Raw genomic sequence first — 112,106 nt, 5'->3', positions numbered from 1 at the left:
GCGAGGTGACCGAGGCCAAGGTCGACGAGGCCGTACGCAACGTCCTGCGGCTCGCCGCCCGCGTCGGCATCCTGGAGGGTGCCGAGCCGGTCGTCACCGAGCTGCCCGAGGCCGTCGACGGCGGCGACCTGGCCGGCGAGATCGCCCGCCGCTCCTTCGTCCTGGTTCGCAACGAGGGCGCCCTTCCGTTGCGGCCGAACGGCAGCGTCGCCCTCATCGGAGCCGCCGCCCGCGACGCCCGCGTCCTCGGCGGCGGCTCCGCCACCGTCTTCCCCGACCGGATCGTCTCCCCGCTGGACGGACTCACCGCCGCCCTCCCCGAGGGCGCCCTCACCTACGCCGTCGGCGCCGACCCGAACACCGAACTCGGCGTCGCCGACAAGGGCTTCGAACTGCGGGCCGTGTGCCGGGACGCGCAGGGGAACGTCATCGGCACGGGGTCGGCGCCCAGCGGACAGATCCAGTGGATGGGCGACGACCTCCCCGAGGGCGTCACCCACGAGGCACTGCACACCGTCGAGCTGACCGGCACCTTCACCCCGCGCGCCACCGGCCCGCACACCTTCGGCATCAAGGGCGTCGGCGCCTTCACGCTCACGATCGACGGTACGACGTACTACGACGACGTCCAGCGCCCCGCCAAGGACGACCCCTTCGCCGCCTTCTTCGGTGCCCCCGTACCCCGCGCCCAGCCCGAACTGACCGCCGGCGAACCGGTCGACGTCATGCTCGGTCACGTCGTCGAGTTCCCCGAGGACACCCCGATGAAGGTCATCGGGTTCACGCTCGCCCACCAGGAGCCGCAGCGCGACCCCGACGAGCTGATCTCCGAGGCCGTCGAGGCCGCCCGCGACGCCGACACGGCCGTCGTCGTGGTCGCCACCACCGACCGGGTCGAGTCGGAGGGCTTCGACCGCAAGGACCTGACACTGCCCGGCCGTCAGGACGACCTGGTCCGCGCCGTCGCCGCCGTCAACCCGAACACCGTCGTGGTCGTCAACTCCGGCTCCCCGGTGGAGCTGCCCTGGCGCGAGGACGTCGCCGCCGTGCTGCTGAGCTGGTTCCCCGGCCAGGAGGGCGGCGCGGCCCTGGCGGACGTCCTCACGGGCACGCACGAGCCCGGCGGCCGGCTGCCCACCACATGGGGCTCCCTGGCCGACGCCCCGGTCAGCCGGGTCGTCCCGATCGACGGCGAACTCCGTTACACCGAGGGCGTCTTCATCGGCTACCGCGCCTGGGAGAAGGAGGGCCGGGTCCCGTCGTACCCCTTCGGGCACGGCCTCGGCTACACCGACTGGACGTACGAGTCCGCCGAGGCCGAGGGCACCACGGTCACCGTCCGCGTCCGCAACTCCGGCGGGCGCGCGGGACGGGAGGTCGTGCAGGTCTACCTCGCGCCGGCCGAGACCGACGCCGACCGTCCCGCGCGGTGGCTGGCCGGGTTCGCCGGTGTGGAGGCGGGCCCGGGGGAGACGGTCGAGGCAGTGGTCGAACTGCCGCGCCGGGCCTTCGAGACGTGGGACGAGAAGACCAATTCATGGACTTTTGTGAAGGGTTCGTACGAGATCCAGGTGGGACGCTCGATCGCCGACCGTCGAGTGGCGACGACGATTAACGTCTGACCCGGGAGAAGTACCCCAGGAACAGCCCCGGTCCGGGTCCTGACGCCCGGACCGGGGCTCGTGGTGTCCAGAGCCTGTGGACGCGGGCTCTCAGGGGCGCGAGTGCGGTGGATCAGCGCACCGAGAAGCCGTACACCGTCTCCGAACGGAACACCTCGCCCGGCCGCAGCACCGTGCTCGGGAACTGCGGCCGGTTCGGGGAGTCCGGGAAGTGCTGGGTCTCCAGCGCGATCCCGTCGCCCGGGGCGAACGGCTCGGTCAGATGGTCGGCGGTGTAGAGCTGGAGGCCGGGCTCGGTGGTCGCCACCGTCATGGCCCGCCCGGTCGACGGGTCGTACAGCTCGGCGACCTCCTCCGCGTTCTGAGTGACCCCCTTGTCGAGCACGAAGTTGTGGTCGTACCCGGCGCCCACCTTGCGCGCCTGGAGGAAGTCGAAGCGGGTGCCCGCGACCTCGTCCAGTGAGCCGGTCGGAATGAGATCCGCGTCGACCGGCGTGAACCGGGAGGCGGCCAGCCGCAGTTCGTGCCCGCCCGCGTTCCCCGCCCGCGGACCGGCGAGGTTGAAGTAGCCGTGGTTGGTCAGGTTCACCACGGTCGGCGCGTCCGTCACCGCCTCGTACGCGATCCGCAGCGCTCCGTCGGACGACAGGGTGTACGTCGCCGACACCTCCAGCCGCCCGGGGAAGCCCTCCTCGCCGTTCGGGCTGACCCGGCTGAGGCGCACCCCGTGCTCGACCGGTGCCACCTCCCACACCCGCTTGTCGAAGCCGCGCTCGCCGCCGTGCAGGGAGTTGGGCGGGTTGTTGGGTTCCAGCGCGTACGTCAGGCCGTCCAGCGGGAAACGGCCGCCCGCGATCCGGTTGGCGTACCGCCCGATGAGGGCGCCGAAATAGGGCCCCGGGTGGGACAGATAGCCGTCCAGGTCGGCGAAACCCAGGACCACGTTCGCCGTACGCCCGTCCCGGTCCGGCACCTCCAGCGACTGCACGATCCCGCCGTACGACAGCACCCGTACCCGCACGCCCGCGCGCTCCAGGGTCCAGCGCCGGACCTCCGAGCCGTCGGAAAGTGTGCCGAAGTGTTCGCTCATGAGCGGAACCCTAGTTCGTGACCGTCCGGTAGGCGATCTCGGCCAGCCGTGCCTGACCGTTCACACTCGGGTGGAACCAGTCCCACTGGCTCAGCTGCTGCGTACCGAAGCGGAACTCGTACACCGCACCGTCGTCGAAACGGCACCGGCGGTCCTTCGCGCAGACCTCCTCCAGCACCTTGTTGTACGCCTCGACCCGCTCCTGCACGGACTCGCGCCGCTGGTTCGCCAGTGTGGTGAGGGAGTCGGGGTCGCTCAGCATCGACGGGCAGATACCGAGCTTCCACACCTGCTTGCTCAGCGGGTTCGTCCGGCCCTGCTCCCACAGCCGCATCAGATTCGGCACGCTCGCCACGTACACCTGGGACTTCGGCAGGGCGTCCCGCAGTGTGCTCATGGCGTCCTCGAACTGGGTCCGGAAATCGGCCACCGAGGTCATCGCGTCGGCCGTGTCCCGGCAGGCGTCGTTGGCCCCCGCCATCACCGTCACCAGCTCCGGCTCGCGTGCCACCGCCCGGGCCATCTGCCCGGCCACGTCCGCCATCCGCGCCCCGGTCACCGCGTAGTTCCAGCTCCGCTGGGCCGCCTTCGTCTTCCCCAGCAGCCGTACGGCCAGGCTGTCGACCTGCGCGCTGCTGCCGGTCGCCCACGAGACCTCGGGGCAGTCCGACAGGACCGTACAGGCGTCGAAGCCGGTCGTGATGGAGTCGCCCACGGCCGCGATCGAGGCGGGGCTGCGGTCCCAGGCAGGGGTCGGCTTCGGCGACGGCCGCGCGCTCTGCGCCTCGGTGCCCGACGGGGCCGGGGAGTTGCCGCCGACGGCGTCACAGCCGGCGACGCCCAGCACGGCCCCCGCGGTCACGGTGGCGAGGACAGCGCGCGCAACGTGCCGACGCTTCCGCATCCCTGGTCCATCCCCTCGTCGGCCCCGTCATGGTTTTCCAAGTCATGCTTTCCAACCAATGACAACGCACAAGGGTTCCCACCCCGCTCATGCAACGGCTCACACCCGTACAAGCGTCCTGCCGGGTGAATGGTGGATGTTTGACGGCATCGGGAGCGACGGTACGTCACACTCCTTGCGCCGCCGCACGGTAGCCTCGCCATCAACGTGGCTGCCCGGCCACGATCGTCCGCCAGTTCGCAAGATGTCCGCTCTGCCCGGAGGTACCGGTGACGACACGGGGAGTTCTGTACGTGCACTCCGCTCCGCGCGCGCTGTGCCCGCACGTCGAGTGGGCCGTCGCCGGCGTCCTCGGCACGCGCGTCAACCTCGACTGGATCCGGCAGCCTGCCGCACCCGGCACCTGGCGCTCGGAGTTCAGCTGGCAGGGCGAGGTCGGCACGGCCTCCAAGTTGGCCTCGGCCCTGCGCGGCTGGCACCTCCTGCGCTTCGAGGTCACGGCCGAGCCCTGCCCCACCGCCGAGGGCGAGCGCTACAGCTGCACGCCCGACCTGGGCATCTTCCACGCGGTGACGGGCATCCACGGTGACATCCTGATCCCCGAGGACCGCCTGCGCGCGGCCCTGGCCCGCTCACAGGGCGGAGAGACGGACCTGGAGGCGGAGATCGCCAAGCTCCTGGGCAAGCCGTGGGACGACGAGTTGGAGCCGTTCCGGTACGCGGGAGAAGGCGCCCCGGTCCGCTGGCTTCACCAGGTCGTCTAGAGGAGCTTGGGCGGCAACGCCGGTTTTTCAGGGGCGCGGGGCTGTATCGATTTGCGGCTCCGCCGCGTGGGCGCGACCAGCCCCCACCGGCTCGCACCCGGCCGACAACAAATGACGAAACGGCGAGTGGCCCGCCCCCAACCCGGGGTACGGGCCACTCGCCGTTCACGGCAAGAAATCAGACCGTCCGGAACGCCAGCACCACGTTGTGCCCACCGAACCCGAACGAATCGTTCAGCGCGGCAATCCGGCCCTCGACGGGCAGCTTGCGCGCCTCACCGCGGACGACGTCGGCGTTCGCCTCGGCCTCCGGGTCGAGGTTCTCGACGTTGATGGTCGGCGGAGCCACCCGGTGGTACAGCGCGAGCACCGTGGCCACGGTCTCCACACCACCGGCACCACCCAGCAGGTGCCCGGTCATCGACTTCGTCGCGGACACCGCCATGTGGTCGGCGTCGTCACCGAACACCTTCCGCAGCGCCTTGAGTTCCGCGATGTCACCGGCCGGCGTCGACGTCGCGTGCGCGTTGACGTGCACGATCTCCGCCGGGTCCAGGTCGGTACGGTCCAGCAGGTTCTGCAGGGCCTGCGAGATGCCGCGGCCCTCGGGCTCGGGCTGCACGATGTCGTGGGCGTCGGCGGAGATGCCCTGCCCGACCGCCTCGGCGTACACCCGCGCCCCGCGCTTGGCGGCGTGCTCGGCGGACTCCAGGACGATCACGCCGGCGCCCTCGCCGAGGACGAAGCCGTCGCGGGCGACGTCGTAGGGACGCGAGGCGCCCTGCGGGTCGTCGTTGTTCTTGGACATCGCCATCATGTTGCCGAACGCGGCGATGGGCAGCGGATGGATCGCCGCCTCCGTGCCACCCGCGACCACGATGTCGGCACGGCCGCTACGGATCATCTCGATGGCGTAGCCGATGGCCTCGGCACCCGACGCACACGCGGAGACCGGCGTGTGCACGCCCGCCCGGGCGCCCACGGCCAGACCCACGTTGGCGGAGGGGCTGTTCGGCATCAGCATGGGGACGGTGTGCGGGGAGACGCGGCGGACGCCCTTCTCCTTGAGCACGTCGTACTGGTCGAGCAGCGTCGTCACGCCACCGATGCCGGAGGCGATGACCGCGCCGAGGCGGTCCGGGTCGACACTGCCGTCTTCGCCGGCCTTCGCCTCGAAGCCGGCGTCCTTCCATGCCTCCTGGGCGGCGATCAGCGCGAACTGCGCCGAGCGGTCCAGTCGGCGGGCCTGCGGCCGCGGGATGACCTCGGTCGGCTCCACGGCGACCGGCGCGGCGATACGGACCGCCTGCTCGGCGGCCCACTCCTGCTCCAGGGGCTTGACACCGGACTTGCCGGCGATCAGGCCCTCCCAGGTAGAGGCTGCGTCGCCACCCAGCGGTGTGGTTGCGCCGATACCGGTGACGACCACGGTGCGATTGGTCGGGCTCACGGGAATTCTTTCTCCAACGGATACGAGGATTCAGCGGCGCCACCGCCGGGTGGCGGGGCAGGCAGCCCCAGGCCTGATCGGAAGATCAGCCCTGGTGCTTGAGGATGTAGTCGGTCGCGTCGCCCACGGTCTTGAGGTTCTTGACGTCCTCGTCCGGGATCTTCACGTCGAAGCGCTCCTCGGCGGCGACGACGACCTCGACCATGGACAGCGAGTCGACGTCCAGGTCGTCGGTGAAGGACTTGTCCAGCTGGACGTCCTCAACCGGGATGCCGGCGATCTCGTTCACGATGTCGGCGAGACCGGCGACGATCTCTTCCTGAGTGGCGGCCATCTTGGCGCTCCTTCGTAGATATCTCAGAGGGTTTGGCTCCCACCGCGGAAGCGGCAGGTGGTGCGTTTCCCGTGCCGGCTCAGAAGATCCGGCACGGAGTGCCTAGGGGAGAGTAACGACCGTGGCGGCGTAAACGAGACCCGCCCCGAATCCGATGACTAGCGCGGTGTCGCCGCTCTTCGCCTCGCCGGTCGCCAGGAGCCGCTCCATCGCGAGCGGGATCGAGGCGGCCGAGGTGTTGCCGGTGGTGCGCACGTCGCGGGCGACCGTGACGTGCTCCGGCAGCTTGAGTGTCTTCACCATCGAGTCGATGATCCGCTCGTTGGCCTGGTGCGGAATGAAGACGTCCAGGTCGTCCGGGGTGATTCCGGCCGCGTCCAGCGCCTGCTGGGCGACCTTCGCCATCTCGAACACGGCCCAGCGGAACACCGCCTGGCCCTCCTGCGTGATCGCAGGGAACTTGACGTTGCCCTCGCTGTCGAGCGGGAGCTTGTCGAGGTCACCGACGCGGTACTCGTTCCACGGCACCGTCTGCTTGATCGTCTCGGACTTGTCGCCCTCGGAGCCCCACACGGTCGGGCCGATGTGCGGCTCCTGGGAGGGGCCGACCACGACCGCGCCGGCGCCGTCGCCGAACAGGAAGGCCGTCGCCCGGTCCTCCAGGTCGGTGAGGTCGGAGAGCCGCTCCACGCCGATGACGAGGACGTACTCGGCGGAGCCCTCGACGATCATGCCCTTGGCGAGGGTGAGGCCGTAGCCGAAGCCCGCGCAGCCGGCCGAGATGTCGAAGGCGGCGGCCTTGTTGGTACCGAGCTTGTCGGCGATCTCGGTCGCGACGGCCGGGGTCTGCCGGAAGTTCGACACGGTCGAGACGATCACGCCGCCGATCTGCTCGGCGGAGATCCCGGCGTCGGCGATCGCCTTGCCGGACGCCTCGATCGACATCGCGGCGACGGTCTCCTCGTCGTTCGCCCAGTGCCGCGTCTCGATGCCCGAGCGCGAACGGATCCACTCGTCGGACGAGTCGATCTTCTCCAGGATCACCTCGTTGGGCACCACCCGGGTCGGACGGTAACCGCCGACCCCGAGGATGCGCGCGTACGGGGCGCCCTTGCTGGGCTTCAGCTTCGCCATGCTCCGGGCTCCTTGTCAGGCGTGCTCTGCGATGAGCTCGCGAGCAGCGTCCAGGTCGTCGGGGGTCTTGAGCGCCAGGGTCTTCACACCGGGCAGCGCGCGCTTGGCCAGACCGGTCAGCGTGCCGCCCGGGCACACCTCGATCAGGGCCGTGACGCCGAGCTCCTTGAAGGTCTCCATGCACAGGTCCCAGCGGACCGGGTTGGCGACCTGCCCGACGAGGCGCTCCAGCACCTCGGCGCCGGTGGCGACCGCGCGGCCATCCTTGTTGGAGACGTAGGTGAGCTTCGGATCGCCCGGGACGAGCTCCTTGGCGGCCTCGGCCAGCTTCTCGACCGCGGGGCCCATGTGGTGCGTGTGGAACGCGCCGGCGACCTTCAGCGGGACGACCTTGCGCACGCCCTCGGGCTTGTCCTCGTTCAGCGCGGCGAGCTGCTCCATCGTGCCCGCGGCGACGATCTGGCCGGCGCCGTTGATGTTCGCCGGGGTCAGGCCGAGCTTCTCCAGGTGCGCGACGCTCACCTCGGGGTCGCCGCCGAGCAGCGCCGACATCCCGGTCTCGGTGATCGCGGCGGCCTCGGCCATGGCCAGGCCACGGGCGCGCACCAGCCGGACGGTCTCCTCGTCGGAGAGCACCCCGGCGAGCGCGGCGGCGGTCAGCTCGCCGACGCTGTGCCCGGCGATGGCGCCGAGCTTCCGCGGCAGTTCCGCGGGGTCGTCGAAGAGCGTGGACGCCGAGGCCAGTCCGGCGGCCACCAGCAGCGGCTGCGCCACCGCGGTGTCGCGGATCTCCTCCGCGTCGCCCTCGGTGCCGTAACGGACGAGGTCGAGCTGCACGGCGTCGGACCACGCCTCAAGGGCACCGCGGACACCGGGCAGTTCGAGCCAGGGGGTCAGGAAGCCGGGCGTCTGGGCGCCCTGGCCGGGAGCGACGAGTACGAGCACTCTCACACTCTCTCTTGGGGACGGCCGACGCCGCCCGTGGGGACAAGGACGAAGAACACGAGGGGGTTTTGTGGGCCCCCGACAAAAGCCTAGAGCTGGAGATCGCCGTCGACCAGACGCCCCAGGATCAGCGCGATCCGCAGAGTGAACGCGGAGCGTACATCGGACGGCGACCAACCGGTGACGTCAGTCACACGTCGAAGCCGGTAGCGCACGGTGTTGGGATGCACGAAGAGCATCCGTGCCGCGCCCTCCAGACTGCTCGCCTGCTCGAGATAGACCGAGAGCGTCTCCAGAAGGGCCGACCCGGCCTCCTCCAGCGGTCTGTAGATCTCCTCCACCAACTGCTCGCGCGCGCTCGGATCACCCGCGATGGCGCGTTCCGGAAGCAGGTCGTCCGCGAGCACCGGCCGCGGGGCGTCCTGCCAGGCGGAACACGCCTTCAGCCCGGCTGCGGCGGCCTGCGCGGACCGCGTGGCGGCCAGCAGATCCGGTACGACCGGCCCCGCCACGACCGGCCCGGCGGCATACGGCCCGATCAGCGACTTCGCGACCGCGATCGGATTGTCGCTGCCGCCCGCGATGACGACGAGCCGGTCCCCGAGCACCCCGGTGAGCACCTGCAGCTTGGCGTGCCGGGCGGCCCGCCGGATGGCCTCGACGGTCAGCTCGCTGTCCCCGTCGGGCGCGGTCCCGAGCACCACGCACACATGCTCGGGCGAGTTCCACCCGAGCGCGGCGGCCCGCGACACGGCCCCCTCGTCGGCCTCGCCGCTGAGCACGGCGTTCACGACGAGCGACTCGAGGCGTGCGTCCCAGGCACCGCGTGCCTCGGCGGCCTGGGCGTAGACCTGGGCGGTCGCGAAGGCGATCTCCCGGGCGTACACGAGCAGCGCCTCCCGCAGCACGCTCTCGTCGCCGGGCGCCGCCACCTCGTCGATGGCCGACTCCATGACCTCGATGGTCGTGCGCACCATCTCGACGGTCTGCCGCAGGGTGATGGCCCGGGTCAGCTCGCGCGGAGCGGTCCCGAAGACGTCGGTGGAGATGGCCTGCGGCGCGTCCGGATGCCGGAACCACTCGGTGAAGGCTGCGATACCGGCCTGGGCGACGAGACCGATCCAGGAACGGTTCTCCGGGGGCATGGCCCGGTACCACGGCAGTGTCTCGTCCATCCGCGCGATGGCCTGCGCGGCGAGAGAACCGGCTGACTTCTCAAGCCGCTTCAGGGTCGCGGAGTGCGCGTGGACGTCGTGCACGGAGGCTGGGGACTTACTGGGTTCGGGTTCGGGCACGGGGACAAGACTGCCTTATCCGGACGCGAGCGCGTGCCAGAGGGGTCGCGGGTGAGCTCCTCGGCAGGTCCCGGACAAGGTCCCCGATGGGTCTACGGTGGTGCCCGTGATGGACGTACGGCGCGCCGCGGAGCGCTACCCCGGAGGGGATGAGGCAGCGGGCATCGCGTCACGCCACGCCTTCTCCTTCGGCCCGCACTACGACCCGGACAACCTCCGCTTCGGCGCGATGATCGCCTGCAACGAGGAGCGGCTCGCCCCCGGCGCCGGCTTCGACGAGCACCCGCACAGCCACACCGAGATCGTCACATGGGTGGTCGAGGGCGAACTGACCCACCGCGACTCCACGGGCCACGAGACCCGGGTCGGCCCCGGCGACGTCCAGCGGCTGAGCTCGGCGGGCGGCGTACGGCACGTGGAACGCAACGACGCCGACACGCCCCTGACCTTCCTCCAGACCTGGCTGGCGCCGCTGACGCCGGGCGGCGACCCGGCGTACGAGATCGTCCACGGCATCGCGGACTCGACGCCGTACGCCGTCCCGGAGGCGGGCGCGATGCTCCACGTACGGCGGCTGGGGCCGGGGGAGCGGACCGCGGTGCCGGACGGGGCGTTCGTGTACGTGCATGTCGTGCGTGGTGAAGTGCGCCTGGACGGCGAGGAGTTGGCGGCCGGCGACGCGGTGCGCATCACGGACGCCGAGGACGTGGAGGCGGTGGGGGTGAGCGCGGCGGAGCTGCTGATCTGGGAGATGGCCAGGTAGGCGTGGGGGCTGAGATGCCGGAGTGGTGCAAGTGGCGTCCAATGGAGGTGACCGACACTCGCTCGGCAGAGAAGAGCCGAGGCCATGGCCCACGGCAAAGCCACAGGGGGACCGGGTAAGGCCCGGAAGGGGGGACTGCGACGACTCGGCGAGTGGTGCGCCCACCACTTCGTGATCGTGATCATCGCCTGGCTGGTGGCCCTGGGCGCGCTCCAGACGCTGAACCATCTGCACGGCGGGGAGTACTCCGACGACTTCGCCCTGTCCGACGTGCAGTCCCAGGAGGGCCTGGACGTCCTGAAGCAGCACGATCCGCAGGCCGGGGGATACAGCAGCCAGATCGTCATGCACGACGACGACAAGGCGCTGACCTCGCTCGGCTCGCAGATGTCGACCACCGTCGCCGACCTGCAGAAACTGCCGCACGTCCTGTCCGTGCAGAACCCGCTGGACGCCACCTCCTCCAAGGTCGGCCCGGTGTCCTCCGACGGGAGGACCGCCTACATCACCATCCGCTTCGACGAGCAGCCCTCCCTCCTCGGCGACGGCTACCTCGACGGAGTCGACGAGGCCGTACAGCCGCTGAGGTCCGCCGGCGCCGACGTCGAGTACGGCGGGTCGCTCGGCGAGCTGGCCCGGCCCGAGGCCGACGACCGGGTGAGCGAGCTGATCGGGTTCGCGGTCGCCATCGTGGTCCTGCTGATCGGCTTCGGCAGTGTGATCGCCGCCGTATTGCCACTGGTCACCGCGCTGATCGGGGTGGTCGGCGGCCTGGCCTGCCTGGGGCTGCTCGCCACCGCGTTCACCTTCGCCACGGTCTCGCCCACCCTCGCCACGATGATCGGCCTCGGCGTCGGCATCGACTACGCGCTGTTCCTGATCACCCGGCACCGGCAGGGCCTCCTGGACGGCGCGGACCCGGTGCGCGCCGCCGGCCACGCCGCCGCCACCAGCGGACGCGCCGTTCTCGTGTCCGGTACGACGGTGATCGTCGCCCTCATGGGCCTGTGGGTGTCCGGCGTGAGCTTCATCGGCAAACTCGGCGTCGCCGCGGCCGTCACGGTCGTCTCGGCCGTCCTGGGCGCCCTCACCCTGGTCCCCGCCATGCTGGGGCTGATCGGCCGCCATATCGACCGCTACCACCTGCGCCGCCCCATCGCCGAGACCGACGCCGAACCGGGCGCCGAGGTCACGGGCACCTGGCACCGCTACGCCCAGCGCGTGGAGCGCCATCCGCTGCGCTACCTGACCGCGGGTGTCGTCACGGTCGCGGTGCTGGCCATCCCCCTCTTCTCGATCCAACTCGGCCACATCGGCGACGGCGCGGACCCCACGTCCTTCACCGACCGGCGGGCCTACGACCTGATGACCGACGCGTTCGGCCCCGGCTCCAACGGCCCGCTCACCATCGTCATCGACCAGACCTCCGTACCGGACTCACAGCGCTCCGACCTCGCCTCGAAGGCCCAGCAGGCCCTGAACGACGAGTCCGGGACGTCCTTCGTCACGCCGCTCACGCCCACGCAGGACGGGGACGTCCTGGTCGGCACCGTCTACTCCGCCGAGTCCCCGCAGAACGCGGACACCACCGACCTCACCAACCGGCTCGTCGACGACACCCTGCCCGGGGCGGTCTCCGGCACCGACGCCAAGGGCTATGTCACCGGCACCACGGCCGCGCAGGTCGACTTCCGCGACATCGTCGCGAGCCGGCTGCCCCTGATCATCTGCGTCGTCGTCGCCCTGGCCTTCCTGATCATCCTCGCGGTCTTCCGCGGCCTGCTCGTGGCCGTCAAGGCGGCCGTCCTCAACGTCCTGTCGATCGCGGCCTCGTACGGCGTCGTCGTCGCCGTCTTCCAGTGGGGCTGGGGCGGGCCCGCGCTGGGCGTCAACGGCAAGGTGCCCATCGAGAGCTATGTGCCGATGATGATGTTCGCCATCATCTTCGGGCTGAGCATGGACTACGAGATCTTCCTGCTCTCCCGTGTGCACGAGGCGTGGCTGCGCACCGGGGATGCCAAGGCGTCGGTCGCGCACGCCCTGGAGATCACCGCGCGCGTGATCACCTGCGCGGCACTGATCATGGTGAGCGTCTTCGCGGCCTTCATCGTCAGCGACAACATCGTGGTCAAGATGCTGGGCCTGGGCCTCGCCGTCAGCGTGCTCATCGACGCCACGGTGGTCCGTCTGCTCATGGTGCCCGCGGTGATGACGCTGCTGGGCCGGCACGCCTGGTGGACGCCCCGGTGGCTGGACAAGGTCCTGCCGCACATCGACACCGAGGGAGAGGGCGACTCCCTCGCCGCCGACCCCGCTACAGCCCGGCGCGCACCGCGTCCGTGAACGCCGGCCACGCCTCGACCGCCCAGGGCCCGAACGCCCGGTCCGTCAGCGCGACGCAGGCCGCCCGCGCGTCCGGGTCGATCCACAGGAACGTACCCGACTGCCCGAAGTGCCCGAACGTGCGCGGCGAGGACGAAGAGCCCGTCCAGTGCGGCGACTTGCCGTTGCGGATCTCGAAGCCGAGCCCCCAGTCGTTCGGGTTCTGGTGCCCGTACCCCGGCAGCACACCCTTCGTCCCCGGGTACTGCACGGTCATCGCCTCGGCGACCGTCCGCGGGTCCAGCAGCCGCGGCGCCTGCACCTCCGCCGCGAACCGCAGCAGATCCTCGACCGTCGACACCCCGTCCTTCGCCGGGGAGCCCTCCAGGGACGTGGCCGTCATGCCCAGCGGCTCCAGCACCGCCTGCCGCAGATACTCGGCGAACGGGATGTCCGTCGCCTTCGCGACATGGTCCCCGAGCTGCTCGAACCCGGCGTTGGAGTACAGCCGCCGCTCCCCGGGCGGGGCCGTCACCCGGTGCTCGTCGAAGGCCAGCCCCGAGGTGTGCGCGAGCAGATGCCGCACCGTCGACCCCTGCGGCCCGGCCGGCTCGTCGAGCTCGACCGCGCCCTCCTCGTAGGCGACGAGCACGGCGTAGGCGGCCAGCGGCTTGGTGACCGAGGCGAGGGGGAAGCGGTGCCCTACCGGGCCGTGGGTGCCGAGGACCGTGCCGTCGGCCCGTACGACACCCGCGGCGGCGGTGGGAACGGGCCAGTTCTCGATCAGTGCGAGGCTCTGCGTGGGCTGCAAGGACATGCTGACGAGCCTAAGCCGCTCAGAGCCTCAGAATCATCGTGGGGTCCGGCTTGGGGACGAAGCCGAGGGAGGCGTAGAGCGGCTCGGCCTCCGGGGACGCGGTGAGCATGACCTGCCCGGCGCCCCGCTCGCGGAACCACACCAGCAACTCGTCCATGCACGCGCGCGCGTACCCGCGACGCCGGGCGTGCGGATCGGTGGCGACGCTGAAGACGTAGCCCGCCAGCCCGCGCGGATTGCCCGCCTTCCCGATCCGGTAGTCGACCGTCCCGACCACCAGGGAGGCCAACGCCTCCGGCCGGTCCGGATGGTCGACGACGAACGCGGCGAAATCCCCGTCCGCCTCGCCCAGCCGCTCCCTCAACGACGGCAGGGACTCCGTGTGCCACTCCGTGGAACTGTCCCCACCGGGCAACGTGTCGATCATCACCTGGCGCAGACGCAGCACTTCCTCCGCGTCCTTCGCCGTGGCACGACGTACGAGACTCATGCCCCGCACGCTAACCACGGCGATCACGCCATGTCCCGTGCTTTTCTTACCGTTTCCGCTTGCTTGGAGCGCACTCCAAGGCCATAGCGTGGAGCGCATGACGGTGATGGAGACCACGAGTACCAGGACCGACAGCTGCGCCGCCCCGCCGCACCCGCACCGGCGGCCGGAAGGCCAGGACAGCTACACGATCAGCGAGGTCGTCGCCTTCACCGGGCTGACGGCCCACACCCTGCGCTGGTACGAGCGGATCGGCCTCATGCCGCACATCGGCCGCTCGCACACCGGCCAGCGCCGCTACAGCAACCGGGACCTGGACTGGCTCGACCTCGTCGGCAAGCTGCGGCTGACCGGCATGCCGGTCGCCGACATGGTCCGGTACGCCGAGCTGGTGCGCGAGGGCGACCACACCTTCGGCGAGCGTTTCGAACTGCTGGAGACGACCCGCCGCGACGTCCTCGCCCGGATCGCCGAACTGCAGGACACGCTCGCCGTACTCGACCGGAAGATCAGTTTCTACGCGGACGCGGGGCGCCTGTACGAGCAGGACAAGACGTACCAGCAGGACAAGACGTACGAGCAGGAGAAGACGGAGAAGGCAGGATGACGGACAGCAGCACGATCGCGACGGCACGACTCGGCGCGGAGGGCCCCGAGGTGGGTGTCCAGGGCCTCGGCTGCATGGGCATGAGCTTCGCGTACGGCCCCACGGACGCGGACGAGTCCAGGGCGACCCTGGAGCGCGCACTGGAGCTCGGTGTCACCCTCTACGACACGGCGGACGCGTACGGCGCGGGCGAGAACGAGAAGTTCCTGTCCCCCTTCTTCAAGGCGCACCGCGACGAGGTCGTCATCGCGACCAAGTTCGCCCTGTCGATCCCGCCGGACGACCCCACGCGCCGCGTCATCCGCAACGACGCGCCGTACATCCGCCAGGCCGTCGAGGCGAGCCTGCGCCGCCTGGACGTCGACGTGATCGACCTCTACTACATGCACCGCCGGGACGTGAACGTCCCCATAGAGGAGACCGTCGGCACGATGGCCGACCTGGTCCGCGAGGGCAAGGTCAAGCACCTTGGCCTGAGCGAGGTGACGGCGGACGAGCTGCGCGCCGCGCACGCGGTCCATCCCGTCGCGGCCGTGCAGTCCGAGTGGTCCCTGTTCAGCCGGGACATCGAGCCGAAGGTCGTGCCGACGGCCCGTGACCTGGGCGTGACCCTGGTCCCGTACTCCCCGCTGGGCCGTGGCTTCCTGACGGGTTCCTTCGCCAAGGCCGAGGACCTGACGGCCGACGACTTCCGCCGCCAACAGCCCCGCTTCACGGGCGAGAACGCCGCGGCGAACGCCGCCCTGCTGGACCCGATCCGCACGGTCGCCGAGTCCCACGGAGCCTCCCTGGGGCAGATCGCCCTGGCGTGGGTCCAGCAGCAGGCAGCTGTGCACGGACTCCCGATCGTCCCGATCCCGGGCACGCGCAAGCCGACGCGGGTGGAGGAGAACGTGGGGGCGACGCGGATCGTACTGAGCGAGGACGACTTGGCCCTGCTGGAGCCGATCGCGGCGAAGGTGACGGGCGACAGGTACGCGGACATGTCCTTCGCGTCGGCGGGCAGGGAGTAAATCGGCGGGCAGGGAGTAAAACGGCCCCGGCTTCTGGGCGCCGGGAGCTGCAACGCCTTCAGGGGCGCGGGGAACTGCGCGACAAGCCACAACGGGCCCGCAGCCGACCGACAACCGAACTCGGCAGACGCTTGGTCCTACAACTCCGCCAACAACTCGGCCTTCTTCACCGAGAACTCCTCATCCGTCACCAGCCCCGCCTGATGCAGCTCCCCCAGGTGACGAATCCGTTCGGCGATGTCGGCAGGATCCCGCCGCGGCGCAGCCGCAGCCGGGACAGCCGCCGGCGTCGCCGAGCGCTCCCGAACCGCCGCCAGCACAGCCGCCGCGAACGGCAAGGACTCATGCACCGGCCCGTACCCGAGCCCGAACACCACAGCCGCCGGATCCTGATCCGCCTGCGCCGGCTGCGCATCGCCGTCCGCGTCCCGCCGCAACAGCCGTAGATGCCCCTCGAACACCTCAGGCGACCGCCACTCGACCCCACTCAGCTCGGCCACCGGAAAACTCTGGTCCCCGGCCTTCCACTTCGCCGAGGACGCCCCCGTCCAGAACCACCGGAACCGAACGACGCTCCCGTCGAAGGACGCCTTCGCGTCATACGCCTTGAACTGCAACGGCACATCGGGCGCGGCAACGAGGAACTCCTCCGCCGGCCCGGTCTCCGTCAGCTGCGCGCGCAACTCGTCGGCGTAGTACTCGGCGAGAGCGTCCCGCTCGGCCGGCAGCACCAGCCGGTACGGATCGCCTCCGTCCTTCAACTGCCCCGCCGCTGCCTCCAGCAACGGGTCGGCACCGGGACGCGGCTCGATGCGCAGCACCACCGTCCCGCGCTTCCCCGGCGTCAGCGTCACCCCGGCGATCGCCTCAAGAGGCACGCGCCGCTCGCCCAGCGCCTGAAAGAGCTTAGGAGTTCGAATCCCCCGTTCGTAACGGATGAGCACGGAGTCGGACTCGAACTCCCAGGCGGCATGAAATCCGGCCAGTACGTCACCCATGCGGCTCATCGTATGCGGCACGTGCTCCTCCGTCGCCACCCCGCGCAGACCGCAATTCCTGCGCCTCTACGCGCGTCCGGCCGACGCCGTGTCGGACAAACCCGCCCGACAGGCCTCGGCATCATCAGCACACCGCACCGACTCGTACGCGCCAACCCCGATCTCGGCGAAGTTCGCCACACTGTCCGTGCCCGGCTCGAAATAGCCGCCGTGCCCCTTCGCCTCCTGCGCCGACAGCACCCGTGCCCCGAACACCGCCGACACCGGGTCCTCCCCGTGCCCCAGCCCGCCGACCTCGAGATACGGCACGTCCTGGACCCAGTCGTCCGCGTCCCGCATCGCCCACACCTGCGCGGACGTGCGCAGCTGGGAGGCCTTCTCGACCCGCATGCCGGGGCTGCCGGCCACCGCTATGTCGGCCACCCGCTTCGGCAGGGTGGGCGCGGCCAGACCGCACAGCACCGAGCCGTAGCTGTGGCAGAACAAGGAGACCGGCGAGTCGCCGGGCAGTGCCCGCACCAGCGCGTTCAGGCGTACGGCCCCGGGCGCGGCCCGCATCGCGGTCGCCGAGTCGATGCCGAGGCCGTCCGGCGCGGTGTAGTCGGCCCACGCGATCACGGCCGTACGCGTCGAAGGGCTCGCCGTGCGCTCGGCCGCGTACAGGGACTGCGCCATGCCGACCGGCGCGGAGTACCTGCGGCTGGTGCGCTGGAAATTCAGCAGGTTGGTGTCGACACCCGGGACGACGACCGAGATCCGCTCGGCCTTCGTCAGATCACCGAACACCTCCGCGGCACGCCCGGAGCCCTCCGGGTCGAAGGAGAGGATGTGCCGGTCCGGCGCCATCATCGCCTCGAAGCGATGCATACGGCGGCCCGCCTCGCGCTGCCCGTCGGGCGTGAGTCTCTTGTCGTGCATGCGTTTGCGCTCGACCTCGCGTGCCTCGTCGAGCGCGATGCGGTTGGCGCGGTAGCGCAGCTCGACGGGGGCGCCGTTCATGTTGCCGACCGCGAGCGGATAGCGGCCGGCGAGCGTGCCGCGCTGCTGGTCGGTGAGCGAGGCGAAGAAGCGGGCGAGCCGGGTGGGGGAGGAGTCCGCCGTCGGCAGACGGTGTCCCGCGATGCTGCCGTGCTCCCAGGCGCTGAGCGAGGCCTGGAGCGGTGTGGCGCTGCGGTGGTGGCGCATGGCGGTCCAGCCGGTGGTCGCCAACATCACGAACACCACGGCCAGCGCGAGCAGTGCGCGCCAGACGTTCAGTTGCGGGGACGTGTCGAAGGAAGTCACTGGGAGGACACACTAGGAGAACGAGAGGGTCTCGCGTTAACCAAGTGACAGGTATCACGTTTCGATCACGCCCGGGTGAACCCGCCCATGACCTCAGCGTGTTCGCCAGCTCTCGCTGAGTGCGGGACCCACCTGCTCGAGATGTGAGACGGCCAACGCCCGCATGGCGTCGAGACTGAAGTCCTCGCCCGCGCTCCACTGACGCTCCGTCAGTCGCATCACCCCGCCGAAGACGGCGACCGCCAGCCGGGGCCTCGGATCGGCGTCGACGTCGACACCTTCGCGCTCGGCGAGGATACCCGCCATCGCCTCCTCGATCTCCGCCGAGCGCCGCAGATGGGCGGCGAGCAGGACCGGTGTCGACTCGATCACCCGGTACATGCGCAGGTACAGCCCGATCGGTACGACGGCCTCGACCACTTCGTTGAGCGTGTCCCAGCCCTCCAGCACGGCCTGCCGCAGCGCCTCCATCGGCGCCTCGTGCGGCGGGCGCTCGCGCACCGCCTCCAGGAAGTGCTCGACCGCGATGTCCTGCAGCGCGAGGGCGGCCTCCTCCTTGCCGGCGAAGTAGCGGAAGAAGGTGCGCTGCGAGACGTCGACGGCGCCGGCGATGTCGTCGACGGTGGTGTGCTCGTAGCCCTGGGTGGTGAAGAGCTCCAGCGCGGTGCGCAGCAGCGCGTCCCGGGTGCGCTGCTTCTTGCGTTCGCGCAGTGTTTCCATAGGTGTCAGTTACCGACTTGTGAATTGGTTTGTCAATTGTCAGCGGCTGTCATTAGCCTCGAACACATGACTAGTCAGACCACCATCGAAACGACGGGGTCGGGGGGCAAGGCACCAGCAGCTCCGTCGGACGCGGCGCCGGCCAAGGGACTGCGCGGCCACCCCTGGTTCACCCTGATCACCGTCGCAGTGGGGGTCATGATGGTGGCCCTCGACGGCACCATCGTGGCCATCGCCAACCCGGCGATCCAGAAGGACCTCGGCGCCACCTTCGCCGAGGTGCAGTGGATCACCAACGGCTACTTCCTCGCCCTGGCCGTCGCCCTGATCACCGCCGGCAAGCTCGGCGACCGGTTCGGGCACCGCCAGACCTTCCTGATCGGCGTGGTCGGCTTCGCCGCCGCCTCCGGTGCGATCGGGCTGTCCAGCAGCATCGCCGCGGTCGTCGTCTTCCGCGTCTTCCAGGGCCTGTTCGGCGCGCTGCTGATGCCGGCCGCGCTCGGCCTGCTGCGGGCGACCTTCCCGGCCGAGAAGCTCAACATGGCCATCGGTATCTGGGGCATGGTCATCGGCGCGTCCACCGCGGGCGGCCCGATCCTCGGCGGTGTCCTCGTCGAGCACGTCAACTGGCAGTCGGTGTTCTTCATCAACGTGCCGGTCGGCATCCTCGCCGTCGTCCTCGGCGTGCTGATCCTGCTCGACCACCGCGCCGAGAACGCCCCGCGCTCCTTCGACGTCCTGGGCATAGCCCTGCTGTCGGCGGCGATGTTCTGCCTGGTCTGGGCCCTGATCAAGGCCCCGGAGTGGGGCTGGGGCGCCGGGCAGACGTGGCTGTTCATAGCCGGGTCGGTGCTGGGCTTCGCGCTCTTCGCCTTCTGGGAGACGAAGGTGAAGGAGCCGCTGATCCCGCTGGCGCTGTTCCGTTCGGTCCCGCTCTCCGCGGGCGTCGTCCTGATGGTCCTGATGGCCATCGCCTTCATGGGCGGCCTGTTCTTCGTGACGTTCTACCTCCAGAACGTCCACGGCATGAGCCCGATCGACGCGGGTCTGCACCTCCTGCCCCTCACCGGCATGATGATCGTCGGCTCCCCGCTCGCGGGTGCGATGATCACCAAGCTGGGCCCGCGTGTTCCGCTGGCGGGCGGCATGGCGGCCACCGCGATCGCCATGTACGGCATGTCCACGCTTCAGACGGACACCGGCAGCGGCATCATGTCGCTCTGGTTCGCCCTGCTCGGCCTCGGCCTCGCGCCGGTCATGGTCGGTGCCACGGAGGTCATCGTCGGCAACGCGCCCATGGAGCTGTCCGGCGTGGCCGGCGGTCTCCAGCAGGCCGCGATGCAGATCGGCGGCAGCCTCGGTACGGCCGTCCTGGGCGCCGTGATGGCATCCAAGGTCGACAGCGACCTCGCCGGCAACTGGACGTCCGCGGGGCTCCCGCCGCTGACGGCGGCCCAGGAGGCCCAGGCCTCCGAGGCGGTCCAGGTGGGCGTGGCCCCCTTGGCTCCGGGCACCCCGGACGCCATCGCCGCGAAGATCACGGACGTCGCGCACGACACCTTCATCTCGGGCATGAGCCTGGCGTCGCTGGTCGCCGCGGGGGTGGCGGTCGTGGCGGTCTTCGTGGCCTTCCTCACCAAGCGGGGCGAGAACGCGGAGGCGGGCGCGGGCGCCGCGCACATCTAGCCTGCGGCTGGCTGGGCCGGTGCGGCTGCGCCGTAGGGGCCGAGGCCGGCTGCGGACTGCGGGGCGTGGGGTGGCTGGTCGCGCAGTTCCCCGCGCCCCTTGGGTCGGCACGCCCGCGTCGGCCCGAGCGACGGCCACTTCACGGCGCCAACGGCGACACTTCTCAACGCCGGTCCCGGCTTTTCAGCCCGTCCGGCGTTTGAGGACGAGGCCCCTTCAGGGCCGAAGCGGGGGTCCGGGGGTGGCAGCCCCCGGGGACGGGACGGGTAGGGGCGGCGGGGGCGAAGGGCGCCCGCACCGACGCCGCGCACCTACGAATCAACCGGCTAACGCACCTTCTCCTCGCCCACCTGCCCCGGGACCCCCGCCCCCGACAGCGAAGCGACCTCCGCTCGCAGCGCCCGTACCTCCTCCGTCAGTACCCGTATCGCCTCCGTCTGGCGCCGCTCCTCCACGTCGTCCATCTCGAACCGCGCTATGAACCACGCGGCGATGTTCGCGGTCACCACACCCAGCAGCGCGATCCCCGAGAGCATCAGCCCCACCGCGAGCATCCGCCCCACGCCGGTGGTCGGCGCGTGATCGCCGTACCCCACGGTCGTCATCGTCGTGAACGACCACCACACCGCGTCACCCAGCGTCTTGATGTTCCCGTTCGGCGAGTCCCGCTCGACGGACAGCACCGCCAGCGACCCGAACATCAACAACCCGACCACCGACCCGGCGACATACGTCGTCAGCCGCACCTGCGACGCCATCCGCGCCCGCTGCCCGACGAGCAGCAGCGTGGACACGAGCCGCAGCAACCGCAGCGGCTGCACCAGCGGCAGCACCACCGCGCACAGGTCGAGCCAGTGACCGCGCACGAACTCCGCGCGCCGCTCGGCGAGGACGAGCCGGATGACGTAGTCCAGCGCGAACGCGCCCCACACCACCCACTCCACCGAGAGGCACGCGGACACCACCTCATGGCTCGCGTCCGGGTCGACGATCGGCACGGCGTAGGCCACGGCGAACGCCAGAGCCAGACCGAACAGCGGCCGCTGGGTGCGCCGTTCCCAACGGACTTGTGCGGGAGCTACCTTCATGGCCGCATCGTAGGAAATGTGAAGGGGTGGTGTATCCCGCAGGTCACATTGCTCACCCACGGGCACACCACCCCATCGGCCGTTGACGCCGGTCGAGACGCTACGCGTCGCCTCCCGCGGCCCCCGGATCGGCCGCCGACACATCGAGCAGCTGGTAGCGGTCGATCGCCTGCTTCAGCACCGACCGGTCCACCTTCCCCTCCTTCGCCAGCTCCGTCAGCACGCCCACCACGATCGACTGCGCGTCGATGTGGAAGAAGCGGCGGGCCGCACCACGGGTGTCGGCGAAGCCGAAGCCGTCCGCACCCAGCGACTGGTACGTGCCCGGCACCCACCGGGAGATCTGGTCCGGCACCGACCGCATCCAGTCGGAGACGGCCACGAACGGCCCCTCGGCGCCGCTCAGCTTGCGCGTCACGTACGGCACCCGCTGCTCCTCCTCGGGATGCAGCAGGTTGTGCTCCTCGCACTCCACGGCATCGCGCCGCAGCTCGTTCCAGGAGGTCGCCGACCAGACGTCGGCCCTGACGTTCCACTCCTCGGCGAGGATCTTCTGCGCCTCGACCGCCCACGGCACGGCCACACCGGAGGCGATGATCTGCGCCGGGATCGACCCGGCCGTGCCCTCGCTGAAGCGGTGGACGCCCTTGAGGATGCCCTCGACGTCGACGTTCTCCGGCTCGGCCGGGTGCTGGATCGGCTCGTTGTAGACGGTGAGGTAGTAGAAGACGTCCTCGCCGTGCGGGTGTTCGGCGTCGCCGCCGTACATCCGCCGCAGACCGTCCTGCACGATGTGCGCGATCTCGAACCCGTACGCCGGGTCGTACGCCACACAGCCCGGGTTGGTCGAGGCGAGCAGCTGCGAGTGGCCGTCGGCGTGCTGCAGGCCCTCACCGGTCAGCGTCGTGCGGCCGGCGGTCGCGCCCAGCACGAAACCGCGCGCCAGCTGGTCCGACATCTGCCAGAACTGGTCGCCGGTGCGCTGGAAACCGAACATCGAGTAGAAGACGTAGACGGGGATCAGAGGTTCGCCGTGCGTGGCGTACGCCGAACCCGCCGCGATCAGCGAGGCCGTACAGCCCGCCTCGGAGATGCCGTCGTGCAGCATCTGGCCCTGCGGCGACTCCTTGTAGGCGAGCAGCAGATCGCGGTCCACCGCCTCGTACTGCTGGCCGAGCGGGTTGTAGATCTTCGCGCTCGGGAAGAAGGAGTCCATGCCGAACGTGCGGTACTCGTCCGGCGCGATCAGCACGAACCGCCTGCCGATCTCCTTGTCCCGCATGAGGTCCTTGAGGAGACGGACGAAGGCCATGGTCGTCGCGATCGACTGCTGGCCCGTGCCCTTCTTCACGGTCGCGTACGTCTTGTCGTCCGGAAGTGCCAGCGGCTTGGAGCGCACGACACGCGTCGGGACGTAACCGCCGAGCCCCTTGCGGCGGTCGTGCATGTACTGGATCTCCTCGGAGTCCCGCCCGGGGTGGTAGTACGGCGGGAGCCCGCTCTCCAGGTCCTTGTCGGCGATCGGCAGGTGCAGCCGGTCGCGGAAGCGCTTGAGGTCGTCGACCGTCAGCTTCTTCATCTGGTGCGTGGCGTTGCGGCCCTCGAAGTTGGGCCCGAGTGTCCAGCCCTTGATCGTCTTGGCGAGGATCACCGTCGGCTGGCCCTTGTGGGCGCGGGCCGCCGAGTACGCCGCGAAGATCTTCTTGTGGTCGTGACCGCCGCGGCCCAGGTGCAGGATCTGGTCGTCGGTCATGCCCTCGACCATCGCGCGCAGCCGCTGGTCGTCACCGAAGAAGTGGTCGCGGATGTAGGCGCCGGTCTCGGTGGCGTACGTCTGGAACTGGCCGTCCGGCGTGGTGTTCATCCGGTTGACCAGGATGCCGTCGCGGTCCTGCGCGAGCAGCGGGTCCCAGCTGCGGTCCCAGATCAGCTTGATGACGTTCCAGCCGGCACCGCGGAAGATCGACTCCAGCTCCTGGATGACCTTGCCGTTGCCGCGCACCGGGCCGTCGAGGCGCTGCAGGTTGCAGTTCACGACGAAGGTGAGGTTGTCCAGGCCCTCGCGCGCGGCGATGGACAGCTGGCCGAGCGACTCCGGCTCGTCCATCTCGCCGTCGCCCAGGAACGCCCACACATGCGACTTGGAGGTGTCGGCGATGCCGCGCGCCTCCATGTAGCGGTTCATCCGCGCCTGGTAGATCGCGCCGATCGGGCCGAGCCCCATCGACACCGTCGGGAACTCCCAGAAGTCCGGCATCAGCCGCGGGTGCGGGTAGCTGGACAGCCCGTGCGGCGCCTTCGACTTCTCCTGCCGGAAGGCGTCGAGGTTCTGCTCGTCCAGCCGGTCCAGCAGGAAGGCGCGCGCGTAGATGCCCGGAGAGGCGTGCCCCTGGAAGAAGACCTGGTCGCCGCCGTCGCCCTCGTCCTTGCCACGGAAGAAGTGGTTGAAGCCCACGTCGTAGAGCGAGGCGGAGGACGCGAAGGTGGCGATGTGGCCGCCGACGCCGATGCCGGGCCGCTGGGCGCGCGAGACCATCACGGCCGCGTTCCACCGGGTGGCGTTGAGGATCCTGCGCTCGATCTCCTCGTTGCCCGGGAAGAAGGGCTCGCTCTTCGTGGGGATCGTGTTGACGTAGTCCGTGCTGCGCATCTCGGGCACGGCCACGCGCTTCTCGCGGGCCCGCTCGATCAGCCGCAGCATCAGATAGCGGGCCCGCTCCCGGCCGCGCTCGTCCACGGCGGCGTCGAGGGAGTCGAGCCACTCCTGGGTTTCCTCGGGATCGAAGTCAGGAACCTGACTCGGAAGGCCGCCAATGATGATCGGGTTGCGATCGGATCCGGAAGCCACGCTGTTCCTTACCTGTCAGAGGGCTGTGTTTCTGGGGTTTCTCAGTGCCTGCACCGCTCCCCATCGTGTACCTCGGGGGACCAAACGTCATCTCTACTGTGGGGTAACCGTGGGTCTGGTAAACGGCTGAGTGCCCACGCATGGTTCCCAAACTCACAAAGGGGGCAGATTGGTGTGGTGCGCGTCACCTTGAGACGATGAGGGTGTGCCTGGAGTTGCGGTGACACGTTCAGGATCGTCACCGTTTCGGCGGTCTGGACGGCCGGGTACTTGCGCGATCCGTCCCGCCCGTGTGGACTACGGCCAATGCTTCGCGCACGCGCGTGGCTGAGTTATTCCCAAGACATGATCAGGAGGCAACCCGTGAGCGCGACCGCGGACCACGCGGAGACGAGCCCTGCCGTGAGGCTGGGGTTCCAGCCCGAGCAGGTGGTCCAGGAGATCGGCTACGACGACGACGTAGACCAGGAACTCCGCGAGGCCATTGAGGAAGTCGTAGGCAGCGAGCTCGTGGATGAGGACTACGACGACGTCGCCGATGCCGTGGTGCTCTGGTTCCGCGACGAGGACGGCGACCTGACGGATGCGCTGGTGGATGCCACCACGTACATCGAAGAGGGCGGCTCGATCCTGCTTCTCACGCCGAAGACCGGCCGTGACGGCTACGTGGAGCCCAGCGACATCTCGGAAGCCGCGACCACGGCGGGTCTGTCGGCGTCCAAGAGCGTCAGCGTCGGCAAGGACTGGAGCGGCAGCCGTCTGGTGACGCCGAAGGCCGCCAAGTCCAAGAAGTAACCGGTGGCGGTGCCGGGCCGGGCCGACAGGCCCGGCCCGGCCTCCTGCACGGGCCCCGGTGGTCGCTGCATAGGGTGGGTGCCACCCGAACAGCCCCCACCGAAGGGACATCCACGCGATGGCGATCCAGGTCGGCGACAAGGCCCCCGACTTCGAGCTCAAGGACAACCACGGCGCCACCGTGAAGCTCTCCGACTTCCGCGGCTCCAAGAACGTCGTCCTGCTCTTCTACCCCTTCGCCTTCACCGGCGTGTGCACCGGCGAGCTGTGCGAGGTGCGCGACAACCTGCCGCAGTTCTCCGACCGCGACACCCAGGTGCTCGCCGTCTCCAACGACTCCATCCACACCCTGCGCGTCTTCGCCGAGCAGGAGGGCCTGGAGTACCCGCTGCTCAGCGACTTCTGGCCGCACGGCGAGGTCAGCCGCGCCTACGGCGTCTTCGCCGAGGACAAGGGCTGCGCGGTGCGCGGCACCTTCGTCATCGACAAGGAGGGCGTCGTGCGCTGGACCGTCGTCAACGCCCTGCCGGACGCGCGCGACCTGAGCGAGTACGTCAAGGCGCTCGACACCCTCTGATCCCGTCCGATCCCTCTGGTGACCGACACCTGTGATTCTTCGGCACCAAGGCCTGCGTGCTACGGGAACCCGTCACTAGGATCGACTCGTTGATCCGATATCAAACGCACGGCGGGGCTCCCCGCCCCTGGACACCAATGGAGGACTCGTGGGAGTCAGCCTCAGCAAGGGCGGCAACGTATCACTGAGCAAGGAAGCGCCCGGTCTGACCGCGGTCATCGTCGGTCTGGGGTGGGACATCCGCACCACGACCGGCACCGACTTCGACCTGGACGCCAGCGCGCTGCTGCTGAACCCGGAGGGCAAGGTCGGCAGCGACGCGAACTTCGTCTTCTTCAACAACCTCAAGAGCGCCGACGGCTCCGTCGAGCACACCGGTGACAACCTCACCGGTGAGGGCGAGGGCGACGACGAGCAGATCAAGATCAACCTCGCGGGCGTCCCGGCCGACGTCGAGAAGATCGTCTTCCCGGTGTCGATCTACGACGCCGAGAACCGTCAGCAGTCCTTCGGCCAGGTCCGCAACGCGTTCATCCGTGTCGTGAACCAGGCCGGCGGCGCCGAGATCGCGCGCTACGACCTCTCGGAGGACGCCTCCACCGAGACCGCGATGGTCTTCGGCGAGCTGTACCGGCACGGCGCGGAGTGGAAGTTCCGCGCCATCGGCCAGGGCTACGCGTCGGGTCTGCGCGGCATCGCGCAGGACTTCGGTGTGAACGTCTGAGTTCCCTCGACCCAGGCGTGAAGGTCCAGGACGCCACTGGCTGAGTCCGGCGCCGCACCGTTTGGGTGCGGCGCCGGATGCGCAGGACAACCAAAGAAGCACTACCTGGGGAGGACCAGCATCATGGGCGTCACGCTCGCCAAGGGAGGCAACGTCTCCCTGTCCAAGGCCGCACCCAACCTCACTCAGGTGGTGATCGGGCTCGGCTGGGACGCGCGCTCCACCACCGGAGCCGACTTCGACCTCGACGCCAGCGCCCTGATGTGCAACAGCGGACGGGTCCTGGGCGATGAGTGGTTCGTCTTCTACAACCAGCTCAAGAGCCCGGACGGCTCGGTGGAGCACACCGGCGACAACCTCACCGGTGAGGGCGACGGCGACGACGAGTCGATCCTGATCGATCTCTCCAAGGTGCCGGCCCACTGCGACAAGATCGTCTTCCCGGTCTCCATCCATATGGCCGACGAGCGCGGCCAGACCTTCGGCCAGGTCTCCAACGCGTTCATCCGCGTCGTGAACCAGGCCGACGGCCAGGAACTCGCCCGCTACGACCTGAGCGAGGACGCCTCCACCGAGACCGCCATGATCTTCGGCGAGGTCTACCGCTACCAGGGAGAATGGAAGTTCCGAGCGGTGGGACAGGGGTACGCGTCGGGCCTCAGGGGCATCGCGCTGGACTTCGGAGTCAACGTCTCATAACGCGATATGAGCAAAAGCCGGGGCCCGGTGGGGTGCGAGGGGGAGCCGACTAGACTTCGGCTTCAAAGTCTTCGTAAAGCCGAGTGCGGCGCGGTGGAGCCCCGTACACATAGGATTGGGTAGCCAGTGGTTCTGAAAACCTTCGGCTGGTCGTTCGCGGTCACCGCGCTCGGCCTGGTTGCAGCGGTCCTCTTCGGGGGGTGGACCGCCTTCGGCATCGTGGCGATCCTCTCCGTCCTCGAGATCTCGCTGTCGTTCGACAACGCGGTGGTCAACGCCGGAATCCTGAAGAAGATGAATGCCTTCTGGCAGAAGATCTTCCTCACCATCGGCATTCTGATCGCCGTCTTCGGTATGCGACTGGTCTTCCCCGTCGTGATCGTCGCGATCAGCGCGTCGCTCGGCCCGATCGAGGCGGTCGACCTCGCGCTCAGCGACAAGGACCGTTACCAGGAACTCGTCACCGACGCCCACCCGGCGATCGCCGCGTTCGGTGGCATGTTCCTGCTGATGATCTTCCTGGACTTCATCTTCGAGGACCGGGACATCAAGTGGCTCGGCTGGGTGGAGCGCCCGCTCGCCAAGCTCGGCAAGGTCGACATGCTGTCGGTCTGCATCGCGCTGGTCGTCCTGCTGATCTCGGCGCTGACCTTCGCGACCAACGCCCACCAGCACGGCGGTGCGCACGTCGACAAGGCGGAGACGGTCCTGCTTGCCGGTATCGGCGGCCTGATCACGTACATGATCGTGGGTGGACTCTCCGGCTACTTCGAGGACAAGCTCGAAGAAGAGGAGGAGCGCGAGCACGAGGCCGAGGAAGAGGCCGAGCGCACCGGCAAGCCCCGCTCGGCGGTCGCCATGGCCGGCAAGGCCGCGTTCTTCATGTTCCTCTACCTCGAGGTCCTGGACGCGTCCTTCTCCTTCGACGGCGTGATCGGCGCCTTCGCCATCACCAACGACATCGTCCTGATGGCGCTGGGTCTCGGTATCGGTGCGATGTACGTCCGTTCGCTGACCGTGTACCTCGTGCGCCAGGGCACCCTCGACGACTACGTCTACCTGGAGCACGGCGCGCACTACGCGATCGGCGCGCTCGCCATGATCCTGCTGGTCACCATCCAGTACGAGATCAACGAGATCATCACCGGCCTGGTCGGCGTGGTCCTGATCGGCTGGTCCTTCTGGTCCTCGGTGCGCCGCAACCGCGCGCTGGCGGCCGCGGAGGGAAAAGCGGAGACCTCGGACGAGAAGACTGAGGTCTCGTCCGGGGTGTGACAACCCCGTGGGTGAGGAACGCTCTGTGCGGGGCGGCCGGACGCCGGCCGCCCCGTCGGTTTTTCCAAGTGAACGCGGTTCTTTCGTGGTGAACGCGGTTCTTACGTGGGACGTGGGGGCGGAATGGGCTTCTTGGACGGACTCTGGCGTGGCCGGGCGGCCGAGTTCGACTCGGGCAGCGCGTCGTCGAACTCGATCGAGCTGACGAAGCGGCACGACCGGGTCTCGCTCACCAAACAGGGCGCGGCGACCGGGCATCTCCGGGTCAACCTGGCCTGGCGGATGCGGACGTCGGACATCGGAGGATCGCAGCGGGAGAGCCTGTTGCGGCATCCCTTCAAGGCGCTCAAGCCGCCGGAGGTGCTCGGGCACAGCCAGAGCATGGTCAACGTGGACCTCGACCTCGGGTGCCTGTATGAGCTGGCCGACGGGACGAAGGGGGTCGTGCAGCCGCTCGGCGGGTTCCTCGGGGACGTGAACTCGCCGCCGTACGTGAAGCTCAGCGGGGACGACCGGTTCGGGTCGGCGTCCGGGGAGACGATGTACGTCAACCTTGATCACCGGGAGGAGATCAAGCGGCTGCTGGTCTTTGTGTACATCTATGACCAGACGCCGGCGTTCGACCGTACGCACGCGATCGTCACGCTGTATCCGAGCAATGGGCCGCGGATCGAGATAGGTCTCGACGAGCGGCATCCGCAGGCTCGGTCGTGTGCGGTGGTGATGATCGAGAACGTGAAGGGGGAGCTCTGGGTGCGCCGTGAGGTGAAGTTCGTCTACGGGTTCCAGGCCGAGCTGGATCGGTTGTTCGGGTGGGGGTTGCAGTGGGGGCGCGGCTACAAGACCAAGGCGGAACGCTGACGCTGGGTCTTGGCCAGTGCGCCCACTGGCTCGGGGCCGCGTGTCCGTTTGCGGCTGCGGGTGTGGCTGGTCGCGCCCCGCGGCGGAGCCGCATATCGACACAGCCCCGCGCCCCTTTGGGGCGTATCCCTTACCGCCCGATGAACTGCGGGCCCTGTGGTGGCAGGCGGAAGCCCTCGTGCTGGGGCGCTGTCACCGGGGGCGGGTAGCCGTAGCCCGACTGGGCCGTGGCCGGCTGGCTGGTGGGCTGGGGGTAGCCGTATGCCGGCTGGGTCGGCGGGGGCTGTTGGGGGTAGCCGTAGGACGGCTGCGGCGGGACCGTGGTCGTCGGCTGCTCGGGGGGTAGCGGCTGGGAGACCTCGGGGGCCGGGGCGGGGCCGTCCAGGGTGTCCGACTCGTCCACCGAGATGCCGAAGTCCGTGGCCAGGCCCTTGAGGCCGTTCGAGTAGCCCTCGCCGAGCGCGCGGAACTTCCAGCCCTCGCCGCGGCGGTACAGCTCGCCGCAGATCAGGGCGGTCTCCTGGCCCGTCTCCGGCTTGATGTCGAAGTACGCCAGCGGATCGGCGTCGACGGCCGTCGCGTCGTACAGCAGGATGCGCAGATCCCGTACGCGGTCGAAGGCGACACCGTCCGCCGAAGCGACCAGCAGAATCTGGCCGACGCCGGACTCGACACCGGCGAGATCTGTCTGGATGGTGTCGGTGAGACCCTCGGCGAGCCGCTTCTTGCCGAGCCGCCAGACCTTCCCCGAGGGGTGCCGGGGCTGGTTGTAGAAGACGAAGTCCTCGTCGGAGCGCACACGACCTTCGGGGCCGAGGAGCAGAGCCGAGGCATCGACATCCGGGACCCCCTGCCCGGGCGTCCAGCGCAGCACGGCGCGTACCGTCGTGGCTTCGAGCGGGACGTTCGACCCCTTCAACATCGCGTGCGTCATGCCGTCATCCTGCCTTCTCCGTCCTGGGCACGACAACGCGGGGGTACGCGCGGCCGTGCGCGGGAGTGTTTGTCCGCGTTACCAGAAATTCATGCCCGTCGGGAACCCCTGACATGGGTATCTACGTACTATTACCGGCCACCTGTGAACGGGTCACAGGGACCGCTGAGGCATCACGGGGGAGTTCTATGCGTCATTTCGGGCACATCGCCCCAGAGGTGCGGCAGCGCCTCTTCCACCAGGAGTCGTGCGAGTTCTCCGCCGACTCCCCGGCCCGGCTGCTCTCCGCGGCCCTGGGCGCCACGCTCTACAGCCCGGCCACCCGGCCGCGGCTCGCCGACGACATCGTCAAGCAGGCGAAGAGCGGCGTGGTCTCGATGGTGCTGTGCCTGGAGGACTCCATCGGCGACGAGGACGTCGCGGCGGGCGAGGAGAACCTCGTCCGGCAGTTCGCCGACCTCGCCGGGCGAACGGGCACGGCCCTGCCGTTGCTCTTCGTCCGGGTGCGTACGCCCGAGCAGATTCCCGACCTCGTCCGGCGCCTGGGCCCGGCCGTGCGGCTGCTGTCCGGGTTCGTGTTCCCCAAGTTCACCGAGGAACGCGGCATCCCCTTCCTGGAGGCCCTGACCGCCGCGGAGACCGCCGGCGGGCGGCGGCTGTTCGGCATGCCCGTGCTGGAGACGCCCGAGCTCATGTACCGGGAGTCCCGCGTGGACGCCCTGGAGGGCATCGCCCGCGCCGTCGACAAGTACCGGGACCGGGTGCTCGCGCTGCGCCTCGGCGTCACCGACTTCTGCTCCGCGTACGGACTGCGGCGCGCGCCCGACATGACCGCCTACGACGTCCAGATCGTCGCCTCCGTGATCGCCGACGTCGTGAACATGCTCGGCCGGGCCGACGGCACCGGGTACACGGTGACCGGACCGGTGTGGGAGTACTTCCGCGTCCCCGAACGCATGTTCAAGCCGATGCTGCGGACCAGCCCGTTCCTGGAGGGGCAGGCCGTCGAGCTGCGCGAGAAACTGATTGAGCACGCGATGGACGGGTTGCTGCGGGAGATCTCCCTCGACCAGGCCAACGGGCTGCTGGGGAAGACGTGCATCCACCCCTCCCATGTGCCGGCGGTGCACGCGCTGTCCGTCGTCAGTCACGAGGAGTACAGCGACGCCGTCGACATCCTGCGGCCGGAGCGCGGCGGCGGGGGCGTGCTGAGATCGGCGTACACCAACAAGATGAACGAGGTGAAGCCGCACCGAGCCTGGGCCGAGCGGACCATGCTGCGCGCGGAGGTCTTCGGCGTCGCGCGTGAGGACGTCAGCTTCGTGGATCTGCTGGCCGCCGGAATTCCCGGCTGAACCCACCTCTATTCCAAGGGACGCATGAACAACGCAGTGAACAACGGGGTCTGGTCCGGCAGCTGGGTCGCCGAGCGGCTCGGAGTCCAGCTCGTGGGTGACGACGAGCTCACCGGGATGCTGGGGCTCGCCCTGCGCCGCAACCCCAAGCGGGCGCATCTGCTGGTCTCCAACGTGCTCGGCAAGCACGTACCGCAGTCACCGTCCGTGGTGTACGGCGCCGGCTTCGCCCTGGGGCGCCGGGTGCGGGAGCTTCTCGGCGCCGAGGAGGCGGGACGGGCGGTCGTCCTCGGTTACGCGGAGACCGCCACCGGCCTCGGCCACTCTGTCGCCGACGGCGTGGGCCTGGCCCCTTACCTGCACTCCACCCGCCGCCCGGTCGCCGGAGTCGCCCGCGCGGGCGGCTTCGAGGAGTCCCACTCGCACGCGACGTCCCACCTGCTGCTGCCGGAGGACCCCGCGCTGCTGGTCGGCGACGGGCCGCTGGTCCTGGTCGACGACGAGTTCTCCACGGGGAACACGGTGCTCAACACGATCCGGGATCTTCACGAGCGGTATCCGCGGCGGCGGTATGTCGTGGTGGCGCTGGTGGATATGCGTTCGGCGGCCGACGCGGGGCGCCTCGCGGAATTCGCCGGGGAGATCGGCGCCCGGGTTGATCTGGTGGCTGCGGCTTCGGGGACCGTACGGCTGCCCGAGGGGGTGTTGGAGAAGGGGCAGGAGTTGGTGGCGCGGTACGAGGCCGAGAGTGCCGCGCGGGGTCGTGTGTCGTCTGCGGCGCCGTCGGGGCTGGTCGCGCAGTTCCCCGCGCCCCTGAAGCAGGGCGTTGCCGTGGACGCGTCCGAGAAGGCCACGGCTACTCGCGCGCAGAGCCTTGAAGCTGACGTCCACGACAACCCCCCAGGGGCGCGGGGAACTGCGCGACCAGCCCCCACCGGCCCGCACCCGGACGACACCCGCACCCACCCCCACATCACCCGCATAGACCTGTGCTGGCCCCCCGGCCTCCCCGACGGCGGCCGGCACGGCTTCACCCCGCAGCACCGCACCCGCCTCGAAGGCGCCCTCCCCGCCATGGCCGCCCGCCTGGCAGAGGCACTCCCCGCCGACGCGCGCCGTGTGCACATACTCGGCTTCGAGGAGCTGATGTACGCCCCGCTCAGGCTCGCCCGCGAGCTGGAGCAGGTCGCCGACGTCGAGGTCCGCTACTCGACCACCACCCGCTCACCCGTCCTCGCGGTCGACGACCCCGGCTACGCGATACGCACCCGCCTCGTCTTCCCGGCCCACGACGACCCGGCCGACGGCCCCGGCGAGCGCTACGCCTACAACGTCGCGGGCGCCGGCTTCGACGCCGTCGTCGCCGTCGTCGACTCGGCCGCCGACACCCCCGAACTGCACGCGCCCGACGGCCTGTTGGCCCAGCTCGCGGCACACACCCCGCAGGTCCTGCTGGCGGTCGTACCGTCGTACGTCCCCGGCCCTCTGGCCCTTCCCGAAGGGTCCGTTCCCGAAAGGCACTCCATGCTGCCCGAGCCCCTCCGCGGCCCCGCCTTCTCCTCGTACGCCCCCGAAGAGGTCGGCTGGCTGCTGCAGGACCTCTCGGACGTGACGCTGGAGGCGCCGACCGAGGAGCGCGAGGAGGCCATCCAGAGCGGCGGCGCGCACTACGCGGAGTCGCTGCCGGTGGAGTACCAGCCGAGCGAGCAGTACCAGGCGCTGTTCCACACCGCGCTGGAGGAGTCGGCGGGGCGCCTCGCGCAGGCGGTCGGCGCCGTCACCGAGCTCGTGCTGGCCGAGCGGTCGCCGCGCCCGGTGCTCGTCTCGCTGGCCCGCGCCGGCACCCCCGTCGGCGTCCTCATGCGCCGCTGGGCCCAGTTCCGGCACGGCCTCGACCTGCCGCACTACGCCGTGTCGATCGTGCGCGGACGCGGCATCGACGCCAACGCGCTGCGCTGGCTGGCCGAGCACCACGATCCGCGCGATGTCGTCTTCGTCGACGGCTGGACCGGCAAGGGCGCCATCACCCGCGAACTGGCCGTGGCCCTGGAGGAGTTCGAGAAGTCCGACGGCGTCACCGGCTTCGACCCGGAGATCGCCGTTCTGGCCGACCCGGGCTCCTGCGTACGGACGTACGGCACCCGCGACGACTACCTCATCCCGTCCGCCTGCCTCAACTCCACGGTCTCCGGCCTGATATCGCGCACCGTCCTGCGTGCCGACCTGGTCGGCCCGAACGACTACCACGGCGCGAAGTTCTACCGCGAACTCGCCGGCACCGACGTCTCCGTGGCCTTCCTCGACGCCGTCGCCGCACGCTTCCCGGAGGTCCTGGACGCGGTCGACGCGACCGCCAAGGAGCTGCTGTCCGGCGACCGCGCGCCGACCTGGGAGGGCTGGGCCGCCGTCGAGCGCATCAGTGAGGAGTACGGCATCCACGACGTGAACCTCGTCAAGCCGGGCGTCGGCGAGACCACGCGGGTGCTGCTGCGCCGGGTGCCGTGGAAGATCCTGGCGCGGGCCGGTGCCGGCGCCGACCTGGACCATGTCCGACTGCTGGCCGAACAGAGAGGGGTACCGGTGGAAGAGGTCGCCGAACTGCCGTACACCTGCGTGGGGTTGATCCACCCCAAGTACACGCGGGGCGCGACGGGCGCCGACGGCAAGGCGGTGAACGTCTGATGCCGGTACTGGTGGCGAGCGACCTCGACCGCACGCTGATCTACTCCGCCGCGGCCCTCGCGCTGACCATGCCGGACGCGCGGGCACCCAGGCTGCTGTGCGTGGAGGTGCACGAGAGCAGGCCGCTGTCGTACATGACCGAGACGGCGGCCCAGCTGCTGACCGACCTCGGCGACGCGGCGGTCTTCGTGCCGACGACGACCCGGACCCGTAAGCAGTACCAGCGCATCAACCTGCCGGGCCCGGCGCCGAAGTACGCGATCTGCGCCAACGGCGGCCATCTGCTGGTCGACGGCGTCTCCGACCACGACTGGAACGCGCACGTCCAGGCCCGGCTGGCCGAGCAGTGCGCGCCGCTCGCCGAGGTGCAGGACCACTTGATGGCGTCGGCGTCCCCGGCGTGGGTGCGCAAGCACCGGATCGCCGAGGACCTCTTCGCCTACCTGGTCGTGGAGCGCGAGCTGCTGCCCGAGGAGTGGGTGAAGGAGCTCGCGGTGTGGGCGGAGAACCGCGGCTGGACGGTGTCGCTGCAGGGCCGCAAGATCTACGCCGTCCCGAAGCCGCTGACCAAGAGCGCCGCCATGCACGAGGTCGCCCGGCGCACGGGCGCGGAGCTGACGCTGGCGGCCGGTGACTCCCTGCTGGACGCCGACCTGCTGCTCGCCGCCGACCGGGGCTGGCGCCCGGGGCACGGCGAGCTGGCCGACACCGAATTCACCGCCCCGGCGATCAGCGCGCTGCCGGAAAGGGGAGTGCTGGCAGGGGAGCGAATCCTGCGGGAGTTCTTGAGGGCAACCCGCACGACAACGCCCTAAGGGGCGCGGGGAACTGCGCGATCAACCACGAGGCACCCGCAGACAACGACGCACCGTGCGACCTAGCCGCAGCAGCCCCCGCCGCAGCACCCGCCCCCGCCGCTCGCCCTGGGCGCGGCGGCGGGGGCGGACGCCGTACCGCCCACAGCCACCGTCGACAGAAGCTTCACCGTGTCGGCATGCCCCGCAGGGCAGCTCGCGGGCGCGGACGACTCCGCCATCGGACGGCTCAGTTCGAACGTGTCGCCGCAGCTGCGGCAGCGGTACTCGTAGCGGGGCATGAGCACAGGTTAACCGTCAATGGGCGGAGCCCCCACGCTCCTCGCGTATCTGCGCGACGACCCCCGCCACCGTCCGCCGAACCGCCTCCGTCTCCGTCAGGAAGTGCCAGTAGTCCGGGTGGCGGCCCTCCAGCGTGCCGATCGCCCGCTCCAGCCGGGCAACGGAGTCGTCCAGGGGGCGCGCGTGCCGCGGGTCGGGTGTGTTCCGGCCCGCCATGGCCAGGCGCTGGGCGTCCCGGATCGCGAAGCGCGTCCGGTCGATCTCCTGCTGCGGGTCCTTCTGCACCGCGTTCAGCCGGCGCAGCCGGTCACCGGCGGCGGACACCGACTCGTCGGTGGTGTTGAGCAGCGCCCGGACCGTCGACAGCAGCGCGGTGGCGTCCGGCCAGCGCTGGTCGTCACGCGCCGCCTGGGCCTCCTTCAGCTTCAGCTCGGCCTGCCGTACGTTCTCCGCCGCACCGTCCGGGACGTTCTGCAGGTCCTGCCAGCAGGCCGCCGTGAACCGCCGCCGCAGCTCGCTCAGCACCGGCTCGACCTGCCCGGCGCGGGTGGTGAGCGCCTGTGCGCGCGTCCGCAGCGAGACGAGCCGGTGGTCGATCTCGGCCGCCCGCTCCGGCAGCCGCACGGCCTCCACCCGGACGCCCTCTGCCTCCCGCGCGACGCGCTCGGCACGCTCCAGCGTCTGCGGGACGCCATGCTGCCCGGCGCCCTGGTTCAGCTTGGTCAGCTCCGGGGCGAGGGCCGCGAGCCGGGCCGCGAGGTCGTCGGCCCTCAACCCCGATGCCCGTACGGCGTCCAGGGCGTTCGACGCGGCGAGCAGGCCCTGCCGGGCGCGCTCGACGGCCGGGGCGAGGCGGGCCAGCTGGGTCTCGGCCTTCCCGAGCAGCGGCCCGAGCCCGTCCGTGAACCGGTCCAGCTCGCGCTTGACGTTGTCGAGCTCGTCCTTGGCCCTGGTCAGCTCGGCACGCGCGCGTGCGGCCGCCGAGGCCTCCAGGTCGTCGCGGTCGAGGTCGTGGGCGTCGACGGCCTGGATGTACTGGTGGCTGACCTCGTCGATGCGCCGCCCCAGCGCCTCGAAGTCGGTGAGGGCACGGCGGGCGGCGGGCGTGTCGTCGACGGCCGCGATCGTCTCGATCGAGATCCGCAGATCCCGCTGGGCGGTGTCCAGCTCGTAGAACGCGGCCGCCGCGGCGTCCTTCGCGGCCTGCGCCTCGGCCCGCTGGCTCTCGGACCGCCCACCGAACCAGCGCCGGGTACCGCCGCCGGCGAAGGCGGCGGGGAGGGCGAGGGCGGCGACGAGCGGGAGCGCGACGACCAGGGCGAGGGTGTCACGGAGGACGTGACGCGCGCCGGGCGGAACCTGACGCACGGGCTGCCGCACGGCCCGGCCCGCCGGTCGAGGTCCGGGATGCGGGACGTCCCGCGCGGGACGGCGCTGGCGCTGTGCGCGCGGCGCTGACGGCGAGTACGGCTTTGGAGGTGTCGCCGTCACATCCCTCTCCCGTGCTGTCATTCACCCTGCCCGGTGTCATTCTCCCACCGGTTTAGGACGAACACACGGGCCGGTTAGTTCGCGGTTCGCACCGTGACTTGTCCGTCGCCGGTGCGGGCGGAGAGCACATGGGAGCTGGTGTCGTCCCGGGGCACGGACACGTCCACCGAACCGTCGCCGGTCCGGGTCGTCACGCGGTACGTGGCACGCGGCAGCTCGATCGTCACCGAGCCGTCGCCGCTGCGGGTCTCCACCAGGTCCGGCACGGTGCCGAGTTCGAGGTTCACCGAGCCGTCGCCGGTCCTCGCCCTCACCTGCCGCGAGGAGACGTCGGAGACGCGCACGGAACCATCCCGCGTCTCCAGGTCCAGCGGGCCGCTGGAGTCGGTGACATGCACGGACCCGTCCCCCGTGTGAATGCTGAGCGCGTCCTGGAACCCCCGCGCCCGCACGCTCCCGTCCCGGTCCTCGACCTTCACGGTGACACCGCGCGGCACCTCGATGCGGTGCTTGGCCGAGCAGTTGGCGATCATGCCCGAGCACTTCTCCCGCAGCACCAGCCGGTCGTCCTCCATCTCCCAGGTCACCTTGGGATCCGAACCGACCGCGACCGACCCCTGGAACCACCGGGTGACCTCGACCGTGCCCGCCTTGTTCCCCTCGGCGGCGACGATCTCCAGTGCCGAGTCGTCGGAGTCGACGGTCAGTGTCCGTCCCTCCAGCGCGAAGGACTTGTGATCAGGATCCTTGTCGTCCGACGCGGAGGCCCCGCAGGCGGCCATCCCTGCGACGAGCACCGCGACGACTCCGGAAACGGCGACGGCGCGGCGGCCGGGAACGGTACGGGCCATGACGATCTCCCCCTGGGACTTGCCTGGATCTTGCCTGAGACTGCCACTGACAGCGGCCTTCGCGGCCCAGGACTATGACGGTTCCTTGACCGTACGGAGGCCGGGCCTGTCAGGGGATCCGGGCCGCTCCCGGATCCGTGGTGGGGATAACCCCAGGGTTTCCCCGGTTCCCCCGGTTCCCCCGGACCGTCCGCGATACGGGTTTGCGGGACATGGCCCCTGGCAAGGTAGGCTGTCGACTCGTTCTCGGGTGCGTAGCTCAGGGGTAGAGCGCCTGCCTTACAAGCAGGATGTCGGCGGTTCGAAACCGTCCGCGCCCACAGCAGCAGAGGACCCCGCCGTTCCCGGTCGGGGTCCTCTGCGTTTTCAGTTCTCTTCCGCCGCCGACGCCTCATGGGCGTGCTTCAGCTTCGTACGGGCGTCGACGCGCTCCGGGCCGGCCAGCTCCGACCAGAAGCGGTGGCCGCTGACGAAGACGGCCAGTTCGTGCTCGCGTCGGCGGAGCTTCTCCACCTCGGCCTGTTCGTCCTCCGTCCAGCCGGGGGAGGCGGGGCGCTCGACCTTGCGCCAGCCGTTGTCGTCGCTGAATCCGTCCAGGGGCACGACCGACCAGGGCAGCCGCCTCAGCAGGGCCGACAGCTCGGCCCGGACCTGATGCAGCTCCTCCTGGCCGGCGAGGAGGTCACTCGGGAAGTCATAGGGCGTAGCCACGGCGCAATGCTACGCCTGTTCGAATTTGGGTTGCGAGCGCCTTTGGGTGGTTCATGCGAACGAGTGTGGGGTGCCCATGGTGCGATCCTTCTCTCCGCGGTTGATCAGGAGGAGGGGTGGGGCAGGTGGGCGGCTCGGGCGGTGGCTTTCGGCTGGAGCGCGGCGCGACGGGGTTCTTCAGCGGGCCGGTGGTGTTGAGGACGGATCCAGGGGTGTGTCGTACGGCCTGGTACGCCGCGGCCCGGGCTGCCCGTGGGCAGGTCGGGGACTTCGCGGCGGCGGCCTTCGCGCAGAGCTACCACAGCGCCACGATCAACGACCGGGACGGCGACCACTGCGCTCTTTTCCATGCCCACCACCCGCTGATCGCGTTCGTGGACGAGCCGCGCGACTGGTACACCGACCAGTTCCGGGAGCCCCCGGCCTGGGCCGCCGCCCTCGGTGACTTCGGCTTCACCGTCCTGGGCGCGTCGGTGCTGTTGTCGCCGCTCTCCTCGGTGGACACCTCCGCGCTGTCCGCCGAGGAGTGGCGGCACATCGACTACTGGCGACCGGAGACTGTCGGCGCCGTGCTCTTCAACTCGTGGGACTGATCGGGCCGATCAGTCCCACGAGCGCGCGGTCAGTGGCCGGTGTTCCCCAACTCCCGCACCAGGCGGGTCGTTACCGGCACCGGCACCCCGTGCCGTTCCGCCGCGCGCAGCAACGCGCCGCCGATGGCGTCCAGTTCGAGAGGGCGGCCGGCCTCGGCGTCGCGCTGCATCGAGGACTTCGTACCGGGCGGGAAGGCGTCGAAGCGGGCCAGGAGGTGCTCCGGGTCGGCGGGGCCGCCGCAGGCCCGGCTGACGGCCGCCGTCTCCTCGATGACGGACGTCAACTCCGCGCGGTGGTGGGTGCGTACGTCGCCGAGGGGGAGGGAGTGGCGGGTGGTCAGCAGAGCGAAGGGGGCCAGGAAGGACAGCTTCGCCCAGAGGGTCGCCGTCTCGTCGGCGTGGACCTTGGTGGTGGGGCCGGCCGCGTCGAGGGCCTTCGCGAGGGCGTCGAGGCGGTCGTCGGGGACCGGGTCGCCGGTGAGGTCGATCTCGGCGAAGGGGGTGACGTGCTCGATCTCCCCCGGGGCGACGCGGGTCGACTCGGCGCGGATGGCGGCGGGGGCGACACGGTCCGCGCGGTACCGGGCGCGCAGCGACGCGGGGTGCTCCACGCCGTTGAGGAACGGTACGACCAGGGCGTCGCCCAGCACGGTGGGCGGGACGCGGGTCAGGGCCGCGTCGAGGTGGGTGGCCTTGACCGCGATCAGGCAGGCGTCGACCTGTTCGCGGAGTTCGGTGTCCGCCTCGACCTCGGCCGTGAAGTCGCCGAACAGACCGCTGCGGACGCGGATTCCGTTCGTACGCAGGGTCTTCGCCGTCTCGTCGCCTGCCAGGCAGATGACGCGGTGGCCGGCCCTGGACAGCAGCGCGGCGAGCAGGCCGCCTATGCCGCCCGGGCCCAGTACCGCCACGGTGAGCCGGTCGTTCGCCGTCGTACTGTGAGTCGTCATGCGGTTCCTCTCGTCGGTCGGCCCCTCAGCGGTGGCCGCCTCTGAGGTGATCATGGCAGACCGGCCCCTCTTCGAGGGAGACTGTTAGGCATGTGCCGCAGTATCAAGACGCTTCGCCCGCCCGTGTTGCCCGAGGAGGCGACGGAGGAAGAGATCCGGGCCGCCGCCTTGCAGTACGTGCGCAAGGTCTCCGGATTCCGGGCCCCGGCCGCGCACAACCGCGAGGTCTTCGACCACGCCGTCGACGTGATCGCGCAGGCCACGGCCGATCTGCTCGACGGGCTGGAGGTGCGGGGAGCCGGGGTGGGGCGCAAGGCCGGGTAGCGCCGGGGCGTGCCTTACCGTGCCCTACGTCTACGCCTACGCCTAGGCCTACGTCGGCTGCCGACGAGACGTGCCCTACCCCTGCGCCGGCTTCCGCCGCATCAGATACGTCGCCAACGCCCCGGCCCCGAACAGCGCCGCCACCGACACTCCCGTCGCCAGCCATGTCGGGCCCAGCCACTGGGCGCCGAAGTAGCCGAGGGCCACGCTGTAGATCGCCCAGGTGAGGCCCGCCAGGGCGGACCAGGGCAGGAAGTCGCGCGCGCTGCGGTGGGTGGCGCCGGCACCCAGGGAGACGACCGAGCGGCCGGCGGGGGCGAATCGGGCCAGGACCACCAGGGCGCCGCCGCCCCGGGCCAGGGCCGTGCCGAGACGTTCCTGCGCTGCTGTCAGGCGGCGGGAGCGGGCGATCGCGCGGTCGAGCCGGGCGCCGCCGCGGCGGGCGAGACGGTAGGCCACGAGGTCGCCGAGGACGGATGCCGTCGCGGCGCAGAGCGTCAGGGCCAGGATGTCCGGGACCTCGCCGGGGACCCGTCCGGTCGCGGCACCCGAGCCCGCGGCCGCCGCGGTGGCCGCCATGATCACCAGCACGCCGCTGGGCAGGACCGGCAGGAACACGTCCAGGAGGACCGACAGTCCTACGACCGCATAGATCCATGGGCTCGCCGTAAGCGAACCCACGTCCTCGAATCCCTCGAGCACCGCAACTCCCCGTTTACCCCCGTGGCCAGACCGTGCCGCGACGTCGTGGGGGAGCGGCAGGGGCGGCCTATGACAGCCATACAGCGTACGCGCGGGGTGTGACAGGGGATTCATCGGGGGCTCGTGTGATCGGCACAGCATGTTCACTCGGCCGCTTTCGGGCAGCCAAAGGGAACGACGCCCGCCCCCGCTTGAGCCTCGCGGGAACAGGCGCCGTCCTACAGGCTGTCGTGTAAAGCGCTCGTACAAAGCCTCGTACAAAGCCCTCGTGCAGGGCCGTCGTGCCGGCCCAGGAACCGCTGCAGCCGCCAGGCCGCCGCAGCCGTCAGACAGCCACCGGCGTCTGGTCGGCCGCCGTGCCGCTCCGGGCACCGGACCGCTTGGCGAACAGCCGGTCCAGGCCGAACGCGCCGGAGCCGGTGAAGATCAGCAGGAACATGGCCCAGCAGTACATGGCGGCGCCTTCGCCGCTGTTCTCGATGGGCCACAGCCCCTGGGGCTGGTGGACCTTGAAGTACGCGTACGCCATGGCGCCGGAGGATATGAACGCGGCGGCGCGGGTGCCGAGGCCGAGCAGGACCAGGCTGCCGCCGGCGAGCTCGATCACCGCGGCGTACCAGCCGGGCCACGTGCCGACTTCCGGGGTCTCGCCGCCGAAGGTGCCGAAGAGCGAGTTGGCGCCGTGGCAGGCGAAGAGCAGGCCGACGACGATGCGGAACAGGCCGATGGCATACGGCTGGGCGCTGTTAAGGCGTCCGGTCATGTGGGGGACTCCCTCGGTCTGACTGATGAACCGGTCCCTGTAAGGAACGGTGTGGGGACGGATACTGATCGGTAGCCCACGTTAGGCAGGCCTAATCAATACTTGCAAGTTCAACATTTGGCCAGGTTTGCGCCTCGGTTTCCCCTTCCGTCTCGGAAGCAACCGCACGTAGCACCGCCCTTGCCACCGCGTCCGCGTCCGAAAGGGTGACCGAATCCACACCCGGTCGCGCCCCCGCCGCCGTCACCCAGTGCACACCCTCCGTGGGCACCCCGAACGCGAACCGCCTCGGGTGGGCCCGGCCCTGACGGTCGATCAGACGGTACGGCCGCTGTGTTACGTCCAGCCCACCCGTCTCGTAACCGTCGACGATGTGCGGGCGGCACTGCCCCGTCTTCAGCAGCCGCGCCAGCAGGTCGTCGGCGCTGCGCCGCAGGTCGGGCTCGGGCAGCCGTGCCTCGATCAGCGCCGTCGCCCGGACCGCCGAGCCCGGCACCTCGGGGGAGTGCGCCACCCAGACCCCGTCCTCGTCCCGTACCTCCAGCCGTGGTCCGAGCACCTCCACCACGCCCGCCTCCATCAGTGCCACCAGCTCCTCCACGCGCCGCCGGGGCGGGCCGATGGAGAGGAAGGCGTTGAGCGGGGTGTACCAGCGGTCCAGGTGGTCGCGGCGGGAGGTACCGGTGAGGCCGCCGTGGTCGACGATGAGCCGCAGCTCGTTGCGCAGGTCGCGCAGTACGTCGAGGGCCGACTTCAGCGGGCCGTCCACATTGCCCCGGGCGGCCTGGGCGGCGTCCTCGCGCAGATACGCCAGCAGCCAGTCGCGCCACTGCCCGGGATTCGTGAAATCGCCTCCGGTATACGGCCGGGAGACCCGGTCCCAGCTCCAGCGCTCGCGCTCCGGGACGCCGAACTCGTCGAGCAGGACAGTCTCTTGGGGGTGGCGGTGAGGAACGGCGAGGAAGCGCTCGGTGAACTCCGGCCGCCGGTCCCTCGGTATCAGCGCCGCGTAGTACACCGCCTCCACCTCCTTCGCCACCAGCGGCCATATCTCCGCGAGGAAGTCCGGCGCCTCGCCCGAGTCCACGCGCTTGCGGAAGCCGGCGATCACCTCGGGCGTCAGGACGAGCGGGAGATGGCGGCCGTACGGCCCCTTCGCGTTGTCGCCGCGCGCCTGGTACGGGATGCCGCGCCGTGAACCGGCGTACAGGCGGGGCTCGTCGCCGGACGGGACGTAGCGCAGTCCCTCGGGGGCAGGTAGGAAGCGGCCGCCGCGGCCCGTCGTCAACAGGGCCATGTGGTCGAAGAAGTTGAGGCCCAGGCCTCGCAGCAGCACCGGTTCGCCGGGGGACACGGCGGAGAGGTCGACGTCGGCCGGGTTCGCGGGCGGCACATAGTGCAGGCCGTGCAGCTCGGCGTACGCGGCGAGGCGGAGCTGGGTCGTGTCGGCGGCCGTCGGCAGATGCCCCTGCGCGAGCACCACGGCGGACAGGCCGGGCAGGGTGCGGCCGTCGTCGAGGGTGAGGACCTGGCCACCGCCCGGCGCGTCGTCGAGCCGTACCGCACGGGTCGCGTACGTCTCGACGCGGACCGCGGGCGGTGCCTCGCGCGCGACCTTCGCGAACACCCACTCCAGGTACCGGCCGTAGTGGGCGCGGGTCGGGTACTCGTCCGGGCCGAGCGCACCCGCCGCCCAGTCGTGCAGGCTGGGGCCGGGCCGGATCGGGCCCGAGCAGTCCACGCTGTCGTCGGTGAACAACGTGACCTGCGAGGACACCGTGTTCATCAGCAGCTCGGCCGACTGCGCGGTCCGCCACACGCGCCCGGCGCCGGGCGGCGCCGGATCGATCACATGAACCGTGAGACGCGCCCCGGGCGGGAGGAGTTCGGGAGCGGAGGCACAGAGGCGTTCCAGGACGCTGGTGCCGCGGGGTCCGGCGCCGACCAGGGCGACGGAGACCGTGGGGGACTCCGGGGTCGGTGCGGAGGTCGGTGCAGTCAAAGGGGGGACTCCCGGGCGTGGGGGGCGCATTGGAGCGAGCCGCCGGTTGGAAGCGGACGGTCCGGCTCATCATGCCGTCGGGAGCGGGGGGAACCGAGACCCGGGGTCGGTGACTGTGGGATGCATCACGTGCATCACGGGCCACGGCGGTCACAAGCGGTCGGAATGGGCTGATTGAGGGGCGAGTTCGGACTCCGGTCGGGCCTTTGCGTTGAGGGCGGGGAGGGCTGTGGGGTCGTTTGCCCGTGGGGTGGCGGGGGTTGGGGCTGTCTGAGCAGGGGGCGGTGCGCGGTGAGGGTTCGTCTGCCCGGAGGGCGCGGGGCGGTTGCGGGGGCGTCCGCCCAGGCGCGAGTTCGCACTCCACGACCGTGCGCCTATGGCGCGAGGTTGGACATCACGACCGTCCGGCTATGGCGCGGGTTTGGACTCCACGACAGCCCGCCTACGGCCCGGTGCCGGACCCACGCCAGCCCGCCTACGGCGCGAGCTCGGACTCCGCCACCGTCCGCAGCCGCGCCCCAGCCCCCCGCACCACCCGCGCCTGCTCCAGCCGCAGCCGTGCGGAACGTCCGCGCAGGGTCAGGGTCATGAGCTGGTTGCCGAACCAGGGGCCGCCCGTGCGGCGCCAGTCGATCGGGGGGCGTGGGCAGGCGCCGTGGCCCGCGAAGCGGCGGCCCAGCCAGCGGCCCGCCCCGCTCCAGCCGAAGCGGAAGCCGAGGCGGATCGCCAGGTGGATGGCGTTGTGGACCGGTGAGCAGGTCAGCTGGAAGACCCGGGCGTCGGGTCCCTCGCCCTTCGGCCAGGTCGGCTCGGCGACGTACGCGTGATGCACATCCCCGGACAGCACGCTCACCGTCGCCGGCGCCTCCGCCCCCGACCCGGCCTCGGCGATGAGCTCCGCCAGCGCGTCGAAGGACGGCGGGAACGCCGCCCAGTGCTCCAGGTCGGCCCGCCGCCGCAGATCCTCCCCGAACCGCGCCCAGCGCTCCCCGCGCTCACCCCGGCACAGCGCGGCGTTCCACGCCTCGGCGTCGTGCACCAGGTGCGGCAGCAGCCACGGCAGGGACGTACCGATGAGGAGGTGGTCGTACGAGCCTCGCGCGTCGAGCGCCTGCTCGCGCAGCCACTGCGCCTCGCCGGGGTCGAGCATGGAGCGCGCGCCCTCGTCGAGCACCCGCGCGGCCCGCGTGTCCACCATCAGCAGCCGTACCCGGCCGAAGTCGCGCCGGTAGCTCCAGCGGACGGAGGCCGGTTCGGCGTCCGCCTCGCAGGCGAAGGAGCGCAGGACGTCGGTGCCGTCGGGGGTTTCGCGTACGGCGGCGTAGAGCGGGTCGGCGGCCAGTTCGGCCGGCGTGAGGTTCCCCAGGTGCTGGTACACCCAGTACGACATCAGCCCGCTGAGCAGCCGCTCCCGCCACCAGGAGGTGGCCCGCATGTCGGCGAGCCAGGCGGCGGAGGTGTTCCAGTCGTCGATGACGTCGTGATCGTCGAAGATCATGCAGCTCGGCACGGTGGACAGCAGCCAGCGCACCTCGGGGTCGAGCCAGGACTCGTAGTAGAGGCGGGTGTACTCCTCGTAGTCCGCGACCTCGTTGCCCGGCGGGTCGCTCAGATCACGGCGGGCGGCCAGCCAGCGCCGGGTCGCCTTGGAGGTCTCGTCGGCGTACACCTGGTCGCCCAGCAGGACGAGTACGTCCGGCCGCTCACCGTCCGGGTCGGCCGCGATGTGGGCGGCCAGCGTGTCCAAGGCGTCGGGGCCGACGGGGTCCTCCTCACCGGCCGGGGGCGCGGCCCAGCGGCAGGAGCCGAAGGCGAGGCGGACTGGGTCGCCGTCGGCGGGGGTGCGGATGACGGAGGGCGGGAACGGGGAGCCGGGAAGCGGCCACACGCGCGTGCCGTCGAGCAGGACTTCGTACGACTGTGCCGTGCCCGCGGTGAGGCCGGTCACCGGGATCAGGGCGTAGTGATGGCCCGCGATCTGGAAGGTACGGGACTCGCCGTGGGCTCCGTGCGCACCGCGCACCTCGGCCGTGCACGGACGGCTCGCCTCGACCCAGACGGTCGCGGACGAGCCGTCGGCGTACCTCAGCAGTGGACCAAGCCGCAGATCGGCCACGTGATCGCCCTCCTCCGTCGCCCCGTACGGTACGGAACGACGGAGGGGAACGGCGAGGTTCCGCAGATCACGGTTTGCCGAACTCCGGCGGCACCGCGTCAGTGCGGGGCAGGTACTGCGTCAGTACCTCGGCAGTACCTCGTCAGCAGCTCGCGAGGTAGTTCGTGAGGGCGGACTTCTCGGCGGAGTCGACCGAGAGGTCGTAGTAGTACTTCACCTGCACCCAGGCGCGCACGTAGGTGCAGCGGTAGGCCGTGCGCGACGGCATCCAGGTGGCCGGGTCCTGGTCGCCCTTGGCCTGGTTGACGTTGTCGGTGACGGCGATCAGCTGCGGACGCGTCAGGTCGTTGGCGAAGGACTGGCGGCGCGAGGTGGTCCAGCTGTCGGCGCCGGAGTCCCAGGCCTCGGCCAGCGGGACGAGGTGGTCGATGTCGACGTCGGAGGCGGCGGTCCAGGTGGCGCCGTCGTAGACGGAGTACCAGCTGCCGCTGGTGGCGGCGCAGGCGGAGTCCTGCACGACGTTCGTGCCGTCGCGCTTGAGGACGACCTCGCGGGTGTTGCAGGTGCCGGACTGGGTGATCCAGTGCGGGAAGAGGTCGCGGTCGTAGCCGGTGCGGTCCTCGGTGGCCACGGTGAGCGAGGCGAGGTAGGTGCGGGCGGTGGCGGCGCTGACGGGGGTGGGGAGCGCGGCGGAGGCGGTCGGACCGTTGAAGAGTCCGACGGAGGCTATGACACCGGTCAGCGCCGCGAGTATGCTGACGCGTCGACGCGCGTAGAACTTCGACATGCGAACTCCCTTGGGAGGTGGGGGTGTTGGCGAGCGGGCGAAGGAATGCTCGCCACGCCGTGTTGCGGGGAGGTGTGCGTCGGGTAAGAAGTTAGTGACGCGTACATGACATGACAAGGTTCACGGCGAAACGATCTCGTATGATGGTGTGTGCAGAAGGGGAGTAGCTCTTCGCCGGACCGTCGACATACTGCTCAGCTCGTCTGAGCCGGCGCCCGGAGGCGGACCTCGTTCATGGGGTCGGCCAGCGAGACCTTCGGCAAGCAGTGCACGCCTGTGTCATACGGCACGGGTGCCACGTGTGCTGCCGTGCCGAGGTGTCGTAGCGCAGTGACAATTCTCTCGGTGGGGCAGCCCCGACCGATTGAGGAACCTTGATCAGCTTCACCGTGACGGCGGTCGTCTTCGGCGTCGTCTTCCTCGCCGAACTGCCCGACAAGACCGCGCTCGCCGGGCTCGTCCTCGGTACGCGCTATCGCGCCTCCTACGTCTTCGCCGGTGTCGCCGCCGCGTTCGCCGTGCATGTCGCGCTGGCCGTGGCGGCCGGCAGCGTGCTGACGCTGCTGCCCCAGCAGATCGTGTCGGCGCTCACCGGTGTGCTCTTCCTGGGCGGTGCCGCCGTGCTGCTCATGAAGAAGGACGAGGACGAGGAGGAGATCCGCAAGCCGGAGAACCAGTCCTTCTGGAAGGTGTCCGGGGCCGGGTTCATGCTCATCCTCGTCGCCGAGTTCGGGGATCTGACGCAGATCATGACGGCGAACCTCGCGGCGCGGTACGACGATCCGCTGTCGGTCGGCATCGGTGCGGTGCTGGCGCTGTGGGCCGTGGCGGCGATCGGGATCGTCGGGGGGAAGGCGCTGATGCGGCGAGTGCCGTTGAAGCTGATCACCAAGGTGGCGGCGCTGGTGATGCTGGGGCTGGGGGCGTGGAGCCTCTGGGAGGCGATCGTCGGCTGAGTGGGGGCGGAGGGTCGCCGGGTCGGCTCGGTCAGGGCTCGTGGGGTTCGCGGGGTTCGCCGGACCCGCTGGGATCGCCGGACGCGCTGGGCCCGCCGGACTCGCCGGGTCCACCAGACTTGCTGGGCCCGCCGGGCCTCGGGCGAGCTGAACTCTCGGTGAACGGTTTCTGGAGGCGCTGGCGTGATCGGGTCTGATTTTGTACCGTGGAGGAACAAAGTGGCTCCCGCTCGTTTTCCCTGACCGGCGGGCGGGACCACCTTGTCCCTCCGGGGGCCACCCCTGTACCCCCGTGCCCCTTGCCTTGGAGCTGCCGATGCCGGCCACCACCGTGCCCGCCGTGCCCACCGTCCTCACCGCTCGCGCCCTTCTCCTCGACATGGACGGCACGCTCGTCAACTCGGACGCCGTCGTGGAACGGATCTGGCGTCGCTGGGCCGAGCAGCACGGGCTGGACGGGGACGAGGTGATGAAGGTCGTGCACGGTCGCCAGGGGCACGCCTCAATGGCCCTGCTGCTGCCCGACCGGCCGATGGAGCAGAACTACGCCGACAACGCGCGCATGCTCGCCGAGGAGACGGCGGATGTGGCGGGCGTGGTGCCGATTCCGGGGGCGCCGGAGTTTCTCGCCTCGTTGCGGGGACTGCCGCACGCGCTGGTGACGTCGGCGGATGTCGCGCTGGCCACGGCGCGGATGGCTGCCGCCGGGCTGGGGATGCCGGAGGTGCGGGTCACCGCGGAGTCGGTGGGGGCCAGCAAGCCTGATCCGGAGGGGTTCCTGAAGGGGGCTGCCGAGCTCGGGGTCGCGCCGGGGGACTGTGTGGTGTTCGAGGACTCCGGGGCGGGGATCGAGGCTGGGCGCTCCGCGGGGATGCGGGTTGTGGGCGTCGGGCCGAGGGCTGGTCTCCATGGGCCTGACGTGGTGGTGGCGGACTTGCGGCAGGTGCGGGTCGAGGCTGCGGCGGGTGGCGAGATTCGGGTGATTGTCGCCTGAGGACTCGGGCGTGCCGGTTCGTCGGCGGCTGCGAGTCGTGGAGGGTTGCTCGCGCAGTTCCCCGCGCCCCTTGAGGTCGGCTGCGCTGCCGCCGACCCGGCCGGCGCGGCGTCACGGTTCGGTCGTTTCCGACTCCAGCATCTCCCGCGTGGCCAGGTCGTACACCCCGTACTCCTCCGGCTGGATCCCCCGCGCCCACTGATACCTGGCGACCGCGTCCTCGACGCCCTCGTTGTAGTTGCCCCTGGCCTCCCTCGTGTAGAGGCCGAGCTGGGTCAGGCGGAGTTCGAGTTCCTCCACCTCGGGCCCCCGGTCGCCGCGACCGAGGGTCGGAGGCGTGGGCTCCCGGGGCGCGGCGGACTCCTCCTGGGAGGCGGAGGAGGCTTCCGGCGACGAGGGAGCGGTCGTCGGTTCCGCCGAGCGGGACGGGGTCGGGGACGCGCTCGACCTCGACGGTGACGGGGACGCGCTCTCCGTGGGTGAGGGCGACGCCGACGGCGGTGCCGACCGCGCCGCCGGTCCGGTCGGTGACGGCTCCTCCGGCGCCTCGCTCGTCGCCGGGACCGGGACGCTCGGCCGTACCTCGTCCGGCAGCGCCGTGTCCCGTGTCGGCTTCTCGTAGGTCAGCATCCCGCTCGCCAGGCCCGCCGCCGCCACTACGGCCACGAGTGCCCCGGCCACGCCGAGCAGTGCGGTACGACGGTGCCGGCGGACCCCGCGCGGGGCGGCGTCGCCGGCGTCCTCGTCGCCGTGGGGCGCCGTGTCCGGCTCGAACAGGCTCAGGTCCTGTGCGCTCGGTGTCGTGGCCGGCGGTGACAGGGGGGTGGGGAGCGTCGACGTCGCGTCGGTGGGTGGCGGTGCCGGCGGGGCGAGGGGTGAAGCGTTGGGCGCGGCAGTCGGCGTCGCGGTCGGCGGTACGGCCCGCAGCGGCATCGTTTCTCCGTCGCCGCCCTCCAACTCCACGTATGGACGTATCCGCAGCGGATCGAAATCCTCCGCCGCGGCCGCCTCCGCCGTACGGGCGTCCCGCAGGGCCTCGGACACACGGGGGCCGCAGCCGCACGACGGGGTGTTGTCTGCCGCTCTCGGTGCCCCGCACTCCGGGCACTGGCGGTCCTTCGGGTGCCCCGGGTCGTCCGGACCCTCCGCTCCCACTGTTCCCCTCGACTCGCTCACGTGTTCGTCCCTCCCCTCGCGAACTCCCCAGATTATGCAGACGTTCCTCACGCGGTCTCCCCAAGCCCCCGGAACGACTGATTCCAAAAGGGCTCGACAGGCCATAACGGGGCGAAGCGATCACGATGGTGGATGTAGTGACCTTCCCTTGGGAGGTGTGACGACAGGCTCGGGAGGTCTTCATGGGCGGGGATGCGCACGGTAAGACGGGAAATGTGCGTGACGCGCAGCCCCCGCGGCGGGGAGTCGAGACGCACGAGAACGTGCCCGGCAACGTCCTCGTCTCCATCGGCGCGCTGCTTCTCGGCATGCTGCTCGCCGCCCTCGACCAGACCATCGTGTCGACCGCGCTGCCGACCATCGTCAGCGACCTCGGCGGGCTGCAGCATCTGTCGTGGGTCGTGACCGCGTATCTGCTGGCGTCCACCGCCGCGACTCCGCTGTGGGGCAAGCTCGGTGACCAGTACGGGCGCAAGCGGCTCTTCCAGATCGCGATCGTGATCTTTCTCGTCGGGTCCGCGCTGTGCGGCATGGCGCAGGACATGGCTCAGCTCATCGCGTTCCGGGCCGTTCAGGGGCTCGGGGGCGGCGGGCTCATGGTGCTGTCCATGGCGATCGTCGGGGACATCGTCCCGCCTCGGGAACGGGGGCGGTACCAGGGGCTGTTCGGTGCGGTGTTCGGGGCGAGCAGTGTGCTGGGGCCGCTGCTGGGCGGGGTGTTCACCGAGCATCTGAGCTGGCGGTGGGTGTTCTACGTCAACCTGCCGGTCGGGGTCGTCGCGCTCGTCGTCATCGCCGGTGTGCTGCGCATTCCGCACAAGGCGACGCGGCATGTCATCGACTACCTCGGTACGTTCCTCATCGCGTCCGTCGCCACCTGTCTGGTGCTGGTGGCGTCCCTCGGGGGGACGACGTGGGACTGGGGGTCGGTGCAGATCGTCGGGCTGGCGCTGCTCGGGGTCGTGCTCGCCGTCGCGTTCGTGGTCGTGGAGCGGACGGCCGCCGAGCCTGTTCTGCCGCTGAAGCTGTTCCGGGTGCGGACTTTCAGTCTGTCCGCTGTCATCAGCTTCATCGTCGGGTTCGCGATGTTCGGCGCGATGACCTATCTGCCGACGTTTCTGCAGGTCGTGCAGGGGGTCAGTCCGACGATGTCCGGGGTGCACATGCTGCCGATGGTGGTCGGCATGCTGTTGGCGTCTACGGCGTCCGGGCAGATCGTCAGCCGTACCGGGCGGTGGAAGGTGTTCCCGATCGCCGGAACCGGGGTCACCGTGCTGGGACTGCTGCTGTTGCATCAGCTCGACATGGACAGCTCCACCGGTGAGATGAGCGTCTACTTCTTCGTGTTCGGGCTGGGGCTCGGGCTGGTCATGCAGGTGCTCGTGCTGATCGTGCAGAACGCCGTGTCGTACGAGGATCTCGGCGTCGCCACCTCCGGGGCGACGTTCTTCCGGTCCATCGGGGCCTCGTTCGGCGTCGCCATCTTCGGCACGGTCTTCGCGGGCCGGCTCGACGACATGCTCGTGGAGGCGTTCCGGGGGGTTCGGCTGCCGCCCGGTGTCTCGTTGGAGGGGCTGGAGGCGGATCCGCGGGACATCGCGGAACTGCCGGCGGCGCTGCGGCCGGAGGCGTTGCAGGCGTACGCGTCCTCGATCACGGACGTGTTCCTGTACGCCGCGCCCGTCGCGCTGGTCGGCTTCGTGCTCGCCTGGTTCCTCCGGGAGGACAAGCTGCGGGGGTCCGTGACCGCGCCCGACGTCACCGAGACGCTGGCCAGCAATCCGGTCGAGCGGTCGTCGTACGACGAGGTGTGCCGGGCGTTGTCGGTGCTCGGGACGCGGGAGGGGCGGCGGGAGGTGTACCGGGAGATCACGCAGCGGGCCGGGTACGACCTGCTGCCCGCGGCCAGTTGGCTGCTGCTGCGGATCAAGAAGTACGGCTGGGTGGAGCCGGCGGTGCTCGCGGAGCGCAGCGCGGTGCCGCTGACCGTCGTCCTCGATGCGGCCCGGCAGGTGGAGGGGCGGCGGCTGGCCGTGCGCGAGGGGCTCGACCTTGTGCTGACCGACACGGGGCGGGAGGTTGCCGAGCGGTTGGCGCGGGTGCGGGAGGAGTCGCTGGCCGATTTGCTGGGGGACTGGTGGGGGCCGGATCGGCCTACCGATCTGATCCAGCTGGTGAGGGAGCTGAACGAGGAGCTGTGCGGGTCGGATCGGGAGCAGCCTGCCTCCGGCGGTTGAGGGTGCGGGTGGGATGTGGGGTGCCTGCGGCGGCCTGTGCGGCTTTGGTGGGGGTGCGCGTAGCGCCTGCGGGTGGGTTGTGGGTCGGGGCCGTGCCGGGGGGTGTCCGTCCTCGGACCGGCGGTTGGACTTAGGCCGGGAGGTGCTGCGTGTTGACGCCGGCCACTGCGGGCGGACACCCCCCGGCACGTCCCCTTGCCGCCGTACGCGGGTGCCGCGCCGTGGGGGTACGCGGCCGCCTCTCGACGCCGGCCCAGGCATTTCAGCCCGTCCGGCGTTTGAGGACGAGGCCCTTCGGGCCGAAGCGGGGGTCTGGGGGCGGCAGCCCCCAGGGACGGGACGGGTAGGGGCGGCGGGGGCGAGACCAATGTGGCCCGAGTCAGCGCAGCGTCTTGCTGAACCAGTGCTCGGCGTACACGCCGTCGTTGTGCGGGGCCGTCTCCTCGTAGCCGAGGTGGGTGTACAGGGCGCGCGCCTCCACCAGGTCGTGGCGGGTGTCGAGGATCAGACGGGTGGCACCGAACGCGCGGGCCGTGTCCTCTGCCGCCCGTACCAGGACCCGCCCGCCACCCTTGCCGCGCACGGACTCGTGGACGAACACCCGCGTGAGCTCCGCGGTGTCCGCGTCCAGCAGCCTGACGCCGACGGAACCGGCCGGCTCGCCCGCGTAACGGGCAATCAGCAACTGGCCCTTGGGCGGCGTGAGTTCGGCACCCGCGTCGGCGGCGATCTCGCGTTCCAGCTCGGCCGGGTCGGTGCGGTGCCCCTCGTGGAGGAGGTAGTAGCGGTCGCTGACCTCCGTGTAGTACGCCCGCCAGAGCGCGGCGGCGACGGAGGAGTCGGGGGGTTCCGGGGTGACGGTCCAGGTCATGGCCGTCATTCTCGGTGGGGGAACTAGCGGGCCCGCAAGCGAATATGGGTCGCGTCCGGGGCGTCCAGGACCTGGGTCTTGCGCCACTCGAGTTGTTTGTCGCCCACGTTGTCGAACAGGCGTCGTCCGCCCGCGCCGGTCAGGACCGGTACGACGTGCAGGAGCAGTTCGTCCAGCAGGCCGGCGCGGATGAACTGCTGCACCAGGTCCGCCCCGCCCGCCAGCGAGACGTCCTTGTCGCCCGCCGCCTCACGGGCCAGGGCGAGGGCGCGCTCGGGGCCCTCGGTGATGAAGTGGAACACCGTGCCGCCCTCCTTGACGAGGGGCTCACGGGGGTGGTGGGTGACGACGTACACCGGCATGCGGAAGGGCGGGTTCTCGCCCCACGGTTCCTCGCCGGACGTGAACATGCCGTGCCCCATGACGACCGCGCCGAGGCGCTTGATCCACTCGGCGACCAGGTCGTCCTCCGGACCGCCCGTCCCGCCCTTGATGCCCTGCTGCCCGCGCCAGCTGCGCAGGCCGAACACCCACTGGTGCAGGCGTTCACCGCCGATGCCCAGCGGATGCTCGCGGCCCGCGTCGGGGCCCGTGAGGTACCCGTCCAGCGACACCGACAGCTGTGCGATGACCTCGCTCATGGTTCCTTCTCCTCATGTCCGTACGGCTTGATCTGATGTCCCTTCACCTTCACGTCGATCGGGGGCCGGCCGAATCGACACGCCGATGCGGCGGAATTCAGGGCCGTTTGAGGAGCGTGCTCGGGGCAACCCGGCACATATGTCCACAGGCGTGATCATTCTGATCGTGATCGTGGCGGCCGTCGTCGTGCTCGGCGCGGCCGCCCTGGCTCTGCGTGCCCGGGGTACGCGGGGCAGCAGGGGCCTGAAGCGGCGCTTCGGGCCCGAATACGAGCGGGCCGTGGCCCGGCACGATGGGGACGCCCAGGCCGCCGAGCGTGAGCTCGCCCAGCGAGTCGAGCGGCACGGCGGGCTGCGCGAGCGGGCGTTGGAGCCGACCGAGGTCGAGCGGTTCGAGGCGCGCTGGGCGGCGGCCCAGGAGCACTTCGTCGACGCGCCCCGCGAGGCCGTCGGGGAGGCCGACCGGCTGCTCGCCGACCTGGCGCGGGCCCGCGGGTTCCCGGACGGGGCGCAGTACGAGGAGCAGCTCTCCGCCCTCTCCGTGCACCACGCGGACCATGTGCAGGGCTACCGGCACGTGCACCGCGTCGCGCACGCACCCGAGGACGGGCCCGGTACGGAGGAGATGCGCGAGGCGCTGATCGAGGGGCGCGCGCTGTTCGAGGATCTGATGCGGGCGCCCGACAAGCGGCCCATGGTGGGGAGTTGACAGCGATGCCGGATGTCACGAAAGCCGCACCGCTCCTCGGCCATGAGGAGCACGACAAGCTCGAACTGCGCGTGCAGCAGGCGGTGTCCCGCTTCGTCGATCAACCGCGGGCCGCCGTCGAGGAGGCCGATCACGTGGTCGAGGACCTCGTCGGTCGGTTCACCGAGGCGATGACCGAGCGCCGCCGCACCCTGCGCGCGTCCTGGCAGTCCACGCGGTCCATCGACGAGAGCGACGAGGCCGACGGGACCGACCGGACCGACGGGACCGACAAGACCGCCAACAGCGCCGAGACCTTCGACACCGAGCAGCTCCGCCTCGCCCTGCGCGACTACCGGGAACTGGCGGAACGGCTGCTACGCATCTGAGGTGTACCTGCCGTATTCGGCGTACCTGCCGTATTCGGCACACCTGACACACCGGATACTTCTGACGCTTCCGCCTCGCCCGGCGCCCGGCGCCCCTCCCGGCGCTCGCGCCACTCCCGTACGACCTCTTCCACGTCGTACGGTTTCCTGCCCAGCGGCGGGCCGGGCGGGGGCTTCAGGAGCATGTCGCGGATCTTGGCGTTGACGTCGGTGATGATCTTGCGGACCGTTCGTTCCGACGGGGCCGCGTACGCCGCCGTCAGGGCGTCCTCCGCCTCCTTGCGCAGCGCCAGGCCCGGGGGCAGGACCGACAGGCCCTCACGGGCCATCTTGCGCTTGACCCACCACAGTTCGTCGTACGGAGCTTCCAGGTCGCTCGGCAGCGGTTCGCCGGTGCCGGGCAGTCTGTCGAAGTCGCCGCGCGCCTGTGCGTCGTGGATCTGCTTGTCGACCCAGGACTCGAACGGGACGCCGGGAGGCTTTCGCTCGGTCATGAGTTCATTGTGCCGGACGCGGCGGTGCCGGGCGATTTATCATGCGGGCGCGGTGGCCAAACGGCTTCCGTACCAGGATGTTTCAGGAGGGGCGCACGTGCTCGAACTCACCATGGCCGCCGTGTCCGCGGCGGACGAGGGTGCCACGGCCGGCATGCTCATGGCCGACGCACCCAGCGAGCCGGGCGCCGTGCTGCGGGTGGGCCGCGACAAGTCGGTGTGCCGGCTGTCGACGCCGGACGACTGGCTGTTCGTCTCGCGGGTCCATCTGGAGTTCCTGTGCGGGCCCGACGGCGGCTGGCAGGTGACCTGGCTGCGCGGCTCGCAGGCCGACCCGTCCTCCGAGGTGCGGCTGACCGTGGGGGACTACGCCCAGCCGATCGCGTACGGCGGGACGGTGCCGCTGCCGAGGGGCGGCAGCGGCGAGATCGTCGTCCTGGACCGGACCGCACCCCGCAGCGTCAACGTCGGCTTCTACCACGAGGCTTGAGCCGCCGGGGGCTACAGCACGCGGGCCAGCGCGAAGCCGTCGTAGCCCTTGCTGCCCACCGTCTGGACCGCCGTGCCGGTCAACCTCGGGTGGCTGCCGATCAGTTCGATCGCGGCGCGGGTGCCCTGGACGTCCGGCGCGGTGCTGGCGGCGTCGGTGACCCGGCCGCCGCGCACCACGTTGTCCACGACGATCAGGCTGCCGGTGCGGGTGAGCCGGAGGGCCCACTCGATGTAGTGCGGGTTGTTGACCTTGTCGGCGTCGATGAAGACCAGGTCGAAGGGGGCCGGGTTCTCGTCGGCCAGCTTGGGCAGCGACTCCAGGGCCGCGCCGAGCCGCACCTCGACGATCTTGTCCAGGCCGGCCCGCGCGATGTTGCGGGTGGCGACCTCGGCGTGCTTGGGGTCGTACTCCAGCGAGATCAGGCGGCCGTCCGCGGGCAGGGCGCGGGCCAGCCAGATGGTGCTGTAGCCGGCGAGCGTGCCGATCTCCAGGATGTTGCGGGCGCCCTGGATCTCGGCGAGGAGCTGGAGGAGCTTGCCCTGGGGGGCGGTGACGCTGATCATCGGGATGTCCGCCGCCTCGCTGTCGCGCAGGGCCGCCTGCAGGACGTCGTCGTCCGGTGAGAGGTGGGCGGAGAAGTACTGGTCGACGTCGTCCCAGAGCTGAGACTCGCTCATCGCCTTGCCTTTCGTACGGGTAGTTAGATGCGCTAACTACCCCTGTTCCCGGTCCGCGACTCCAGGATGGTCGATTTCGGCGCCGGATGCAGGTAGCTGCGCCGGGGGCGGGGGTGGTGGCGGGAGTGGTGGTGTGGGAGGCGCTGTGCCGGGGCGCCGGGAGCGTCGTACGGCCAGGGTGGCCGCCGTCGCCACGGCCAGGGCGAGGCCGCCGGTCACCGTCAGCAGCCACGCCGGGAGCCCGGCCACGGTGCGCAGCCGGTCCTCGTAGATCACCTGCTGGAAGGTGTCGTCGGCCGGCGCCCGGCGCAGTACGTGGTCGCCGGAGATCCGCTCGGGACGCGGGAACTCCTGGCCGATCGCGGTGAGGAAGGGCGTGCCCGCCGCCAGTTCGGCCAGTGGGCCGGTCTTCGCCGTCACTCGTCCGGCGTAGGTGACGCGGGGGCGTTCGCCGCCGATGCGGGAGGCCGGTTCCATGCGGTGTGCGGCCAGGACGTACAGGCCGAGGGACTGGGGTGTGTCGGCGAGGCGGGACAGGCGCATCGGGTAGACCGGCTCGTCCGTCCGGAAGGTGAGGTGGAGGGGGTCGAGGGTGCCGGTGAGGGGGGTGCCCGTGGTCTGCGGGGTCAGCTTCACGGCCACGTACTCCCAGCGTTTCTGGACGTACGGGCGCAGGGCGTCGTCGAGGCGGGGCGGCAGGGCGAAGCCGTTGCTGTCCAGCCAGCCGTCCAGGGCGCCGGGGTCGGTGGCCGTCAGCCGGGCCACGTCGAAGGGGCCGAGGCGCTGCCGGCCGACGACGCTCACGGGCGGTCCGGCGCCGGCCCAGGGCGGGGGCGGTCCGGCGGCGGTGCCGTCGCCGGTCAGCAGGGGCCAGTCGCCGTCCTGGGGCCAGAAGTGGCGGCGCTCGCGGTGCACGGGGGTCGTGACGTCGTGCAGTTCGTCGAAGAGTCCGGGGTCGCCGAGGCGGACCGTCGCCCGCCGCGGCACCGGCATGATCCACGCGACGCGCTCGGCGTCCCCGCCGACGGTCAGCCGCATCACGACCTGCTCCCGCCGGCCGTCCCACCGCACGACGGACTCCTCGCGGCCGACCGTCACCCGCCCGGCGTCGCCCGGCACCATGGCCCCGCAGCCGCACGCCCACGCGGGTGCCACGAGCTGGCCGAGCTGGAGGGCGAGCAGCGCCAGGGCGACGGTGAGGACGCGGCCGCGAGGGCGTCGGCGGACCCGGTCCCGCAGTAACTCCCACTCCGCCATCGCGCGCAGCCCCTCCATTCCCGCACGTCCCTCCGGCGCGTCGACGCCAGGGCTTCAGACGGTACGGCGGGTGATCCGGTTCCGGGGGCCGAGTTCCGCGATGTGAGCGATACGCCCTGCCGTGTGATCCATTCCGCCCTGCCACGGGAAGGCGCATATCGGCGGCGACCCACCGGAGGCGGGCGAACCGACCCCGGACTATCGTCAATCGGGCAAAAGGGGAGCGGACGTCAGGTGAATCGGGGGTTGCCTGCGTCTCTCACCCGGGGGTACGAGCCCCATAGCGTTCGTAAGGATTCCTGACGCAAGTGCCCTGTGGGACGAGGCGGGGCGGGAGGCCGACGAGGCGTGGCGAAAGCGGAGCACGGTGGGCGACCGGCGCAGGCGCTGGGAGGAGCTACGGCCGTCGGTGCGGTACAGGCACGGGTGCGCGTCGCGCGGCTCGGGCTGTGGCTGATCGTCGCGATACTCGCCGCCCGCGAGGTGGCCGTCGTCCTCAGTACCCCGAGCGGGGAGCGGCTGACGGATCTGGAGACCTGGGTCGGTCCGCACGGCGTCCTGCATGTGAACGGTTCGCTCTACGACTCGACGCAGTTCACCGGGACGCCGTTCGGCGGGCTCGTCCTCAAACCGCTGACCCGCGCCGCCGAGCAGGCCCTCGGCTGGGGCTGGACCTTCGGCACGCTGCTGCTCGTCGTCGCCCTCGGCCTGGTCGCCGCCCGCGCGCTGCCCCAGCCGGTCAGCCGGCGCACCTCCCTGCTCGCCGCGCCCGTCGCGATCACCCTGCTCATGCTGTCGCTGCCGGTGCGCAACACCCTCTATCTCGGCCAGACCAGCATCATGCCGGTCCTGCTCGTCCTGCTCGGCTGCTTCGCCCTGCGCGGCGAGCGCGCCAGCGGCGTGCTCATCGGCCTCGCGGCAGCCCTCCAGCCGACGCTGCTGCTGTTCACCCCGCTGCTGTTGCTCACCGGCCGCCGTCGGGCCGCGCTGTCCACGGGGGCCACGTTCACCGGGTCCACGGGGCTCGCCTGGGTGGCGATGCCGCACGACTCGTACACCTACTGGGTCCACCACCTGGCCGGCGTCGGCCTCGGCGGGCGCGCCGACGACCTCGGCAACCAGTCCCTGCACGGCGCCCTGCTCCGGCTCGGGCTGACCGGCCCGCTGGAGATCGCCCTCTTCCTGCTCCTCGGCGCCGCCGTCGCCGTCCTCGCCCTGCGCCGTGCCGTGCGCTATGCCCACGACGGACAGCTCCTCCTCGCCGTGGCGATCACCGGCTGCGCGGCGATCGTCATCTCGCCCACCGCCTGGCAGCACCAGCTGCTGTGGGTGCTGCTCGCCGTCGTCGGCCAGGTGGGCAGACGGGCCTCCGACCGGTATGTGTGGCCGGTCGCGATCGTGCTCATCATGACGCTGCCGGCGAAGATGATGGTGCCGGACAAGCTGCTCCTGCAGCCCCTGCGCGCCGACCTCGTCCTGCTGGCCGCGCTCGCCACCGCGGCCGTCGTGCCGTTCCTGTCCCGCACGTCGCCGTACTGGCAGACACCGATCCCGACCCGGTACGCGGACCGGGTACCGGCCCGCTTCCGGCACCTCCCGCTCGCTCCGGTCCTGCGCCGGGTGATCAGCCGCCCCAACCTGCTCTTCGAGCTGCTGCTGATCCGGGTCACCTACTACGCCTATGCCCAGATCCGGCTCGCCGCGGCCGGTGGCTCCAACTCGGCCGGCCGGGTCACCGCGGAGGAGCACGGCGAGGAGATCCACTCCGTCGAACGCGCCCTGCGCATCGACATCGAGTACTGGGCCAACCACGCGGTGGTGCAGGTCGACTCGCTGCGGAACTTCTTCGACTTCTACTACGAGTCGTTCCACTTCGGCGTCCCGCTCGCCATACTCGCCGTCCTCTACTGGCGCCGGCCCGTCGACTACCGCTGGGCCCGCTCCGCGATCGGCTTCGCCACCGTCCTCGCCCTGATCGGCTTCTGGCTCTACCCGCTCGCCCCGCCCCGCCTGATGCCCGGCCTCGGCTTCATCGACACCGTCCACGGCCCGCAGGACTTCTCCCGCCCCGACTACGGCACCCTCACCGAGCTCACCAACCAGTACGCGGCCATGCCGTCCCTGCACTTCGGCTGGTCCCTGTGGTGCGGCCTGGTGATCCTCGTCCTCGCCCCCAGATGGTGGATGAAGGCCCTGGGCCTGCTGCACCCGCTGTTCACGGTCACCGCGATCGTCGTCACCGGCAACCACTGGGTGCTGGACGCGGTCGGCGGCGCGCTGGTCGTGGGCGCCGGCTTCGGGATGACGTACCTGCTCCAGGGCCCGCGCGCCCGCGTGGTGGCGTCGGAAGCCGAGAAGGTCAGCAGCGGCTCCCGGGCTCCGGCGAAGGACCGTACTCCGAGCTGATCCGGTAATCGCCGGGCGCGGAGACACTGAGCTCGGTGAACTCGCCCTGCGCAGCGAGGCACCCGCCGCCGTCGACGTGCAGCCACGGCGAGTGGGCGATCCGCACGGTGGCGGTCCCCGCCCGCGGCATCCGTACGACGACATCGGCGCCGGACGTCGACACGATGCTCGCGGGCCCGGACACCAGCGGCACGGCGTCCCGCACCCGGAACACCCGCCAGTGCGCGTCCTGCCACACGGGCTCCAGCCACTCGGGCCGGTGATCGCGCACGAGCCGGGCCTCGTCCTTGGCGTACCCGTCGGGCTTGCCGAGCGGGAGGACGACGTACCCGACGGCCCAGCGATCCAGCCACTTCCGGTAGGTCGCCGCGGAGAACGTCCCGTCATAGAACAGCCGGGCCCGCTCCATGTCGAGCTGCCGGTTCCAGCCGCGGGCCATGTTGACGTGCGGGGCGAGCCCGCTGGCCTCGCGGTGGTTGCGGGCCGGGACGACCTCCACGCGGGTGCGGTCGGCACCGAGGCGGTCGAGGGCGCGGATCACACCGTGGGTCTCGACGGCCCAGGCGGGCACTCTCGTGGAGACGTACAGATCGTCACCGGTCTTCTTGCCGACCCAGCCGACGGAGAGGACCAGCGCGACGACGAGCAGCTTCCGGCGGAACCCGGCGAGAGTGGGCCGGGCCAGCAGAACGGCCAGCAGGGCGGCGGGCGCGAACAGTTCGGCGAAACGCTCGACGTTCGTGCCGACGGGGGAGGCGATGAGATACGTCAGGACGACCCCGGCCGCGTAGACGACACCGCTCCAGCGGGCGACCCGCCAGGTGCGCGGGGCGAGGAACGTGACGGCCAGACCGAGGAGGGCGGGCTGCCAGACACGGTCCGCGAACATCAACTGCTCGCCCTTGAAGGGGAAGAGGAGGTTGGTCACGCCGACGGTCACCGCGGGCGGCACGAGCAGGGCGAGGGCGCGTGCGCAGTCCCGGGTGAGGAGGAACGCGGCCCCCACGACCGCCACGAACAGCCCTGCCACGGGGCTGGCCATGGTCGCGAGGGCGGCGCAGGCGGCGGCCGGGACGATACGCCGCCGGCCGGTGAGCACCAGGCAGGCGCCGAGCCCGAAGGCGACACCGAGCGCGAAGGTGGTGCGTCCGGAGGCCACGTTGCACCACAGCGCCAGGGACGCGAGGACCGCCGGGCCGAGGGGTCTGTGGAGCCCCTCGACGCGGGTGAGCAGGACGGCCGCCAGCCACGAGGCCACCAGACCGGAGACGACGGTGACCGCGCGGACACCGAGGCCCGCCATCAGGTACGGGGAGATCAGGCTGTAGTTGGCGGTGTGCGTGCCGCCGTACCAGAACAGGTTGTAGGCCGAGTCGCCGTGCCGCGCCGCGAAGCCGGCCCAGGCGTACTGGGCGGCCAGGTCGCCGCCGCCGGTGGCCAGGAAGGCCCACCAGAGCGCGTAGAGGGGGAGGAAGGGGAGCGTGGCGAGGAGAGGGACGCGGTGGCGGGCCCAGATCGTGCGCAGCAGGGGCGGACGCGCCTGGGCAGGGGGTGCCGGCTGCCCGGGTCTGGCGCGGGTGAGCTGTTCGGCTTGGGCCACGTGACCGAAGACGCCGAATTGGGGGGGAAGCGTTTACTGGCGGGCGAAGACGGCTACGTCGTTGCCGAAGGCGCAGACCAGGCGGCCGGTGTCGGCGAGGAGCACGGCTTCCGAGACCCCGGGGACGTGGACGCGGCCGACCGGGGTGCAGCTCTCCAGGTCCCAGATCCGGACCGTGTCGTCGAGGGAGCAGGTCACGGCGACCGGACGGCCGTCCAGACTTCCGCATCTCACGGAGTGCGCGGGTTTGCTGTGGCCGGTCATCGGCGGGCCGAGGAGACGGCCCGTGCCGAGGTCCCGCACCTGCACGGTGGCGTCCCTGCCGGAGGTCACCACCACGGGGCGGCCACCGATCTCGCCGCACGCGATGGCCACGGCACTGTGCTGGATCTCGGCGATCGAGCGACGATCGGCCAGGTCCCAGAACCGTGTCACCCCCTCGCCCGAGGTGATCGCGATCAGGCGACCGGCCACGACGGTGGATGCCATCGCCCGGCGCGCTCCCACGGCGGAGCCGAGTGGCAGGTACAGCGGCTTCCCGGTTTCGAGGTCCCACGTCCACACGCTGTCGTGCTGCCCACCGCCGACGGCGACCGGACGGCCGTCCAGGACGTCGCACGTCACGCTGGTCACAAGGTCACGGAGGTCTTCGGTGAGGTGGACATGCGCGGCCTGTCGTTCCAGGTCCCAGACCCGCACCCGGCCGTCCAGGGAGGCGGTGACGGCGACGGGCCGACCGTGCACCGTGGCGCAGGCCACGGACCGCACGTTGTGCCGGTGGCCCTCCATGGGCTCACCGATGGGCGAGCCGGTGCTCGCATCCCAGAGCCGGACCGTCTGGTCGTGGGAGCCGGTGACGAAGACCGGCCGTCCGTTCAACTCGCCGACGTCCACGGCAGCGACCCGCCGAATGTGGCCGGTCACGGGTCGGCCCAAGGGCCGTGAGACGGACAGGTCCCAGACCCGGACGACGTCGAGCGAACCGCACACCGCGACCGGTCGCCCGGCCAGCGACGTGCAGGCCAACGACATGGCGGCATCACTGGCGTTCCCGAAGACTCCCACCCGTCGGCGGTCCTTCAGATCCCAGACCGCCAGGGTCCGGTCCAGTGAACTGGCGACGGCGACGGGACGGCCCTCCACCTGCGTACACGCCAAGGCGTACGCAAGTGAGTCGCGCGCCTCGAACGTTGCCAGGCACCGACGTGTCTCCAGATCCCACAGGTGCGACTTCTTGCCCTGTGCCAGGGCGACGACAACCGGGTTGCCGTCCAGTTCCGTACTCGCCAACGCCCTCACATAGATGCGCTCGGCGCCCTCCAGCTCACCGCGTTCCAGGCCGCTCGCCAGGTCCCACACGCGTACCCGTGCGTTCGTGGTGCCCGTGACGGCGACGGGGCCGTCATGCGTCATGGCAACCGTCAACGCACTCACCCGGCCGCCGACGTCGATCGGCCTGCCCAGCGGTTCACCGGTGGCCAGATCCCAGATCCGTAGTGACTCCGAGCCCGTGACGGCGACCGGACGGCCGTTCAGTGTCGTGCAGGCCACCGAGTCCACCTTGTTGGTGTGGCCGGTCATGGGCCTGCCCACCGGCACGCAGGCGGCCAGGTCCCAGACGCGGACCGTCTCGTCGCCCGATCCGCTGACGGCTACCGGGCGGCCGTTCAGCGTCGTGCACGCCAGCGCGTGCACCTTCCTGGTGTGGCCGGTCATGGGTCTGCCGAGGGGTTGGCCGGTGGCCAGATCCCAGACCATCAGGCTCATGTCCATCGTCCCGGTGACGACGACTTCGCGGCCGTCGACGACCGTGCAGGCCGCTGCGCCACCGCCCCAGGCCGGGACCGTGAAGGCGTTGAGCAGGTTGTCGGCCAGCAGCGAACCGGATGCGACGACGGGTCTCCACGCCCGCTCGGCCACCCCGCTGCCGAACGCCTTCAGCAGGGACGGTTCGTTGTGGCGAGCGGCGTCCAGGGCGAGGATTCCGCGACGGCCGACCGCGTCGAGATGGCGATGGACCTGGATGGACGCCCGGTACACGGCGGCGTGCAGCCGGGCGGCGTCGCCGCTGACCTTCAGCAGGAGCAGCATCAGCGTGTCGGCGTCGGCGTGCACGAGGTACTCGGGCTCGGTGACCAGTCCGTCGAGCAGGCCCGCGTGGGCGGCATGGACGGCGAGGTGCCGCAGTGCGTAGGGATGGGCCCGCCCCCAGTCCGGCGAACCGTCGATCCGGTACGGCACGGTTCGCCGCAGCCCGACGGTGAAGGCACGGTGCGCCTGCCCGGAGTCCCACCCCTGCCGCAGGTACTCCGCCATCGCCTCGTGGTACAGCCGGTACACCGACCGCCCGTCCTCGACGGCCTCCACCACATACGCGCCCGCATCCCGCCGCAACTGATGCAGGTCCTCGTTGGTGTACCGCCGCCCCGACACCTCCGAGGCGAGCGGCGCCCAGATGTCCTCCCACGGCAGCCCCTGCCCCTCGGCGTACGCCAGCGGCCGCAGCAGGTCGAGGATCCGCTGGGCGCCCTCGCCGAACCGCTGATGCAGGTCGCGGTGCATGGCGTCGGCGGCAGCGCTCGGGAGCGATCCGAGCCAGTCGGGATCCTCCGGGTCGGGGAGCGTGGGCGTCGCCGCCAGCGTGCCGGCCGTGATGCGCGCGACGAGGAAGGAGTGGCCCGCTGCCGCGGCGACGGCCCGTGCGACCCCGAGCCGCAGACCGTTCTCGCAGTCCGGATACGGCGACTTGGGATGCGCGTCGATCAAGTTGCGGACCGCGTAGGCCAGTACGGCCTGCGGGTCGGCGTACCGGGGCGCATCGAGGTCGACATGGTCCGCCCGCTCCACGGCCAGCGGAGCCAGGAGATGAGGCCGGGTGCCCAGCAGCAGCCTCAGGCGGGTCCCGGCCAGTTCCATGAGCGGTCGCAGCACCTGGTTGCACAGCGATCCCGGCGTCACCGCCTCGTCCAGGCCGTCGATCAGCACCACCCGGGGACGGTCGGGCTCCGGCCCCGCGTTCAGCTGGTTCAGCAGCTCCGCCACCGCCTCCACCGGCGGCAACCGCAGTGCGGCGGCCAGCGCCTGGACCACTTGCTGATCGGTGAGGCTCTGGGCGTAGACCGCCGTACGGATGGCCTTCGGGGGCGGCAGCAGTTCCGGGCGCAGCCCCAGACCCTCCAACGGCACCGTCCGCCGGTACTCCGGGTCGCTCACCGCGGCCAACAGCCCCAGCACCGCCGTCTTGCCCGACCCCGGGTCGCCCGTGACCACCAACGCGGGCCGGTCGTCCGGCAGTTCACCGAGCCACGCCGTGATGTCGCGCAGCGCCCGATGCCTCCCCGAGAACCACCACCCCACCCGGTCCTCGTCCCGGTGCCCCATCGCCCGCCGCAGCAACCGCGTCCGGAACTCCACGTCCCGCCGCCTGTCCTGCTCGTCCCACTCCGCCGCCTGTTGCAGGGCCATGTCGGTGTGGGACAGCCGATTGCTGTGCTTGGCGTTGGGCAGGAAGGGCGGGATCTCGCCGGTGAGGCCGATGATCTCCAGGCCGATGTGCTGGAAGTCGGGGCGTGAGGGGTTCTTGGCCGTGGCGTTGACCACCGCGTCCAGGGACAGCAGCGCCGGTGTGCAGCCCGCCGTCGCCAGGCTCGTGACCGCGTCCGTGAGCAACTCGGGGAAGGCCCCCGTCCGCGCGAGTTGGCTCGGCTGCGCCGACGTGATCACCGCCAGGCCGGCGTCCCGCTCGCGCCAGTTGCCCTTCAACTTCGCCATGGAGACGAGCAGTTCATTGCCGCCCTGCCCGGAGAAGCAGGTGTCCAGCATCAGCAGCAGCCGCCGTACCTTCGTCCCGGCGAGGATCTTCCGGGCCAGTGTGCTCGGTGGCAGGGCGTCGTACAGGTCGTCGGGGTGGGTGTCCGACGTCAGGAGTACGTACTCGTCGTTGTCGAGCAGCTCACCGTGCCCGGCGATGTACACCGCCAGGATGTCGTCGGCCCGGCGCTCCGGTGAGCGGCAGAACTCCCTCAGCTCCCAGAGCAGTTGCTGCTGTGTCGGGTTGGCGCCCAGGTCGGAGACGTGCTCGTAGCCGAGCTTGGTCGTGAACAGGTCGACGATCCTGCGGCGCGCCTCGGCCAGCCCCGGCCGGTCCCACTCCGGGGCGTGCGGGTAGCGGCTGACCGCGGTGGCGATCAGGAAGCGGCGCGGGCCGCCGTCCCCGGGGGCCGTACCGTCGCTCATGCCGGACCCTCCGCCAGCCCTTCCGCCACCGCCTCGCCGGTCTCCTTCGCCGTCAGGTACAGCGTGGCGTCGTGCGCGTGCGAGCCGTTGTGGACGGCCTTCCCCGTCACCCCCGTCCCGAAGAACAGCGACAGGTCCTTCACCGCCGCCACCACATCACCCGCGTCGACGACGTTCGTCCACGCCGACGTGCCCGGCCAGCCGCCCGGTTCAGGACGCAGCCGGTCGAACACCATCCGCATCCCCAGCGGCGACCCCAGCGTCACCAGCGCCCGCACCTGGTGGCCGGACCGCGCGCACAGCGCCTCGTACGCCACGACCGAGCCCAGCGAGTGCGCGACGACGACCCGGGTGTCCGGCCCGATCGCCTCCTCCACACGGGCGCGAGCCGCGGCCCGTAAGCCGTCGTCCGTCAGATAGCGACGCACCTGCTTGAGGTCGAACACGAGGGCCCGCAGGGACACATCGGCGAAGAAGCGAGAGTGCTGCAGTACCCGTAGTGCCGTCTGTACGGCCCTCGGTGAACGGGCCAGCGTGTCCGTCGCACCGGGCGGTGGCACGGCAGGATCGGTCCGGGCGCACTCCGCCCACCACTCCAGGAGCAGCTCGCTCTCGAAGCCCTCGTCGACGTCGTCCGGGGTGAACATGGGGTCCCCGACGGCGAGGGTGTGGCCCGGAGGGCGGAACAGGTCGCCGTAGAAGGCCATCCGGAACTCACCTGCACCGAGCGGCGGGCTTCCCGCCCGGTCGAGGCCGTCGGCGAGTGCCGGCTCCCAGTCCTTCAGCAGCGTGTTGCCGCCCAGCCCCTGCTTGCCCACGCCGTGCACACCGACGATTCGCGCCATCGCCTTGATCCCCCGAGCCTCGTACGTCGCTTCACTCTAGACAGGGGGGATGGGCGGCAGGGCGGACAACGACCAAGCGGTTCACACGTGTTGGAGTGTGGAGCGGGCCAGGGTGTCGGCCGTGCCGAAGGGAATGCGGCCGCGCTTCTCTTCCGCGGAAGCTCTCAGCTGATCCTCGGACATTCCGGCTCTGTCCGGCTCTCCAGTTCGGGCGAGCGCAGCACAGGCGACAGCACCTGCGCCCATAGGTCTTCCGGTCTCGGTTCCGGCACTCTCACCTACTTCTGCACCAGCATTCGAACCACACCGCCTTGCCACCCCCTGACACAGGATCCACACCCCACTTGTCTGCCGTTGCGTCCAGCAGGACGAGGCCCCGGCCGCCCTCGTCCTCGGGCCCCGACTGCGGGGCATACGCGGGCAGTTGACCGAAGCCGTCCGTCACCTCGACCCGCACCCCACCCGCCCGCCGCAGCACCAGCACCTCACACCGCCGGTCCGGAACATGCCGTACGACATTGGCGACCAGCTCGGTCACGGCCAGCTCCACGGTGTCGGTCAGCTCGCGCATCCCCCACTCGTCGAGCAGCGAGCGGGCGATGGCGCGGATGTGCCGGGCCGAGTGGGTGCCGACGGTGAGGGACAGGCGGTACTGGGCCCGGAAGGGGGCCAGGTAGGTGGGGGGAAAGTATTCGTTCACGGTACGAGCGTGACCCGGGACGGTTACTTTGGGCTACGGAACAGATACAACGGGTCCCGAAGTGGGCCCAGTTGCGTGAGAGGGGGCTCTGCGTGACCCACATCAACACCCTCGACCCGGGCGCCTCGCCACTGGACTACTACGGCTTCGAGCTACGGCGGTACCGCGAGGCCGCCGGGCTGACCCAGAAGGAGCTCGGGGGCATCGTCTACTGCACCGGGTCGCTGGTCGGCCAGATCGAGACGGCACGGAAGCTGCCCACGTTGCAGTTCAGTGAGCGCGTGGATATCGCGCTGGGGACGGGCGGGGCGCTGTCTCGGTTGCATGAGCTGGTGATGCGTAGTCAACTTCCGGCCTGGTTTCAGCAGGTGGCGGAGTTGCAAGCGCGGGCAGTGGAGATCTGCTCTTTCGGGACGCACATGGTGCATGGCCTCCTTCAGACCAGGGCCTACGCGAGTGCTGTGCTCGGCGTCCTCGACAAGACCGACCTGGAGGACCGCACCGCCGTAAGGCTCGCTCGTCAGCGCATCTTCGAAAAGGAGGAGCCCCCGGTCTTCTGGGCGATCCTCAGCGAGGCCGCGCTGTGCCAGGAAATCGGCGGCCGCGAGACCATGCGGGACCAACTCGCCCACCTGTTGTCCTTCGAGGACAATCCCCGGATCAACATCCAGGTGCTGCCGTTCTCGGCCGGTGCGCATGCGGGTCTGCAAGGCTCGTTCGACGTCTACCGCTTTGCGAGTGACCCGACCATTGTTTACACGGAGGGATACGGCGGCAGCGGGCATCCAACCGCTAACCCGGAGACCGTCAAGAAGTGCTCGCTCCGTTACGATCATCTGCAAGCCGCCGCACTCTCCATCAAGGACTCGGCGGAGTTGATCCGGCGCGTAATGGAGGAGCGTTATGGAGAGCACCGAGATTCTGACGGGGATCCAGTGGCGTAAGTCCAGCTACAGCGGTGATGAGGGCGGCAACTGCGTAGAAGTTGCCGAAGCCACAAGCGTTATCGCCATCCGCGACTCCAAGAACCCGGCGGGACCGATCCTCACCCTCGACCCCGCCGCGTTCTCCACCTTCGTGAACTGGACCTCGGCTACAGCCGCTGAATGATCGTGCCGGTGGCCAACCCACCCCCGGCGCACATCGTCACCAGCGCGAACTCCTTGTCCATCCGCTCCAGTTCATGAAGCGCGGTCGTGATCAGCCGAGCCCCGGTGGCCCCCACCGGGTGCCCGAGCGCAATCGCACCGCCGTTGACGTTGACCTTCTCCAGGTCCTGCTCGAAGACCTTCGCCCAGCTCAACACCACGGACGCGAAGGCCTCGTTGATCTCGACGAGGTCGATGTCCTTCAGGGACATCCCGGCCTTTCCCAGCACCGCATTCGTCGCGTCGATCGGCCCGTCGAGGTGGAAGTGCGGGTCGGCGCCGACCAGCGCCTGCGCCACGATTCGCGCCCTCGGCCGCAGCTTCAGCGCACGCGCCATCCGTTTCGACGCCCACATGATCGCCGCCGCGCCGTCGCTGATCTGCGACGAGTTGCCCGCCGTATGAATGGCCGTCGGCATGACCGGCTTCAGGCCGGCCAGCGCCTCCATGGACGTGTCGCGCAGGCCCTCGTCCTTGTCGACCAGTCGCCACATGCCCTGCCCGGCGCGCTGCTCCTCCTCGGTCGTCGGGACCTGGACGGCGAACGTTTCACGCTTGAACCGCTCCTCGGCCCAGGCGGCGGCGGCCCGTTCCTGGGAGAGCAGGCCCAGTGAGTCGACGTTCTCCCGCGTCAGCCCGCGGTGGCGGGCGATGCGCTCGGCCGCCTCGAACTGGTTCGGCAGGTCGACGTTCCACTCGTCCGGGAACGGCTTCCCGGGGCCGTGCTTGGAGCCCGAGCCCAGCGGCACCCGGGACATCGCCTCGACGCCACAGCTGATCCCGACGTCGATGACGCCCGCCGCGATCATGTTGGCGGTCATGTGCGAGGCCTGCTGCGAGGACCCGCACTGGCAGTCGACCGTCGTCGCGGCCGTCTCGTACGGCAGGCCCATGGTCAGCCAGGCCGTGCGCGCGGGGTTCATGGACTGCTCGCCGGCGTGGGTCACCGTGCCGCCGACGATCTGCTCGACGCAGTCGGCGGGGATGCCGGTGCGGCCCAGGAGTTCGCGGTAGGTCTCGCCCAGGAGATAGGCGGGGTGGAGGTTGGCTAGCGCGCCGCCGCGCTTGCCGATGGGGGTGCGTACGGCTTCGACGATCACGGGTTCGGCAGCCATGGGTGCGGGTCCTCTCGGCTCTCCGGCTCTCTCCGGCACTCCTCCGGAACTAGTACGTGTTCTAGTTCTCTTCGCAGTCTGCTGACGTGACGTCCGTCACCGCAAGAGTCGTGCACGCTCCGGAGGCTTGATCTGCGGAGATCTGCACGAATTCCGCACGGGATTCGGGGTGTCGCGCCTCTTGCCACTTGTAGAACCCGTTACTACCTTCGCGGCAGTCCCTGTTCTGATGGACCGTCAGATGGCCTTCAGATGACTGGAGCCGCCGATGCCTTGTCCAGCTCTTCCCGACGGGTTCGACTTCACCGACCCCGATGTGCTGCACCACCGCGTACCCCTCCCGGAGTTCGCCGAGCTGCGCCGGGCCGAACCGGTCCGCTGGATCCCGCAGGCGGGCAACGTGGCCGGATTCCAGGACGAGGGCTACTGGGCGGTGACCCGGCACGCGGACGTCAAGTACGTGTCGACGCACCCGGAGTTGTTCTCGTCCACCCTCAACACCGCGATCATCCGCTTCAACGAGCACATCGAGCGGGATGCGATCGACGCCCAGCGGTTGATCCTGCTGAACATGGACCCGCCCGAGCACACCCGGGTCCGCCAGATCGTCCAGCGGGTGTTCACCCCGCGTGCCATCCGCGCCCTGGAGGAACGCCTGCGGACGCGGGCGCTGACGATCGCCGCGAACGCCCGCGAGCACTCGGGCCCCTTCGACTTCGTGACCGAGGTCGCCTGCGAACTGCCCCTGCAGGCCATCGCCGAGCTCATCGGCATCCCGCAGGACGACCGGGCCAAGATCTTCGACTGGTCCAACAAGATGATCTCGTACGACGATCCCGAGTACGCCATCACCGAGGAGGTCGGGCAGGAGTCGGCCACGGAACTCATCGCGTACGCGATGAACATGGCCGCCGACCGCAAGGAGTGCCCGGCGAAGGACATCGTCACGACGCTGGTGTCGGCCGAGGACGAGGGCAACCTCCGCTCCGACGAGTTCGGGTTCTTCGTGCTGATGCTGGCGGTCGCGGGCAACGAGACGACTCGTAATGCCATCACCCACGGCATGCACGCCTTCCTCACCCACCCCGAGCAGTGGGAGCTGTACAAGAGGGAGCGGCCCGGGACGGCGGCCGAGGAGATCGTGCGCTGGGCGACGCCGGTGGTCTCCTTCCAGCGCACGGCGACGCAGGACACGGAGCTGGGCGGCAAGCTGATCAAGAAGGGCGACCGGGTCGGCATCTTCTACGCCTCCGCCAACCACGACCCCGAGGTCTTCGAGAACCCCGACGCCTTCGACATCACCCGCGACCCCAACCCCCACCTCGGCTTCGGCGGAGGCGGCCCGCACTACTGCCTGGGCAAGTCCCTGGCGGTCCTGGAGATCGACCTCATCTTCAACGCCGTGGCCGACGCCATGCCCGGCCTGCGGCTGGCCGGCGACCCGCGCCGCCTGCGCTCGGCGTGGATCAACGGCGTGAAGGAGCTACGGGTCAGCACCGGCTGACCCGTCCCGAGGGAGGCAGGAGCACCTCCTATCCCTACGCCCCGTTCCTGCCTCCCCCGAGACGGTTGCCGGTCAGTCCTGGCCGGGCATGGCGAAGGCGGCGGCCCCGGGGATCGGGGGCCGCCGCCTTCAGTCCTGCCTGGCGAGGTCGGCTCGGCACCAGTGGCTCAGTGCCAGTGGCTCAGTACCAGTTGTTGGCCTGCCAGAAGTTCCAGGCGCCGCAGGGGCTGCCGTAGCGCTCGTTCATGTAGTCCAGGCCCCACTTGATCTGGGTGGCCGGGTTGGTCTTCCAGTCGGAACCGGCGGAGGCCATCTTGTTGCCCGGGAGGGCCTGGACGAGGCCGTAGGCACCGGACGAGGCGTTGGTCGCGTTGGGGTTCCAGTCGCTCTCGTGGTCGACGATGTTCGAGAAGCACTCGTACTGGGCCGAGTCCGAGATCATCTTCTTCGCGATCGCCTGCGCCGAGGAGGTCGAGGTCGCGGCCTGCGCGGGGGCGGCGGCGAACAGGGAGCCGGCGGTGGCGGCGGCCAGGGCGGCACCGGCGATGGCCTTCTTCGGGGCGGAGATGCGGCGGAGGAGAGAAACAGCGGACACGGGGAGCCTTTCGTCGGGGACGGTGCGCCGCAGGCATGCCGGAACCACGCGATGCGAGGCGGGGGGCATGCATCGGCGCCGCGGCCCAGGTGGGCACGTCGGCGCCGTGCGACGTCCACCAGACAAGCAGGCCGGGAAGACGTCCGCAATGAGCCCTTTTGCTAGTTGTGGTCGTATGCGGGGGGAAGGTCGTTTGTGTGACGTGGCTCTCAACGGGCTGGTCAGAGGCCATATTGGCGTGCACATGGCGTCTGATTTGTCCGACTAAGGTGGATCGTAGGTGATGTGGGTCATGTGGGGTGGTTCACCGGGTCGGTGACTGTCCGCGCGTGGGGTCTCACCGTGCGGGAGCGTCGAATGTGACCGGGCTCTCGAAGGCCGCGCGGCGGGTGGCGCGGCGCAGCGCCTTGAGGATCGCCGGGCCGAGCGTGAGGGTGAGGACGACCGTGACGATCGCCCGGCCCAGGTCCCAGCCGAGCGAGGTGGCCAGGCAGTACGCGACGAAGCGGGCGAGGTTGGCCAGGGGGTCGAGGTCCGGGTCGAAGGCGATGTTCGACGCGCCCCGCGGGAGAAACGGCCAGCCCTGCATGTTCATGGCCGTGCCGTACGCGAACGCGGCGAGGAAGCCGTAGCCGGCCAGCAGGAGCAGCTCACCCCGGCCGCGAAGCCGGTCCGGGCCCGGCAGCAGCCCGGCGCCCATCGTGAACCAGCCCATCGACAGCATCTGGAACGGCATCCATGGCCCCACCCCGCCCGTGAGCAGCGAGGACGCGAACATCGTCACCGCGCCGAGGACGAAGCCGAAGCCGGGGCCGAGGACCCTGCCGCTGAGCACCATCAGGAAGAACATCGGCTCGATGCCCGCCGTACCGGCGCCGAGCGGCCGTAGCGCGGCCCCGGTCGCCGCCAGCACGCCCAGCATCGCCACCGCCTTCGGGCCGAGCCCGGACTCGGAGATCGTCGCGGCGACGACGGCGACCAGCAGCAGAAGCAGGCAGGTGAACAGCCAGGGCGCGTCCTGCGCGTGGGCGCTCACCTGCGAGGTGGGCGGGGAGAGGAAGGGCCAGCCGAGCGAGGCGACACCGACCGCGCTGACCAGGACGAGGGTGGCGATGGAGCGGGGGCCGAGACGGATGGGGCGGGCCTGCGGCTGGGGGGTGCTCATGACAGGGCCTTCCGCACCTGCGTGACCGTGAGCCACTGCTGTGGGGCCAGGATCTTGGTGACCTGCGGGGCGAAGGACGGCGAGGAGACGACGACCTCCGCCGTCGGGCCGTCGGCGATCACCTCGCCCTCCGCGAGCAGGATCACCCGGTGGGCCAGCTCGGCGGCCAGCTCCACGTCGTGGGTGGCCAGGACGATGGCGTGTCCCTCGGCGGCGAGGTCCCGCAGCAGCGTGACCAGGCGGGACTTCGCCGCGTAGTCGAGGCCGCGGGTCGGTTCGTCGAGAAGCAGGAGGGGCGGGCGGGCGGTCAGGACCACCGCCAGCGCGAGCGTCAGGCGCTGGCCCTCGGAGAGGTCGCGGGGGTGGGTGTCGTCGGGGATGTCCGGGAGGAGTTCGGAGACCAGGGCGCGGCAGGTGCCGGGTTCGGCGCCCGCGTCTGTGTCGGCGGCGGTGCATTCGGCGGCGACCGTGTCGGCGTAGAGGAGGTCGCGGGGTTCCTGCGGGACCAGGCCGACGCGGCGGACCAGGTCGTGGGGTGAGGTGCGGTGGGGGACGGCTCCGCCGACGTTCACTTCGCCGGCGGAGGGTTTGATCAGGCCGACCAGGGTGTTGAGCAGGGTGGACTTGCCAGCGCCGTTGCGGCCCATGAGGGCGATGGTTTCGCCGGGGGCGACGGTGAGGTTGATGTGGTGGAGGGCGCGGATGTGGTCGCGGGTGACGGTGAGGGCGTGTGCGCCTACTAGCTCGGGGGGTGTGGATTGTTGGCGGCTGCGGGTTCGTCGTGGCTGGTCGCGCAGTTCCCCGCGCCCCTGAGGGGCGATGTCGTTTCGTTCCTCAAGTTGTTGCCGTAGGGCCGCTGCCCGTCGCCGCGCGTCGCGAACCGTCAATGGGAGGGGCGCCCAGCCTGCCAGGCGGCCAAGGCCTACGACTGGCGGGTACACCGGGGATACGGCCATCACCTCCGCCGGAGTGCCCAGGATCGGGGGCGCTCCGGGGGAGGGGAGAAGGGCGATCTGGTCGGCGTACTGGACGACCCGTTCCAGGCGGTGTTCGGCCATCAGGACCGTCGTGCCGAGATCGTGGACCAGGCGTTGGAGGACCGCGAGGACTTCCTCCGCGGCGGCCGGGTCCAGGGCCGACGTCGGTTCGTCGAGGATCAGGACGCCGGGGTGCGGGGTGAGGACCGAGCCGATCGCTACGCGCTGCTGCTGGCCGCCGGAGAGGGTGGAGATGGGGCGGTCGCGGAGGTCGGCGAGGCCGAGCAGGTCGAGGGTCTCCTCGACGCGGCGGCGCATCACGTCGGGGGCGAGACCCAGTGACTCCATGCCGTAGGCCAGTTCGTCCTCGACGGTGTCGGTCACGAAGTGGGAGAGGGGATCCTGGCCGACCGTGCCCACCACGTCCGCGAGTTCGCGCGGCTTGTGGGTACGGGTGTCGCGGCCGGCCACCGTGACGCGGCCGCGCAGGGTGCCGCCGGTGAAGTGCGGGACGAGTCCGCTCACCGCGCCGAGGACCGTGGACTTGCCCACGCCCGACGGGCCGACGAGCAGGACCAGTTCGCCCTCGGGCACCTCGAAGTCCACGCCCTGGACGGTGGGTTCGGCGGCGCCGTCGTACGTCACGGAGACGTTCTCGAAGCGGATCACGACGGCTCCTTGAGGGCGGGACTCTGAGGTGACGGAATTCTGGGGGAGGGACTTCTGGGGGCGGGGCTGATGAAGGCGGGGAGCAGGCCCAGGAGGACGGCCGCCGCCGGCCACAGGGGGAGGGTGGGTGCGACGAGGGGGATCACGCCGGGGTTCAGGGCCGCCGGGTCGCGGGTCGCGGCGAGGGTCAGCAGGGCGGCGACCGCCGCGCCGGAACCGGCGACCAGCCAGGCGCGGGTGTTCCAGCGGTCGGGGCGGTAGCGGGTGCGCAGGGTGCGGCGACCGCCCAGGCGCAGGCCCGCCAGGGCGGCGGTGAGTCCGGTGAGCAGCACCGGCAGTCCGTACGTGCCGCCTTCGGCGGTCAGCAGCCCGTACGTTCCGGCGCAGACGCCGAGGAGGCCGCCGAGGGTGAGCGCGGTGGTCGTACGGCGGACGCGGGGCGGGACGTCGGCGGTACGGCCGTAGCCGCGGGCGTCCATCGCGGCGGCCAGGGCGACCGAGCGCTCCAACGCGCCCTCCAGGACCGGGAGCCCGACCTGCAGGAGGCCGCGGATGCCGGTGTCAGGGCGGCCGCGCAGGCGGCGGGCGGCGCGCAGGCGCTGGACGTCGGCGATGAGGTTGGGGGCGTAGGTGAGGGCCACGACCACCGCGACGCCCATTTCGTACAGGGCGCCGGGGAGGGACTTGAGCAGGCGGGTGGGGTTGGCGAGGGAGTTCGCGGCGCCTACGCAGATGAGGAGGGTGGCCAGTTTGAGGCCCTCGTAGAAGGCCTTGACCAGGGTCTCGGCGGTGACCTTGCCGCCCAGGCGGATGCCCTGCGCCCAGTGGGGGAGGGGGACTTCGGGGAGCGTGACGATCACGTGGGTGCCGGGGAGGGGGGAGCCGAGGGTCACCGCGAAGAGGAGGCGGATGAGGAGGACGGCCAGGGCGAGTTTGACGAAGGCCGTGTAGGAGCGGGCCCAGGGGGCCTGGGGGCGGCAGGTCGCCACCACGTAGGCGGAGGTCGCTATGAGGAGGGTGAGGAGGAGCGGGTTGGTGGTGCGGGTCGCGGCGGTGCCGAGGGCCAGGGACCAGAGCCACCAGGCGCCGGGGTGCAGCTGGGACGACTGCCCACCGCTACGGATGCCTGAGTGACTAGGCATTCCGGCGCCGCCGTGCCTGCCATACCGCCGCCGCGCCCAGCACCGCCACCACGGCGATCCCGGCCACCAGGCCCACTGACGGGCCGCCCTCCGAATCGTCCTTCTTCTCCGCCGCTTCCTTCTCGGCCGCCTGCTCCTCGGTCGCCGTCGGCTTCCCGGCCCCCGACACCTGCTCCCCGCACCCCTGCTCCGGATAGCCGGCGATCGCGCACAGCAGGGCGTTCGTGTCGTAGCGCAGGGGCTTGGCCACCGAGGCCAGGGCCTCTGCCGTGGTGGCGTCGGCGGGGACGCGAGCGCAGGCCGTACGGCGGGCCGGTGGGGTCTCGTCCGACGGGGCGTCGGCGGTCGTGCCGAAGTCGATGACCAGCGCCACCCGCTTCTCGCCGTCCCGCGCGGGCGTTCTCGCGCAGATCACCTCGAACACGGCGGCGCCCCTCGGGCGGGCCGCGTCCTTGGAGTCCTCGCTCACCGCGAAGCGGAAACCCTGGACGTCGCCGTCGGACGGGCGGGCCGTGGAGGGGCCCTGGGTGGCGTAGGTCCAGGTGTCGCCGTCGCGGTCCCAGAAGGACCAGTAGCGGTAGCCGGTCGCCTGGGCGGCCTGGGCCGCGCCGACCAGGAGGGTCAGCGCGGCCAGGAGCAGGGCGAGGGTACGAGGGACGGCGAGGGTACGACGGACAGCGAGGGTACGGCGGACGGCGAAGGGACGGCGGTTGGCGAGGGCGTGGCGGATCACGGTCGCTTGCCCTTGTTGCGGCCGCTCATCAGGAAGCCGATGCCGATGCCCGCGACCAGGCCGACGCCGATGATCCACCACAGGCTGACGCCGTTGTCGTCGTCCTGCTTCTCCTGCGACGGCTTCTCCGACTCCGTCGCCGCCGTCCGCGGCGCCGGGCCCTGCGCGTTGAGCTGCTTGACCAGGTCGGTGCCGCCGAAGTCACGCGGGTCGGCGCCCGCCGCGTCGGCGGCGAGGATCAGCTGGGCGTAGGCGGCGGGGCCGCTCTGGGCGGCCCACTGGGCGGCGTTGCGCTCCAGCCAGCGCACGGGCTTCTGCGCTGCCTGGGTACCGGCCCGGGCGGCGAGGGCGACGACCGCGTCCGCGGTGTTGCCGTAGTCGGGCTGGTCCTCGGCGCCGGCGAGGGCGGACTTGAGGTAGCCGTCCTTCTCGACCGCCTTCGTCAGGTACGCGGCGCCGTTGGCAGAGGCCTGCTCCGCGGTGAGGTCGGAGGCGTCGGCGCAGGCGACGTCCTTCTTGTCGCCGGCCTTCGTCGCCAGCATGCCCGTCCCCAGCGTGCCGACCACGGCCGCCGCCGTCGCGTCCGCGTTGGCCGCCAACTTGCCCTTCTTGTCCGGCTGGTAGGCGAAGGCGCCGCCGTCCGCGCACGGCAGGGCGAGCTTCAGCAGCGCGTCGTAGGGCGACTTGCCGTCCTTGCGGACCTCGGCGGGATCCTCGCCGACGGCGTTCAGGGCGCCGATCACGACGGACGTCGAGTTGGCGTCGCTGGCTCCGCCGGGCGTGTAGCCCCAGCCGCCGTCCTTGTTCTGCGCGGACTTCAGCCAGGTCACCGCCTTGCCGGTCTCCTTCTCGTGCCCGCCGACCGCGGCCAGGCCCTGGACGGCGGCGGCCGTGCTGTTGGTGTCGACCATGGTCTTCGCGTCGCACGCCTTGGCGGGGTCGGCACGGAACGCCGCGAACGCCCCATCGGCGCACTGCTGCCCGGCCAGCCAGTCGATCGCCTTGACGGCGGGCTGTACGTCCATCCGGCTCTGCGCGATCAGCGCGAGGGACTGGCGCCAGACGCCGTCGTACGTCGGGTCGGCGGTGCCGTACAGGCCGGCGGGGAGCGCGACGGACGGCGACGCGGACGGGGTGTGGTCGACGGCGACGGCGGGCGTGGCACCGGCCGTGCCGATCACGGTGACGGCGGCCAGGGCCGCGGCGCTGCGGCGGACGTACATGATCGGCGGGTGCCCTTCCCTCAGGGGGCCGGGCAGCACAGGGGAGTCCCCCGGGCGGCTCGGCTCCGCATACCTCGACGGTGCCGTGCTCCGGCCGGTTGCCGGTGCACGTGAGCCGGTCACGAATCCGTACGGGGCGATCCGGCTCACCGGCCTTCGACGACCGGTTCACGGTTGCGGGTCAGCGCCGGATTTGCACCGGCTTCCACCTGTACGGGTGTGATGACGACGCCGTCACTCTACCCGCCCGTAACCCGGACGCTGAGGGCCGCCTGCGCGGGCGGGTAGCTTCGGCCGTGAAGGAAGCGACAGGGGGGACCGTGGGGATCGTGGGGAGACTGCTCGGGTCGGGGCGTACCGCCGACGTGTACGAGATCGACGAGGCGTGGGTGCTGCGCCGGGACCGGGAGGGGTACGGGGACGCGCTCGCCAAAGGGGCGGTGATGGCGCACGTCCGCCAGCACGGCTATCCGGCGCCCCGCGTGCGGCTCGCCGACTCCTCCCGGACCGAGCTGGTGATGCAGCGGCTGTCGGGGCCGACGATGCTGCGGGCGCTGATCGAGGGGGAGATGGACGCGCAGGAGGCGGGCGGCATCCTCGCCCGGCTGCTGCGGCAGCTGCACGGCGTCCCCGCGCGTGGGCCGCAGGGCCAAGTCCTGCATCTCGACCTGCATCCGGACAACGTCGTCCTCACGCCCGACGGCCCGTACGTGATCGACTGGGACAACGCGAGCGAAGGCGATCCCGGCCTCGACTGGGGCTCCTCCGCGGTGATCCTCGCCCAGGTCGCCGTAGGAGACGAAGCCATCGCCGAGCCCGCCCGCGCGCTCCTGGCCGGCCTGCTCGCCGACCCGTCCGGCCTCACCGAGAACGGCCTCACCGAGAACGGCCTCGCGGAGGCGCTGCGCCGCCGGGCCGCGAATCCGACGATGACTCGGCGGGAGGTCGAACTGCTGGGTGCTGCGGAGGAGTTGATCCGTACGTTCCTGCGGGACTAGTTCCATCCGTCTCCGCGGGAGCGGCCGCCGCCGCATCACAGGCGCCTAGTCGCCGGCCCTCGGGGTCGGGCCGCCGAAGGGGAGGTGGAGGGTGCGCGCGGTGAGCAGCCAGGTGCCGTCCGGCTGTCTGCGGAAGGCGTCCTCGTAGGTGCCGATCTGGACAGGAGGTCCGGGCGGGACCATGCCGCCGGTGTGGCCGTCTACGCGGTACGTCGTGAAGTACGAGACCGCCGTCGCCGTGTCCGGGGAGGTGACCGTGACGAGGATGTTGGACATCATGCGGCGGGAGAGCCGGTCGGCGGGGCGGGAGCCGAAGTACGCGCGGAGTGCGTCGCGGCCCTGGACCAACCGGTCGCCCTCCGGCCAGGACCAGGTGCCGTCCTCGGTGAACAGCTCGGCGACGGAGGCGGGTTCGCCGAGGTCGAGGCGGTGGACGAAGTCGATGACGATGCGCTCGCAGGCGCGTTCGGCGATAAGCTGCTCCATGGGCACGTATTAAACGGCCACTTGAACAGGCCACTTAAACGGCCACGTACGTCACCGGCTCACTCCCGGCCACCGCCTCCGCCCTCCCCAACTTCACCAGCCGCCGCAGATGGGCCTCCGCCTCCGCGATCGCGATGTTCCTCGATCCATACGGGATTTGGTCCCAGGGCCGGTTCCACTCCATGCGCTCGGCGAGCTGCCAGGGCGTGAGGGGTTCGGCGAGGAGGGCGAGGAGGCCGGTGAGGCGGGACTCGTGGTGGGTCAGCAACTCCCGTACGCGGGCGGGCGCGTCGGTGAACGCGTGCTGGTGGGCCGGGAGGATCTCGGCGGGGGCGAGGCCGCCGACGCGTTCGAGGGAGGCGAGGTAGTCGCCGAGGGGGTCGGTGACGGCCGTGTCCTCGGGGTCCTCGTACAGGCCGATGTGCGGGGTGATCCCGGGCAGCAGATGGTCGCCGGAGAACAGGCGTCCGCTGCCCGGGAGTTGGGCCGGATGCTCCTCCTCCAGGTGCAGACAGACGTGGCCGGGGGTGTGGCCCGGGGTCCAGATCGCGCGCAGGCGGCGGCCGGGGAGGCCGAGGAGTTCGCCGGGGACGATCTCGCGGTCGGGGAGGGCGGGGGAGAAGCCGGGCAGGGTGCTCGGGCGGCGGGCGGCGCGCAGGGGGGACACATGGGCGTCGGGGGCGCCGGCCGCGGTGAGCTTGTCCGCCATGTAGGAGAACCAGCGCTCGGGGTGGGTCGCGCGGGTGCGCCGTACGATCGCCGCGTCCGCCGCGTGCATCGCGATCCAGGCGCCGGAGGCCTCGCGCACCTTGGCGGACAGGCCGTGGTGGTCGGGGTGGTGGTGGGTGATCACCACGCCGTGGACGTCACCGGTCGCGGTGCCGCATGCGGCGAGGCCCTCGGCGAGGGTGTCCCAGGAGGCCGGGTCGTCCCAGCCGGTGTCGACGAGCACCGGGCCGCGGTCGGTGTCGACGACGTACACGAGGGTGTGGCCGAGCGGGTTGTCAGGGATGGGGACCTGGATGGACCGGACGCCGCCGCCGTGGTCGTACACCTGCGCCATGGGCTCCCCAATCGCCGCGACACGTTCCGGCCGACCGGGCCACTATAACTAGAACGAGTTTCGATGGGAGCCTGAGTCACCCAGGCTTGGCGTTCCGTATCCGCTCCGGGGTCCAGTACTCCCTGATCTCCTCGGGGCTCTTCGTCTCCCGGTGGACGGACACCCCGTTGCCGTCCGTGACGCCGTCCCACTGCGAGACCATCCATGCGGCGCCGCACACCGCCGTCGTCATGGCCGCCGTGAACATCGCCCAGGCGCGCCTGCGCTCACGGTTTGTCGTCATCCGCGGTCCTCCCCGTCGACTTGATCAGCGTAGGCGTCATTGATGTGCGATCCGTGGACTCCTCGTAGTGGAACTGGTATCAGTTCCAGAAGTATCTGATGGACCGTCAGAGTCAGAATCCCAGTAAGGCTCCGGGGAGGCGCCGGCCATGACCGAGCTCGTGGAACACGGACAGCTGTTCATCGGCGGGGAGTTGACCGACCCCCTGGGCAAGGACGTCATCGAGGTGATCTCGCCGCACACGGAGGAGGTCGTCGGACGCGTGCCGCACGCCTCGCCGGCCGACGTCGACCGGGCCGTCGCGGTGGCGCGGAAGGCGTTCGACGAGGGGCCCTGGCCGCGGATGAGCCTCGACGAGCGGATCGAGGTCGTCACCCGCATCAAGGACGGGATAGCCGTACGTCACGAGGAGATCGCCCGCGTGATCTCCTCCGAGAACGGCTCCCCGTACTCCTGGAGCGTCCTCGCGCAGGCACTCGGCGCGATGATGGTGTGGGACGCGGCGATCACGGTCGCACGGAACTTCACGTACGAGGAGCGGCGCGACGGCGTCCTCGGCAAGATCCTCGTGCGGCGCGAGCCGGTCGGCGTCGTCGCGGCCGTGGTCCCCTGGAACGTCCCGCAGTTCGTCGCCGCCGCCAAACTCGCGCCCGCGCTGCTCACCGGCTGCACGGTGGTGCTCAAGCCGTCGCCGGAGTCGCCCCTGGACGCCTACCTCCTCGCCGAGATCGCGAAGGACGCGGGGCTGCCTGAGGGCGTGCTGTCCATCCTCCCGGCCGACCGCGAGGTGAGCGAGTACCTGGTCGGGCACCCCGGGATCGACAAGGTCTCCTTCACCGGCTCGGTGGCGGCGGGCAAGCGCGTGATGGAGGTCGCCGCCCGCAACCTCACCCGCGTGACGCTGGAGTTGGGCGGCAAGTCGGCGGCCGTCGTCCTCCCGGACGCGGACGTCGAGGCGACGGTCGCCGGTGTCGTCCCGGCGGCCTGGATGAACAACGGTCAGGCCTGCGTGGCCCAGACCCGGATCCTGCTCCCGCGCTCCCGCTACGACGAGTTCGCCGAGGCCTTCGCCGCGGCGGCCGGCGCGCTGGTGGTCGGCGACCCGCTGGATCCGGCGACCCAGGTGGGCCCGCTGGTGGCGCAGCGGCAGCAGCGCAGGAACCTCGACTACATCCGGATCGGCCAGGAGGAGGGCGCGAAGATCCTGACCGGCGGCGGGCGCCCGGCGGGCCTGGAGAAGGGCTGGTACGTCGAACCGACCCTCTTCGGGGACGTCGACAACTCCATGCGGATCGCGCGCGAGGAGATCTTCGGCCCGGTGATCTGCCTGCTTCCGTACGGCGACGAGTCCGAGGCCGTGAAGATCGCGAACGACTCCGACTACGGTCTGAGCGGCAGCGTCTGGACGGCCGACACCGCGCGCGGCATCGAGATCGCCCGCCAGGTGCGCACCGGCACGTACTCGGTGAACACCTTCAGCCTGGACATGCTGGGCCCGTTCGGCGGCTACAAGAACTCCGGTCTGGGGCGGGAGTTCGGCCCCGAGGGCTTCGGCGAGTATCTGGAGCACAAGATGATCCACCTCCCGGCGGGCTGGGAGGCGTAGGGGATGGGCGACCGCTGGCACGTCGAGGTCGACCGGTCGGTGTGCATCGGCTCGGCCCAGTGCGTCCACCACGCCCCCGACGGCTTCCGCCTCGACACCGGCCGGCAGTCCCATCCGGCCGACCCGGAGACCGACGCGAACGAGAGCGTCCTTGCGGCGGCGGAGAGCTGTCCGGTGGAGGCGATCGTGATCACGCTGCTGGGGAGCGGGGAGCCGGTGTTCCCGCCGGAGGAATAACACCAGAAAAGTCCCTTTTGGTGGGTTCATTTCCGGGCGGATGTTCTATTCTGGAAGTCGGCCTACGGGACGAGTGAGGGAGTCCGAACCGGAGTAGCCGACTCTGGCGAGAAGCAGACGGTTTCCGCTGGGGCCGACATCGACGGTCCGGGCTGAGAGGCCGGAAGGCAGCAGTCGGGCCGGAAGGCGACCCCTGGAACCTGATCCGGGCAATGCCGGCGAAGGGAACCCGTCTCGTAGGTCTTTCTCGTGCCCTCCGGGCTCTTACTCGCGCCCCTCGGGGTTCGTCAGGTCGATCAACCGGCACACCGTCTCGATGTCGATCTTCACCTGGGCGATGGAGGCACGCCCCGACAGCCAGGTGATCAGGGCCGAGTGCCAGGTGTGCTCGATCACCCGGACGGCGGAGAGCTGCTCGGGAGTCGGGTTCTCCAGGCCCATCGCGTCCAGGATGATCACCGTCGTCTGCCGGGAGACCTGGTCGACCTCGGGGGAGACGCTGCGGTCGGCGAAGGTCAGGGCGCGGACCATGGCGTCGGCCAGATGGGGCTCGCGCTGCAGGGCACGGAAGGCGCGCATCAGGGTCTCCGCGACCCGCTCCGCCGCCGTCTCCCCCTGCGGGGGCTTCTTCCGCAGCGTGCCGTGCATGTGCTCCAGCTGATCCTGCATCGTGGCGACCAGCAGATGCACCTTGGACGGGAAGTAGCGGTACAGCGTGCCGAGCGCCACCTGCGAGGACTCCGCGACCTCCCGCATCTGCACGGCGTCGAACCCGCCCCGGCTGGCGAGCTGCGCGCTGGCGTGCAGGATGCGCCGGCGACGGGCCTCCTGCCGCTCGGTGAGGGGCGGTGAGGCCGGGGTTGCACTACTGGCGTCCGCAGGCATGGATCCCGTCCGTGACAGTCGGTGAGGGTGAGTGACCGGACAGAGCATGCCAGGGTGTCGGTCGTGGCGTGAATCACCTGATCCATCGCTCACAGCGGCGCTACCTGCCGGTAGATTCAGAGCCTCTTGAACGATCAAGTCTGAAACTTGTTCTAGATTAGCGTCCCGGCGTAATCTCGCGGGACAGCGCAGCGAGAAGGGGGTCCGGAGTGACCGCTGAGGCCAGGGAGGCCGGGCCCTCGGAGGACCCTGCCGCCGACGGCGAGCGACCGCTCGACATCGCGCTTCTCACCTATAAAGGGAACCCGTTCTGCGGCGGCCAGGGTGTCTACGTACGGCACCTCTCCCGCGAGCTGGCCCGCCTCGGCCACCGCGTCGAGGTCATCGGCTCCCAGCCCTACCCGGTCCTCGACGAGGGCGCGGAGTACGCCGACCGCCTGAGCCTCACCGAACTCCCCAGCCTCGACCTCTACCGCCAGCCCGACCCCTTCCGCACCCCGGGGCGCGACGAGTACCGCGACTGGGTCGACGCGCTGGAAGTGGCGACCATGTGGACCGGCGGTTTCCCCGAGCCGCTGACGTTCTCGCTGCGCGCCCGCCGCCATCTGCGCGCCCGGCGCGGCGAGTTCGACGTCGTGCACGACAACCAGACGCTGGGATACGGCTTGCTGGGCGAGGTCGGTGCCCCTCTCGTCACCACGATCCACCACCCCATCACCGTGGACCGCCAGTTGGAGCTGGACGCGGCCGAGGGCTGGCAGCGCCGGATGTCGGTCCGCCGCTGGTACGCCTTCACGCGGATGCAGAAGCGCGTGGCGCGCCGCCTGCCGTCCGTGCTGACCGTGTCGGGCACGTCCCGCGCGGAGATCGTCGACCACCTCGGCGTACGGCAGGACCGTATCCACGTCGTGCACATCGGCGCGGACACCGACCTGTTCTCGCCGGATCCCTCGGTGCCGCAGATCCCGGGCCGCATCGTGACGACGTCCAGCGCGGACGTCCCCCTCAAGGGCCTGGTCTTCCTCGTCGAGGCGCTGGCCAAGGTCCGCACCGAGCACCCCGACGCCCATCTCGTCGTCGTCGGCAAGCGGCCCGAGGAGGGGCCGGTCGCCCAGACGATCGAGCGGTACGGCCTCGAAGGCGCCGTCGAGTTCGTCAAGGGCATCTCCGACGCCGAGCTCGTCGACCTCGTGCGCTCGGCGCAGGTGGCGTGCGTGCCGTCGCTCTACGAGGGCTTCTCCCTGCCGGCCGCCGAGGCCATGGCCACGGGAACGCCGCTGGTCGCCACGACCGGCGGGGCGATCCCGGAGGTCGCCGGCCGGGACGGCGAGACGTGCCTGGCGGTGCCGCCGGGCGACTCCGGGGCGCTGGCCGCAGGGCTGGGCCGGCTGCTGGGCGACGCGGAACTGCGCGACCGCCTGGGCGCGGCGGGGCGCGAGCGCGTCCTACGGCACTTCACCTGGGCCCGGGCCGCCGAGGGCACGGTGGCGAGGTACCGCGAGGCGATAGCCCGCTCCGCGGCCAAGAAGCCGAGCCGCTCCGCGACGACAACCCCGCGCCACCCCGCAGCCGCAGCCACAGCCGCGAGCCACCCCACGGCGGCGACAGCCACGAGCCGCTCCGCGCCCCCGACTCCCGGCCGCTCCGCGGCCCCCGCAGCGGCCGCACCCCAAGCTCCCACCGTTGTTGAAGGCGCCAACTCCGAAAGCAGGGCCACGTGCTGACCGTCGACTTCTCCCGGTTCCCGCTCGCCCCGGGCGACCGCGTTCTGGACCTCGGCTGCGGTGCCGGCAGGCACGCGTTCGAGTGCTACCGGCGCGGCGCCCAGGTCGTGGCGCTGGACCAGAACGGTGAGGAGATCCGCGAGGTCGCGAAGTGGTTCGCGGCGATGAAGGAGGCCGGCGAGGCCCCCGAGGGCGCGACCGCCACGGCGATGGAGGGCGACGCGCTCGCCCTGCCCTTCCCGGACGAGTCCTTCGACGTCGTGATCATCTCCGAGGTCATGGAGCACATCCCGGACGACAAGGGCGTACTCGCCGAGATGGTCCGGGTGTTGAGGCCCGGCGGCCGTATCGCCATCACCGTCCCGCGCTACGGCCCCGAGAAGGTCTGCTGGACGCTGTCCGACGCCTACCACGAGGTCGAGGGCGGCCACATCCGCATCTACAAGGCGGACGAGCTGCTGGCGAAGATCCGCGAGGCGGGCCTGAAGCCGTACGGCACCCACCACGCCCACGCCCTGCACTCGCCCTACTGGTGGCTGAAGTGCGCGTTCGGCGTCGACAACGACAAGGCGCTGCCGGTGCGGGCGTACCACAAGCTGCTGGTCTGGGACATCATGAAGAAACCGCTGGCCACCCGGGTCGCCGAACAGGCACTGAACCCGCTGATCGGCAAGAGCTTCGTGGCGTACGCGACCAAGCCCCACCTCCCCCGGGTGGACGCCAAGTGACCACCCCCCGGACAGAACACCTCGTCCTGCCCGGGGTCCTCACCGCCGGGCAGGCCGCCGCGACCGTGGCGGGGATCCTCGCCGTGCAGCGGGAGGACGGGGCGATCCCGTGGTTCCGCGGGCATCACCTCGACCCGTGGGACCACGTCGAGGCGGCGATGGCGCTGGACGCGGCCGGTGAGCACGAGGCAGCCGAGCGGGCGTACACCTGGCTGGCCACGCACCAGAACGAGGACGGCTCCTGGTACGCCGCCTACCTGGACGGCGCCTTCGACGACGTCACCGACACCGGGCGCGAGACCAACTTCGTCGCCTACATCGCCGTGGGCGTCTGGCACCACTACCTGTCCACCGGCGACGACATGTTCCTGGACCGCATGTGGCCGTCCGTGTACGCCGCGATCGAGTGCGTCCTGAAGCTCCAGCAGCCGGGCGGACAGATCGGCTGGCGGCGCGACGACGACGGCACCGCGACGAAGGACGCCCTGCTGACCGGCTCCTCCTCGATCCACCACGCCCTGCGGTGCGCGCTCGCCATCGCCGAGCAGCGGGAAGAGCCGCAGCCGGACTGGGAGTTGGCGGCTGGTGCGCTGCGGCACGCGATCCGCCGGCATCCGGAGCGGTTCCTGGACAAGGACCGTTACTCGATGGACTGGTACTACCCGGTGCTGGGCGGCGCGTTGACGGGCGCCGAGGCCAAGTCCCGGATGGAGGAGGGCTGGGACCGTTTCGTCGTCCCGGGGCTCGGGGTGCGGTGCGTCGTCCCCAACCCGTGGGTCACGGGCGGTGAGTCGGCCGAACTCGCCCTCGCGCTGTGGGCGATGGGCGAGTCGGACCGCGCGCTGGAGATCCTGCAGTCCATCCAGCATCTGCGGGATCCGGAGAGCGGGCTCTACTGGACGGGCTACGTCTTCGACGACGACGCGATCTGGCCGCGTGAGCTGACGACCTGGACGGCGGGGTCGCTGTTGCTGGCGGTCGCGGCGCTGGGCGGGCACGAGGCTACGTGCGCGGTGTTCGGCGGGGACCGGCTGCCGACGGGGCTGGATCCGGACTGCTGCGCCTGACCCGATTGGCTTCAGTGACGGTGGGCTCGATTGGCTATGGCGTGGCCGACGAACAAGTAGACCACCGCGGCCAGCCCGTAACCCGCCACCACCCGCGCCCACTCGGCGTCGAACGTGAACAGGTCGTGCGACCAGCCCGCCAGCCAGCGGGCCGCGTCATGGACGAACTGGACGAAATCGTTGGCTCGGTTGGCGTCCAGTAGGTACATCAGGATCCACAGGCCCAGAATGAGGGCCATGACGTCGGCGACGATCGCTATGACCGTGCCGGCCTGATTGGCGCCATTGCGATATCGAAGGGACATGCCCTCCGGGTAGCCCTGAAGGCGTGACTCAAACCCGGTGACCGCTGCCCGAACAGTTTCCTACGTTCAACTGGCGTTCCCCGCAAGGTCGTTCGCCCGTAAACATGATCACCGACGATCCTCCCCCCGGAGAGGGCAGGAGAGCCGGTGTCCGAAGCAGACAGACCGCACGCCACATCCGAAGCCGACAGACCGCGCGGCGCACAGGAACCACGACTGCGCACCCGTGACAGAGGCCGCCCCCGGGCGCGCTTACCGATCCGCGTCAAGGTCGCCCTGCCGCTCGCCCTGGCCGGGCTGATCGCCCTGCTGGTCACGGGCAACGCCCTGCGCCCGTTCGACCGCATCACCACGATCGAGGCCAGGATGGCCTCCAAGTCCGACTACTTCAAAGACCCCGAGGTCCAGCGGCTGCTGCTCAAGCACGGGCTGCGGGTCGACATCCACCGGCTCGGCTCCCGCGGTATCGCCACGCAGTCCCTCAACGGCATGGACGTGGTCTTTCCGTCCGGCCAGCCCGCGGCCAAGCTGATCCTCAACCGGCAGGACCGCTCGGTGCGTTCGGTCCGCCCCTTCGTCACACCGCTCGTGCTCGGCACGTTCCGGGCCTACGCCGAGACCCTTCAGAAGGCGGGCGTGGCCACCCCGCAGCCCACGACGGACGGCGGCAGGACGCTGTACTACGACCTCGACATGCGCGAGTTCATGGGCCTGCTCGACGGGAGGACGGGCAAGAACGACCAGGACGAAGTCGGCGACCAGGACGGGGACGACGTCGCCGAACGCGCCGACACCTGGAACGGCATCGGCTTCGACGAGGCCGGCGGGCGCAGCAACAGCGGCCGCGTCCTGGTCCGCACCTCCAGCGTCTGCGAGTCCAACTCCGCCGGCACCTACCTGAGCATCCTCGCCTTCGTGGCGAACAACGACAGCACACCCGGCGCGGGCGAGGCCGACGAGGCCAAGGCGATGCAGGAGGCCGCGGACGTCTCCCGGAAGATCAAACCCCTCATCGACCTCCAGGGCATGTGGGCCGACGAGCAGGCCGACAGCTACCTCTCCGACCTCGGCGAGAGCATCGCGCCCATCTCCCTGATCTACGAGCACCAGTACCTGGCCCACCAGATCGAGTACGAGCGGAAGTACGGCAAGCAGGACACCGACCGCGTCCTGCTCTACCCCACCCCCTACGCCCTCACCGAGCCGCAGCTCATCTCCCTGAGCGACAAGGGGGACCGGCTGGTCCGGGTCATCGAGGAGGACCCCGCACTGCGCCAGCGCGCCATCGAGCTGGGCTTCCGCGTCCGCTTCTCCGGCGAGGACGGCACCAGCGACCAGCTCAACGACTATCTGGGCGAGCACGGCATCCAGGTGCCGACGCCGAACCGCGACGAGACCAAGGTGTACGAACCCGACCTGGACGTCCTGCAGGAGATCATCAACTCCGTGGGCTCCTGCCCGCCGCCCGTGCGGGACATCCCATGAAGGGATACGCGCGCGCTCTCGCCGCCTGTCTGACCCTGACCCTGCTCACCGCCCTCACCTCCTGCACGCGGGGCGACGAGGACGTGACGTTGCGGGTCCTCGCCAGCCCCGAACTCGCCGACCTGGAACCGCTGCTGGGCGAGCTCGAGGACGACACCGGCGTCCGGCTGGACATGGACTACCGGGCGACGGCCGACCTGTCCGGTGCCCGGAGGTCGTCGTACGACCTGGCCTGGCCCGCGTCCGACCGCTCGTTCCTGCTGCGGCTCCAGGACCAGGGCGAACAGACGGCCCGGCCCGAGTCGACCGCGATCATGCGCTCACCCGTGGTGGTCGGCCTCACCCCAAAGACCGCGGACAGGCTGCGGGCCGGGACGCCCGGCGGACGTCTGTCGTGGGCGGACATCGCGGACGCGGCCGCCGACGGCACCGTACGGTTCGGGATGGCCGACCCGCGCAACAGCGACACCGGGCGCGCTGCCCTGGTCGGCGTCGCCACGGCGGCCGCCGGAACCGGCAGCGCACTGCGCGAACAGGACGTCTCCTGCGACCGGTTGCGCGGCTTCCGCTCCGGCCAGACGCTCACCGGCGCCAGCTCCCGCGAGCTCATCGCGTCGTACACCGGCCATCAGAACGAGGCCAACGCGCTGATCGCCCACGAGTCCGAGCTGCTCTCCCTCAACGCCACGAAGAAGCTGCGCGAGCCACTGGAGATCATCCACCCCGAGGACGGCATGGTGCTGTCCGACTTCCCACTGCTCCTCCTCGACCCCGGGGAGCGCACCGCCTACCGCAAGGTCGTCGACTGGCTGCTGCGGGCCGACGTGCAGGAGAAGCTGATGCGGCGCACCTGGCGCCGACCCGTCAACCAGGACGTCACACCGGCCGAGCCCCTGCGCGAGTCCGTCGGCAACGCCCTGTCCTTCCCCGACCGGCTCTCCATCGTGGAGCGACTGGTCGCCGACTACGGGGACCCCGCGAGCGCCACCACCGACCAGGTGGTGTTCCTGCTCGACTTCTCCGGCTCCATGCGCGGTCAGCGCATCGCCGACCTGCGCGCCGCCTTCGCCGGGCTCAGCGGCGCCGACCCCACGTCCACCGGCAAGTTCGCCCGCTTCTACCGGGGCGAACACCTCACCGTCGTACGGTTCGGCGGGCGGGTGCTCCAGGAGCGCACGGTGACCGTACGCGGCGACGGAGACCTGCGCGCCCTCGCCCAGACCGTGGCCGCCGACTCCTTCGACGACTCCACCGCCGTCTGGTCGGCCCTCGACCGCGGCTACCGCATCGCCGCGGCGGCCGTGCGCGAGGCGCCCGAGCGGCCCGTGTCCATCGTGCTGATGACGGACGGCGAGAGCAACGCGGGCATCTCCTACAAGGAGTTCCTGCGCCGGTACGACCGACTCGGTGCGGGCGTGCGCGACGTGCCCACCTTCCCCGTCCACTTCGGGGAGGCCGACGCGGCCGCGCTGGACAAGGCGGCCGCCGCGACGGGCGGCCGCATGGTCGACGCCAACCGTTCCTCCCTCTCCGACGCTTTCAAGGAGATCCGTGGGTGTCATTGACAGTCAGTGGTGGAGCATGCGGTGGCCGTGGATGGCCGTCTGGCTCCTGACGGCGGCCTGTTTCGCCGTGGTGGCGCAGTACGGGGCGGCGCGCTGGGTGGCCGCCCGGCGCAGACGGCGACTGCGGGACGGGCGCATGTTCTCCGGCCTGTGCATATACCTCCATGAGACGCGGGTCGAAGCCGTCGCGGACATCCTCGGCATACCGAAGGCAGACGTGAACGTCTCCCACGAGACCAGCGTCTCCACCGGCTTCGGGCTGTTCGGCAGAGTCACCGTCGGCGGCCGGGCCGAGCGCGACACGAGCACGCAGACGCGCCGGGAGTACTGGGAGCCCAACACGCCCATGAAGACGATCCGCCTGATCATGGACCGGCTGCGGGAGCGGGACATGGTGGTGGACGCCGACCTCGCGACCGAGCAGCTCTTCCTCACCGCGGCCCTCGCCGATCAACTGCGCGGCACCGAGGCCGGCGGCACACCCCTGACCGCGGTCCGAGGCACCTACGTCTCGGTCTCCGGCCTCTTCACGGTCCGCAGGGACGGCGAGGACGTCGTCCTGCACGCCCGCTACGGCACCGGCGAGCCACACCCGCAGGTGAAGATCACCTGCGAGGGGGCCTGGGTCCGCGAGGAGGAGTTCCGGGTCGACAGCTTCTCGGCGGAGGAGGAGTTCCCGGCGACATGTCTGGGCAGGGTGCGCACCTGGAACGGCACGACCGGCGAACTCACGCTGGACCCGATCTCGGTCTTCCAGTGAACGCCCGCCACCCGGCTATGAGTTGAGCTCGGCCAGCACGCGCAGGGTGTGCGGATCGGGCGCGAGGACCAGCAGATCGGTCACCGGCCCCTTCCGCCACAACTCCAGCCGCTCGGCGATGCGTTCACGCGGCCCGACCAGCGAGATCTCGTCGGCGAAGGCGTCGGGAACCGCGAGAACGGCCTCCTGCCTGCGGCCGCTGAGGAACAGCTCCTGAATCCGCCGCGCGTCCTCCTCGTATCCCATACGGGCCATGAGATCGGCGTGGAAGTTGCGGGCCGCGTGGCCCATGCCGCCGATGTAGAAGCCGAGCATGGCCTTGACGGGGAGAAGGCCTTCGGAGACGTCGTCACAGACCCGGGCGCGGGCCATGGGGGCGACGAGGAAGTCCTGGGGGAGCTCGCGGACAGCGGCCCCGTACACCTCCGGCCGGGACGGCGACCAGTACAACGGCAGCCACCCGTCGGCGATGCGCGCGGTCTGGGCGACGTTCTTCGGTCCCTCGGCGCCGAGGAGCACGGGAAGGTCCGGACGGAGGGGATGGGTGATCGCCTTCAGGGCCTTGCCGATGCCGGTGGCGTCCGGGCCGCGGTACGGGTGGGAGTGGAAGCGTCCGTCGAGCTCCACGGGCGCCTCGCGCCGCAGGACTTGCCGTACGACATCGACGTACTCCCTCGTCGCGGTCAGCGGCGACTTCGGGAACGGCCGCCCGTACCACCCCTCCACCACCTGCGGCCCCGACAACCCGAGCCCGAGCATCATGCGCCCGCCGGAGAGGTGGTCGAGGGTGAGGGCGTGCATGGCCGTGGTGGTGGGAGAGCGGGCGGCCATCTGGGCAACGGCCGTGCCGAGCTTGATCTTTGAGGTCCGTGCGGCGATCCAGGTGAGCGGCGTGAACGCGTCGGAACCCCAGGACTCGGCGGTCCACACCGAGTCGTAGCCGAGCCGCTCGCCCTCCTGGGCGAGGGGAACGTGGTCCGCGGAGGGGCCGCGACCCCAGTAGCCGAGAGCGAGCCCGAGCCGCATACCTGCCTCCTTCTGACGGCCTGTCAGATGCGTCGACCGGAGGGCGACTGTACGACAACGGCCCCTCACCGGGAAGTGGTGAGGGGCCGTCGTACGGCTGCGGTGTCGCTGTTCGTACGGCTTCGAGACTCAGCCGCGCTGGATGCCCGAGGTGTCCTGGAGCACACCACGGCGGCCGTCCTGCGTCTGGGCGACGAGGGCCGGGCCACGCTGCTCGACGGCCAGGTACCAGGTACCCGGCGCGAGTTCGGCGATCGGCGTGGGCGAGCCGTCCTCCGCGAACAGGGGGCGCGGCACGGGCACGGCGAACCAGAACGGCGAGAAGTCCCCGGCGGGCGCCTGCGGCTGCGGCTGCCCCGGCTGCTGCCCACCGAAGGGCTGCCCCGGCTGCGGCTGCCCACCGTACGGCGGCTGCGGCTGCTGCGCGCCCGGGTAGCCGTAACCACCCTGCGGCTGACCGCCGTAGGGCTGAGGGGCGGCGGGGCGGGGGGCCGGGATGAGGGCGGCCTGGAGGGCGGGGACGAGGGGGGTGGCGATGGCGGCTGCGGCCATGAGCAGGGTTGCGATGAGGGCGAGGATCAGGCCGATGCCGGGGCTGACACCGATATCCGTGCCGCCGTTGTCGGCTCCGCCCATCACGTCGAAGGTGTTGCCCAGCGTGCTCCACGCCGCGAAGACCGTGAAGGCGGCACCGAACTGCCCGAGGTCCAGGCCGGCGACCTTGGGTACCTGCGGCAGGCCCCGGGACACGACGACGAGTGCGCCGCCGATGATCCCGGCCAGGACGACACTCATCAGGACCGGACCGCTTCCCCAGAGATTCGGGAGGTCGGCGCTGTCAGAAGCCCCGTCGATCGAGTACAGATCGAGGAACGACGCGATCAACAGCAATACCGCTGCTCCGATCACCACGCCGTCGCCTCGAGTGAGGGAGCGGATATTCACTTCAGGTCCTTCGTCAGTCGTCTCGTCATCGGCATCGCTGGAGGCGTCGCTGTCACCATGTCGCCCTCAGGCCCCGGTGTGAAGCGCGGGGGTGGCCCCTCATCGTAGGGACGACCTTATCTTCCGACCGGCGAGGGTGTCCGCCGGGATCAGCCCGCTGATCACTACCCGCGCAGGAAACTCACGATTCCCTCAGAGATCCCTCGCGCCGCCTTCTGTCGCCACGTTCCGTCGGTGAGCAGTGCCGCGTCCTTGCTATCGCGCATGTTGCCGCACTCGATGAACACCTTGGGAACCGTTGACAGATTGAGACCGCCGAGATCCTTACGCGTGACGAGACCGGTGCCGTCGCCGACGTAGTTGGAGGGCGCGCTGCCCGTGACGCGGACGAAGGAGCCGGCGATGCGCTCGCCGAGGTCGCGGGAGGGGGTGACGATCGGGCCGGTGTTCGCGGCGCCCTCGGACACCTTGCCCGGGAGGATGACGTGGAAGCCGCGTTGGCCGGTGCCGGCGCCGTCCGCGTGGATGGAGACGACGGCGTCGGCGTGCGCCTTGTTGCCGATCCGCGCCCGTTCGTCCACGCACGGACCCCACGACCGGTCGCCGTCCTGCGTGAACTTCACCGTGGCGCCCTGCTTCTGGAGCAGTGTGCGCAGCCGGTGGGCGACGTCGAGGGTGAACTTCGCCTCGGTGTAGCCGTCGTTGGTGGACGTGCCCGTGGTGTCGCACTCCTTCCAGTTCGTTCCGATGTTCACCTTGCGGTTGATCTCGGCCGTGTGCTGGAAGTTGTGGGGGTTGTGGCCCGGGTCGATGACGACGACCTTGCCCTTGAGGGGGCCGGAGGCGGCGGGCGCGGACGTGGAGTCGGCGGTGGCGTCGTCGGTGGGGGTCGGGCCCGGTGGCTTGTCGTCGTTCGTCGCGGAGATCGTCGGCGGCGTCTGCGACGGCCGTACGGCCGCGTTGCCCGACCCGCCCGCGCTGCCGGAGTCACCCATCGCCTCGTACATCACCCACCCGAGCAGCGCCCCCGGCACGAGGGCGGCGGCCGCGACGGTCAGGGCGCGGCGGCGAGGGCGGCGGGGCTGGGGAGGATCGAAGTCCGGGCCTACGTACGACACGCCTGCCACCTTACGGGCCGACCGGGCGCTCCATGGGGAAGGCACGGTCGAGCACCGCCGACCGTGGGATCAGGCCCCTGTCCCCGTGCGCCGCAGCACCCGTAGTGACTCCGTCACCGACACCTCCGTGAACGCGCCGGACTCCAGCGCCCGCAGATAGACGCGGTACGGCGCCTGCCCGGTGAACTCGTCCTTCGGGTCCGGGAACACGTCGTGGATGACGAGGAGTCCGCCCTCGGCGACATGCGGGGCCCAGCCCTCGTAGTCGGCGTTCGCGTGCTCGTCGGTGTGGCCGCCGTCGATGAAGACGAGGCCGAGGGGGGTGCCCCAGATCTTCGCCACCTGCGGGGAGCGGCCGACGAGGGCGACGACGTGCTCCTCCAGGCCCGCCTTGTGCAGCGTGCGGCGGAACGTCGGCAGCGTGTCCATGAGGCCGATCTCGGGGTCGACCGTCTCCGGGTCGTGGTACTCCCAGCCGGGCTGCTGCTCCTCGCTGCCGCGGTGGTGGTCGACCGTGAGAACCGTCACCCCGGCCTCGCGGGCCGCGTCGGCCAGGAGGATCGTGGAGCGGCCGCAGTACGTGCCGACCTCCAGGAGCGGCAGGCCGAGCCGACCGGCCTCGACGGCCGCCGCGTGGAGCGCGAGCCCCTCGCCCACGGGCATGAAGCCCTTCGCCGCCTCGAACGCGGCCAGGATCTCGGGCTTGGGGGCCGGGGCCATGGGGTCCCTTTCGGTCGTACGAGCGTGTGGGCGCCCATCGTGCATCACACCCCCCCTCGCACGGAACGACGGGGGGTGTGCGGTGTGCGGTGTGCGGTGTGAGGTTCAGGCCTTGACCGTCTCCCCGGGCAGCGGCAGATCCACGTCCACCGCGCTGTCGTCGCCCGCGTGCGTCGCCGACGAGGCGAGCGGGGCGTGGCCGTCGGCCCGGGCGGCCAGGACGTAGGCGCCCTGGGTGGGGACCGGGAGGGCGTACGTGCCGTCCTCGGCGGAGAGGGTCGCGCCCGCCTGGCGGCCCCGGCGGTCGATGAGCGTCACCTTCGCGCGGGCGACCGGTGTGCCCTCGGCGTCCAGGACGCGGCCGCGGAAGCCCCGCAGAGCCTCCTCGGCGCGCTCCAGGTTGGCGTCCTCCTCGCTGCTGGCGCGCAGCTGGGGGTGGGCGGCGGCCGGGCGCTGCTTCGGGAGGAAGAGGGCCAGGAGGAGGCCCACGGCGACCGCGGCGGTAGCGATCAGGAAGGAGACGCGGAAGCCGTGCATCGTCGGGATCTCGACGCCGTTGACCGTGTTCGCGGTGTTGGCCAGCACCATGCCGACGACGGCGCTCGACACGGACGTACCAATGGAACGCATCAGCGTGTTGAGGCCGTTGGCCGCGCCCGTCTCCGAGGCCGGGACCGCGCCGACGATCAGTGCGGGGAGGGAGGAGTAGGCGAGGCCGATGCCGGCGCCCAGGACGACCGCGATGACGAGGCTCTGCCAGGGGGCGCTCATCAGGCCGAGGCCTGCGCCGTAGCCGATCGCGATGATCAGCATGCCGAGGATGAGGGTGGTCTTCGGGCCGTACTTCGCCGAGAGGCGGGCGTAGACGGGCGCCGTGAACATCATCGTCAGGCCCAGCGGGGCCACGAGCAGGCCCGCGACGACCATCGACTGGCCGAGGCCGTAGCCGGTCGCCTTCGGGAGCTGGAGGAGCTGGGGGAGGACGAGCGAGACGACGTAGAACGAGACCCCGACCATGATCGACGCGAGGTTCGTGAAGAGGACGGCCGGGCGGGCCGTGGTGCGCAGGTCGACGAGGGGGGCCTGGGTGCGCAGCTCGTAGACGCCCCAGAGGAGGAGGACGGCCGCGGAGGCCGCGAACATGCCGAGGGTGGTGCCGGAGGTCCAGCCCCAGTCGCTGCCCTTGGTGATGGGGAGGAGGAAGAGGACGAGGCCGGCGGAGAGGCCGAGCGCGCCGAGCAGGTCGAAGGAGCCTTCCGCGCGGACCTTGGACTCCGGTACGACGAGGAGGGTGAGGGCGATGGCGAGGGCGCCGAGGCCGGCGGCGCCGTAGAAGAGGGCGTGCCAGTCGGCGTGCTGGGCGACCAGGGCCGCGGCGGGCAGCGCGAGTCCGCCGCCGACGCCGATCGAGGAGCTCATCAGGGCCATCGCCGAGCCGAGGCGCTCGCGGGGCAGCATGTCGCGCATCAGGCCGATGCCGAGGGGGATCGCGCCCATCGCGAAGCCCTGGAGGGTACGGCCGACGATCATGGGGAGGAGGGTGCTGGTGAGCGCGCTGACCAGCGCGCCGGCCACCATCACGGCGAGGCTGGCTATCAGCATGCGCCGCTTGCCGTAGAGGTCTCCGAGGCGGCCCATGATCGGGGTGGCGACGGCGCCCGAGAGCAGCGTCGAGGTCAGGACCCAGGTGGCGTTGCTGGGCGCGGTGTCCAGCAGTTGCGGGAGGTCCTTGATGACCGGGACGAGCAGGGTCTGCATCACCGCGACAACGATGCCCGCGAAGGCGAGGACCGGGACGAGGGCGCCGGAGGCGCCGGTGGCCGCTCTGCCGGTGGGCTGGTCGTTCGTCGTTCGTGTCATGTGGGGGATCAACCCGGTGTGCCTGGGCAACTATTCCGATGCTTCGGCCAGCTAACGATTTTTTGACCTTCTCTTGGGGGAACGCGCCTGAGACTTTGGGGAACGCGCCTAAGGCTTTGAGGGACGGGCCTAGGACTCCCCTAGGACTTCAGGGAACGGTCCTAGACCGAATTCCCGATGCCAGGAGCGTCGGTCGTTGAGAGCATGACATCCATGCTCGAAGCCGCCGATGCCACCCGCGCCCGCCGCCGCACAGCGCCGCCCACCTGGCTCGTGCTGACCCTCGCCTGCTCCGGGCAGTTCCTCGTCGTGCTCGACGTGTCCGTCGTGAACGTGGCGCTGCCGTCGATGCGGGCCGGTCTGGGGCTGAGCGCGCAGGGGCTGCAGTGGGTGGTGAACGCGTACACGATCGCCTTCGCGGGGTTCATGCTGCTGGGCGGGCGGGCCGGGGATCTGTACGGCCGCAAGCGGATGTTCCTCGTCGGGCTCGGCCTGTTCACCCTGGCCTCGCTGGGCGGCGGGCTCGCCCAGCAGGAGTGGCAGTTGCTGGTCGCGCGGGCCGTGCAGGGGCTGGGCGCGGCGGTGCTGGCGCCCTCGACGCTGACCATCCTGACGGCGGCGGTACCGGAAGGGGCGGCGCGGGCGCGGGCGATCGGGACGTGGACCGCGGTCGGCGCGGGCGGTGGTGCGGCGGGCGGACTCGTCGGCGGGGTGCTGGTGGACGCGCTGTCGTGGCGGTGGGTGCTGCTGATCAACGTGCCCGTGGGGGCGGTGGTGCTGGCCGGTGCGGTGTGCTGGCTCGCGGAGAGCCGGAACGGGGACAAGCGGCGGCTGGACCTGCCGGGTGCGGTGCTGGTGACGGCCGGGCTGGCCACGCTGGCGTACGGCATCTCGCAGACGGAGGCCTCGGGCTGGACGGCGGCCGCCACGGTCGTACCCCTGCTCGCCGGTCTTGCCCTCATCGGTGCCTTCCTCGTCGTGGAGTCGCGTACGGCGGAACCGCTGATGCCGCTCGGGCTGTTCCGGCTGCGGGTGGTGGCCTCGGCGAACGCGGGGAAGTTCCTGTCGGGCGCGGCGATGTTCTGCATGTGGTTCTTCATGACGCTGTACCTGCAGAACGTGCTCGGCTACACCCCGCTGGAGGCCGGCCTGGCGCTGGTGCCGAGTTCGCTGGCCGTGCTCGTCGGCTCCAAGCTCGCCCCGCGGCTGATGCCGGCGGTCGGCGCGCGCAACGTGGCGGTGCTGGGCACGGTCGTCGCGGCCGTCGGCTTCGGCTGGCAGTCCACGCTGAGCGTGGAGGGCGCGTACCTGACCTCGATCATGATGCCCGGGATCCTGATGATGCTGGGCGCGGGTCTGGCGGCGACGCCTCTCGCGGCGCTGGCCATGTCCGGGGCGCGGCCGGGTGAGGCCGGGCTGGTGTCGGGGCTGGTCAACACCTCGCGCACGATGGGCGGTTCGCTGGGGCTCGCGGTCATGTCGACGATCGCCGCGGCGCGTTCGGCGGCGAGTGGGGCGGAGGGGACGCCGGGGGCGCTGACGGAGGGGTACGCGTTGGTGTTCCGTACGTCGGCTGTGGTGCTGCTGGCGGGGGCGGTGCTGATGCTGGTGTGGCTGCCGAGGAGAGCCTCCGCGTCGACGACCTCCGCGTCCTGACGACCTTCGGGTCCTGACAACCTCCGCGTCCTGACAACCTCCGCGTCCTGACGACCCTCGGGTCCTGACAACCTCCGCGTCCTGACGACCCTCGGGTCCTGAAAAGTTCTGCGTACTGAGGCAACGGTCCGGGCGGCTCATGGACTCCTTTGAATATCAAGGAGGTGCCCATGGGGGATCGCAAGGCGGCTCGGGACACGGAGTTCCAGAGCTTTGTCATCGGCCGCTGGCCGCGGCTGATGCGGACGGCATTTCTCCTCACGGGGGAGCAGCACGCCGCGGAGGACCTGGTCCAGTCGACGCTCGAACAGGTCTACGTGGCCTGGCGCAGAGTCGGCTCGGCCGACGACCCGGAGGCCTATGTACGGCGCGTGATGATCAACGCGCACGCACGCAAACACCGCCGACGGCTCAGGGAGTTCCTCGCGCCGAAGGACGACTCCGGCCTGGTGCGGGAGGTGGCGGACACCGAGGACCGCATCGCCCGGGCCGAGGACCGCAGGTCCCTGCTGGCGGCGCTCGCCCAACTGCCGCCGCGGCAGCGGGAGGCGGTGGTGCTGCGCTACTGGGAGGACCTGACCGAGACACAGACGGCAGAGGCGATGGGCTGTTCCGTCGGCGCGGTGAAGAGCAACGCGGCCAAGGGGATCGCGAAGCTCCGCGCCATACCCGGACTGGCCGAGATGGTGACGCAGGGAGGGCGGGCTTGATGAGCGCGGACCGGGAGACGAACCACGGCATGACCAGCCACGACATGAGCAACAGGGACATCGCGTTCCTGCTGGCCGACGCCGCGGACGAGGTCGAGATCGGCATAGCCCCCTACGACGCGGTACTCCGCGGCGGCCGCCGCCGCAGGGCCCGCCGCTGGGCGGTGGCGACGGCGACGGCCCTGGCGCTGGTCGGCTCGGCGGGGACGCTGGCGGTGGCAGGGCTGCCGGGCGGGAACGGCAGCCGGGGCGCGCAGGTGGCGACGCAGGTGCCGGCACCGCCGGTGCAGAACGTGTACCCGCCGGAGCGGACGACGCTCGCGACCGGCACCGTCGACGGCGAGGACTGGTGGGTCACCATCGACGTGTGGTCCGCGCCGCGCGACGCGGGCCAGGCGCAGGCCCAGTGGGAGGCCATGGCCACATACGGGAGCCGGCCGGTGGACAAGGCCTCGGATCTGATCGGCAAGAGCGCGTACTTCGTGAACCGGACGTACGGCGACGGCGAGACGGGGGGCATCGCGCTGGGCGTCTTCGACGAGAACACCCCCGATTCCGGCAAGGACCTCCAGTCCGCCGCGATCCCCCTGGACCCCAAAGCCGACGGCGGCCCCAACCGTCTCGTCATCGGCCAGGTCGCCCCGACCGCCCAACAGGTCACCTGCACCTGGAAGAACGGCACGACGACCGAGCTTCACACGGTCCCCGAGAACGAAACCCTCGCCACCGACCTTCCGGCGATCCGCCCGGCGGCACAGTCACCGGTGAACTGGTTCGTGTGCGTGGCGCCGGAGGGGACGGAGTACAAGTCGGTGGGGGTGACGAAGTAGCCGGCACGTGAATCGTCCCTGAGGCCGCGGTTACAGCCACCCCTGCCGCCGGGCCGCCCGCAGCGCCTCCGTCCGCTCGCGGGTACCGGTCTTGGCGACGGCGGAGGAGAGGCAGTCGCGGACCGCCGGCTCGGAGAGGTGGAGTCGGGCGGCGATGTCGGTGATCGTCGCGCCGTCCACCGAAGCCCGGAGGACGTCGCACTCCCGCGGGGTGAGCGGGCTGGGCCCGGCGTCGAGGGCGGTGGCGGCGAGGGCCGGGTCGATGACCGTCTCGCCGGTCAGGGCCCGGCGGATCGCGGTCACCAGCTCCTCCACCGGGGCGTCCTTCACCAGGAAACCGGCGGCGCCCGCGTCCATGGCCCGGCGGAGGTGGCCGGGGCGGCCGTGGGTGGTCAGGAGCAGGACCCGGCAGTCCGGCGCCTGGTCGCGCAGGTCGGCCGCGACGTCGAGGCCGCTCCGGCCCGGGAGTTCGACGTCGAGGAGGGCGACGTCGGGGCGGTGCGTGAGGGCGACGTCCACGATGGCCTCGCCGGCCGACACCTGCGCCACGACCGTGATGTCCGGCTCCATCCCGAGCAGTAAGGCGAGCGCCCCGTGCGTCATGCCCTGGTCCTCGGCGAGCAGGACCCTGATGGACTTCGCGGGCCGGTGGTCCCGGGGCATTTCGTTCACGGGGCCAGCGTATGGGGAGCGGGGCAGGTGAGAGCCGGGGTGGCGCGACCCTGGGGCAGCGGTTCTCGGGTCGCGCCGCCCGCCGCGATCACGTCAGCCCGACGGCGTCGGTGATGAGGAGGCGCCGCCACCCACTCCGGCAGGGCAGAAGGCCGGCACCCCCAACCCGGCGAACCCCATCTGATGAAGCGTCAGGAGTCTTCACAACTGCAGTGCGCTCGGCTATACAGAGGTCGCCGGACTGGAACGCGTTCTAGAACGGCCCGTGACGACCTCGGTGCGGCCGACGGTGCGGACGGTCGTACCGAGGTCTTGCCCGATCTGCTGGATGCCCCGATCCGCCGGATGCCCCGATCTGCTGGATGTTCCGATCTGCCGGATGCCCCGTTCTGTCAGGAGCCCCATGCCCATCGACGCCGCCAAGGCAATAGCCGCCGAACCCCGGACCGGCGAGATCTCCTGGACACCGAAGGACGTGCAGCTCTACCACCTCGGCATCGGCGCGGGCGCCCGCCCGGACATCGCCGGACCGGCCACCGACCCCGACGAACTGCGCTACACCCTGGAGTCCCGGCTGCACGTCCTGCCCAGCTTCGCCACCGTCGCCGGCGCCGGCTCACCCGGCGTGATCAGCAGCCTGTCCATGCCCGGCATCGAGGTCGACCTCGCTCGCGTCCTGCACGGCGGGCAGTCGCTCACCGTCCATCGCCCGGTGCCCGTGGCGGGCACGGCGACTGCCACCGGCCGTATCGCCGCCGTCTACGACAAGGGCAAGGCGGCCGTTCTCGTCATGCGCACCGAGGTCGCCGACGCCGACGGCCCGCTGTGGACCAACGACGCGCAGATCTTCGTACGCGGAGAGGGCGGCTGGGGCGGCGACCGCGGCCCCTCCGCCCGCCTCGAACCACCGGCCGGCGACCCCGACAAGGTCGTCGAGCGGCCCGTCCGCGAGGACCAGGCCCTCCTCTACCGCCTCTCCGGCGACCTCAACCCCCTGCACGCCGACCCGGAGTTCGCCAAGATCGCCGGATTCGACCGGCCCATCCTGCACGGGCTGTGCACCTACGGGATCACGCTCAAGGCGGTCGTCGACACGCTGCTCGGCGGGGACGTGACCCGGGTGCGGTCGTATGTCACACGGTTCGCCGGGGTCGTGTTCCCGGGGGAGACCCTGCGCATCCGCATGTGGCGGCAGGAGGGCCGGGTCCGGGTGGAGGTGGGGGCCGTGGAGCGGGGCGACGCGCCCGTCCTCGCCGACACGATCGTCGAACACACCTGAGCCCTGAACTGCCCTGTACAGACCTGTACTGCCCTGCACAGCACAGACCTGTACCGCCCTGTACGCCTCACTCCTGATACGCCTCACGCCGTACTCCGGAAGGGAGCCGCACCATGCGAGCAGCCGTACTGCACGAGATCGGCCAGGACAAGCTCGAGGTCCTCGACGACGTCGAGGCGGTGGGCTTCGGACCCGGCAGGGTGCGGATCCGGGTACGGTCCACCGGGCTGTGCCACTCCGACCTGTCCGCGATGGCAGGGGTGCTGCCGCAGCCCGCGCCCTTCGTTCCGGGGCACGAGGGGGCCGGCGAGGTCCTCGAAGTGGGGGAGGGCGTACGGCACTTGAAGCCGGGCGACCGTGTCGTCGTCTGCTGGCTGCCCGCCTGCGGTGCCTGTCCCGCCTGCAAGCGCGGCCAGACCCAGCTGTGCCTGGCCGGGTTCATGAACGCCGGCACCCCCAACTTCAAGCGCCCCGGCGGTGACGTCTTCGGCTTCGCCGGCACCGGCACCTTCACCGAGGAGGTCGTCGTCGACGCGGGCTGCGCGGTGCCGATCCCCGACGACGTCCCCTTCGACATAGCCGCCCTCATCGGCTGCGGGGTCACCACCGGACTCGGCGCCGCCCTCAACACCGCCGACGTGGCAGCCGGTTCGTCGGTCGCCGTCATCGGCTGCGGGGGCGTCGGCATCTCCGCGATCCAGGGCGCCCGGCTCAAGGGGGCGGCGGAGATAGTCGCCGTCGACCCGGTAGCCTCGCGCCGCGAGTCCGCCCTCAAGTTCGGTGCGACCAGGGCCGTTTCCCCGGACGAGCTGGCCGACGCCAAGCAGCAGGTCACCGCCGGAGAGGGCTTCGACTACGTCTTCGAGGTCGTCGGCAGGTCCGCCACCGCCAGGACGGCGTACGAGAACACCCGGCGCGGCGGCACCCTCGTCATCGTGGGCGCGGGCGCCCTGGACGACTTCCTCCAGCTCAGCATGTTCGAGCTGTTCTTCGACGAGAAGCGGATCCTGCCGTCCATGTACGGCGGCGGCGACGTCCTGAGCTCCTACGAGCGGACGATCGCGCTCTGGCGGGCCGGCCGGATCGACCTGTCGGGCCTGATCACCCACCGTGTGCCGCTCGCCGACATCAACGAGGCCCTGGACCAGATGCGCACGGGCACGGCGCTGCGCACCTGCATCGAGATCTGACGTCGAAGGGTTCGTCCGAAGAGTTCGTACGAAGGGGCCGTATGTCACTGCCACTTGAGGGTCTGTCCGCCATCGTCACCGGCGCCGGGCGTGGTCTCGGCCGGGCCGAGGCGCTGGAGCTCGCTCGGCTCGGCGCGGCCGTCGTCGTCAACGACTACGGCCGGCCCGGTCGCGACGGCTCGGGCGAGGCCTCCGCCGGGCCCGCCGAGGAGGTGGCCGCCGAGATCCGTGCGGCGGGCGGCAAGGCGCTCGCGCACACCGGGGACGTCGCCGACTTCTCACAGGCCCGCGCCCTGGTCGGGTTGGCGATCACCGAGTTCGGCAAGCTGGACATCCTCGTCAACAACGCGGGCATCCTGCGCGACCGCATGGTCTTCTCCATGGCGGAGGAGGAGTGGGACTCGGTCATCCGAGTCCATCTCAAGGGCCACTTCAACACCACCCGCTTCGCCGCCGCCCACTGGCGCGAGCGGTCGAAGGCGGCGGGCGGGCCGGTGTACGGGCGGATCGTGAACACCTCGTCGGAGGCGTTCCTCGCCGGGTCCGCCGGACAGCCCAACTACGCGGCGGCGAAAGGCGGGATCATCGGGCTCACCACCTCCACGGCCCTCGCCCTCGCCAAGTACGGCGTGACCGCGAACGCCATCTGCCCCCGCGCCCGGACCCGCATGACCGAGGACGTCTTCGCCGGCCTCGACCAGCCCGAGGACGGCCTCGATCCGCTCGCCCCGGAGCATGTCGCCCCGCTCGTGGGCTACTTGGCGGCACCGTCCGCCGCCCGCGTCAACGGCCAGCTGCTCGTCGTGCACGGCGGCATGGTGGCGATCGTCGAACGGCCGCGGGTGGCCGCCAAGTTCGACAGCAAGCAGGAGGCCTTCACCTACGACGAGCTCGACGCGCTGCTCACCCCGCACTACGCGGAGCGGCCGTCCGGGGAGACGTTCGGGGCGGTGGAGGTGCTCGGGCTGAAACGGGCGTAAGGAAGTGGAGTGGGGGCGTAAGGGAGCGGGGGCGTAGGGGAGTACGTACAGCAACGGCCCCGTCCCTCGTGGTGGAGGGCGGGGCCGTGCGGCGTCGGCGTCAGGCTGCCGTCTCGGTCTCCTCGACCGGCTTGCGGTGACGGCCGCGGGGGGCCGTCTCGCTGTCGTGGGCCGAAACCGGGCCCCTGTGCCTGCCGTGACCGGAGACCTTCTGAACGTCGTGAACGTCGGCCGGCCCCGTCTGGGTCGTGCTGGCGTTGCTCATCGGAAAACTCACCCCGTCAACATGATCTTTCTTACAGCCGGGCGAGTTTAACCGGCCGACCATGGGCCAAATCCAGGCGCCCACGCCAACCGCCACTACTTCGTTACAAGACCGCCCAACGGCGCTTGCTGCAACGGCACGGGACGCATAGGAACGGGATCCGCAGGGTCTGTTTCCGACGGCTCCGGCCCCGGCTCCAGCTCCCGTGACGGCTGCGGTTCCGGCGCCCGCTCCCACGACACCTCCGACGCCCGCTCCCACGACATCACCGGCCCCCGCTCCCACGAACGCTCCGGCTCCCGCGAGAACTCCCGCTCGGGTTCCGGCCCGGCTCCCGCCGAAGTCTCCTCCTCCCAGGGAACCTCGACCCGTGCCACCCCGCACGGCACCTCCCGCGTGGCATACGGCAGTTGCAGCACTCCGTCCCGCGTCCACAACCCCGCACCCGCCAACCACCCGTCGGGCGCCGCAAGATGACGTACCTGCCGTTCGGCGGGCCGCCACACCCCGACCCAGCTGCCCACAGGCCCGCCGATGCGCAGCGCCACCCCGCAGCTCTCCGGCGTCAGCACCTGCCCCGGCTGGATCGCGAACGGCGTCACCGCGCACTCGGGCAGCCGCAGGCACTCCGGGAAGCGCACCGGCAGCGTGCTGCCCAGCACCCCCCAGCCCAACCGTTCCTGCCCCGGCGACGGCGCGTCCGACCGGATCAGCAGCAGCCCGCTGTCCGGGTCGGCGAGCAGCAGCCGGTCGTCGCTGTGGTCCGCGATCTGCAGCAGCGGCGACACCTCACCGCCCCGCCCGAGGTCGACCACGACGGCCTTCGTGCGTCCCCCGGACTCCCGGTCGAGCGCCAGCATCCGCCCGCCCCGGTCCAGCCACACCCCGCCCGAGCAGCGCCCCGGCACCTCCGCGACCTGCTCAGGACCGAAGGCACCTCCCGCCACCAGCCACACCGCGCTGGAGCGCCGGCCCACCGCGAGGGCGTACGCCGTGTCGCCGCCGGGTGCCGGGGGCAGCATCCGCAACCCGGTCCCCTCCTGCGGGCTCTGGACCGCGCCCAGCAGCAGCTCACCCGTGCCGGGCCCGGTCGGATACAGCAGTGAGAAGACGTGCCGTCCGTCGGTGGGGCGGCGGATGAGGACCCGCCCGTCGCTCATGGGCTGCACCTCGGTGCCGGGCTCCTCCGGCTGGTGGGCGGGCAGCGGCACGGCGTAGGGCTCGGGGCCGTCCAGGGTCCAGCGCTCCGGGAACCAGCAGTCGCCGGCAGGCGCGAGGCGGGCGGCGTAGGAACCGTCCGCCGTGATGGTGCATTCCGCCCGAGGCGCGTCGCCGTCCTCGTGCTCCGCCGCGGGTTCGATCGCACAGGCCGTCATGGTTCGGTCACCTCCGGTCACGAAGCTAGTTTTCGCACGCACAGGCGTGGGATCGGCGAGGTTCCCTTCACACAAAGGGGTGGCCCAGGAACGATTCGCCTGAGGAAACGGGGGCGGTTGTGCTGAGTGGCACTGGTGGGCGGCCGGGGAGTGGCACGCGGGCGGCGGCACGGTGGCCATGGGGCGGCCACAGGACGGACAGAGGACGGCCCCGGGGGACGGATCCCGCTGCTCCGGCGCCGGTACAGCCGTACGGACCAGCCAGGTAGCCTGTTCCTCGTGCCCCGTCTGTCTGAAGTAATCACCGCGCTGGAGAACCTGTGGCCCGCCGAGCGGGCCGAGTCCTGGGACGCGGTCGGCACCGTCGTGGGCGACCCCGACCAGGAGGTTTCCCGGGTCCTGTTCGCCGTCGATCCGGTCCAGGAGATCGTGGACGAGGCGGTGAAGCTGGACGCCGACCTGCTGGTCACCCACCACCCGCTCTACCTGCGCGGTACGACGACGGTCGCGGCGACGCACTTCAAGGGCCGGGTCGTGCACACCCTCATCAAGAACGACATCGCGCTGCACGTGGCCCACACCAACGCCGACACGGCCGACCCGGGCGTCAGCGACGCGCTGGCCGGTGCGCTGGACCTGCGGGTCGTACGGCCGCTGGTGCCGGACCCGACCGACCCGGACGGCCGCCGGGGCCTGGGCCGTGTCTGCGAGCTCGACCACCCGCTCACCGTCCGCGAACTCGCCGCCCGGGCCGCCGAGCGCCTCCCCGCCACCGCGCAGGGCATCCGCGTGGCCGGCGACCCCGAGGCGACGGTCCGCACGATCGCCGTGAGCGGCGGCTCCGGCGACAGCCTCTTCGACCAGGTACGGGCGGCCGGGGTCGACGCCTTCCTCACCGCGGACCTCCGCCACCACCCCGTCTCGGAGGCCGTGGCACAAAGTCCTCTCGCGCTGCTCGACGCGGCGCACTGGGCCACCGAATGGCCCTGGTGCGAGCTGGCTGCCGCCCAGCTCGACGAGATCTCCGACCGGCACGGATGGGACCTGCGCGTCCACGTCTCGAAGACGGTCACCGACCCCTGGACCGCCCACGCGGCGTCCGCCCGCCCGTCGCCCACCACCGCCCTTCCAACGAGCGCTTCGCGCGCCCCTTCGTCTTCTAGCACCACGGGAGCCCCCAACTGAACGCCGCGCCGGCCGACCAGATCCGACTTCTCGACGTCCAGGCCCTCGACGTCCGCCTGCAGCAGCTCGCGCACAGGCGGAAGTCGCTGCCCGAGCACGCCGAGATCGAGTCGCTGACCAAGGACCACACCCAGCTGCGCGACCTGCTCGTCGCCGCGCAGACCGAGGAGAGCGACTGCGCCCGCGACCAGACCAAGGCCGAGCAGGACGTGGACCAGGTGCGCCAGCGCGCCGCCCGCGACCAGCAGCGCCTGGACTCCGGCGCCATCACCTCCCCGAAGGACCTGGAGAACCTCCAGCACGAGATCGCCTCCCTCGCCAAGCGGCAGGGTGACCTGGAGGACATCGTCCTGGAGGTCATGGAGCGCCGTGAGTCCGCGCAGGAGCGGGTCGCCGAGCTGACCGAGCGGGTCGGCGCCGTGCAGGGGAAGGTCGACGACGCGACCGCCCGCCGGGACGCCGCGTTCGAGGAGATCGACGGTGAGGTGGCCACGGTCACCAAGGAGCGCGAGGTGGTCGCGGGCGCCGTCCCGGCCGATCTCCTCAAGCTTTACGAGAAGCTGCGCGAGCAGCAGGGCGGCATCGGCGCGGCCAAGCTGTACCAGCGCACCTGCCAGGGCTGCCGCCAGGAGCTCGCCATCACCGAGCTGAGCGAGATCCGTGCGGCCGCGCCCGACACGGTGGTCCGGTGCGAGAACTGCCGCCGGATCCTGGTGCGTACGGCCGAGTCGGGCCTCTAGGAGACTGTGCCGTGCGGGAGTTCATCGTCGAGGCCGACGGCGGGTCACGGGGCAACCCGGGGCCCGCGGGCTACGGTGCGGTCGTGATCGACGCGGCGACGGGGGAGACGTTGGCCGAGGCCGCCGAGTACATCGGCGTCGCGACCAACAACGTCGCCGAGTACCGGGGCCTGCTCGCGGGCCTGCGCGCCGCGCTCGAACTCGACCCCACGGCCGCGGTCCACGTCCGCATGGACTCCAAGCTGGTCATCGAGCAGATGTCGGGCCGCTGGAAGATCAAGCACCCGGACATGAAGCCGCTGGCGTTCGAGGCGGCACGGGTCCTGCCGCCGACGCAGGTGACGTACGAGTGGATCCCGAGGGAGCAGAACAAGCACGCGGACCGGCTGGCCAACGAGGCGATGGACGCCGGGAAGCGTGGGGAACAGTGGTCGGCCGCGGCTTCCACGGCGGAACTGGTGGCGGCCGACGCGAGGGCTGCGAGGGCCGCGAAGGCCGCGGCTGAGCCCGAGCCGTCCGGTCCGCCGGGGGACGCTTCCGCCGGCGCGGCACGAGCGCGCGCGGCGCTGGCGGAGGGCCGTGCCAAGGACGTTCCCTCCGCACCTTCCGCTGCTGCTCCCGCCAAGGCCGAGGCCGATGTCAGGGCCGCGCGCACCGTGGCCGCGCCCTCGTCCGGCTGGGCCCCCGCCGACATGGGCGCACCCGCCACCTTCGTACTGCTCCGCCACGGCGAGACCCCCCTCACCCCCCAGAAGCGGTTCTCCGGCAGCGGCGGTACCGACCCGTCCCTCTCCGACGTCGGCCGGGAGCAGGCCGAGCGCGTCGGCGCCGCCCTCGCCCGGCGCGGCACGATCCAGCACATCGTGGCCTCGCCCCTCACCCGTACCCGGGAGACCGCCGGCATCGTCGCAGCCCACCTCGGCCTCGACGTGAGCATCGACGACGGCCTGCGCGAGACCGACTTCGGCGCCTGGGAGGGGCTCACCTTCGGTGAGGTCCGCGAGCGCTACCCGGACGACCTCAACGCCTGGCTCGCCGACCCGGATGCCCGCCCCACCGGCGACGGCGAGAGCTTCGCCGCGACGGCCACCCGCATGGCCGCCACCCGGGACAAGCTGATCGCGGCGTACACCGGCCGCACGGTCCTGCTCGTCACGCACGTCACCCCGATCAAGACGCTCGTACGCCTCGCCCTGGGCGCCCCGCCCGAGTCCCTGTTCCGCATGGAACTCTCGGCGGCCTCCCTCTCGGCGGTGGCGTACTACGCCGACGGCAACGCGAGCGTGCGGCTCTTCAACGACACGTCACACCTGCGCGCGTGAACCCTTGAGGCTGGCCGCTTCCCGCGCCAGCGCCTCGACCCGCCCCCAGTCCCGCGCGGCCACCGCGTCCGCCGGAAGCATCCAACTCCCGCCCACGCACGCGACGTTGGGCAGTGCGAGATAGTCGGGGGCCGTCGCCGGACCGATCCCGCCCGTCGGGCAGAAACGGGCCTGCGGCAACGGCCCGTTCAACGACTTGAGGTACGCCGTACCCCCCGCCGCCTCGGCCGGGAAGAACTTCATCTCCCGCACCCCGCGCTCGAGGAGCGCCACGACCTCCGACGTGGTGGACACCCCCGGCAGGAACGGCACCCCGGACGCGCGCATCGCATCCAGCAGTACGTCCGTCCAGCCCGGGCTCACCAGAAAGCGCGCCCCGGCGGCGACGGAGGCGTTCACCTGGTCCGGCGTGATGACCGTGCCGGCCCCGACCACCGCCTCCGGTACCTCGGCGGCGATCTCCCGGATCGCGTCCAGTGCCGCGGGCGTCCGCAGCGTCACCTCGATGGCGGGGAGCCCGCCGGTGACGAGCGCCCGCGCGAGCGGTACGGCGTCGGCGACGTCCTCGATGACGACGACGGGCACGACGGGCGCGAGATCCAGCACGGAGGCGGGCAGGGGAGAGGCCATGCGCTCATCCTGCCGATGGTGAGCAACATGCGCAAAGGTCATTGCGCATGTTGCAATGCGCGCCTCTTGTGGGTCCCGCTAGTGGATCTCCGCCACCAGCACATCCAGCGCCCACGCCTTCCCGGCCCTGGCCGGCGCCTCCACCTCCACCTCGTACCCGAGGTCCCGCAGCGCCTCCACCAGCTCGGCCGGGCCCTTCGGCGCGGCCCCGGCCGACAGCAGGCTCCGCACGATCCGCCCCTTCGTCGCCTTGTTGAAGTGGCTGACGACCTTCCGGGTCGGCGCGTGCAGCACCCGTACCGTCGCCGTCCGCCCGGCCACCTCGCCCTTCGGCTTCCACGCCGCCGCGTAGGCCGCCGACCGCAGATCCAGTACCAGCCCGTCCCCGGCCGCCTCGGGCAGCACCTCCGCCATCGGCGCCCGCCAGTGCGCGCCGAGCGCCCCGAGGCCGGGCAGCTTCACGCCCATCGAGCAGCGGTAGGAGGGGATGCGGTCGCCGACGCGGACCGCACCCCACAGCCCCGAGAACACGAGCAGCGACCGGGCCGCCCGCTTCTTCGCCGCGGCGTCCAAAGACGCCAGGTCGAGGGCGTCGTACAGCACGCCCGTGTAGATCTCCCCGGCGGGCCGCGCTCCGGCCGACCGCAATTCGGCGTTCTTGCCGACCTCGCCCCGCAGCCCCTCGCTCAGCCCGAGTACGTCCCGCGCCTTGTCCTCGTCACCGGCGCACAGCTCGACGAGCTCGCCGAGGACGGCCTCGCGGGCGTCGTTGAGCCCCGGCAGCGACAGCGACTCCAGCTTCAGCGGGGCGCCACGGCCGGAGGATGCCTTTCCTTCGGAGGGAGGCAGCAGGACAAGCACGGGTGATCTCCTTCGGTTGCGCTCTGCGACAGCGTACGGCGTGCCCCCGCACGGCCTCGGTCCTACGCTCGTTCCATGCCCCGCCGCCACATCCGCGTGACCGGCGCCCCCGAGGCCCCCCTCCGGGCCGCCCTCACCGCGCTGCGTACCGAACTCGGCGTCGTCGAGAGCTTTCCTCCGGATGTGCTGGAGGAGGCCGAGCGGGTCGCGAAGGCTCCCACCCTTCCGTCCTACGACGCCACCGACATCCCCTTCTTCACCATCGACCCGCCCGCCTCCACCGACCTCGACCAGGCGCTGCACCTGTTCCGGCAGGGCACCGGCTACCGCGTCCGGTACGCCATCGCGGACGTCGCCGCCTTCGTCGTACCGTCGGGCGCGCTCGACCGCGAGGCGCACCGGCGGGTCACCACCCTCTACTTCCCCGACGAGCGGATCCCCCTGCATCCCGAGCCGCTGAGCGAGGGTGCGGCGAGCCTGCTCCCGGACCAGGTCCGGCCGGCGGTCCTGTGGACGATCGACCTCGACGCGGAGGGCCGTACGCTCGCGGTCGACGTCCGTCGTGCCCTGGTCCGCAGCCGGGCCAAGCTCGACTACGCGGGTGTGCAGAAGGAGATCGACGCGGGGACCGCCGAGGAACCGATCGCACTGCTCAAGGAGGTCGGGGAGGCGCGGGAGCGGCTGGAGGTGGAGCGGGGCGGGATCTCGCTCCTCGTACCCGAGCAGGAGATCGTCGAGCGCGCTCACGATCACACCTACGAGCTCGCCTATCGCGCCCCGCACCCAGCCGACGGCTGGAACGCCCAGATCTCCCTGCTCACCGGCATGGCCGCCGCCGACCTGATGCTGTCGGCAGGCACCGGCATCCTGCGCACCCTCCCCGCCGCCCCCGACGGCGCGGTAGGCCGCCTGCGCCGTACCGCGCACGCCCTGCACATCGACTGGCCGCACCACGTCTCGTACGCCCAACTGGTCCGCTCCCTCGACCCGCACCGCCCCCACCACGCGGCGTTCCTCCAGGAATGCACGACTCTGCTGCGCGGCGCCGGCTACACGGTCTTCCGGGCGGGAGCCCTCCCGCCCATCACCACACACTCCGCCGTGGCCGCCCCCTACGCCCACTGCACGGCCCCCCTGCGCCGCCTCGCCGACCGCTACGCCGCCGAGATCTGCCTCGCGGCGGCGGCCGGCCGACCGGTGCCCGACTGGGTGGAGGCCGCCCTCGACGCGCTGCCCGCCCGGATGACCGAGGGGGCGCGGCGCGCGGGCACGGTCGAGCGGGGGTGCGTCGACATCGTGGAGGCGGCGCTGCTGAAGGACCGGGTGGGGGAGGAGTTCGACGGCTGGGTGGTGGAGGTGGCGGAGCGCCAACCCGCCGTAGGGGTGGTGCAGTTGGAGTCTCCGGCGGTGATCGGCCGGCTGGAGGGCACGGACGCGCTGCCGCTCGGGGAGCGGATCAGGGTCCGCCTCAAGCAAGCGGATCCGGCTGCGGCGAAGGTGAGGTTCACGCCGGCTTGATCGCGTTGGTTGCTTTGCTCGCTTTGATCGCTTGTACGAGGTCGGTGGCATCGTCGGCGTGGAGGCGCACGAGCCGGATGTCCCGCCGGCGGCCCAGGAAAGTGAAGTGGGCGACGGGCTCGGTGAGTTCGAGCGTCACGGTCGTCTGAGCGCCGATGGCGAGGTTGAGCTCACCGTCGGCCCGCTCATGGGTGGTGCGCAACTCGCGCCGCACGTGCGCGATCTTCTCCAGCGGTATGCGCAGATCGACGTGCGCGGCACGCCGGACGCGCAGGGAACCGGCGTCGAGCACGTGCGGCCGTACGACGGAGGCGGCGTGCATTCCGATGATGATCAGGAGGGTGTACATGTCCAGCATGAACCACGCCCGTTGCACGGCCGGGTGGTTCCGCAGCAGTACGGACATCATGATCGACTCGATCACGATCACGAATCCGAATCCCAGCATCATCGTGCCCTGCCCACGCGAGTACCCGAAGGCGGTGCCCTCGTCGAGCCCGTGCCGGCGCCGGGCGGCCCACAGCCAGAGACTGACGACGAGCCGCAGCTCGTGCCGGACAAGGACGAGCGCGGTGCGCATCACGGTCCATCCCCTTCCATGAGCAGACGCAAGGTGCGACGGATGGCCTCCGCCTGT

At 71.0% G+C, this 112,106-nt stretch carries 104 protein-coding genes, 1 tRNA gene, 1 pseudogene and 1 riboswitch (2 of these 107 cut by a window edge); of the genes and pseudogenes, 48 read left to right on the top strand and 58 right to left on the bottom strand.

The genetic code is table 11. The annotated features are described in order from the left end of the window. Positions 1 to 1,622: the 3' portion of a glycoside hydrolase family 3 protein gene (locus tag ABD932_RS09915; RefSeq protein ID WP_345010798.1), read on the top strand. 814 nt of this gene lie to the left of the window's left edge; the window shows 1,622 of its 2,436 coding nt (coding positions 815-2,436); the start codon falls outside the window, past its left edge; its stop codon occupies positions 1,620 to 1,622. 112 nt (positions 1,623 to 1,734) lie between these two features. Here the strand turns inward: ABD932_RS09915 and ABD932_RS09910 are convergent, their stop codons facing one another. Further along, positions 1,735 to 2,712 carry an aldose epimerase family protein gene (locus tag ABD932_RS09910; RefSeq protein WP_345010796.1) on the bottom strand — a complete coding sequence of 326 codons (978 nt, stop codon included), beginning with the start codon at positions 2,710 to 2,712 and terminating at the stop codon, positions 1,735 to 1,737. Between the two features lie 10 nt (positions 2,713 to 2,722). After that, positions 2,723 to 3,616, bottom strand: a complete 894-nt coding sequence (locus tag ABD932_RS09905; RefSeq protein WP_345010795.1) for an SGNH/GDSL hydrolase family protein — start codon at positions 3,614 to 3,616, stop codon at positions 2,723 to 2,725. Positions 3,617 to 3,885: 269 nt separating this feature from the next. On the opposite strand from ABD932_RS09905, the gene ABD932_RS09900 reads away from it, so the two are divergent. Further along, positions 3,886 to 4,380: a DUF3145 domain-containing protein gene (locus ABD932_RS09900; RefSeq protein WP_126391931.1), complete on the top strand. Its 495-nt coding sequence runs from the start codon at positions 3,886 to 3,888 to the stop codon at positions 4,378 to 4,380. Positions 4,381 to 4,558: 178 nt separating this feature from the next. Here the strand turns inward: ABD932_RS09900 and fabF are convergent, their stop codons facing one another. From fabF to ABD932_RS09875, 5 genes are all read right to left on the bottom strand, one after another. Continuing rightward, positions 4,559 to 5,830: a beta-ketoacyl-ACP synthase II gene (gene fabF / locus ABD932_RS09895; RefSeq protein WP_345010792.1), complete on the bottom strand. Its 1,272-nt coding sequence runs from the start codon at positions 5,828 to 5,830 to the stop codon at positions 4,559 to 4,561. 85 nt (positions 5,831 to 5,915) lie between these two features. Continuing rightward, positions 5,916 to 6,164 carry an acyl carrier protein gene (locus ABD932_RS09890; RefSeq protein WP_004001566.1) on the bottom strand — a complete coding sequence of 83 codons (249 nt, stop codon included), beginning with the start codon at positions 6,162 to 6,164 and terminating at the stop codon, positions 5,916 to 5,918. A 102-nt stretch (positions 6,165 to 6,266) separates the two neighbouring features. Next, entirely contained in the window at positions 6,267 to 7,298 is a 1,032-nt protein-coding gene (locus ABD932_RS09885) for a ketoacyl-ACP synthase III (protein ID WP_345010774.1), read from the bottom strand. 15 nt (positions 7,299 to 7,313) lie between these two features. Continuing rightward, a complete protein-coding gene (locus ABD932_RS09880; RefSeq protein ID WP_345010772.1) occupies positions 7,314 to 8,243 on the bottom strand; it encodes an ACP S-malonyltransferase in 930 nt (309 codons plus the stop codon). 89 nt (positions 8,244 to 8,332) lie between these two features. Continuing rightward, positions 8,333 to 9,538, bottom strand: coding sequence for a PucR family transcriptional regulator (locus ABD932_RS09875; RefSeq protein ID WP_345010770.1), 1,206 nt, complete (start codon positions 9,536 to 9,538; stop codon positions 8,333 to 8,335). Between the two features lie 109 nt (positions 9,539 to 9,647). On the opposite strand from ABD932_RS09875, the gene ABD932_RS09870 reads away from it, so the two are divergent. Together ABD932_RS09870 and ABD932_RS09865 are read left to right on the top strand one after the other, a co-directional pair. Further along, positions 9,648 to 10,301 (top strand): pirin family protein, encoded by a 654-nt coding sequence (locus ABD932_RS09870; protein WP_345011478.1) that lies wholly within the window; start codon positions 9,648 to 9,650, stop codon positions 10,299 to 10,301. 84 nt (positions 10,302 to 10,385) lie between these two features. Next, on the top strand, positions 10,386 to 12,644 hold the full coding sequence (locus ABD932_RS09865) for an MMPL family transporter (RefSeq protein ID WP_345010768.1): 2,259 nt from the start codon (positions 10,386 to 10,388) through the stop codon (positions 12,642 to 12,644). Here ABD932_RS09865 and ABD932_RS09860 read toward each other — a convergent pair. Together ABD932_RS09860 and ABD932_RS09855 are read right to left on the bottom strand one after the other, a co-directional pair. Then, the gene (locus ABD932_RS09860; RefSeq protein WP_345010766.1) at positions 12,616 to 13,440 is read right to left on the bottom strand and encodes a serine hydrolase domain-containing protein; all 825 of its coding nucleotides are present in this window, start codon (positions 13,438 to 13,440) and stop codon (positions 12,616 to 12,618) included. The genes ABD932_RS09865 and ABD932_RS09860 overlap by 29 nt on opposite strands. A 19-nt stretch (positions 13,441 to 13,459) precedes the next feature. Next, positions 13,460 to 13,930: a GNAT family N-acetyltransferase gene (locus ABD932_RS09855; protein WP_345010764.1), complete on the bottom strand. Its 471-nt coding sequence runs from the start codon at positions 13,928 to 13,930 to the stop codon at positions 13,460 to 13,462. Between the two features lie 97 nt (positions 13,931 to 14,027). Here ABD932_RS09855 and ABD932_RS09850 point away from each other — a divergent pair, with 97 nt between their 5' ends. Together ABD932_RS09850 and ABD932_RS09845 are read left to right on the top strand one after the other, a co-directional pair. Next, positions 14,028 to 14,537, top strand: a complete 510-nt coding sequence (locus ABD932_RS09850; RefSeq protein WP_345010762.1) for a MerR family transcriptional regulator — start codon at positions 14,028 to 14,030, stop codon at positions 14,535 to 14,537. Then, entirely contained in the window at positions 14,534 to 15,550 is a 1,017-nt protein-coding gene (locus tag ABD932_RS09845; RefSeq protein WP_345010760.1) for an aldo/keto reductase, read from the top strand. The genes ABD932_RS09850 and ABD932_RS09845 overlap by 4 nt, the downstream gene beginning before the upstream one ends. A 137-nt stretch (positions 15,551 to 15,687) precedes the next feature. Here ABD932_RS09845 and ABD932_RS09840 read toward each other — a convergent pair whose 3' ends face one another. From ABD932_RS09840 to ABD932_RS09830, 3 genes are all read right to left on the bottom strand, one after another. After that, on the bottom strand, positions 15,688 to 16,557 hold the full coding sequence (locus tag ABD932_RS09840; protein WP_345011477.1) for a DUF4429 domain-containing protein: 870 nt from the start codon (positions 16,555 to 16,557) through the stop codon (positions 15,688 to 15,690). Between the two features lie 57 nt (positions 16,558 to 16,614). Beyond that, a complete protein-coding gene (locus ABD932_RS09835) occupies positions 16,615 to 17,832 on the bottom strand; it encodes an alpha/beta hydrolase (protein ID WP_345010758.1) in 1,218 nt (405 codons plus the stop codon). Between the two features lie 93 nt (positions 17,833 to 17,925). Then, the gene (locus ABD932_RS09830) at positions 17,926 to 18,552 is read right to left on the bottom strand and encodes a TetR family transcriptional regulator (protein ID WP_345010756.1); all 627 of its coding nucleotides are present in this window, start codon (positions 18,550 to 18,552) and stop codon (positions 17,926 to 17,928) included. A gap of 66 nt (positions 18,553 to 18,618) precedes the next feature. On the opposite strand from ABD932_RS09830, the gene ABD932_RS09825 reads away from it, so the two are divergent. Further along, positions 18,619 to 20,238 (top strand): MFS transporter, encoded by a 1,620-nt coding sequence (locus tag ABD932_RS09825; RefSeq protein ID WP_345010754.1) that lies wholly within the window; start codon positions 18,619 to 18,621, stop codon positions 20,236 to 20,238. Between the two features lie 326 nt (positions 20,239 to 20,564). Here ABD932_RS09825 and ABD932_RS09820 read toward each other — a convergent pair whose 3' ends face one another. Together ABD932_RS09820 and aceE are read right to left on the bottom strand one after the other, a co-directional pair. Further along, positions 20,565 to 21,326, bottom strand: coding sequence for a potassium channel family protein (locus ABD932_RS09820; protein ID WP_345010752.1), 762 nt, complete (start codon positions 21,324 to 21,326; stop codon positions 20,565 to 20,567). Between the two features lie 100 nt (positions 21,327 to 21,426). After that, on the bottom strand, positions 21,427 to 24,174 hold the full coding sequence (aceE, locus tag ABD932_RS09815; RefSeq protein ID WP_345010750.1) for a pyruvate dehydrogenase (acetyl-transferring), homodimeric type: 2,748 nt from the start codon (positions 24,172 to 24,174) through the stop codon (positions 21,427 to 21,429). 363 nt (positions 24,175 to 24,537) lie between these two features. Here aceE and ABD932_RS09810 point away from each other — a divergent pair, with 363 nt between their 5' ends. The 6 genes from ABD932_RS09810 to ABD932_RS09785 all read left to right on the top strand — a co-directional run bounded on the left by ABD932_RS09810 (position 24,538) and on the right by ABD932_RS09785 (position 29,105). Further along, on the top strand, positions 24,538 to 24,969 hold the full coding sequence (locus ABD932_RS09810) for a DUF3052 domain-containing protein (RefSeq protein WP_175647390.1): 432 nt from the start codon (positions 24,538 to 24,540) through the stop codon (positions 24,967 to 24,969). Between the two features lie 118 nt (positions 24,970 to 25,087). Further along, complete coding sequence (locus ABD932_RS09805) at positions 25,088 to 25,546, top strand: peroxiredoxin (protein ID WP_062698231.1); 459 nt, start codon at positions 25,088 to 25,090, stop codon at positions 25,544 to 25,546. A gap of 148 nt (positions 25,547 to 25,694) precedes the next feature. Further along, positions 25,695 to 26,270: a calcium homeostasis/redox stress adaptation protein gene (locus tag ABD932_RS09800; protein WP_345010743.1), complete on the top strand. Its 576-nt coding sequence runs from the start codon at positions 25,695 to 25,697 to the stop codon at positions 26,268 to 26,270. A 123-nt stretch (positions 26,271 to 26,393) separates the two neighbouring features. After that, positions 26,394 to 26,969, top strand: coding sequence for a TerD family protein (locus ABD932_RS09795; RefSeq protein WP_345010741.1), 576 nt, complete (start codon positions 26,394 to 26,396; stop codon positions 26,967 to 26,969). 126 nt (positions 26,970 to 27,095) lie between these two features. Further along, positions 27,096 to 28,244, top strand: a complete 1,149-nt coding sequence (locus ABD932_RS09790; protein ID WP_345010739.1) for a DUF475 domain-containing protein — start codon at positions 27,096 to 27,098, stop codon at positions 28,242 to 28,244. Positions 28,245 to 28,367: 123 nt separating this feature from the next. Continuing rightward, positions 28,368 to 29,105 carry a TerD family protein gene (locus tag ABD932_RS09785; protein WP_126391912.1) on the top strand — a complete coding sequence of 246 codons (738 nt, stop codon included), beginning with the start codon at positions 28,368 to 28,370 and terminating at the stop codon, positions 29,103 to 29,105. A 130-nt stretch (positions 29,106 to 29,235) separates the two neighbouring features. Here the strand turns inward: ABD932_RS09785 and ABD932_RS09780 are convergent, their stop codons facing one another. Beyond that, positions 29,236 to 30,039 (bottom strand): TerD family protein, encoded by an 804-nt coding sequence (locus tag ABD932_RS09780; protein ID WP_345010735.1) that lies wholly within the window; start codon positions 30,037 to 30,039, stop codon positions 29,236 to 29,238. 188 nt (positions 30,040 to 30,227) lie between these two features. On the opposite strand from ABD932_RS09780, the gene ABD932_RS09775 reads away from it, so the two are divergent. The 3 genes from ABD932_RS09775 to ABD932_RS09765 are packed head-to-tail and all read left to right on the top strand — an operon-like array spanning position 30,228 to position 34,891. Continuing rightward, positions 30,228 to 31,394: an HpcH/HpaI aldolase/citrate lyase family protein gene (locus tag ABD932_RS09775; RefSeq protein ID WP_345010733.1), complete on the top strand. Its 1,167-nt coding sequence runs from the start codon at positions 30,228 to 30,230 to the stop codon at positions 31,392 to 31,394. A 24-nt stretch (positions 31,395 to 31,418) separates the two neighbouring features. Beyond that, entirely contained in the window at positions 31,419 to 34,076 is a 2,658-nt protein-coding gene (locus ABD932_RS09770) for a phosphoribosyltransferase (RefSeq protein ID WP_345010731.1), read from the top strand. Further along, complete coding sequence (locus ABD932_RS09765) at positions 34,076 to 34,891, top strand: HAD family hydrolase (protein WP_345010729.1); 816 nt, start codon at positions 34,076 to 34,078, stop codon at positions 34,889 to 34,891. Before ABD932_RS09770 ends, ABD932_RS09765 begins: the two co-directional genes overlap by 1 nt. Before the next feature lie 62 nt (positions 34,892 to 34,953). Here the strand turns inward: ABD932_RS09765 and ABD932_RS09760 are convergent, their stop codons facing one another. The 3 genes from ABD932_RS09760 to ABD932_RS09750 all read right to left on the bottom strand — a co-directional run bounded on the left by ABD932_RS09760 (position 34,954) and on the right by ABD932_RS09750 (position 37,515). Next, complete coding sequence (locus ABD932_RS09760; protein ID WP_345010727.1) at positions 34,954 to 35,172, bottom strand: FmdB family zinc ribbon protein; 219 nt, start codon at positions 35,170 to 35,172, stop codon at positions 34,954 to 34,956. Positions 35,173 to 35,188: 16 nt separating this feature from the next. After that, positions 35,189 to 36,664 carry a hypothetical protein gene (locus ABD932_RS09755; protein ID WP_345010725.1) on the bottom strand — a complete coding sequence of 492 codons (1,476 nt, stop codon included), beginning with the start codon at positions 36,662 to 36,664 and terminating at the stop codon, positions 35,189 to 35,191. Positions 36,665 to 36,738: 74 nt separating this feature from the next. Next, positions 36,739 to 37,515 carry a DUF4097 family beta strand repeat-containing protein gene (locus ABD932_RS09750; RefSeq protein WP_345010724.1) on the bottom strand — a complete coding sequence of 259 codons (777 nt, stop codon included), beginning with the start codon at positions 37,513 to 37,515 and terminating at the stop codon, positions 36,739 to 36,741. A gap of 248 nt (positions 37,516 to 37,763) precedes the next feature. On the opposite strand from ABD932_RS09750, the gene ABD932_RS09745 reads away from it, so the two are divergent. Beyond that, positions 37,764 to 37,835 (top strand) — tRNA-Val (locus tag ABD932_RS09745). Positions 37,836 to 37,881: 46 nt separating this feature from the next. Here the strand turns inward: ABD932_RS09745 and ABD932_RS09740 are convergent. Further along, positions 37,882 to 38,226 carry a hypothetical protein gene (locus tag ABD932_RS09740; protein ID WP_345010722.1) on the bottom strand — a complete coding sequence of 115 codons (345 nt, stop codon included), beginning with the start codon at positions 38,224 to 38,226 and terminating at the stop codon, positions 37,882 to 37,884. Between the two features lie 116 nt (positions 38,227 to 38,342). On the opposite strand from ABD932_RS09740, the gene ABD932_RS09735 reads away from it, so the two are divergent. Continuing rightward, positions 38,343 to 38,819, top strand: coding sequence for a hypothetical protein (locus tag ABD932_RS09735; protein ID WP_345010720.1), 477 nt, complete (start codon positions 38,343 to 38,345; stop codon positions 38,817 to 38,819). A gap of 29 nt (positions 38,820 to 38,848) precedes the next feature. Here ABD932_RS09735 and ABD932_RS09730 read toward each other — a convergent pair whose 3' ends face one another. Continuing rightward, on the bottom strand, positions 38,849 to 39,769 hold the full coding sequence (locus tag ABD932_RS09730; protein ID WP_345010718.1) for a ketopantoate reductase family protein: 921 nt from the start codon (positions 39,767 to 39,769) through the stop codon (positions 38,849 to 38,851). 90 nt (positions 39,770 to 39,859) lie between these two features. On the opposite strand from ABD932_RS09730, the gene ABD932_RS09725 reads away from it, so the two are divergent. Next, complete coding sequence (locus ABD932_RS09725) at positions 39,860 to 40,093, top strand: DUF2277 domain-containing protein (protein WP_345010716.1); 234 nt, start codon at positions 39,860 to 39,862, stop codon at positions 40,091 to 40,093. Between the two features lie 75 nt (positions 40,094 to 40,168). Here the strand turns inward: ABD932_RS09725 and ABD932_RS09720 are convergent, their stop codons facing one another. The 5 genes from ABD932_RS09720 to ABD932_RS09700 all read right to left on the bottom strand — a co-directional run bounded on the left by ABD932_RS09720 (position 40,169) and on the right by ABD932_RS09700 (position 46,463). Then, on the bottom strand, positions 40,169 to 40,795 hold the full coding sequence (locus ABD932_RS09720) for a DedA family protein (RefSeq protein ID WP_345010714.1): 627 nt from the start codon (positions 40,793 to 40,795) through the stop codon (positions 40,169 to 40,171). 325 nt (positions 40,796 to 41,120) lie between these two features. Then, complete coding sequence (locus tag ABD932_RS09715) at positions 41,121 to 41,558, bottom strand: DoxX family protein (RefSeq protein WP_345010712.1); 438 nt, start codon at positions 41,556 to 41,558, stop codon at positions 41,121 to 41,123. A gap of 91 nt (positions 41,559 to 41,649) precedes the next feature. Beyond that, positions 41,650 to 43,590: an FAD/NAD(P)-binding protein gene (locus ABD932_RS09710; protein WP_345010710.1), complete on the bottom strand. Its 1,941-nt coding sequence runs from the start codon at positions 43,588 to 43,590 to the stop codon at positions 41,650 to 41,652. A 445-nt stretch (positions 43,591 to 44,035) separates the two neighbouring features. Beyond that, positions 44,036 to 45,676 carry an alkaline phosphatase D family protein gene (locus ABD932_RS09705; protein ID WP_345010708.1) on the bottom strand — a complete coding sequence of 547 codons (1,641 nt, stop codon included), beginning with the start codon at positions 45,674 to 45,676 and terminating at the stop codon, positions 44,036 to 44,038. A 142-nt stretch (positions 45,677 to 45,818) separates the two neighbouring features. Further along, positions 45,819 to 46,463: an HNH endonuclease family protein gene (locus tag ABD932_RS09700; RefSeq protein ID WP_345010706.1), complete on the bottom strand. Its 645-nt coding sequence runs from the start codon at positions 46,461 to 46,463 to the stop codon at positions 45,819 to 45,821. A 374-nt stretch (positions 46,464 to 46,837) separates the two neighbouring features. Here ABD932_RS09700 and ABD932_RS09695 point away from each other — a divergent pair, with 374 nt between their 5' ends. Further along, positions 46,838 to 47,419, top strand: a complete 582-nt coding sequence (locus ABD932_RS09695) for a TMEM165/GDT1 family protein (protein ID WP_250093237.1) — start codon at positions 46,838 to 46,840, stop codon at positions 47,417 to 47,419. Positions 47,420 to 47,735: 316 nt separating this feature from the next. After that, positions 47,736 to 48,413 (top strand): HAD-IA family hydrolase, encoded by a 678-nt coding sequence (locus ABD932_RS09690; protein ID WP_345010702.1) that lies wholly within the window; start codon positions 47,736 to 47,738, stop codon positions 48,411 to 48,413. Positions 48,414 to 48,524: 111 nt separating this feature from the next. On the opposite strand, the gene ABD932_RS09685 is transcribed toward ABD932_RS09690, so the two are convergent. Next, positions 48,525 to 49,457 (bottom strand): peptidoglycan-binding domain-containing protein, encoded by a 933-nt coding sequence (locus ABD932_RS09685; RefSeq protein WP_345010700.1) that lies wholly within the window; start codon positions 49,455 to 49,457, stop codon positions 48,525 to 48,527. 314 nt (positions 49,458 to 49,771) lie between these two features. On the opposite strand from ABD932_RS09685, the gene ABD932_RS09680 reads away from it, so the two are divergent. Next, positions 49,772 to 51,826 (top strand): MDR family MFS transporter, encoded by a 2,055-nt coding sequence (locus tag ABD932_RS09680; protein WP_345010698.1) that lies wholly within the window; start codon positions 49,772 to 49,774, stop codon positions 51,824 to 51,826. 379 nt (positions 51,827 to 52,205) lie between these two features. Here ABD932_RS09680 and ABD932_RS09675 read toward each other — a convergent pair whose 3' ends face one another. Together ABD932_RS09675 and ABD932_RS09670 are read right to left on the bottom strand one after the other, a co-directional pair. Further along, the gene (locus ABD932_RS09675; protein ID WP_345010696.1) at positions 52,206 to 52,697 is read right to left on the bottom strand and encodes a GNAT family N-acetyltransferase; all 492 of its coding nucleotides are present in this window, start codon (positions 52,695 to 52,697) and stop codon (positions 52,206 to 52,208) included. A 23-nt stretch (positions 52,698 to 52,720) separates the two neighbouring features. Beyond that, positions 52,721 to 53,338 carry a dihydrofolate reductase family protein gene (locus ABD932_RS09670; RefSeq protein WP_345010694.1) on the bottom strand — a complete coding sequence of 206 codons (618 nt, stop codon included), beginning with the start codon at positions 53,336 to 53,338 and terminating at the stop codon, positions 52,721 to 52,723. A gap of 139 nt (positions 53,339 to 53,477) precedes the next feature. Between ABD932_RS09670 and ABD932_RS09665 the strand changes: the two genes are divergently transcribed. Both ABD932_RS09665 and ABD932_RS09660 read left to right on the top strand, forming a co-directional pair. Then, the gene (locus tag ABD932_RS09665) at positions 53,478 to 54,047 is read left to right on the top strand and encodes a hypothetical protein (protein WP_345010692.1); all 570 of its coding nucleotides are present in this window, start codon (positions 53,478 to 53,480) and stop codon (positions 54,045 to 54,047) included. A gap of 5 nt (positions 54,048 to 54,052) precedes the next feature. Continuing rightward, the gene (locus ABD932_RS09660) at positions 54,053 to 54,415 is read left to right on the top strand and encodes a hypothetical protein (protein ID WP_425587432.1); all 363 of its coding nucleotides are present in this window, start codon (positions 54,053 to 54,055) and stop codon (positions 54,413 to 54,415) included. Positions 54,416 to 54,504: 89 nt separating this feature from the next. On the opposite strand, the pseudogene ABD932_RS09655 reads toward ABD932_RS09660, so the two are convergent. Next, a pseudogene (locus ABD932_RS09655) lies at positions 54,505 to 54,909 on the bottom strand (DnaJ family domain-containing protein); the annotation flags it as partial. A gap of 97 nt (positions 54,910 to 55,006) precedes the next feature. Between ABD932_RS09655 and ABD932_RS09650 the strand changes: the two are divergent. After that, positions 55,007 to 55,399, top strand: coding sequence for an FHA domain-containing protein (locus tag ABD932_RS09650; protein WP_345010691.1), 393 nt, complete (start codon positions 55,007 to 55,009; stop codon positions 55,397 to 55,399). 11 nt (positions 55,400 to 55,410) lie between these two features. On the opposite strand, the gene ABD932_RS09645 is transcribed toward ABD932_RS09650, so the two are convergent. Next, entirely contained in the window at positions 55,411 to 56,079 is a 669-nt protein-coding gene (locus ABD932_RS09645; RefSeq protein ID WP_345010689.1) for an O-methyltransferase, read from the bottom strand. 36 nt (positions 56,080 to 56,115) lie between these two features. After that, positions 56,116 to 57,354 (bottom strand): DUF2330 domain-containing protein, encoded by a 1,239-nt coding sequence (locus ABD932_RS09640; protein WP_345010687.1) that lies wholly within the window; start codon positions 57,352 to 57,354, stop codon positions 56,116 to 56,118. A gap of 330 nt (positions 57,355 to 57,684) precedes the next feature. Between ABD932_RS09640 and ABD932_RS09635 the strand changes: the two genes are divergently transcribed. Beyond that, positions 57,685 to 59,742: a bifunctional glycosyltransferase 87/phosphatase PAP2 family protein gene (locus tag ABD932_RS09635; RefSeq protein WP_345010685.1), complete on the top strand. Its 2,058-nt coding sequence runs from the start codon at positions 57,685 to 57,687 to the stop codon at positions 59,740 to 59,742. Here ABD932_RS09635 and ABD932_RS09630 read toward each other — a convergent pair. The 4 genes from ABD932_RS09630 to ABD932_RS09615 all read right to left on the bottom strand — a co-directional run bounded on the left by ABD932_RS09630 (position 59,696) and on the right by ABD932_RS09615 (position 67,123). Continuing rightward, complete coding sequence (locus ABD932_RS09630; protein WP_425587431.1) at positions 59,696 to 61,342, bottom strand: hypothetical protein; 1,647 nt, start codon at positions 61,340 to 61,342, stop codon at positions 59,696 to 59,698. The two genes, ABD932_RS09635 and ABD932_RS09630, sit on opposite strands and share 47 nt — an antisense overlap. 33 nt (positions 61,343 to 61,375) lie before the next feature. Beyond that, a complete protein-coding gene (locus tag ABD932_RS09625) occupies positions 61,376 to 65,578 on the bottom strand; it encodes an AAA family ATPase (protein ID WP_345010683.1) in 4,203 nt (1,400 codons plus the stop codon). Next, positions 65,575 to 66,423: a hypothetical protein gene (locus tag ABD932_RS09620; protein ID WP_345010681.1), complete on the bottom strand. Its 849-nt coding sequence runs from the start codon at positions 66,421 to 66,423 to the stop codon at positions 65,575 to 65,577. Before ABD932_RS09620 ends, ABD932_RS09625 begins: the two co-directional genes overlap by 4 nt. 274 nt (positions 66,424 to 66,697) lie before the next feature. Next, positions 66,698 to 67,123 (bottom strand): ATP-binding protein, encoded by a 426-nt coding sequence (locus ABD932_RS09615; RefSeq protein WP_345010679.1) that lies wholly within the window; start codon positions 67,121 to 67,123, stop codon positions 66,698 to 66,700. Positions 67,124 to 67,215: 92 nt separating this feature from the next. Between ABD932_RS09615 and ABD932_RS09610 the strand changes: the two genes are divergently transcribed. Together ABD932_RS09610 and ABD932_RS09605 are read left to right on the top strand one after the other, a co-directional pair. After that, the gene (locus ABD932_RS09610; protein ID WP_345010677.1) at positions 67,216 to 68,067 is read left to right on the top strand and encodes a helix-turn-helix domain-containing protein; all 852 of its coding nucleotides are present in this window, start codon (positions 67,216 to 67,218) and stop codon (positions 68,065 to 68,067) included. Beyond that, positions 68,027 to 68,233: a DUF397 domain-containing protein gene (locus tag ABD932_RS09605; protein WP_345010675.1), complete on the top strand. Its 207-nt coding sequence runs from the start codon at positions 68,027 to 68,029 to the stop codon at positions 68,231 to 68,233. Before ABD932_RS09610 ends, ABD932_RS09605 begins: the two co-directional genes overlap by 41 nt. Here ABD932_RS09605 and ABD932_RS09600 read toward each other — a convergent pair. Next, complete coding sequence (locus ABD932_RS09600) at positions 68,217 to 69,386, bottom strand: steroid 3-ketoacyl-CoA thiolase (RefSeq protein ID WP_345010673.1); 1,170 nt, start codon at positions 69,384 to 69,386, stop codon at positions 68,217 to 68,219. The two genes, ABD932_RS09605 and ABD932_RS09600, sit on opposite strands and share 17 nt — an antisense overlap. 268 nt (positions 69,387 to 69,654) lie before the next feature. Here ABD932_RS09600 and ABD932_RS09595 point away from each other — a divergent pair, with 268 nt between their 5' ends. Continuing rightward, positions 69,655 to 70,890 carry a cytochrome P450 gene (locus ABD932_RS09595; protein WP_345010671.1) on the top strand — a complete coding sequence of 412 codons (1,236 nt, stop codon included), beginning with the start codon at positions 69,655 to 69,657 and terminating at the stop codon, positions 70,888 to 70,890. A gap of 181 nt (positions 70,891 to 71,071) precedes the next feature. Here the strand turns inward: ABD932_RS09595 and ABD932_RS09590 are convergent, their stop codons facing one another. The 6 genes from ABD932_RS09590 to ABD932_RS09565 form a co-directional block, all read right to left on the bottom strand. Further along, positions 71,072 to 71,485, bottom strand: coding sequence for an aggregation-promoting factor C-terminal-like domain-containing protein (locus ABD932_RS09590; protein ID WP_345010669.1), 414 nt, complete (start codon positions 71,483 to 71,485; stop codon positions 71,072 to 71,074). A gap of 337 nt (positions 71,486 to 71,822) precedes the next feature. Next, the gene (locus tag ABD932_RS09585; protein WP_345010667.1) at positions 71,823 to 72,650 is read right to left on the bottom strand and encodes an ECF transporter S component; all 828 of its coding nucleotides are present in this window, start codon (positions 72,648 to 72,650) and stop codon (positions 71,823 to 71,825) included. After that, entirely contained in the window at positions 72,647 to 74,296 is a 1,650-nt protein-coding gene (locus tag ABD932_RS09580; protein ID WP_345010665.1) for an ABC transporter ATP-binding protein, read from the bottom strand. The genes ABD932_RS09585 and ABD932_RS09580 overlap by 4 nt, the downstream gene beginning before the upstream one ends. Continuing rightward, positions 74,293 to 75,438 (bottom strand): CbiQ family ECF transporter T component, encoded by a 1,146-nt coding sequence (locus tag ABD932_RS09575; RefSeq protein ID WP_345010663.1) that lies wholly within the window; start codon positions 75,436 to 75,438, stop codon positions 74,293 to 74,295. The genes ABD932_RS09580 and ABD932_RS09575 overlap by 4 nt, the downstream gene beginning before the upstream one ends. Further along, a complete protein-coding gene (locus ABD932_RS09570) occupies positions 75,431 to 76,078 on the bottom strand; it encodes an SCO2322 family protein (RefSeq protein WP_345011474.1) in 648 nt (215 codons plus the stop codon). Before ABD932_RS09570 ends, ABD932_RS09575 begins: the two co-directional genes overlap by 8 nt. An 89-nt stretch (positions 76,079 to 76,167) precedes the next feature. Then, positions 76,168 to 77,394 carry an SCO2321 family membrane protein gene (locus tag ABD932_RS09565; protein ID WP_345010661.1) on the bottom strand — a complete coding sequence of 409 codons (1,227 nt, stop codon included), beginning with the start codon at positions 77,392 to 77,394 and terminating at the stop codon, positions 76,168 to 76,170. Positions 77,395 to 77,510: 116 nt separating this feature from the next. Then, positions 77,511 to 77,661, bottom strand: a riboswitch (cobalamin riboswitch). 62 nt (positions 77,662 to 77,723) lie between these two features. On the opposite strand from ABD932_RS09565, the gene ABD932_RS09560 reads away from it, so the two are divergent. Beyond that, entirely contained in the window at positions 77,724 to 78,392 is a 669-nt protein-coding gene (locus tag ABD932_RS09560; protein ID WP_345010659.1) for a phosphotransferase, read from the top strand. A gap of 45 nt (positions 78,393 to 78,437) precedes the next feature. Here the strand turns inward: ABD932_RS09560 and ABD932_RS09555 are convergent, their stop codons facing one another. The 3 genes from ABD932_RS09555 to ABD932_RS09545 form a co-directional block, all read right to left on the bottom strand. Continuing rightward, positions 78,438 to 78,878 carry a nuclear transport factor 2 family protein gene (locus tag ABD932_RS09555; protein WP_345010657.1) on the bottom strand — a complete coding sequence of 147 codons (441 nt, stop codon included), beginning with the start codon at positions 78,876 to 78,878 and terminating at the stop codon, positions 78,438 to 78,440. A gap of 34 nt (positions 78,879 to 78,912) precedes the next feature. After that, on the bottom strand, positions 78,913 to 79,941 hold the full coding sequence (locus ABD932_RS09550; RefSeq protein WP_345010655.1) for a Strvi_7410 family MBL fold metallo-hydrolase: 1,029 nt from the start codon (positions 79,939 to 79,941) through the stop codon (positions 78,913 to 78,915). 76 nt (positions 79,942 to 80,017) lie between these two features. Further along, positions 80,018 to 80,224 (bottom strand): hypothetical protein, encoded by a 207-nt coding sequence (locus ABD932_RS09545; protein ID WP_345010653.1) that lies wholly within the window; start codon positions 80,222 to 80,224, stop codon positions 80,018 to 80,020. Between the two features lie 148 nt (positions 80,225 to 80,372). Between ABD932_RS09545 and ABD932_RS09540 the strand changes: the two genes are divergently transcribed. Continuing rightward, complete coding sequence (locus ABD932_RS09540; RefSeq protein ID WP_345010651.1) at positions 80,373 to 81,830, top strand: aldehyde dehydrogenase; 1,458 nt, start codon at positions 80,373 to 80,375, stop codon at positions 81,828 to 81,830. A 3-nt stretch (positions 81,831 to 81,833) separates the two neighbouring features. Then, the gene (locus ABD932_RS09535; protein ID WP_345010649.1) at positions 81,834 to 82,067 is read left to right on the top strand and encodes a ferredoxin; all 234 of its coding nucleotides are present in this window, start codon (positions 81,834 to 81,836) and stop codon (positions 82,065 to 82,067) included. A 264-nt stretch (positions 82,068 to 82,331) separates the two neighbouring features. Here the strand turns inward: ABD932_RS09535 and ABD932_RS09530 are convergent, their stop codons facing one another. After that, a complete protein-coding gene (locus tag ABD932_RS09530; RefSeq protein WP_345010647.1) occupies positions 82,332 to 82,952 on the bottom strand; it encodes a TetR family transcriptional regulator in 621 nt (206 codons plus the stop codon). Positions 82,953 to 83,161: 209 nt separating this feature from the next. Here ABD932_RS09530 and ABD932_RS09525 point away from each other — a divergent pair, with 209 nt between their 5' ends. Genes ABD932_RS09525 through ABD932_RS09515 form a run of 3 tightly spaced genes read left to right on the top strand, consistent with a single transcriptional unit; the run spans position 83,162 to position 86,471 of the window. Then, entirely contained in the window at positions 83,162 to 84,676 is a 1,515-nt protein-coding gene (locus tag ABD932_RS09525) for a glycosyltransferase family 4 protein (RefSeq protein ID WP_345010645.1), read from the top strand. Further along, positions 84,670 to 85,404 (top strand): class I SAM-dependent methyltransferase, encoded by a 735-nt coding sequence (locus ABD932_RS09520; protein WP_328871009.1) that lies wholly within the window; start codon positions 84,670 to 84,672, stop codon positions 85,402 to 85,404. Before ABD932_RS09525 ends, ABD932_RS09520 begins: the two co-directional genes overlap by 7 nt. Then, entirely contained in the window at positions 85,401 to 86,471 is a 1,071-nt protein-coding gene (locus ABD932_RS09515; RefSeq protein ID WP_345010640.1) for a prenyltransferase/squalene oxidase repeat-containing protein, read from the top strand. Before ABD932_RS09520 ends, ABD932_RS09515 begins: the two co-directional genes overlap by 4 nt. A gap of 11 nt (positions 86,472 to 86,482) precedes the next feature. Here the strand turns inward: ABD932_RS09515 and ABD932_RS09510 are convergent, their stop codons facing one another. Continuing rightward, positions 86,483 to 86,776, bottom strand: coding sequence for a hypothetical protein (locus tag ABD932_RS09510; RefSeq protein WP_345010638.1), 294 nt, complete (start codon positions 86,774 to 86,776; stop codon positions 86,483 to 86,485). A 147-nt stretch (positions 86,777 to 86,923) separates the two neighbouring features. On the opposite strand from ABD932_RS09510, the gene ABD932_RS09505 reads away from it, so the two are divergent. The 3 genes from ABD932_RS09505 to ABD932_RS09495 are packed head-to-tail and all read left to right on the top strand — an operon-like array spanning position 86,924 to position 90,586. Continuing rightward, positions 86,924 to 88,261, top strand: a complete 1,338-nt coding sequence (locus tag ABD932_RS09505; protein WP_345010634.1) for a hypothetical protein — start codon at positions 86,924 to 86,926, stop codon at positions 88,259 to 88,261. Beyond that, complete coding sequence (locus ABD932_RS09500; RefSeq protein ID WP_345010632.1) at positions 88,258 to 89,826, top strand: vWA domain-containing protein; 1,569 nt, start codon at positions 88,258 to 88,260, stop codon at positions 89,824 to 89,826. Before ABD932_RS09505 ends, ABD932_RS09500 begins: the two co-directional genes overlap by 4 nt. Then, complete coding sequence (locus ABD932_RS09495) at positions 89,813 to 90,586, top strand: hypothetical protein (RefSeq protein WP_345010631.1); 774 nt, start codon at positions 89,813 to 89,815, stop codon at positions 90,584 to 90,586. The genes ABD932_RS09500 and ABD932_RS09495 overlap by 14 nt, the downstream gene beginning before the upstream one ends. 15 nt (positions 90,587 to 90,601) lie before the next feature. Here the strand turns inward: ABD932_RS09495 and ABD932_RS09490 are convergent, their stop codons facing one another. The 5 genes from ABD932_RS09490 to ABD932_RS09470 form a co-directional block, all read right to left on the bottom strand. After that, positions 90,602 to 91,612 (bottom strand): LLM class F420-dependent oxidoreductase, encoded by a 1,011-nt coding sequence (locus ABD932_RS09490; RefSeq protein WP_345010629.1) that lies wholly within the window; start codon positions 91,610 to 91,612, stop codon positions 90,602 to 90,604. Positions 91,613 to 91,741: 129 nt separating this feature from the next. Continuing rightward, positions 91,742 to 92,557: a DUF5336 domain-containing protein gene (locus tag ABD932_RS09485; protein ID WP_345010627.1), complete on the bottom strand. Its 816-nt coding sequence runs from the start codon at positions 92,555 to 92,557 to the stop codon at positions 91,742 to 91,744. A 164-nt stretch (positions 92,558 to 92,721) separates the two neighbouring features. Continuing rightward, positions 92,722 to 93,675 carry an N-acetylmuramoyl-L-alanine amidase gene (locus ABD932_RS09480; protein ID WP_345010625.1) on the bottom strand — a complete coding sequence of 318 codons (954 nt, stop codon included), beginning with the start codon at positions 93,673 to 93,675 and terminating at the stop codon, positions 92,722 to 92,724. Between the two features lie 69 nt (positions 93,676 to 93,744). Next, the gene (locus ABD932_RS09475; RefSeq protein WP_345010623.1) at positions 93,745 to 94,395 is read right to left on the bottom strand and encodes a class I SAM-dependent methyltransferase; all 651 of its coding nucleotides are present in this window, start codon (positions 94,393 to 94,395) and stop codon (positions 93,745 to 93,747) included. A 105-nt stretch (positions 94,396 to 94,500) separates the two neighbouring features. After that, positions 94,501 to 96,255, bottom strand: coding sequence for an MFS transporter (locus ABD932_RS09470; RefSeq protein WP_345010622.1), 1,755 nt, complete (start codon positions 96,253 to 96,255; stop codon positions 94,501 to 94,503). Between the two features lie 204 nt (positions 96,256 to 96,459). Here ABD932_RS09470 and ABD932_RS09465 point away from each other — a divergent pair, with 204 nt between their 5' ends. From ABD932_RS09465 to ABD932_RS09455, 3 genes are all read left to right on the top strand, one after another. Further along, positions 96,460 to 97,911, top strand: a complete 1,452-nt coding sequence (locus tag ABD932_RS09465) for an MFS transporter (RefSeq protein ID WP_345010620.1) — start codon at positions 96,460 to 96,462, stop codon at positions 97,909 to 97,911. Positions 97,912 to 98,081: 170 nt separating this feature from the next. After that, positions 98,082 to 98,621, top strand: a complete 540-nt coding sequence (locus ABD932_RS09460) for a SigE family RNA polymerase sigma factor (RefSeq protein ID WP_345010618.1) — start codon at positions 98,082 to 98,084, stop codon at positions 98,619 to 98,621. After that, positions 98,621 to 99,451, top strand: coding sequence for a hypothetical protein (locus ABD932_RS09455; RefSeq protein ID WP_345010616.1), 831 nt, complete (start codon positions 98,621 to 98,623; stop codon positions 99,449 to 99,451). The genes ABD932_RS09460 and ABD932_RS09455 overlap by 1 nt, the downstream gene beginning before the upstream one ends. A 30-nt stretch (positions 99,452 to 99,481) precedes the next feature. On the opposite strand, the gene ABD932_RS09450 is transcribed toward ABD932_RS09455, so the two are convergent. Next, positions 99,482 to 100,114, bottom strand: a complete 633-nt coding sequence (locus tag ABD932_RS09450) for a response regulator (RefSeq protein WP_345011472.1) — start codon at positions 100,112 to 100,114, stop codon at positions 99,482 to 99,484. A 412-nt stretch (positions 100,115 to 100,526) separates the two neighbouring features. Between ABD932_RS09450 and ABD932_RS09445 the strand changes: the two genes are divergently transcribed. The 3 genes from ABD932_RS09445 (at position 100,527) to ABD932_RS09435 (ending at position 103,572) form a co-directional block, all read left to right on the top strand. Further along, a complete protein-coding gene (locus ABD932_RS09445; protein ID WP_345010615.1) occupies positions 100,527 to 101,402 on the top strand; it encodes a MaoC/PaaZ C-terminal domain-containing protein in 876 nt (291 codons plus the stop codon). Between the two features lie 113 nt (positions 101,403 to 101,515). Continuing rightward, positions 101,516 to 102,592: a Zn-dependent alcohol dehydrogenase gene (locus tag ABD932_RS09440; protein WP_345010613.1), complete on the top strand. Its 1,077-nt coding sequence runs from the start codon at positions 101,516 to 101,518 to the stop codon at positions 102,590 to 102,592. Positions 102,593 to 102,633: 41 nt separating this feature from the next. Then, the gene (locus ABD932_RS09435) at positions 102,634 to 103,572 is read left to right on the top strand and encodes a 3-oxoacyl-ACP reductase (protein WP_345010611.1); all 939 of its coding nucleotides are present in this window, start codon (positions 102,634 to 102,636) and stop codon (positions 103,570 to 103,572) included. 360 nt (positions 103,573 to 103,932) lie between these two features. Here ABD932_RS09435 and ABD932_RS09430 read toward each other — a convergent pair whose 3' ends face one another. After that, complete coding sequence (locus tag ABD932_RS09430; RefSeq protein ID WP_345010609.1) at positions 103,933 to 105,213, bottom strand: hypothetical protein; 1,281 nt, start codon at positions 105,211 to 105,213, stop codon at positions 103,933 to 103,935. 279 nt (positions 105,214 to 105,492) lie between these two features. Here ABD932_RS09430 and ABD932_RS09425 point away from each other — a divergent pair, with 279 nt between their 5' ends. Genes ABD932_RS09425 through ABD932_RS09415 form a run of 3 tightly spaced genes read left to right on the top strand, consistent with a single transcriptional unit; the run spans position 105,493 to position 108,460 of the window. Then, positions 105,493 to 106,398, top strand: coding sequence for a Nif3-like dinuclear metal center hexameric protein (locus ABD932_RS09425; protein ID WP_345010607.1), 906 nt, complete (start codon positions 105,493 to 105,495; stop codon positions 106,396 to 106,398). Continuing rightward, a complete protein-coding gene (locus tag ABD932_RS09420; protein ID WP_345011470.1) occupies positions 106,395 to 107,138 on the top strand; it encodes a zinc ribbon domain-containing protein in 744 nt (247 codons plus the stop codon). The genes ABD932_RS09425 and ABD932_RS09420 overlap by 4 nt, the downstream gene beginning before the upstream one ends. 11 nt (positions 107,139 to 107,149) lie before the next feature. Beyond that, on the top strand, positions 107,150 to 108,460 hold the full coding sequence (locus tag ABD932_RS09415) for a bifunctional RNase H/acid phosphatase (RefSeq protein WP_345010605.1): 1,311 nt from the start codon (positions 107,150 to 107,152) through the stop codon (positions 108,458 to 108,460). Here ABD932_RS09415 and eda read toward each other — a convergent pair. Both eda and yaaA read right to left on the bottom strand, forming a co-directional pair. Beyond that, complete coding sequence (gene eda / locus ABD932_RS09410) at positions 108,443 to 109,090, bottom strand: bifunctional 4-hydroxy-2-oxoglutarate aldolase/2-dehydro-3-deoxy-phosphogluconate aldolase (RefSeq protein WP_345010603.1); 648 nt, start codon at positions 109,088 to 109,090, stop codon at positions 108,443 to 108,445. The two genes, ABD932_RS09415 and eda, sit on opposite strands and share 18 nt — an antisense overlap. A 78-nt stretch (positions 109,091 to 109,168) precedes the next feature. Beyond that, positions 109,169 to 109,951, bottom strand: coding sequence for a peroxide stress protein YaaA (gene yaaA, locus ABD932_RS09405; RefSeq protein ID WP_345010601.1), 783 nt, complete (start codon positions 109,949 to 109,951; stop codon positions 109,169 to 109,171). A gap of 75 nt (positions 109,952 to 110,026) precedes the next feature. Here yaaA and ABD932_RS09400 point away from each other — a divergent pair, with 75 nt between their 5' ends. Continuing rightward, a complete protein-coding gene (locus ABD932_RS09400; RefSeq protein ID WP_345010599.1) occupies positions 110,027 to 111,469 on the top strand; it encodes an RNB domain-containing ribonuclease in 1,443 nt (480 codons plus the stop codon). Here the strand turns inward: ABD932_RS09400 and ABD932_RS09395 are convergent. Together ABD932_RS09395 and ABD932_RS09390 are read right to left on the bottom strand one after the other, a co-directional pair. Beyond that, positions 111,456 to 112,049, bottom strand: a complete 594-nt coding sequence (locus tag ABD932_RS09395) for a hypothetical protein (RefSeq protein WP_345010597.1) — start codon at positions 112,047 to 112,049, stop codon at positions 111,456 to 111,458. The two genes, ABD932_RS09400 and ABD932_RS09395, sit on opposite strands and share 14 nt — an antisense overlap. Beyond that, on the bottom strand, positions 112,049 to 112,106 hold the final stretch of the coding sequence (locus ABD932_RS09390; protein WP_345010595.1) for a MerR family transcriptional regulator. The gene runs 701 nt beyond the window's last position; 58 of the gene's 759 nt are visible here — the last part of the coding sequence; its start codon lies beyond the right edge, outside the window; its stop codon occupies positions 112,049 to 112,051. Before ABD932_RS09390 ends, ABD932_RS09395 begins: the two co-directional genes overlap by 1 nt.

The organism is Streptomyces shaanxiensis (assembly GCF_039537145.1).
Lineage (GTDB): Bacteria > Actinomycetota > Actinomycetes > Streptomycetales > Streptomycetaceae > Streptomyces > Streptomyces shaanxiensis.
Note: the sequence above shows the minus strand (reverse complement) of the source record. Positions and strands in the feature narration are given on the sequence as shown.

What these genes read in the sequence shown, in the direction of transcription:
- ABD932_RS09910 (WP_345010796.1), bottom strand. Translation starts at nt 2,712, where the DNA reads ATGAGCGAACACTTCGGCACACTTTCCGACGGCTCGGAGGTCCGGCGC.
- ABD932_RS09905 (WP_345010795.1), bottom strand. Translation starts at nt 3,616, where the DNA reads ATGCGGAAGCGTCGGCACGTTGCGCGCGCTGTCCTCGCCACCGTGACC.
- ABD932_RS09890 (WP_004001566.1), bottom strand. Translation starts at nt 6,164, where the DNA reads ATGGCCGCCACTCAGGAAGAGATCGTCGCCGGTCTCGCCGACATCGTG.
- ABD932_RS09885 (WP_345010774.1), bottom strand. Translation starts at nt 7,298, where the DNA reads ATGGCGAAGCTGAAGCCCAGCAAGGGCGCCCCGTACGCGCGCATCCTC.
- ABD932_RS09870 (WP_345011478.1), top strand. Translation starts at nt 9,648, where the DNA reads ATGGACGTACGGCGCGCCGCGGAGCGCTACCCCGGAGGGGATGAGGCA.
- ABD932_RS09865 (WP_345010768.1), top strand. Translation starts at nt 10,386, where the DNA reads ATGGCCCACGGCAAAGCCACAGGGGGACCGGGTAAGGCCCGGAAGGGG.
- ABD932_RS09860 (WP_345010766.1), bottom strand. Translation starts at nt 13,440, where the DNA reads ATGTCCTTGCAGCCCACGCAGAGCCTCGCACTGATCGAGAACTGGCCC.
- ABD932_RS09855 (WP_345010764.1), bottom strand. Translation starts at nt 13,930, where the DNA reads ATGAGTCTCGTACGTCGTGCCACGGCGAAGGACGCGGAGGAAGTGCTG.
- ABD932_RS09850 (WP_345010762.1), top strand. Translation starts at nt 14,028, where the DNA reads ATGACGGTGATGGAGACCACGAGTACCAGGACCGACAGCTGCGCCGCC.
- ABD932_RS09845 (WP_345010760.1), top strand. Translation starts at nt 14,534, where the DNA reads ATGACGGACAGCAGCACGATCGCGACGGCACGACTCGGCGCGGAGGGC.
- ABD932_RS09840 (WP_345011477.1), bottom strand. Translation starts at nt 16,557, where the DNA reads ATGAGCCGCATGGGTGACGTACTGGCCGGATTTCATGCCGCCTGGGAG.
- ABD932_RS09830 (WP_345010756.1), bottom strand. Translation starts at nt 18,552, where the DNA reads ATGGAAACACTGCGCGAACGCAAGAAGCAGCGCACCCGGGACGCGCTG.
- ABD932_RS09825 (WP_345010754.1), top strand. Translation starts at nt 18,619, where the DNA reads ATGACTAGTCAGACCACCATCGAAACGACGGGGTCGGGGGGCAAGGCA.
- ABD932_RS09820 (WP_345010752.1), bottom strand. Translation starts at nt 21,326, where the DNA reads ATGAAGGTAGCTCCCGCACAAGTCCGTTGGGAACGGCGCACCCAGCGG.
- ABD932_RS09805 (WP_062698231.1), top strand. Translation starts at nt 25,088, where the DNA reads ATGGCGATCCAGGTCGGCGACAAGGCCCCCGACTTCGAGCTCAAGGAC.
- ABD932_RS09795 (WP_345010741.1), top strand. Translation starts at nt 26,394, where the DNA reads ATGGGCGTCACGCTCGCCAAGGGAGGCAACGTCTCCCTGTCCAAGGCC.
- ABD932_RS09785 (WP_126391912.1), top strand. Translation starts at nt 28,368, where the DNA reads ATGGGCTTCTTGGACGGACTCTGGCGTGGCCGGGCGGCCGAGTTCGAC.
- ABD932_RS09780 (WP_345010735.1), bottom strand. Translation starts at nt 30,039, where the DNA reads ATGACGCACGCGATGTTGAAGGGGTCGAACGTCCCGCTCGAAGCCACG.
- ABD932_RS09775 (WP_345010733.1), top strand. Translation starts at nt 30,228, where the DNA reads ATGCGTCATTTCGGGCACATCGCCCCAGAGGTGCGGCAGCGCCTCTTC.
- ABD932_RS09770 (WP_345010731.1), top strand. Translation starts at nt 31,419, where the DNA reads ATGAACAACGCAGTGAACAACGGGGTCTGGTCCGGCAGCTGGGTCGCC.
- ABD932_RS09765 (WP_345010729.1), top strand. Translation starts at nt 34,076, where the DNA reads ATGCCGGTACTGGTGGCGAGCGACCTCGACCGCACGCTGATCTACTCC.
- ABD932_RS09760 (WP_345010727.1), bottom strand. Translation starts at nt 35,172, where the DNA reads ATGCCCCGCTACGAGTACCGCTGCCGCAGCTGCGGCGACACGTTCGAA.
- ABD932_RS09750 (WP_345010724.1), bottom strand. Translation starts at nt 37,515, where the DNA reads ATGGCCCGTACCGTTCCCGGCCGCCGCGCCGTCGCCGTTTCCGGAGTC.
- ABD932_RS09730 (WP_345010718.1), bottom strand. Translation starts at nt 39,769, where the DNA reads ATGACGACTCACAGTACGACGGCGAACGACCGGCTCACCGTGGCGGTA.
- ABD932_RS09725 (WP_345010716.1), top strand. Translation starts at nt 39,860, where the DNA reads ATGTGCCGCAGTATCAAGACGCTTCGCCCGCCCGTGTTGCCCGAGGAG.
- ABD932_RS09715 (WP_345010712.1), bottom strand. Translation starts at nt 41,558, where the DNA reads ATGACCGGACGCCTTAACAGCGCCCAGCCGTATGCCATCGGCCTGTTC.
- ABD932_RS09710 (WP_345010710.1), bottom strand. Translation starts at nt 43,590, where the DNA reads ATGCGCCCCCCACGCCCGGGAGTCCCCCCTTTGACTGCACCGACCTCC.
- ABD932_RS09700 (WP_345010706.1), bottom strand. Translation starts at nt 46,463, where the DNA reads ATGTCGAAGTTCTACGCGCGTCGACGCGTCAGCATACTCGCGGCGCTG.
- ABD932_RS09690 (WP_345010702.1), top strand. Translation starts at nt 47,736, where the DNA reads ATGCCGGCCACCACCGTGCCCGCCGTGCCCACCGTCCTCACCGCTCGC.
- ABD932_RS09680 (WP_345010698.1), top strand. Translation starts at nt 49,772, where the DNA reads ATGGGCGGGGATGCGCACGGTAAGACGGGAAATGTGCGTGACGCGCAG.
- ABD932_RS09675 (WP_345010696.1), bottom strand. Translation starts at nt 52,697, where the DNA reads ATGACCTGGACCGTCACCCCGGAACCCCCCGACTCCTCCGTCGCCGCC.
- ABD932_RS09670 (WP_345010694.1), bottom strand. Translation starts at nt 53,338, where the DNA reads ATGAGCGAGGTCATCGCACAGCTGTCGGTGTCGCTGGACGGGTACCTC.
- ABD932_RS09665 (WP_345010692.1), top strand. Translation starts at nt 53,478, where the DNA reads ATGTCCACAGGCGTGATCATTCTGATCGTGATCGTGGCGGCCGTCGTC.
- ABD932_RS09660 (WP_425587432.1), top strand. Translation starts at nt 54,053, where the DNA reads ATGCCGGATGTCACGAAAGCCGCACCGCTCCTCGGCCATGAGGAGCAC.
- ABD932_RS09645 (WP_345010689.1), bottom strand. Translation starts at nt 56,079, where the DNA reads ATGAGCGAGTCTCAGCTCTGGGACGACGTCGACCAGTACTTCTCCGCC.
- ABD932_RS09640 (WP_345010687.1), bottom strand. Translation starts at nt 57,354, where the DNA reads ATGGAGGGGCTGCGCGCGATGGCGGAGTGGGAGTTACTGCGGGACCGG.
- ABD932_RS09625 (WP_345010683.1), bottom strand. Translation starts at nt 65,578, where the DNA reads ATGAGCGACGGTACGGCCCCCGGGGACGGCGGCCCGCGCCGCTTCCTG.
- ABD932_RS09620 (WP_345010681.1), bottom strand. Translation starts at nt 66,423, where the DNA reads ATGGCGCGAATCGTCGGTGTGCACGGCGTGGGCAAGCAGGGGCTGGGC.
- ABD932_RS09605 (WP_345010675.1), top strand. Translation starts at nt 68,027, where the DNA reads ATGGAGAGCACCGAGATTCTGACGGGGATCCAGTGGCGTAAGTCCAGC.
- ABD932_RS09600 (WP_345010673.1), bottom strand. Translation starts at nt 69,386, where the DNA reads ATGGCTGCCGAACCCGTGATCGTCGAAGCCGTACGCACCCCCATCGGC.
- ABD932_RS09595 (WP_345010671.1), top strand. Translation starts at nt 69,655, where the DNA reads ATGCCTTGTCCAGCTCTTCCCGACGGGTTCGACTTCACCGACCCCGAT.
- ABD932_RS09585 (WP_345010667.1), bottom strand. Translation starts at nt 72,650, where the DNA reads ATGAGCACCCCCCAGCCGCAGGCCCGCCCCATCCGTCTCGGCCCCCGC.
- ABD932_RS09575 (WP_345010663.1), bottom strand. Translation starts at nt 75,438, where the DNA reads ATGCCTAGTCACTCAGGCATCCGTAGCGGTGGGCAGTCGTCCCAGCTG.
- ABD932_RS09565 (WP_345010661.1), bottom strand. Translation starts at nt 77,394, where the DNA reads ATGTACGTCCGCCGCAGCGCCGCGGCCCTGGCCGCCGTCACCGTGATC.
- ABD932_RS09555 (WP_345010657.1), bottom strand. Translation starts at nt 78,878, where the DNA reads ATGGAGCAGCTTATCGCCGAACGCGCCTGCGAGCGCATCGTCATCGAC.
- ABD932_RS09550 (WP_345010655.1), bottom strand. Translation starts at nt 79,941, where the DNA reads ATGGCGCAGGTGTACGACCACGGCGGCGGCGTCCGGTCCATCCAGGTC.
- ABD932_RS09545 (WP_345010653.1), bottom strand. Translation starts at nt 80,224, where the DNA reads ATGACGACAAACCGTGAGCGCAGGCGCGCCTGGGCGATGTTCACGGCG.
- ABD932_RS09540 (WP_345010651.1), top strand. Translation starts at nt 80,373, where the DNA reads ATGACCGAGCTCGTGGAACACGGACAGCTGTTCATCGGCGGGGAGTTG.
- ABD932_RS09535 (WP_345010649.1), top strand. Translation starts at nt 81,834, where the DNA reads ATGGGCGACCGCTGGCACGTCGAGGTCGACCGGTCGGTGTGCATCGGC.
- ABD932_RS09530 (WP_345010647.1), bottom strand. Translation starts at nt 82,952, where the DNA reads ATGCCTGCGGACGCCAGTAGTGCAACCCCGGCCTCACCGCCCCTCACC.
- ABD932_RS09510 (WP_345010638.1), bottom strand. Translation starts at nt 86,776, where the DNA reads ATGTCCCTTCGATATCGCAATGGCGCCAATCAGGCCGGCACGGTCATA.
- ABD932_RS09500 (WP_345010632.1), top strand. Translation starts at nt 88,258, where the DNA reads ATGAAGGGATACGCGCGCGCTCTCGCCGCCTGTCTGACCCTGACCCTG.
- ABD932_RS09490 (WP_345010629.1), bottom strand. Translation starts at nt 91,612, where the DNA reads ATGCGGCTCGGGCTCGCTCTCGGCTACTGGGGTCGCGGCCCCTCCGCG.
- ABD932_RS09475 (WP_345010623.1), bottom strand. Translation starts at nt 94,395, where the DNA reads ATGGCCCCGGCCCCCAAGCCCGAGATCCTGGCCGCGTTCGAGGCGGCG.
- ABD932_RS09470 (WP_345010622.1), bottom strand. Translation starts at nt 96,255, where the DNA reads ATGACACGAACGACGAACGACCAGCCCACCGGCAGAGCGGCCACCGGC.
- ABD932_RS09465 (WP_345010620.1), top strand. Translation starts at nt 96,460, where the DNA reads ATGACATCCATGCTCGAAGCCGCCGATGCCACCCGCGCCCGCCGCCGC.
- ABD932_RS09460 (WP_345010618.1), top strand. Translation starts at nt 98,082, where the DNA reads ATGGGGGATCGCAAGGCGGCTCGGGACACGGAGTTCCAGAGCTTTGTC.
- ABD932_RS09455 (WP_345010616.1), top strand. Translation starts at nt 98,621, where the DNA reads ATGAGCGCGGACCGGGAGACGAACCACGGCATGACCAGCCACGACATG.
- ABD932_RS09450 (WP_345011472.1), bottom strand. Translation starts at nt 100,114, where the DNA reads ATGCCCCGGGACCACCGGCCCGCGAAGTCCATCAGGGTCCTGCTCGCC.
- ABD932_RS09445 (WP_345010615.1), top strand. Translation starts at nt 100,527, where the DNA reads ATGCCCATCGACGCCGCCAAGGCAATAGCCGCCGAACCCCGGACCGGC.
- ABD932_RS09440 (WP_345010613.1), top strand. Translation starts at nt 101,516, where the DNA reads ATGCGAGCAGCCGTACTGCACGAGATCGGCCAGGACAAGCTCGAGGTC.
- ABD932_RS09435 (WP_345010611.1), top strand. Translation starts at nt 102,634, where the DNA reads ATGTCACTGCCACTTGAGGGTCTGTCCGCCATCGTCACCGGCGCCGGG.
- ABD932_RS09430 (WP_345010609.1), bottom strand. Translation starts at nt 105,213, where the DNA reads ATGACGGCCTGTGCGATCGAACCCGCGGCGGAGCACGAGGACGGCGAC.
- eda (WP_345010603.1), bottom strand. Translation starts at nt 109,090, where the DNA reads ATGGCCTCTCCCCTGCCCGCCTCCGTGCTGGATCTCGCGCCCGTCGTG.
- ABD932_RS09400 (WP_345010599.1), top strand. Translation starts at nt 110,027, where the DNA reads ATGCCCCGCCGCCACATCCGCGTGACCGGCGCCCCCGAGGCCCCCCTC.
- ABD932_RS09395 (WP_345010597.1), bottom strand. Translation starts at nt 112,049, where the DNA reads ATGCGCACCGCGCTCGTCCTTGTCCGGCACGAGCTGCGGCTCGTCGTC.